We start from the raw sequence: 89,598 nt of genomic DNA on the forward strand, positions 1-89,598 counted from the left end.
GCTCTTACCCATCATGCGGCTTTGATATTGCGGAGGGCGTGGCCCCCGCCCTGGCGCGCGGCGGCGGGGCCCCCACCCCCCCCCCCCGCGGGGGGGGGGGGCCCCACCCGGCGATAGCTCCAACCAATCGGGGCCGGGAACAAAAGCCCCGCCGCCCCCGCCCCCCACCCACCCCCCCCCCCCCGCCGCGTGCGCGCCCACCTCTCCCCCGCCTCTGGCGGGGGCGAGGAACCCAAGCTGGAATTCCCTCCTCACAAGGGGAACGGAAAGCAAGAGCAGAGCAGCCATGACCTCCATCGCAACCATCACCGCGCCGCCCCGCGCCCGAAAACTCGTCGGCGCCGGCCGGCAATGGATCGGCCTGCTCTATGTCGCGCCGGCCATCGCGCTGGTCGTCGTCTTTTTCCTGATACCGCTCGGCATGACGGCGTGGATGTCGCTGCACAACTGGCCCTTGATGGGCGAGCACAGCTATGTCGGCCTCGGCAACTATGTCGCTATCCTGCGCGACACAAGGTTCTGGAACGCGCTGCGCTTCACTGCCTACTACACCGTGATTGTCACCATCGCGATCTTCATGGTGGCGTTCCCACTGGCGCTGTTCGTCGAACGGCCGCGGCCGCTGACCAACCTCTACCGGACCATGTTCTTCATGCCGGCGGTAGTCGGTTTCGCCTCGGCCAGCCTGCTCTGGTCATGGCTCTTGAATGTCGATTCCGGCCTGTTCAGCCCGGCCGCCTACGATCTCGGCCTGATCGACAAGAAATTCAACCTGCTGGCCACCTTCCAACCGGCCTTCTGGTCGATCATCGCCATGGTCGTCTGGAAGGTCGCCGGCTTCACCATGATCATCCTGATGGCCGGCCTGCAGTCGATCCCGCAGGACCTGCAGGAGGCCGCAGTCATCGACGGCGCCGGGCCGTTCGCCAGGTTCCGGGCGATCACCCTGCCGCTGATGCGCCGCACACTGGCGCTCGCGCTGATCCTGTCGGTCGCCGGCTCGATCCTCGCTTTCGACCAGTTCTACATCATCCTGCGTGGCGGTCCGCGCAACCAGACGCTGACGGCGGTCTACTGGATCTTCAACCAGTCTTTCGTCTCGTTCAAGCTCGGTTATGGTGCCGCGCTCTCGATGGTGCTGCTCGTCGTCCTGGTGGCGCTCAGCCTCGTCCAGCTGTGGCTGCTGCGCAAGCCGGAGGGGCTCGACTGATGGCGCAGGCCGCTTCCCGCAACCGCCGGCTCCTGGCTCGCATCGGCGAGCATTCGACCGGCATCATCGCCTCGGTGCTGTTTGCGGCGCCGATCGTGTGGGCGGTGCTGTCGGCGTTCAAGCCAGCGGCCGAGGCACGCCTGCCGCCGCTGCCGCCCTGGCCGACATCAGGCTTTTCGCTGGAGAACTATGCCACGCTCAACAGCTTCGGCGACGGGCTCTGGGTCTCGGCGCAAAACAGCATCTACGTCTCGGTGATGACCGTGCTGCTATCTGTCGCCGTCAGCGTGCTGGCCGGCTACGGCTTTTCGCGGTTCCGGTTTCCGTTCAAGGACCTGTTCTTCATCCTCATCCTGTCGACGATCATGATCCCGTTCCAGTCGATCCTGACGCCCATCTTCCTGGTGCTGACCAAGCTTGGCCTGCACAACACGCTGACCGGCCTGGTCGGCGTCTATGTGACGCTGCAGCTGCCGTTCTCGATCTTCATGATGCGCAATGCATTCGACGCGGTGCCGCGCGAGATCGAGGAAGCCGCCCGCATGGACGGTGCCGGCAATCTCACCATGCTGTTGAAGGTGATGCTGCCGCTGGTCTGGCCGGGCGTCGTCACCATCGCGCTGTTTGCCTTCCTCGGCGCCTGGAACGAGTTCCTCGCAGCCCTCGTGCTGATGACCGACCAGTCCAAGTTCACGCTGCCGGTGATGATGACCGCACTGCAGTCGGGCCGCTTCGGCGCCATCGACTGGGGTGCGGTGCAGGCGGGCGTCACAGTCATGATGGTGCCTTGCCTCATCCTGTTCCTGGTCCTGCAGCGCTTCTACATCCGCGGCCTGATGGCCGGGGCCATCAAATAGACAGACCGAATGGAGTGAGTACATGACCGCATCGCCATCCGCAAAAACCGGAAAACCAAAGCTCGCCTTCCGCCCGCTGCCGGTGCCGCAGGTCGACGTGCACGGCTTCTGGGGCGATCGCGCCGACGCGGTAGCCACACGCACCGCCGATATCCTCTACGACCGCTGCGTCGAGGCCCGCATGCTGGAGCAGATCGACCCGGACCGGCCCTCGCCCGGCGTCGTCATTCCTTTCCACTCGCCCTCGCCCGACGAAGCCGACCGCCAGGGCGCGGAATTCACCGGGTCGACGGTGACCACGCAGATGTTCTGGGATTCCGATCTCGGCAAGACGATCGAGACCGCGGCCTATTCGCTCTACCGGCGCAAGAATCCAGAACTGGAGAAGAAGATCGATGCCGTCATCGACATGTACGGCAAACTGCAGCAGGAGGACGGCTATCTCTCGAGCTGGTACCAGCGCATCCAGCCCGGCAAGCGCTGGACCAATCTGCGCGACTGCCATGAACTCTATTGCGCCGGCCACCTCATCGAGGGTGCGGTCGCCTATTACCAGGCGACGGGAAAACGCAAGCTGCTCGACATCATGTGCCGCTATGCCGACCATATCGCGTCGGTGCTCGGCCCCGAACCCGGCAAGAAGAAGGGCTATTGCGGCCACGAGGAGATCGAGCTGGCGCTGGTCAAGCTGGCGCGGGTGACCGGCGAGCGAAAATACATGGATCTCGCCAAATACTTCATCGACCAGCGCGGCCAGCAGCCGCATTATTTCGACGAGGAGGCCCGCGCCCGCGGCGCCGACCCGAAGGCCTACCATTTCAAGACCTATGAATACAGCCAGTCGCACCGGCCGGTGCGCGAACAGGACAAGGTGGTCGGCCACGCGGTCAGGGCGATGTACCTCTATTCGGGCATGGCCGACATCGCCACCGAATATGGCGACGACAGCTTGCGCGTGGCACTCGACCATCTGTGGGACGATCTCACCACCAAGAGCCTCTACATCACCGGCGGGCTCGGGCCGTCGGCTCACAATGAAGGTTTCACCAGCGACTACGATCTGCCCAACGAAAGCGCCTATGCCGAGACCTGTGCCGCGGTCGGACTGGTGTTCTGGGCGAACCGCATGCTCGGCATGGGGCCGAATGCCCGCTATGCCGACATGATGGAACGCGCCCTCTACAATGGCTCGATCTCGGGCCTGTCGCTCGACGGCTCGCTGTTCTTCTATGAAAACCCGCTGGAAAGCCGAGGCAAGCACAATAGGTGGAAATGGCACCGCTGCCCCTGCTGCCCGCCCAATATCGGGCGCATGGTCGCCTCGATCGGCAGCTATTTCTACAGCCTGGCCGACGACGCGCTGGCCGTCCATCTCTATGGCGACTCGACCGCCCGCTTCGATATATCAGGCGTGCCGGTGAGCCTGACGCAGGCAAGCCGCTATCCCTGGGACGGTGCCGTCGAGATCACGATCGAGCCGCAGGCGCCGGTTGCGTTCACATTGCACCTGCGCATCCCGGCGTGGAGCACCGACGCTGCGCTCAAGGTCAATGGTGAGGCGGTCAAGTTGGCGGATGTCACCAGCGACGGCTACGCGGCGATCCGGCGGACATGGAAGAAGGGCGACCAGGTGCGGCTCGATCTCGAAATGCCGATCGAGCGGCTTTACGCCAACCCGCAGGTGCGCCAGGATGCCGGCCGCGTCGCGCTGTCGCGCGGGCCGCTGATCTACTGCGTCGAGGCGACCGACAATGACGGCCAGCTGCATCGGCTGACGCTGCCAAGGACGGCCAGCCTCGAAGCGCAGCACCGGCCCGAGCTTCTCGGCGGCGTGGTGACGCTGTCGGCTACAGCACTTGCCGATGCCGCAGACGGATGGCAAAGCGGGCTCTACAGGCCCGAACCGCCGGCCACTACCGAGACGCGCCTGACCGCCATTCCCTACTTCGCCTGGGACAACCGCGAGCCTGGCGAAATGCTGGTTTGGCTCAGAGATGGGTGAAGCGGCCTATCTCCTCGGCCACCAGTTCCTGCAATCGCCAAAGATTACGGTCGCGGATACCGCAGGTTTCGAGGTGACGGATGGTCGCGAACAGATATTCAGCGCCCGAGCCCCAATGACCGACGGCCGTGGCCAGCGTTGCCGCGATCACCTGCTTGTCGAGCTTGCCGGCATAACGCGGATTGGCGGGATCGACGACGAAGCCAAGCGCGCGGCATAGGCCGTCACCTGTCCTGACCCGCAGCCAGCGCGGCACGTTGACGGCGGGCAGCACGGTCATCTCGCGGCGCAGCAGCGCTTCGAGATTGGCCGCCACCGGTTCGGCGATCTCGAACACCATGCCCTGGCACTGGCCGCCACGATCGAGCGCCATCATCAGGCCGGGCCGCTCGACCGTGCCGCGAAAACGCTTGACGGTGAAACAGAAGGACCGATGCCAGCCCGTTGCCACCGCCCTTTCGCCGCCACGCAATTCGCCAACCGGATTCCACAACAGTGAACCATAGGCGAACAGCCTTGTGGGCCCCACCGGGGCCGAAGCCAGCACCTCGTCGCGGACGCGCGCATAGTCGGCGTCGGTCATGTAGACCATGCCCGGCGTCGGCCCGGCATCCTCGACCGCGCGCATGGTGCGGGCGACGAGTTCCTCGGTCAGCGCCATCGGCGCCTTGCGCGGCGATACGGCAGAAATCGGCTTGTTCATTTTCGCGCCCCCGGCCCTCTCCGCCATGTTTGCCCAAGGCAGAGGGATACTCAAGGTCCATGTGACCGGCGCGAAATCCGGTGACTGATGCCGGGCGTGCGCGATTTGCTCGCCCGGCTGCTGGTCTATTCTAGTGTTTGGTGCTCTTGCCGCCGATGGGAATGCGCTTTGTCCTGCTCTGCGCCTTCTCGGACTTCGGCAAAGTGACGAACAGCACGCCATTGCGGAAATCGGCCGCTACCTTGTCCTCTTCGACTTCGAAACCGATCGGAATGCGACGTTCGAAGCGGCCGTAGAACCGCTCGGAGAACTGACGTTCCTTGTCGTCGGTTTCGGCCTGTTTTTCACCGCGCAACGTCAGGACGCCGTCATCGAGCAACACCTCGATGTCCTTATCCTCCATGCCGGGTATCTCGGCCGTCACACGGATCTCCTTGTCCGTTTCGGAGATTTCCACGCTGGGCCAGCTACCGCCGGCCGAAGACAACATGGACGGAAGCCGTGAGCCGAAGCCACGAAACATGTCGTCGACAAGGCGGCTCATCTCGCGATGCAGGCTCATGAACGGGTCCTGGTCGCGGTCGCGAAACAGGGTAGAAGCCTGGTTGGCGTCGCGGCTCCATGGCATTAGATCACGAATGGTCATTGCATTGCTCCTTTCTTGATCCTGGTTTTTGTTCGTTTACATGCCATGCTCCGGGGGACAATGCGCCGTCCGACCCACACCCCATTTGCGCTTTCTGTTTTTCGCTCCCTTCTGTTCCGATCCGCTCCACCTGGGAAACACCCTGGACCAGGTCTCGCGGGCCTTCATCGCCTCCGGCTACCTGGTGCCCGAGTTTGACGGCCACAAAACCACCACTCTCCGCGGCGCCGCCATGAAGCCGGCGCCCGCGTCGGCACCGGTATGATTGATTTGGGGTTTGCCGCGGTGGGGTCAAGATCCGATAATGCAATGTGATCGTAGAACTGCGGTGGCGCCCGCCACGCCGGCGCGCGTGGCGGTCACGGCGGAGGCCGCCGGCCGGTGCGAAATCCGGACACCGCGGAACGAGACCAAGTCTGAGGCGTTTTACTCGGTTGGAGGGCGTTATGAACGATGCGTCGGCGAAGCCCATCGGGCCGGTGCTTACATCGGCCGAACGGGTCAACACGCTATCGCATTTTCATCGCGCTGAGATCGCGCGCATGGCGGGGTGGCGAGATCGGCTCGACCGGACGACGAACTGGGCGATCACGGTGGTGGCGGCGCTGCTTTCGGTGTCGCTGTCCACGGCCAGTGCGCATCACGGCGTGCTGCTGTTCGCCATGCTGCTGATCCTCCTGCTGCTGTGGATCGAGGCGCGCCGCTATCGCTTCTTCGATTTCTATCGGGCTCGCGTGCGCCAGTTCGAGCGTCACTATTTCGCGCAGATCTTCTCCCCGCAACCCGACTTTGCCTCTGATTGGCTGCTCATCGTCGGCGAAGGCCTGCGCGCGCCGAAGTTTCTGCTGTCGCAGCGCGCTGCGCTGGCGCGCCGCCTGCGGCGAAACTACATCTACCTGTTCCTGATCCTACTGCTGGCCTGGATGGTCAAGATATCGACCCCCAGTCTTCAGGCCGTGGGCCTCAGGACCGGGTTTGTCGGTTCGCTTCGCGAGGCCGTCGACAGCGCCGCCCTTGGCCCCATTCCCGGTGTGGCGATCGTGGTCGTTGTGGCGGCATTCTATGCCGGGCTGTTCGCCATCGTCTTTTTCGTGGCCGGCGACGACGGCGAACTTTCCTTCGGCGACGTCCATGTTTGACGTCGATGTCTGGCGACACGCGGCTGCAACGCAAATGATGGCCTGCGCGTTGTGATGGTCAGTCTGCCGAGGCGTTTTGAGGGAATTCATGACCTGTCGATCGGCAACGACGTCACGCAGCATTGCGCTGGCCCTTTTGCTGGCCGTATTCGGTTTGGCGTCGGCAGGCACGACCTTCGCCGCCCAGCCGGCAGGCCACGCTTCGGGCATGGGTGGCTCAGCGGAGGGGGTGTTCGTCGCCGAGATCGTCTTGCTGCTTCTGGTCGGCCGGGGTGTCGGAGAGATCTTCCAGCGCCACGGTCAGCCGGCGGTCATGGGCCAGCTCATCGGCGGCATCCTGCTCGGGCCCTCATTGTTCGGCTGGCTGTGGCCCGACGCGCAGCACCTGATCTTCTCGACCGATCCGGCGCAGAAAAGCATGATCGACGCGGTCTCGCAGCTCGGCATTCTGCTGCTTCTGCTCTTGACCGGCATGGAGACAGACCTGCGCCTCGTGCGCCGGGTGGGGGCGGCCTGCTTTTCTATCTCGATCACCGGCGTCATCGTGCCCTTCGTCTGCGGTTTCGCACTGGCGCAGTTCCTGCCCGATACATTGCTGCCTGACCCGACGCAACGCGTCGTCGCCGGGCTGTTCCTGGGCACGGCGCTATCGATCTCCTCAGTCAAGATCGTCGCCATGGTGGTGCGCGAAATGAACTTCATGCGCCGCAATCTCGGCCAGGTCATCATCTCATCGGCGATCATCGAGGATACGATCGGCTGGCTCATCATCGCCGTCACCTTCGGCATCGCCACCAACGGCAGCCTGCAGCTGCTGCCGCTGCTCACCACGGTCGCCGAGGTGGCGCTGTTCATGGTGTTCTCCTTCACCATAGGCCGCCGGCTGGTGTTCATGCTGATCCGCTGGAGCAACGACTCTTTCCGCAGCGAATACGCCGTCATCACCGTCATCCTCCTCATCATGGGCGTGATGGCGCTGATCACCAATCTGATCGGTGTGCACACCGTCCTCGGTGCCTTCGTCGCGGGCATCCTTGTTGGCGAATCGCCGATCCTGTCCGCCCACATCGAGGGCCAATTGCGCGGCGTCATCACAGCGCTGTTCATGCCAATCTTCTTCGGCATGGCCGGCCTGTCAGCCGACCTCACCGTGCTTGCCGACCCGACGCTGGCGCTGCTGACGCTGGCGCTGCTGGTCATTGCCAGTATCGGCAAGTTCGGCGGCGCCTTCCTCGGCGGCAGGATTGCCGGCATGTCGCTGAAGGAGGCAATCGCCGTCGGCAGCGCCATGAACGCACGCGGCTCGACCGAGGTCATCGTCGCCAGCATCGGCCTGTCGATGAACATCCTCTCCCACAACCTCTTCACCATGATCGTCACCATGGCCGCCCTCACCACGCTCGCCATGCCACCAATGTTGCGCTGGGCGCTCGGCCGCTTGCCTGTCGACGATGTCGAGAAGCAGCGCGTCGACCGCGAATTGCTCGACGAGCGCGGCTTCGTCTCGAAGCTTGAGCGGCTGCTGCTGCTGGTCGACGACAGCCCGATCGGCAAATTCACCGCCTACCTCGCCGGACTGGTTGGCGGCGGCAGCGGCATGCCGACCACTTTGCTCCATCTCAAGGATGGCAAGCTCGCCGGCCCGACCCGCGACAAGGGCCCGGAACAGTCAGCCAAGGAAGTGAAGAAGGGTGCGCAGAAGAGCGCAAAGGCCGTCAGCAAGGCCGAGGACACCTTGGTCGCGAAAGTCCATCTGACCACCCGCACTGAATCCGCGGCGACAGCCGCGACGATCGCCGAGGAGGCCCGCAAAGGCTACGGCCTGCTGGTGCTCGGCCTGGAAGACGCTTTCACGGTGAAGGGGTCTTTCACTCCGGCGCTGAACGACATCACCGAAGGGTTCGACGGCCCGCTATGCCTGGTGCTGAACGGCGCCGGATCCACCGGCAAGATGCCGGTATTGCGGACCGGAACCACCATACTGGTTCCCGTCAACGGCACCGAAGTGTCACGCCGCGCCGCCGATCTGGCCCTGGCGCTGGCACGCCCGAACCGGGCGCGCGTGAAGGTTCTCTACGTCTCGAAGGCGGCGCGGCAAGGCGGGAGGATCACGTCCGTCTCGCACCGGCGCGAGGAAGCCATGCTGAAGGATATTGCCGATCTGGCCGTTCGTTATGGCGTACAGGTCGACACCGCAATCCGCACCCGCGCCACCCCTGACAAGGCGATCGCCAGGGAGGTCGCCAAGGGGGCTGCCCTGGTGGTGATGGGTGTAACGCAAAGGCCGGGCGAAGAGCTGTTCTTCGGCGATACCGCGACGGCGGTGCTTGCCGCCGTCACCTGCCCGGTGGTGCTTCTGGCCAGCGAACGCATCCGCTCCGCGGAGGCCAGAAAGGAGGTTACCGAGGTTGGCGCTTGATCTACACTCCGCCGGAAGACGGCATTCGAGCCTAGAAGCCGAAGAAGTGCTTGCCGATCATGTAGCCCAGCGCCGCCACGACCAGCGGGAACAGTGCCGGTGCGGCCTTGCTGAACACGGAGATCCTGGCGTCCTTTGGCGGCATATAACGCGCGTTGCCGAGATTCTTGGTCATGGCTACTCCAGGCGGATCGCTTGATTAGCAAATGCTTATTAACAACATGGTCGCATTAACGGTTTGCAAAGAAATTAGATCGAATAGCCGACCATTGGCCGGGGGGGCGCAGGGTTGAACAAGCGCACGCCATGCGTGCGCAGTCGAACAGGCAGCGAGGCCTTTAAAAAAGAAATCCGGGAGCTATGTCGGACTGGCCGCCTCTCGTTCGTCCTTTGGCCATTGAACAAACAATCACGAAAGGATCTGGAATATGCCCGGCACCGTACGTCTGCACCGCGTTCTGACGACCAGCCCGCAGAAGGTCTATCGCGCCTTCACCGAGGCGGATGCGCTGGCGAAATGGCTTCCGCCGAACGGCTTCACCTGCACGGTCGATCACCTTGAGGCGAAGGTCGGCGGGACGTTCAAGATGGCCTTCCGCAACTTCACGACCGGCGGCAGCCATTCCTTCGGCGGCGAGTATCTCGAACTCGTTCCAGGAGAACGCCTGCGCTATACCGACCGATTCGACGACCCCAACCTGCCCGGCGAGATCCAGGTGACCGTAATCTTGAAAAAAGTGTCGGTCGGCACCGAGATCGACATCACCCAGGCCGGCATTCCGGATGCGATTCCGGTCGAGGCCTGCTATCTCGGCTGGCAGGAATCGCTCAGGAACCTGGCAAAGCTCGTCGAACCCGAGATCAATCAGTAGGCTGCGGCCGCCAGCTTTGGGTGTCGCACAAAAAGCGGCACGGAGAGCTTGACCAGAGACGGCGCATGTGGACCTTTTCCACCCAAAGGGAGGTTTGCATGCGACGTTTCCTGGCCGTGCTTTGCGCTGTAATCCTTGCCTCTTCGGCTGAGGCCAAAACGCTTTACTACGGCGGCAGGGCGGGCATGGAGGTCACAATCGTCAAGGCATCCGGCATCGGCTCTTCGCATGCCAGGATACTGACCGGGCACACAAGGCGGAATGCAATCGCCTTCTGCCGCGACTATGTTGGCAAGGTGACCGAGGACTGCATTGCCAAGGAGTTGCAAACGCCCTTGCACCTCGAGATCACCGCTAACTGCCGGACCGGCAAATTCACCACCCTCTATGGTGCAAACATGCGGTTCCAGGGCCGCAACCCCGATGCGGACGCGACGACGGACTATTTGATATCGGACACCGACGACGATGTGGTGCTGGATGGCTCGGGTGCCTCGGGATACGACTACACTCTGGACCAGTTCAAAGCCCTGTGCCCCAATCGCGTGCGCTAAGACCATTCGCGAGGCATTGCCGCCTTGCCTGGCCCGCAAAGCCTGAAGATTGGAGTGTGCAGGCACAGCCATTTGTCGATACTCGTCATCGCAGTTTGACGCCTCCGGGCGTGTCGTGAATGCAGCGGAGGCCAAAAGCATGACCCTTACCAACCGGGACATCGTCGAATTGACCGCGTGGCGGCGCCAGTTGCACCAGCATCCGGAAATCTCGAACGAAGAGGAGAAGACGGCAAAAGAGGTCATCGACTTCCTCGCCGATACCAGACCGGACAAGGTGCTGACCGGATTGGGCGGCCACGGCGTCGCGGCCATATACGACAGCGGCAGAGCGGGGCCGACGGTGCTGTTCCGATCGGAGCTCGATGCCTTGCCGATCGAAGAACTTTCGGGCGTACCGCATTCGTCGCGCGTGCCTGGCAAGTCGCATATGTGCGGCCATGACGGACATACCGCGATCCTTGCATCCCTCGGCCGCCAGCTCGGGCGCGAGAGGCCAGCAAGCGGCCGCGTCGTGCTGATGTTCCAGCCGGCGGAAGAAACCGGCAATGGCGCGGCCGGCATCATCGCCGATCCGCGTTTCGGCGAGATCGCGCCGGATTTCGCCTTCTCGCTGCACAACCTGCCCGGCGTGCCGTTCGGCGAAGTGCGGCTCAAACCCGGCGTGGTCAACTGTGCTTCACGCGGCATGCGCATCGTGCTGGAGGGCAAGACCGCGCATTCGTCGATGCCGGAGACCGGCGTCTCGCCGATGCTGGCGATCAGCGAGCTGATGCCGGCCCTCCCCGCGCTCAGGCGCGGAACCTTCGCCGACGACGCCTTCTCCATGGTCACCGTTACTCATGCCGCAATGGGCGAAGCCGTGTTCGGCATCGCGCCTGGTCATGCCGAGGTGTGGGCGACGCTGCGGACCCGCCGCGACGAGCGTATGGCAGACCTGTGCGCCGCCGCCGAGGCGCTGGTCGCGAAGATTGCCGCCGAGCATCGCCTCGCTGCCCGGTGGGACTATCACGAAATCTTCGTCGCCAGCGTCAACGCGCAGGATGCGGTGGAGCACCTGCAACGCGCGCTCGGCGAAGAGGGCGTCGCGCACAGCGAAGAGGCCCTGCCGATGCGCGCCTCGGAAGATTTCGGCCTGTTCGGTCACAGCGCGTCATCGGCGATGTTCTTCCTCGGCGCAGGCGAGCGGCACCCTTCATTGCACAATCCGGACTATGATTTTCCCGACGACCTGATCCCGATCGGCTCAAGGATTTTCATGCGCGCGGCACGCAATCTTCTGGGCTGACTCGATGTTGGAACAGCCTGACGCAGATGGACATCCGCAGCTGGCGAACGCAGCGCGCGCTAATGCCGCTTGAAGTACTGGACCTCACGCTCGTGCTTCTCGGCGGCCTCGCGCGATTTGAACGTACCGAGATTTCTGCGCTTGTGGGTTTTTGGATCGACCTTCCGGGAATAGAGTCGGAACTCCCCGGACTTCAGCTTGCGGATCATGGCAACCTCCTGTGCCAATATTGAATTCGTCAGGGCCACGCCGGTTCCGTCGGTCCATGCGGGCTGCGGCAGTGGCGAGAAGCGGTTGGCGACCTATGTCACAAGAGCGCGGGTGGAACGCGAGGACGGAAATCAGCCTTTAGATCGAAAGGAACACGCAGTGCCAAAGACGCCGAAGAACACGATTTGCCTCTGGTTCGACAAGGACGCCGAGGCTGCGGCTCGTTTCTACGCGGAGACCTTTCCAGACACCAAGGTGGGTGCCGTTCACCGTGCGCCGAGCGATTTTCCGTCCGGCAAGCAGGGCGATGTGCTGACGGTCGAATTCACCGTCGCCGGCATTCCCTGCATCGGACTGAACGGCGGCTCCGCGTTCAAGCAAAGCGAGGCCTTCTCGTTCCAGATCGCCACCGACGATCAGCAGGAAACCGACCGCTACTGGAATGCTATTGTCGGCAATGGCGGCCAGGAGAGTGCGTGCGGCTGGTGCAAGGACAAATGGGGCGTGTCCTGGCAAATCACGCCGCGCACACTGATCGAGGCGATGGCGGCCGGCGGCGACGAAGCCAAGCGCGCGTTCGATGCGATGATGGACATGAAGAAGATAGACGTCGCAGCGATTGACGCGGCCCGGCGCGGCTGAGGCTCTTTCACTGCCGAGTTTTATCTGACCTTGATGACGACCTTGCCCTTGGCACGTCCGCTTTCGACGTAAGCCAGAGCCTCGTTGGTCGCTTCGAAGGGAAATATCCGATCGACAACCGGGCGGATCGCTCCGGATTCGATGAGGGATGCAATCTTGCTCAACTGATCACCCTGCGCCCACATGAAAAGGAACGAGAACTTCACGCCGCGGCGTTTGGCTTTGGTCCGGATATCTCGGCTCAACAGGCGCAGTATCAGCCTCAGCACGGGGTTCAGTCCCTTTTCCCGGGCGAATTCGGGATCCGGCGGACCGGAGATGGAGATCAATTTCCCACCCGGTTTCAGCACATTCAGCGATTTTTCAAGCGTCTTTGCGTCCTGGCTGTTCAAGACGACGTCGTATCCCGACAGAACTTTCTCGAAGTCGTCCTTCCTGTAGTCGACGACGATATCGGCGCCGAGGCCCTTGACCAGGTCGGCACTCGCCGCGCTCGCGGTGGTCGCAACCGTGGCGCCGAGGTGCTCTGCCAATTGGATGGCGAACGTTCCCACGCCGCCGGAACCGGCCTGAATGAAGACTTTCTGTCCCTTCCCTAGGTTTGCCCTTTCAATGAGCGCCTGCCAGGCGGTCAGCCCGACCAGCGGGATCGAGGCCGCCTCTTCCATGCTGAGATTTTTGGGCTTCAGGGCCACGTCGGCTTCGTCCATGGCGATGAACTCGGCGAATGCACCGATCCGTCCATCGCGCGGCCGTGCATAGACATCGTCGCCAGGTTTGAACTTGCGGACTTTCGATCCCACGCGGACAATCCTACCGGCCACGTCATGGCCCAGGATAAAGGGCCTGCGATAGGGCAGGATGAGCTTGAACTCTCCGGTTCTGATCTTGGAATCGAGGAGGTTCACGGCCGCGGCGTGGACCTCGACCAGGACGTCATTGTCCCCAAGCACCGGCTCCGGCATCTCGGCCAGCCGCAGAATGCCCTTCTTGTTATATTTATCGACGACGAATGCCTTCATGACAGTGACTTCCTGAAAATGTTTGTTGATGTTCCGCGACGAAAAAACCGCCCTGAGAAAGACGTCAGGCATCGAGGAAGGCCAAGGCCTTCAAGACGAAATCGGCGTGGTACTGGAAGACCCCGCCATGTCCGGCATCGGGATAGATCACCAGTTGCGCTCCAGGGATACGCCGGGCGAGATCGTGCGTGTTGCCGGTTGGCACCATCCTGTCGTGATCTCCGTTCGCAACCAAAGCAGGAATTCGGACGGCGCTCAGGTCCTGCGGCGCCTGCAGTCCGTAAGCCTTGATCGCCTTGAGCTGAGCGCGGAACGCGCTCAGCGATACCGGCTTGTCGCGATCGGCGTGGCGCTCCGTCAACCGCTGCAGGAAAGCTTTGGCGGCGCGGCGCCCATTCGCCGTCCTTGTGAAGAAGAGATAGTATTTCGGATCCCGAAGAGTAAGCGCCCCCTTGATCATGTCGACGATCGTCAACGGCGTCACCTTGTCGATGCCTTCGCCACCGGCCGGCCCGGTGCCGGCCAGGATGAGCTTGCGCACAAGCCTGGGCTCGCTCAGCACGATCTCCTGCGCCACGAAGCCGCCGAGCGAAAAGCCGAAGAGATCTACTTCTTCGAGCCCCAGCGCCCGGATAAAGGCGACCGCATCCCGTGCCATCTCGGCAACGCTTGACGGCGTTTTGCCGCCCGAAGCACCGATGCCCCTATTGTCGAAGGCAATCACCCACCGGGTCGCGGCGAGGCCATCGACGATGCGTGGATCGAAGTTGTCCAGTTGAGCAGCGAGATGGTTGAGCAGGATCACCGGTACGCCGGTCCTGGGGCCGAGCTCCCGGTAGACGAACGCCGTGCCGCCGACATCCACCGAACGCGTCGGCGTGTCCTGGAACGACGCTGGTGAGCGGGGCGACTGATTGAACCTATGCGTCGTGCCTGGCACCTCCGTCTTGTGGGGATTGGCCAATTGTGTCGTCGTTGCTAGGCGCATGTGCGTGATATCCTCTATCTGACTGTTCTTCAGACCGGCAGGCGGAACTGCTTGCGCAGGCTCTTGTCGAATATCCCCGCGGGGGCAAAGCGGCGCAGGAGGCTGACCTGGCGCGCTGCTTTGCCGGCGGTATAGCGCCGTCGCGGATTGGCATCGGTCGCCGCCTTGACGACCACCTGGGCCACCACTTCCGGTCGATCGGCTACAGGCATCACATCGCGAAGGAGCGCTTCGAGCCCGGCTCGTGCCCGATCGTATTCTTTCAACAGGGAATCCGGCTCGATTCCGTTCTGGTCGAAGACGGTACGCACGTATGCAGGTTCGATGACCGAGACGCGGATATTGAAGGCACGAACCTCGTGATCGAGCGATTCCGAATAGCCCTCGAGCGCGTGCTTGACCGCCGAATAATACGCTGAATACGGCGCCGGCACGAATCCCAATACCGAGCCGATATTGACGATGCGTCCTTCGCCGCGCCGCCGCATCGACGGCAACACCGCATTGGTCACGCGGATGACACCGAACAGATTGACGTCGAACAGAGCCTGCACTTGTGCCACTGAGGATTCCTCGGCGCCTCCAAGCAGACCGACGCCGGCATTGTTGACCAAGAGGTCGATCCGGCCGGTCTGCGCGAGCACCGTTGAGACAAGTGCGGTGACGGCCTCGCCATCGGTCACATCACAAATCAGCATGGTCACCCCGTCCGGGCCGTTGGCCTTGCGGCGGCTCGTTCCGAAGACAGTGAACCCTGCCCGCACTAGCGCCTCGGCGCTGGCGCGGCCGATGCCCGAGGAGGCTCCGGTAACGATCGCGGTTTTTCCCGAATTCATAGTCATTTCGTGCTCCAAGCTGATGGGGGCTAGCTTTTATGCGCCCGTTGAATTACACTCATAATATCAGATTATGCTCATAATGCAATAGCAGAAAGGAATGGCAGCCATGCGTTACGAAAAGGGCCGGAAAGCCGCGTCACGCAGCCGGATCATGGAGGTCGCCGCCGACCGCTTTCGCGGCGACGGCATAGCCGCGTCCGGACTTGCGACCATCATGAGCGACGCCGGCCTGACGAACGGCGCGTTTTATCCCCACTTCCAATCCAAGGCGGAGCTTGTGCGCGAAAGCGTGGCGGCAGCCATGGAGCTTCAGGCGCAGCAGATGGCGGAAGCATTGGCCGCGGGTGGCCCGGAGATGGCCATTGAGGCGTATCTCTCGGCCGAGCATCGAGACAATCCGGGAAAGGGCTGCGCGTCAGCCGCGCTGCTGCCGGAGCTGGCGCGTCAGCCACCTGAAACGCGCGACGCCTATACCGACCATTTGCTGGCTTTGGTGCGCCAATTGGCTGAGGCACTCCCGCGGGCCAAGGACCCGGAAGGCCTAGCGCTTGCTGTTTTTGCGACGGTCATCGGTGCGCTTCAAATGGCTCGCGCTGTGAAAGGGAGCGAATTGTCCGATCGCATCCTCGCGGCAGGGAAAGAGGCGGCGCGGACGCTGGTCCAGCCACACATGGGCACGTAAAGGACATCCTCAAACGGATTGGACGCAACGCGCAAAGCCCCGCGCAGGCTCAACCTTGTGCGATCTGCCGAAGTCGCGCGGCAAGCCGACGGCGACCCTAGAGGTCGAGAGCGACCGTCATGCCGCGGACTTCGGCCATTTCCAGCAACAGGTCCTGCAGTCTTTCGTCCAGCCCGGCACCGGTCAGCGTCAGAAGCTCCCTGATGCTCTCTTTCATCGATATGACGGCGGCACCTGTCTTCTCGGCGAGCAGCCGTCCGATGGCCGCTCGGATCAGGTCGTCCTGACCAAGCATTGTTTCACCTCCCAACGCTCTACAACCTCCCCCACCGGCAGTTCCGTGAATGTGTCGAAATCGAGAATGGGCCTGTCGGCTCTTCCAGGATTTCGAAACGCTCCATCCCAAATCTCCCCTGCACAAAAGCAGCTACCAGCCGATACTCCTAAAAGGTTTACTCCGCGATATCTTTTTCGCGTCTTGGTTGTAGCGAATGCCGGCAAGCTAGTCATGGCGTAAGACTGCACGATCAAAATCCCTGAGCGCTGTTCTAAATCCTGACGCGTCTCAACTTATTGGAAGACATGCGGAAAACGCAGGGCATTGATAGGAGGATGCCGTAGTGGCCGGCGAAGCCACTGACCGACTTTGCCGATTCAGCCGCGACCTCGCGCGGAGGACGGATATCATCGAGCGGATGAAGGAAAGCTGCCAGCGTTGAGGCGTAGCCTACTGCCTACTGCCTACTGCCTACTGCCTACTGCCCTACTGCCCTACTGCCCTACTGCCCTACTGCCCTACTTCCCGCAGTGATGATCGTTGATCTTGTTCAACGCATTCGCATCGGGTCCGACGCGATGGTAGGAACAGGCGCCAGCCGCCGTCGTGAACAGCTGCTGATCATAGTAACGCGGGCCGCCGAACAAGATCTCGATGAGATCGCCTTCGGCGGGAACGTAGCGTTCGGAGTGGGCTCGGCGGTCGTAATGCCGGTCGCCAGCGAATGCCGGGGCACAGAGGCTTGAGCCCATTGCCACAGCGAGAGCTAGGATCGCAACGCATTTAGTGGTCATCGGCAACATCCTCCCGGCCATTCCGGAATCATACCATACATCCAAAATCGCCAGCCGGACAAAAGTTCCAACGAAGACCTCGATAGGTCTTGCCGAAGCAGGCCACCTCGCTCATCCATGGCGCGTGGAAATGTGGGACCAGTGATGACCGATGGAAGCCTTCATCTCGTCGAAGGGACGATCGGCCAATTGCGCCGCGCGCTCGACGACCGCACCGTCACCAGCGTCGAACTGGTCGGGGCATATCTCAGGCGCATCGCGCATTTCGACCGCCACGGCATCAGCCTCAACGCCGTCCCGGTGCTCAATCCAGCGATGTTCGAGGAAGCTGCCGCCTCCGACCAGCGGCGGCTCAGGGGTGCTGTGCTCGGGCCGCTCGACGGCATCCCCTACACCGCCAAGGACAGTTACAAGGTCGCCGGCCTGACGGTGGCCGCCGGCTCGCCGGCCTTCGAGCGTCTCGTCGCCAATGAGGACGCTTTCACCATCGCCCGGCTGCGCGCCGGCGGCGCCGTGCTGATCGGCCTGACCAACATGCCGCCAATGGCCAATGGCGGCATGCAACGCGGTGTCTACGGCCGCGCCGAAAGCCCCTATAACGCGGACTTCCTGACTGCGGCCTTCGCGTCGGGCTCATCCAATGGCTCCGGTACCGCGACGGCGGCCAGCTTCTGCGCCTTCGGGCTAGGCGAGGAAACCTGGTCGTCTGGCCGCGCGCCGGCGACCAACAACGCGCTGGTCGCCTACACACCATCACGCGGCATCATTTCAGTGCGCGGCAACTGGCCGCTGGTGCCAACCATGGATGTCGTGGTGCCGCACACGCGCAGCGTGCCCGACATGCTCGAACTGCTCGACGTGATCGTCGCCGACGATCCCGAGACGCTAGGCGATTTCTGGCGTGCGCAGCCCTGGGTCGTCTTGCCGAAAAGCTCCGACGTGCGGCCGCCACGCTATGCCGACCTCGCACTGGCGGGATCGTTGAAAGGCATGCGCCTCGGCGTGCCCAGAATGTATATCGGCCGCGACAGCGACGCCGATGCGCCGATCGAAACCCGCGCCTCGGTGCTTGCCCTGTGGGAGCAGGCGGCGGCCGATCTCAGGCGGCTTGGCGCCGAGGTGATCGAGGTCGATTTTTCCGTTGTCTCCAACTACGAACGCGACCGCCCCGGCTCACGCACTATGGTCGAGCGCAGATTGGTGCCGCCGGACTTCGCCGAGCGCGAACTCTGGGATCTCTGCATCTGGGGCTGGGACGATTTTTTGCGCGCCAACGCCGACCCCGCGCTGCCCGATCTCGTTTCGGTCGATGGCCCCAAAATCTTCCCGCACCCGCCGGGCACACTGCCCGACCGCTACGAAGGCGGCTTTGACCTGGCCGAGTATGTCGAGCGCGCGCGAGCCGGCGTCACGCCTTTCGCGGAAATTCCAACGCTCGAAGAGGGCCTGAAGGGGCTGGAGACGACGAGACGGATCGATTTCGAGGACTGGCTGGATGCACTGGGCATCGACGCGGTGGTGCTGCCCGCCGCCGCCGATGTCGGCCCGTCCGACGCCGACGTCAACGAGGCATCCGCCGCCATTGCCTGGCGCAACGGCACCTGGGTCGCCAACGGCAATCTGGTCTGGCGCCATTTCGGCATCCCGACCGTCACCGTGCCGATGGGCACCATGGCCGACATCGGCATGCCGGTCGGCCTCACCTTCGCCGGCAAGGCTTACGACGACGAGAGGCTGCTGCGCATGGCCGGCGATTTCGAGCGCTCCACGCAGCGCCGCACCCGCCCGCCGCGCACGCCCGAGCTGCCCGACGAAGTCTTTTCGAGCCGCCCTGCCCGAGCCGGCGACGGCAAGGCGCCGCCGCTTGCCATAAAACTCGCCGCCGAGACGCGGCCTTCCGGCGAGCAGCACGAGATCCTCATCACGCTCGACCTGCCCAACGAAGCCGCCGAGGCGGCCAGCATCCAGGTGCATGTCAACGGCGAGGCGGTCGCGGTGCAGCGGAGTGGCCAGCGCTTCAACGGGCATGCCCTCGTCCCGGCCGCCGAGCATCAGCGGTCCCACAGCGTCTGGCGCGGCTCGTATGGCTCGATCGTGACGGCGGTAGTGCGCCTGGAGGATGGGCGTAGCGCAGGTGCTTATGCGGTCACTGGCGGCATCGGGTGAGCGGAGCGGGAAGAACCCAGCACCGCCGTCGAGTTCCTTGGCGCCCCCCTCTGTCCTGCCGGACATCTCCCCCACGAGGGGGGAGATTGGCCGTCACCGCGACCTTCGTCAATCTTCAACGTAGCAGGAGGAGAGCCAGCGCCGAAACTGCCAATCTCCCTCCTTGTGGGGGAGATGTCCGGCAGGACAGAGGGGGGCGCCGTAGAGCGCCATCTGCAAAATGCCGGCCTCTCAATCCGTCCTTATCCACACGCCTTTCGTATTGAGATATTCGTCGAGGTGCTCCGCCCCGCCCTCGCGGCCGTAGCCGCTCATCTTGTAGCCGCCGAACGGCACGGCCGGGTCGATGGCGTGGTAGGTGTTGACCCAGACCGAGCCGGCGCGCAGGCGGTTGGCCAGCTGGTGCGCCTTGCCGAGGTCGCGGGTGAACACGCCGGCGCCCAGCCCATAGGGCGTGTCATTGCCGCGCCGCACCACCTCGTCCAGCGTGTCGAACGGCAACGCAGAGATGACCGGGCCGAAGATTTCCTCGCGGGCGATGCGCATGTCGTCGGTGACACCGGAAAAGACGCTGGGCGTGATGAAGTTGCCCGCTCCAAGCGCACCTTCGGTGATGCGGTTGCCGCCGGTGACCAGCCGCGCGCCTTGCCTTGTGCCATCCTCGATGAATCCAGCGACGCGTTCGAGTTGCTTGGGCGAAATCAGCGGTCCGATCTCGGTCTCGGGGTCGGCGCCATCGCCGATCCGGAGCTTCGCCGCATAGGCCGAGACCCGCTCGACGAACTCGTCATGGATCGGCCGTTCGACGAACAGCCGCGAGCCGGCGATGCAGATCTGGCCGGAATTGGCGAACACCGACATCGCCGCGATCGGCACCGCGCGATCGAGATCGGCGTCGGCGCAGACGATGACCGGCGACTTGCCGCCAAGCTCCAGCGAGACGCGCTTCATGTTGCCGGCCGAGGCGCGCAGGATGTTCTGGCCGGTCACTGTCGAGCCGGTGAAGACGATCTTGTCGACGTCCATATGGGCGGCGAGCGGCGCGCCCACCTCGGCACCAGTGCCGGTGACGACATTGACGACGCCGGGCGGCACGCCGGCCTCCATCATCAGCGCGCCGATCAGCAGCGGCGTCAGCGGCGCTTCCTCGGAAGGCTTCAGCACGATGGTGCAGCCGGTCGCCAGCGCCGGGCCGATCTTCCAGATCGACGCGGCGGTCGGCGCATTCCACGGAATGATCGCGCCAACGACGCCGACCGGCTCCTTGCGCGTGTACGAAATGATCTCGCCCGGCAGCGAATTGCCGATCGTGTGGCCATGGATCGCTGTCGCCATGCCGGCGTAGAAGCGCAGCATGCCAAGCACGCGGTTCTTGTTGGCGAGCGTGCGCACGATGGGCATGCCCATATCCATGGTGTCTGAACGCGCGATCTCCTCCCAATGGCGCTCCATCAGGTCGGCGATCTTCAGCAGCAGCACCTGGCGCTCATAGGGTTTGAACCGGCTCCACGGCCCGTCGAAGGCGCGCCGGGCCGCCGCCACCGCGAGGTCGATATCGCTGGAATCGGAGAGCGGCACAGTGCCGATCACGGCGCCGGTGGCGGGTTGCGCGTCTCGAACGTCCGGCCGCTGAGCGCATCGCACCAGGCGCCATCGATCAGCATCTTGCGGTGCCGGCCATCGATGGGCGTGTGCAGAGGCAAATCTGTCACCGAGACCGTCATGCTCATGTCCTCATTTCCGCTGATCTAGCGGGCGGCCCAGATAAGACCCCGCTCGACAATCAAGGCCATTTCTGGGACCGCGAACTCGTCGGCATTGTGCCCCAGCGCGCTGTAAAAAACCTTTCCCGCGCCATAGCGTCGCTTCCAGACGACCGGCATGACAACGCCGCCTATCCCCGGGAAATGCGCGTCGGTGAAGGTGGTCGTGGCCAGCACCTCGTTGCTCGGGTCGACGTGCATGTAATACTGCTCCGACCGGTAGGCGAAATCGGCGATGCCGGATGTGATCGGGTCGTCCGGCCTGGTGACGGCAACCCTATAGTCGATAATATCGCCGGGATGCGCGACCCACTGGCCACCGGTCATGAACTGATAGTCGGGTTCGTTGCGAAAACTGTCGCCCATCGTGCCGTGAAAGCCGCCGAGCCCGCTGCCTCCGCGAACGGCAAGCGTCAGGTTCTGAAGTTCGGCTTTCTCGATCGTCGACATCGTGATCACCGGAACGATGAGATCGAAAGAGGCAAGCTCTGGATCGGCGAACATCGCGGTCCCCTGGCCGAGCGTGATGTCGAATCCGTTGCGCTCAAGCAGCGAGCTGATGATTTTGGCGCTGCGCTCCGGTGTGTGACCTTCCCAGCCGCCCCAGGCGATCAAAGCCTTCTTCGCCATGGTGTACCTCCCTGAAATGATCCGTCTTGACCGATCCGGTGTCAGCGCCAGCCCAGCGCCGGGGCAACATGGGTCAGGATCGCCTCGATGACATGCGCATTGTAGTCGACGCCGAGCTGGTTCGGAACGGTGAGCAGCAGCGTATCGGCCTCGGCGATCGCCTCGTCCTCAGCCAATTCCTTGATCAGCACGTCCGGCTCGGCGGCGTAGCTGCGGCCGAAGATCGCCCTGGTGTTCTCCTCGATGAAGCCGATCTGGTCGCGGCTCTCATTGCCGCGTCCGAAATAGGCGCGGTCGCGATCGTCGACCAGCGCGAAGATGCTGCGGCTGACAGAGACGCGCGGTTCACGACTGTGGCCGGCAGCCTTCCAGGCCTCGCGGTAGATGCGGATCTGCTCGGCCTGCTGGACGTGGAACGGCTTGCCGCCCTCGTCGAATTTGAGCGTCGAGCTTTGCAGGTTCATGCCAAGCTTCGCCGCCCATTCCGACGTGGCGTTGGTCGCTGCACCCCACCAGATCCGCTCGCGCAAGCCCTCCGAATGCGGCTCAAGCCGCAGCAGGCCAGGCGGGTTGGGGAACATCGGCCGTGGATTGGGCCGTGCGAACCCCTCGCCGCGCAGAGTGTCAAGGAAGACCTCGGCGTGATGCCGCGCCATGTCGGCGTCGCTTTTGCCTTCCGGCGGCGCGTAGCCGAAATAGCGCCAGCCGTCGATCACCTGTTCGGGCGAGCCGCGGCTGATGCCGAGTTGCAGGCGGCCGCCGGCGATGATATCGGCCGCGCCCCCATCCTCCGCCATGTAGAGCGGATTCTCGTAGCGCATGTCGATGACGGCCGTGCCGATCTCGATGCGGCTGGTCTTGGCGCCGACAGCCGCCAGCAGCGGGAACGGCGAAGCGAGCTGGCGGGCGAAATGATGCACGCGGAAATACGCTCCGTCCGCGCCAAGCTGTTCGGCCGCGACGGCAAGGTCGATGGATTGCAAAAGCGCATCCGATGCCGAGCGCACCTGCGATTGCGACGAGGGCGTCCAGTGCCCAAACGACAGGAAACCGATTTTCTTCATAGCCATGCGATATAAGGATGCGCGCCGGGCTTCAATGCAAAAGAAGTTTTCCAGCGCGCCCGGTCTAACGCTCATGCATCGCTATTTTCGAAGGCACCGATGCCTTGTGCGATGAGGTTTGTCGCCATCACCAGCGAGACGATTGCCGCGGAATTGAACACGACCACCCACCATTTGCCGCCGGTCAGGAAGCCGTAGCCGTCGGCGACGGCCAGCCCCCAATCGGCCGATGGCGGCTGGATGCCGAGGCCGAGAAAACTCAGCGTCGCGATCGAAAAGAACGCGTAGCCTAGCCGGGTGACGAGTTCGATGAGGATAGTCTCCCTGATGTTGGGCAATATCTCCAGGAACATGATGGCAAGCGCGCCTTCGCCGCCGAGCCGGGCGGCGCTGACATACTCGCGCTCCTTCTGCTCGCGCACGGCGGCGCGGACGGTGCGCGCCACCAGCGGCGCATAGGCGATGCCGATTACCAGGATGACGGTCAGGTTCGACGGCCCGATCGCCACCAGCGTCATGGTGACGAGAACGATGAACGGAAATGCCATCAGCGTATCGAGCAGCCGCGCACCGATGGCATCGGTGAGGCCATCGAAATAGCCGAGCACCAGGCCGATGATGCTGCCGGCCGCAACGCCGGCCAGCGTCGCCAACGGCGCAACCAGCAGGATGTCGCGCGATCCAACCACGATGCGGGACAGCAGGTCGCGGCCGAGCTGATCGGTCCCGAACCAATGCAAGGCATCGGGCGGCGTTAGCGTCGCCAGAAAATCCTCGGCATACGGATCGTAGGGAACGAAGAGATTGCCGAACAGCGCGCAGGCGACCCAGAACAGCAGCAGCAGCGTTCCGATCACGACCGATGGGGGCAGTCCGGAGAAAGCACTGCCGATCCTGCGCACCGCTGGCAAACCAACCACAGCGCGCCGCGGCGCCGGAGATTCCGTCAGATCCGTCATGGCGAGGTCCGACGGCGCTGCCGCGGATCGAGCAAGGCCAGCACGAGGTCGCCCACTGCCGCCGACAGCACGAAGATTGCCGCCATCACCAGCACGCCGGCCTCGAGCATCGGAAAATCGCGTGCCTTGGCCGCGTTCAAAACCAGATTGCCAAGCCCCTGGATGCCGAACAGCGCCTCAATCACCACCAGCCCGCCAAGCATGTATCCGGTCTGCGTCGCCAGCACCGCGATGGTCGGCGTCAGCGCATTGCGCAGCACGTGCCGAAGGATGATCTCACGCCGATTCAGACCCTTCAGGACGGCTGTGCGTGTGTAGTCGGCGGCCATCGCCTCGATCACGCCTGCCCGCGTCATCCGGGCGATGTAGCCGGCAAGATTGAGCACCAGCGGCAACGCCGGCAGGATCAGATAATAACCATGCGTCCAGAAGCCCGCGCCAGCCGGCGCAACGCCTGAGATCGGGAACCAGTTCAGCCACAGGCCGAAGACGATGAGCAGCATCAGGCCGGAAACGAAATCAGGAACGATGCCAAAGGAGACGCCCGCCATCACAATCAGCCGGTCGATGAAGCGGCCAGCGTTGAGTCCGGCAACGATCCCGGCGCCCACGCCGAGCGGAACGAGAAGAATCAGAATAATGCCGGCAAGGGCAGCGGAGCGCTTGAGGTTTTCCAGCACGAAGGGCGCCACCGGCCCGCGCATCGACAGCGACGTGCCGAAGTCACCTGTGACCGCCTTGCTGAACCAGAGCCAGTACTGGACGAGAACCGGCTGGTCGGCGCCGAGCCGCTTGTTCAGCTCCGCCACCGCCTGCGCGTCGGCAAACGGCCCGAGCATTACGCGGCCGACATCGCCGGGCAAAACCTGCCCGGCGAAGAACACCAGGATACTGACCAGCCACAGCGTGAGGACGAGCGTGCCCACACGCGCCGACAGAATGCGGCCGGTCAGCATGTCGCGATCATGCCTGGACGAAGGAAACGCGGTCGAGCAGCAGATGCGAAATCGCGGTGAAGCGCACGCCCTCGACCTTTGAGCTGACGATCCGGCTGTATTGCGAGAAGTAGCTGATGATCGCCGGCGTCTCGTCAAGCAAGAGGGTCTGGATCTTGCCGGCAACGAGGCGCTGTGCCTGCAGATCACGTGCCTTCGAGTAGTCGAGCAGCAGCGCATCATAGGCCGGGTTGTTGAAATGCGCCGCGTTCCAGGCTCCCGAGCTCTTCAGCGTCGCGTTGAGGAAGATATCGGGCGTGCCGCGATGGCCATAGTCGGTGATGCCGAGCACCGAATCCAGCCAGGGCGAGCTGCCGAAAGTCGCCGAGCCGTAATAGGCGTCCTGCGGCAGGACATTGAGCTTGACGTCGATGCCGGCCTTCTTGGCGAAGTTCTGGATGATCACCGCATAGTCGGGAATGTCATAGGCGCGCTCGGTGGTCAACGTCACCTCGAAGCCGTTGGGCACGCCCGCCTCGCCAAGCAGCCGCCTGGCTTCCGCAATGTCTTGCTTGCGCTGCGGCACCGACGGATCGGCCGAGGGGAAGATCGGCGCGAACGGGCTGTCGTTGCCGACGATTGCACGGCCCTTGAGCAGGCCCTTGACCACCGCCTCGCGATCGATGGTGAGGGCCAGCGCACGGCGGATGCGCTTGTCGGTGAACGGAGCCTGGTCGGTTCTGAGATGCACCTGGTCGTGTGAGCTCGCCTGCACGCTCAGCAGCTTGAAATTCGGATTGCCCTCGATCGCGAGTTCCAGGCGCGTCGTGCTCGGGATAACGTCGAGTTGGCCGGCCTGCAGCGCCAGCACCTGCGCCTGCTCGTCGTCGAAGAACTTGATCTCGACCCGGTCGGGCAGCGCCTTGTCGCCCCAGTAATCCTCATTGCGCACGAAGCTGGCGCCTTGCTTGGGACGGAAGGATTCGAGCTTGAACGGGCCAGTGCCGTTGAAAGTCTTCTCGAAATCACCGGCATAGTCGGCCGGCAGGATGACGGCATTGTAGACGTCGGAGGAAACATAGAAGGGAAAGTTGCTGTTCGGACCGTCGAGATCGAAAGCGACTGTCTGCTCGTCGACCAGCTTGGCGCCGCCCTTGGACAGGATGCCCTTGTAGGCCGACAAGGCAGACGAGCCGCTGGCCGGATCGACCAGCCGCTCGAAGCTCACCACCACGTCTTTGGCGGTGACCGCGCGGCCGTCGTGGAATTTCACCCCCTGCCGCAATTTGAAGGTCCAGCGGCTGGCCGTCTCGTCGGCTTCCCAGGACAGGGCAAGCTTCGGCTGCAGCCCGTCCTTTGGGTCGTCGAGGATCAGATATTCGCCGACCTGGCTGATCACCCCGATGCTGGCCGGATCGGTCACCGAAACCGGATCGATCGCCTTGGTCGGCTGGCCGAGCCCGACACGCACTGTGCCGCCTGCTGCTGCGGCAGCGCGCGCGCCCCCCAGCCCCTGCGAGGCGGCAAAGCCGGTCAGGCCAAGCAGTGCGGCATATTTCAGGAGATCGCGGCGCTTGAGAAAGCCGCCCTGATATTCGTCGACGGCGACATTCCAGATGTCTCCCGACAGATTGCGAAGTGCGTCGATATCCCTGTGTTTGGTCATGTTAAAACCCTGCTCTGAAATGAAGATTGAAACCTATGCGACGGGTTCGCCGTCGAGATGGATGCGGTCCACGGCCTGCGGATAGAAGGCGATGAGGCCCTTGATCTTGGGCATCTCCGCGATCGGATCGCGATAGCTCCAGGCGATGTCCGGGCGCACCGTTCCATCGCTCAGCAGACCGGACCAGTAGGAGGCGATGCCCTTGTAGGGACATCGCGTCGTCGTAACGGACGCCGTCAGCCGCTCCAGCCGGATGTCTTCCGCGGGCAGATAGAAGCGGGTCGGCAGATGCGTCTCGAACAGCAGCACCGGACGATGGCTGTCGGCGATCGGTTCGCCGTCGAACCAGACCTGCACATGGCTCGTGCTTTGCAGCACATCGATGCGCGCATAAGGGTCTCGCGCGTGGACGAAGACTTCTTCGTCCTCCTCGAACCATTGGTCGACGGCCTTCCAGGTGAAGGCGATGCGGCCGGCGAGCGGCGCCAGGTTCTCATCCGGCGGCGAGATGAAGGCCCACGCCGCGTTGGCACTGCGCCTGTCGCCGCTGTCGATATCCCAATAGGCCGTCTCGCCACCCACTGGATGCGGTTCGCGATGCAGCGAAGGCTTCAGCACCGACGGGTCGACCGCTGACGGCGGGAAGAAATAGATCGGCAGGAAATGGTTGGAGCGCAGCACCAGCACGTTGCGGCTGTCGGCGATGGTGCGGCCGCCGAATTTGACCCGCACGCGCTTGGGGCTGTGCAGAACGTTGACGAGCTGCGGAGCGGTCGCTTCACGAGGCTGCAATCTTGGGGCGACAGTCATGATCGTTCTCCCGGTCAGGACACGGCGCGCGCATTGTCGCGCTGCTCGGCGAAGCGGTTGGCGGGCCGCGCCAGGCCGAAGCGGTCGCGCAGCGTTCCCTGCGCGTATTCGCTCGGAAACACGCCGCGCCGTTGCAGCTCGGGCACCACCTGTTCGGCGAAGTTCACCCAGTCCTCCGGCAGCAGCGGGAACATCAGGTTGAAGCCGTCGGCGGCACCGGAAACGAACCAGTCTTCGAGTTGGTCGGCGATCTGTCTTGGCGTGCCCGCGACGGTCGGTACAGAACCGCTGTTGGCGAGCTTGCGGGCAATCTCTCGCAGGCTGAGATTCTGCTTCGCCCACTGCTTGACCCGGTTGAGCGACGTGCGCCCGCCATTGAAGGTGCTTTCGTCCGGCAGCGGCGGCAGCGGCCCGTCCGGCGGATAGACGGAGAGATCGATGCCGCTCCAGCTCGACAGCAGGTCGATGCCGACCTGGTCGGGCAGCAGGGTCTGGAGGTATTCCTGTCTTTCCCGGCCTTCCGCCTCGGAAGGGGCGACGATCGGCAGGATGCCGGGCAAGATTTTGAAGCTCTCCGGCCGCCTGCCGTGGCGGGCGAGACGCTCGTTGATGTCCTGGCGATATTTGATGCCATCCTCCTTGGTGCTGTAGATGGCGAAGTGCGCATCGGCCTGCGCGGTGGCGAAGTTCTTGCCGTCCTCGGACGATCCGGCCTGGACGATCAGCGGATGGCCCTGCGGCGGCCGTGAGACGTTGAGCGGCCCGCGCACCTTGAAATGCTTGCCCTTGTGGTCGATGGGATGGACCTTGTCGGGGTCGGCGAAATAGCCCGACGCCTTGTCGATCAGCAGCGCCTCGTCTTCCCAGCTGTCCCACAGCGCCTTGACGATATCGAGGAATTCGGCCGCGCGCTCATAGCGAAACGCATGCTCGATGTTGCCATCGCGGCCGAAATTGCGCGCCTCCTCATCCATCGCCGAGGTGACGACGTTCCACGATGCCCTGCCCTTGCTTATATGGTCGAGCGAGGCGAACATGCGCGCCACATTGTAGGGCTCGCTGTAGGTACTCGACGCCGTCGTGATCAGGCCGATATGGCTGGTCGCCCCGGCCAGCGCCGACAGCAGCGTCAGCGGTTCGAGGCGGGCATTGGCGTAGTGGGCGACACCGCTCTTGACCGAATCCCAGATCGACACGTGGTCGGCGACGAAGATGGTGTCGATCCTGGCCCGCTCGGCCGCCTGCACGAGATCGCGGTAGAACTCGAAGTCCAGCACCTCGCGGCCCGGCGCCCGCGGATGGCGCCACGACATCCGATGATCGCCCTGCGGGTTGAAGAAAAATGCGCTGAGGATCATGTGGGCTCGAGCCATGCCGGTCTCCTTCCAGATCTGCTCCGAGGGACGTCGCGCTGCTTCGGCAGACGGCGACAATCTCTCTTGAGCCCTGAAAGTTAGATTGCGCTCCGGCTTAATTCGAGTAACTTTATAGAGATAATGCATTGAGAAAGTGGAAGCGATTGCCCTCGATCGCGACGCTGGAAGAAAGTGGTTTCAAGCCCCCAATGTTCTCCTCGGTTCTGAACGTCGACCAGCTTTCCATCGCCTATGACGGGCGCAATGGGTCGCATCCCGCCGTCAGCGGCGTCTCGCTGCGCATAGCCGAAGGCGAAGCACTCGGCCTTGTCGGCGAATCCGGATCGGGGAAAAGCTCGGTCGCGCTCGCTATCCTGCGCTATCTGCCGAGGAATGCCCGCGTCGCGGCGTCAGCGCTGGAATTCCAGGGCCGGGAAATCCGCGACCTCCCCGCCGAGCAGTTGCGCCAGCTTAGGGGGGATCATATCGCCGCCGTCTACCAGCATCCGGGCGCGGCCCTTAACCCAAGCATGACGATCGGCCGCCAGATCACCGAAACGATCATGCGGCATCGCCCGGTGCGCCATGACGAGGCGCGCGAGCGGGCTTGCGAACTGCTCGGGCGCGTTCGGGTGAGCCATCCGGAGCGGGTGCTGGGGCTCTATCCACACGAACTCTCCGGCGGCATGCAGCAGCGTGCCAACATCGCCATCGCGATTGCGCTCGACCCGTCGCTGCTGGTGCTGGACGAGCCGACGACGGCGCTCGACGCCAGCGTCCAATCCGAGATCATCGCCATCCTCTCCGACCTGCGCAAGGACCACAAAACCAGCATCCTGCTGATCAGCCACGACATCAACATGATCCGCCGCTCCTGCGACCGGGTGGCGGTGATGCAGTCGGGAAAGGTGGTCGAAAGCGGCGCCGCCGGCGATGTCTTCGACAACCCGTCTCACGCCTATACGAAGGCGCTCATCGCTTCGATCCCGGCGCTCAATTACACCAAGCGGAACGGAAGACTGGCGGAGACGGACGGCCTGCCATCACACCCGGCGGTCCAGAATGAAGCCGCCGGCCCGCCAAAGGAACGCCGAATCGCGATCGCCTGCAAGGGCATCAGCCATGCCTTCGGCAGCCAGCCAGTGCTGCACGGCATCGATCTCGACATCGGCCAGGGCGAGACCTTCGGGCTGATCGGCGAGTCCGGTTCCGGCAAGTCGACCCTGGCACGGATCGTCACCGGCCTGCAGACGCCCAATGCCGGATCGGTCGAGCTGTTCGGCAGGATGGTGGCGCCGCGCGTCGAGAAGAGGAACCTCGCCGAACGGCGCGACGTGCAGATGGTCTTCCAGTCGCCGGACCGCACGCTCAACCCGCGCCAGCGGATCGGCCGGATTCTCGGCCGCCCGCTACGCCGGCTCGCCGGCCTGCGTCGCAGCGAGGTGAGAGCCCGTGTCAGCGACCTGCTGGCCTCGGTCCGCCTCGCCGGCGCCACAGCCGAGCAGAAGTCGCGATCACTATCCGGCGGCCAGCGGCAACGGGCGGCCATCGCGCGGGCCTTCGCCGGCGTGCCGAAGGTCGTCGTGCTCGATGAGCCCACTTCGGCGCTCGACGTCTCCGTACAGGCGACCGTCCTCAACCTGCTCAACGACCTGCAGCGCGACAAGGACACGACCTATCTGTTCATCAGCCACGACCTCAGGGTGGTGCGTTACATGGCCGACAGGATCGGCGTGCTCTATCGCGGCCGCCTCGTCGAGACCGGCTCATCCGACCAGATTTTTCGCGGCCCCAACCACCCCTATACGGCCCTGCTTCTGGCAGCGTCTTCCGATGAGACCGAGCCGAAAATGTCGGTTCAAATCGAGGTGGAGGCAGCCGGCATCCCGAACACCGGATGCTCCTTCGCCGACCGCTGCCCTCTGGTCCTACCCGAGTGCAGAAAGGCGGAGCCACCCGCCAGAGAGGTCGCGGCCGGCCATGTCATCGCCTGCTGGCGACACGGCCAGGCTTTGTAAGCGGATTACCGACAGTCCGAAGGCCCCGCAACGGCACGGTTCTTCCTCAGGCACGATGCGATGCCGGGATTGTCGCAGCACTGGAATCCAGCTTGCAAATGCCATCTTTTGAGGCCAGCCTAGATGCATGATGGCACGCCGGTCGCCAAAACATATCCTTGTCATGCTCCTCGCGGTATTCCTGACCGCCGGGTTCAGCCTGTCTGCCGCTCAGGCGAGCGTCATGTCGGCGAAGATGATGATGACTGGCGGCGGCATGACCATGCCTGTCGGCACCGGCATGGCCAAGATGGCCGACACCGGCATGAATGGCGATTGCAACGCCTGCCTCAAGGGCGCGGCCGACACCGGCAAACCGATGCATTGTCCACCGACCTGCATCGCACCGGTGCTCGCCGTACTCCCTCAAAGCCTCGCCATCGCCGTGGTTCCACCGGTGCAACAACCATCGGCGCCACCGATGCCGTTCCTTCACGGGCGAAGTTCCTTGCCCGACCCATTCCCTCCCAAATCCATCGATCTCGCCTGACGCCGGTTCAGCCATCCCGCGGCTGATTTCCGGCGTTTGATTGCCGCTGGCGCTTTGCGCCGGCAGGCACACAGCAATTCGACGCCGAGAGGCTCGCCGTCGATCGAGATCGCAAAGGGAGTGAGAGTGAGTACCGATTTCCGTCATATGATGTCGCGCCGCAGGTTCGTCCTTGCGGCGACGGGCGTTGCTGCGGCCACCCTGGTGCACCCCGCAACGCCAAGAGCATCCGCCGTCGATGAGCGCCGCATCAGGATCGCGCCAGGCCACGCCAGCTTCACCAGCCCTGGCGATCCGCTTACTCCTGTCTGGGCGTATGACGGGACGGTCCCCGGCCCGATGCTGCGCCTGCGCCAGGGCCGACCCGTTCACATCACGGTCGAGAACGGGCTGGACGAGGAAACCACGGTCCATTGGCATGGCATCCGCCTGCAAAACGCCATGGACGGAGTACCCGGCCTAACGCAGCAGCCGATCAAGCCGGGGACAGTTTTCGTCTATGAATTCACGCCGCCCGACGCCGGCACCTTTTGGTACCATCCGCATGCAAACAGCCTTGTGCAGCTCGGTCGCGGGCTCGCCGGCGCCCTCATTGTCGAGGAGACCGAGCCCGTTGCCGTCGACCGCGACCTCTTGTGGTTGCTGCAGGACTGGCGGCTTGCCGACGACGGGCAGATGGCGCCCGGTTTCGGCAGCGCGATGGACGCGGCGATGTCCGGCCGCGTCGGCAACGTCGTCACCATCAACGGCACGGCGCCGGCCGACCAGAGCGTAAGGGCTGGCGAACGTGTCAGGCTGCGGCTGGCCAATGCGTCGCTCGCCCGCATCATGGCGCTGCGCATCGAGGGCCACCGCCCGGTCGTCGTGGCGATCGACGGCCAGCCCTGTGATCCGCATGAACCGGAGGACGGCCGCCTTGTTCTGGCACCCGCCATGCGCATCGATGTCGTGATCGATATGCAGGGCGACCCAGGCAAGCGTTACGCAGTGATCGACGATTTCTATGACGGTCTCGCCTATACGCTGACCACGCTTGCCTATGACAGCGCATCGCCACTTCGGACCCATCCTCTCGGTACGCCGCTTGGCCTGCCGCGCAACCCGTTGCAGCAACCCGATCTCGCAAGCGCCGAGCGCCAGGAGATCGTCCTGCAAGGCGGCATGATGGGTGGCGGCAAGCTCGCCGGCGTCGGCGGCATGATGGGCATGGCGACACCCGGCATGAAGGGAGGCGCCGCCTGGGCGATCAACGGCATGTCGATGACCGGCGACGGCCACGCCGGCATGGCACCGCAGTTCACCCTGCCCCGCGGCGCAACCTGTCATCTCACAATGCGCAACGAAACTGCCTGGTGGCACCCGATGCACATCCACGGCTTCAGCATGCTGGTGCTTGCGCGCAACGGTTCGGCGGTGCCGCACCGGCAATGGCAGGACACGGTGCTACTGGCTCCCAGGGACACGATCGAATGCGCCTTCGTCGCCGACAATCCCGGCGACTGGATGCTGCACTGCCATGTCGCCGACCACCAGATGGCCGGCCTCATGACGGTGTTTCGAGTGACCTGATTTTCTCGTCAAAACAACAATAAGACAACAAGGAGAACTGCAATGAAACTGACTTACTCTCTCGCCGCTTTCGCCGTCGCGATCGCAATGCCGCTGCCGGCTGTCGCGGCGACGATCAACGCGGTGATGTACAAGAACCCGCAATGCAGCTGCTGCGAATCCTATGCCAACTATCTGGAACACAACGGCTTCAAGGTCGACATCAAGCCCGTCAACAATCTGTCCCAGATCAGCAGTGACGCCGGCGTGCCGGCGGACCTCGAAGGCTGTCACACACTGATGGTCGACGGCTATGTCGTCGACGGGCTGGTGCCGGTCGATATCGTCAAGAAACTGTTGACCGAACGGCCCGCCATCACCGGGATCACGCTGGCCGGCATGCCGACCGGTGCCCCCGGCATGGGTGGCGAGAAGGCTGGCCCTTTCATCGTCTACGCCTTCACCAAGGACGGCAAGGCGCCCACGATCTACGCGACGGACTGAAAGGCAAGCGCCATGTCTGCCGATACGTCGGACTGCCCTGCCCGAACCTGGCTCGCCATGACGTTCCTGCGGCTTGAATCGAGGGAACGGCAGCTATGAAGATGGTCGCTCTCGCTCTCTTCGGCGCACTGCTCGCGGTGCCTGGACCTGCGACGGCCGGCGAGCCGCCGCAGAATTTTGCTGTTCAGGCGAGCCCGCAGCCGCTTCCGGAGATTCAGTTCCAGGACGGCGATGGGCAACCCAAAACGCTCGCCGATTTTTCCGGCAAGGTCGTGCTGCTCAACATCTGGGCGACGTGGTGCGCTCCCTGCCGCAAGGAAATGCCGACGCTCGACAGGCTGCAGGCCAAACTCGGCGGGCCGGACTTCGAGGTCGTCGCGCTGTCGATGGATCGCGGCGGTCCGGACAAGGTGAAAAAGTTCTTCGCCGAGATCGGTATCGAGCATCTCGCCCTCAACATCGACACGTCGGCCAAGGCGATGTTCGCGCTCGGCGCCGTCGGCCTTCCCATGACATTGCTGATCGACCGCCGAGGCAAGGAGATCGCCCGCCTGATTGGTCCGGCTGAATGGGATGCTCCCGAGATGGTCGACTTCATCCGCAGCCATTTTGCTGCCAACTGAGAAGGAATTCACTGTGACCACTACAGAACTGATCCGAGCCAATGAGGCCTCGTTCGGCCGCAATGTCCTCGCTTCGATTCGCTACTATCTCGGCGGCCGACGTGGCTTCCCCGCATTGGCCGCGGCCGTGATAGTCGCAGGCCTTGCATCCAACTGGAGCTGGCTGGCCGCGGCGGGCGTCACGCCGCTGCTTCTCAGCGCTTTGCCCTGCGTCGCAATGTGCGCGCTCGGCCTTTGCATGCACAAGATGACAGGTCGCGCCTGTCCGGCCGAAGACGGTCCCCCCAAAGCTGACGAGGTCACCGTTGGTCCGACAACGGTGCCCGCCGATCTGAAAGGCAACAGTTGATGCCAGTCCGTATCCAAGAATGGATGCATTTCCTGCGGTGCCTGATTTCCGTAGCTGCGCTGATTGTGGGCTTCGTCCACGGCGCGCAAGCGCACTCGCTGGAAGAACTCGACGCCATGCTTCAGGGCGACGAAAAGTATTTCCAGCAGATCGACAAACCCGCGCCCGACTTCACGCTGCGCACCGCGGACGGGCACATGGTGCGGCTGGCTGATCTGCGTGGCAAGGTTGTCGTCCTCCATTTCATCTACACATCGTGCACGGACGTTTGTCCCTTGCATGCCGAGAAGATCGCCGAGATCCAGAAAATGGTGAACGGCACGCCGATGAAGGACCAGGTCACCTTTGTCAGCATCACCACAGATCCGACGAGAGACACGCCGGACGTGATGCGAAAATACGGGCCAACGCATGGGCTCGATCCCGTCAATTGGGCGTTCCTGACCACAACCCAGGACCAGCCGGAGGACGCTACCCGCACGCTGGCGGAAGCTTTTGGCCACAAATTTACCAAAACGGACGACGGCATTCAGGCGCACGGCATCGTCACGCATGTGATCGACAAGGAGGGCCATTGGCGCGCGAATTTCCATGGCCTGGATTTCGCACCGATCAATCTCGTCACCTTGGTCAATGCGCTGACCAATAGCATCGAGCGGCCGCATCACGAACAGCAAGAGGGCTGGCTGGCGAAATTAAAGAACCTTTTCTGAAGCATCATCCGAAGGAAGGAGAACCCTATGATCTATAATTCAGGGCAATTCGGCGGAGTTTCCGGCAAAATGGCCCGTTCCCTCATGCTGGCCATTGCAACGCAGCCGCCAGGTGGCGCAGATCATGGCGGGCTTCGTCGTCGGCGGCCGGATTTTCCCGGGCGCGACCGATCTTGCGACCATGAAGAGCCTGGTCGAGCAGGCCAGGGCCGCCAAATGAGCCAGATATCGCACCCCAGTCGACGAACGGTTCTGCGCGGCATTTTTGGGGCCGCCGCGATTATGGGCTTCCTCAGGGATACAGATTTGGCATTCGCAGCGGAGGATCCAGGCCTGGCGAGCCGCTTCAAAGACCTCAGCGAAAACGGCAACAGCACGTGCTCGGCCAAATTCACGGAATCGATCGCCACCATGCCGAGCACCTCGCGGATCAAGGGCTCGTGCTGCAGCCCGATGGAAATGAAGCGCTATGTCGAGCAGGTGAACGGCTTGGCCAGATACCGAGACATAGCGATGATCCCGAGCGATCCGTACGATATCCCGGCGGGCATCGCGCAGAAGATGATGCCTTACTACGATGTGAAACTCACCAGCACCGAACAGCAGACCTACGACTATGCGATGGCAAATTCCGAGGAGAAGGGTCCGTGCTGCTGCCAATGCTGGCGCTGGAAAGTGTATGGCGGCCTGGCGAAATACCTGATCCGCGGGCACGGCTTCATCGGCAAGCAGATCGTCGATGTCTGGGACCTGTCCGACGGCTGCGGCGGCGGCATGTGAAATTGTCGCGGCGTACTGACTTGCGGTAACCGGAAGCCCGGAGTTCTACCGCCGAGATGGACTTCGGCGCTTCTTCGCATACAAGTAAATGCGTTTGTGCTAATATATCATCGCCATGCACCTTCGTGCGTGACCAACCAATGGGAGGACGCGATGAAAACCATGAATCGCAGGTCTGCAATTGCTCTCGGTATGACGGCCGCCGCGGCGACGCCTTTTTTTGCCCTGACGGCGTCCGCGAAGGTCAAGAAATACGGCCCGAAGGAAGGCAAGGAGATTGCGCCCGGTGTCAGACTGGTTGAGGTCGGCACCGGCAACTCCGACATTCCCGCCTACAAGAGCATCGCGATTGTCGACATAGTCTTTCAGCCCGGAGCACACGCCCCTCAAACCGTGATGGACAACGACATGGTCTGCACGATCACTTCCGGCGCGTTCACCATCAAGAAGGCAGACAAGGAATTCAAGCTCAAGACAGGTGACATGTACACCTGCTCCAAGGGCAAGACCGACGAGGCGACGAACACAAGCAAGGAGGTCGGTGTGCATCGTATCGCCGTCCTGATACCTGCCTAGCAACTGGAATTCCGGCCGGACGGGTGGTTGCGCCTCGTCCGGCCGTCTCCTGCCTAACTGCGGCTGCCGGCCTCGTCGGCCGATGGCCGCTGCGTGCCGGTCCCGGCCATGCACCGGGTCACACTTGCAGCATGTTGCTTCAGGCACAGTGCGCTGACGGCATTGGCTCTTGAACGGTGGAGCCGGACCCGCGTACCATCGCGCCATCTGAATTGAGTCTGCTTTATTAGTCCGGGCTAACGTCCGGATTGGTCTGGATATTTTCCTTTGAACACGCAAGCAATCGGCGGCGCGCCGGAGCGCGGCAAATCGTTTGCCCACGTGGCGGAAGCCTCCTGGGGCAAGGGTCTCAGCACCTTGCTCCGCATCGTGCGCATGACGCTGCGCCATCCCTGGCAGGTCGCCATCACCATCGTCTCGACCTTCATTGCCGCGACGCTGCAGCTGTTCATTCCACGGTTGCTGGGACGCGCCATTGACCAGGCGCAGGGCGTCATGACCACGGGTGCCGGCACTGCCGCAGAGCAAGCGCTGTGGAACACGGCGCTGACGCTGCTCGTCGTCAGCATCCTGCGCGGTCTCTTCACAATGGCGCAGAACTACTATGGCGAGGCTGTCGGCCACCGCACCGGCTATGAACTGCGCCTGGCATTCTATGAGAAGATCCAGCGATTGAGCTTCTCCTTCCACGACAGGGTCCACACCGGCGATCTGATCACGCTCGGCCTGCTCGATCTCGACGGCGTGCGCATGTTCTTTTCCACCGGCATCCTGCGCGTCGTGCTGCTCGGCGTGCTGATCGGCGTCGGAGCTTATCTGCTGATCAGCACCGATCTCGTGCTCGGGCTGCTCAGCTTGAGCTTCGTGCCGTTCGTTGCCTGGCGATCCTCAGTCACCCAGCTTGCATTGCGCAGCACCTGGCTAACGTTGCAGGAGCGCCTCTCGGTGCTGAGCCGGGTGATGGACGAGAATCTCGGCGGCATCCGTGTCGTGCGCGCCTTCGCGGCGCAGCGGCACGAGCTCGAAAAATTCGACCGCGCCAAGCTGTCGGCATTGGAGCTTGCCAATCAGCGCGTCGACATCCGCGTCTCCAACACCAGCGCCATGAACTTCTCCTTCCTGGCAGCCATGGGCTTGGTGCTCTGGTTCGGCGGCCAGAAGGTGATCGCGGGCCAGATCAGCGTCGGCACGCTGGCCCAGTTCCTCACCTTCATGACCATCCTGCAGATGCCCGTTCGCCAGCTCGGCCTGATGGTCAACTCGTTCGCGCGCGCCTCGACCTGCGGCACGCGGCTGTTCGAGCTGCTCGATGCCGAGCTCGACATCGAGGACGCGCCCGGCGCCAAGGACCTCGTCGTCACCGACGGCGTGCTGTGCTTCGACAATGTCGGCTTCCGCTACGAGGGCGCGGGCGGACGGCCGACGCTGTCGGGCATCTCCTTCGAGGCCCGGTCCGGCGAAACCGTCGGCATTGTCGGCCCGCCTGGCAGCGGCAAGTCGACCATCGCGCACCTGATCCCGCGCTTCTACGACGTCACTTCTGGTGCGATCACCATCGACGGCCAGGATATCCGCAAGGTGACGCTGCAATCGCTGCGCAAGGCCGTCGGCGTCGTGCAGCAGGATGCCTTCCTGTTCACCACCTCAATCGAGAACAACATCGCCTACGGCAATCCTTGGGCACGCGAGACCCGCATCGGGCAGGCCGCCGAATACGCCCAGCTGCACAACTACATCATCGGACTTCCGGCGGGCTACACCACGGTGGTCGGCGAACGCGGCGCGTCGCTTTCAGGCGGCCAGCGGCAGCGGCTGACCATCGCCCGCAGCCTGATGCTGCGGCCGTCGGTGCTGATCTTCGACGATTCCACCGCGGCCATAGACGCCGGTACCGAGCAGCGCATCCGGGCGGCGATGAAACGCTTCGCCAGGGATCGCGTCACGCTCATCATCTCGCACCGGCTGAGTTCGCTGATGCATGCCGACCAGATCCTGTTCGTCGAGGGCGGCCGGATCGTCGAACGCGGCACGCATGAGCAATTGCTGGCGCTCGGTGGACGCTATCGCGCGCTCTACGATCTGCAGCTGCGGCCGGACGACGATCGGCCCTTGGCGGGAGCCGCGTGATGTCGACACAGAGCGACGACGACAAGGAAGACACCAGTGGCCGGCCGACAAAGGCCGTCGTCGGCTCCCATCGCGACGAGGAAGAGGTTTTCGGCAAAGCCTATGATCCGCGCATTATCAGGCGCATCTGGAGCTTCGTGAGACCCTACCAGAGCCGGATTTTCATCTCGGTCGCTGCGGTGCTGGTGTTCACCCTGACGCAATTGGCGATCCCGCTGGTCATCCGCTACGCCATCGACCACGGCATGACGGCGGGCCGACTCGACCAGTCGGTGATGATCGCCGCGACCGGCGCGTTCACGCTGGTCATCGTCATCAACTATGCCGCCAGCTATGTTCAGGAAAGCGTCGTCGGCAAGGTCGCCGAGAACGTGCTGTCCGATCTGCGCCGTGCCATGTTCAGCCATCTGCAGCGTGTCTCGCTGAGCTTCATGGACAAGACCGAGGTCGGCCGGCTGATGTCGCGCCTGCAGGGCGACGTCAATTCGATGCAGGAATTCCTCGAGACGTCTGTCATGTCGGTGGGCGACATCGTGCTCTTGTTCGGCATTGTCAGCGTGCTTTTGTGGCTCGATTTCCGGCTCGGCCTGCTGACGCTGTCGACCATGCCGGTGCTGTTCGTCGTGCGCCTGTTCTGGCTGCCGCGCGCCAAGGTCGCCTTCATGGCCGCGCACGAAACCAACTCGATCGCCAACGGCGCGCTGGCCGAAGGCATTCATGGCGTACGCACGGTGCAGAGCCTCGAGCGCCAGCACGTCAATTTCGACCTTTACGACGAGAAGGTGCTGGCCAATCTCAATGCCCATCTGCGCTCGGCGAAATATGCGCAGGTGATGGTGCCGATCGTCGACACGCTGACCGGCATCGCCATGGCGACGGTCATCGTCGTCGGTGGTTCGATGGTGCTCTCGCACAGCCTCGATATCGGCGTCATGGTAGCGTTCCTGTTCTACATCCAGCGCTTCTTCGACCCGATCCGCTCGCTGACCATGCAATACAGCGTCATGCAGCGCGCCATGGCTTCGGGCCAGCGCATCTCCGAAGTGCTCGATGTTCCCGTGGACGTCAGTGACAGGCAAGGCGCCGTCGCCCTGTCGCGCGACATGGACGGCTCGGTCGAGTTCAGGAACGTCACCTTCGGATACCGGCCGAACCAGCCGGTGCTAAAGAACATCTCCTTTCGCGTCAATCCGGGCGAGACCGTGGCCCTTGTCGGTCCGACCGGGTCGGGCAAGTCAAGCTCGATGGCGCTGGTGCACCGTTTCTACGATGTCTGGTCGGGTCAGGTCCTGGTCGGTGGCCACGATGTGCGTGACCTGACGCAGGATTCGCTCGGCGATCAGGTGGCGATGGTGCTGCAGGAGCCGTTCCTGTTCTCAGGTTCGGTGCTGGAAAACATCCGCTATCACAAGACGAGTGCCAGCCGCGAGGAAGTGGTGCGTGCCGCGAAAGCCGTCGGCGCGCACGATTTCATCGAGAACCTGCCCGATGGCTACGACACCGAGCTCGAGCAGCGCGGCGGCAATCTCTCGCTCGGCCAGCGCCAGCTGATCAGTTTTGCGCGTGCGCTGGTGGCGGATGCGAAGATCCTGGTGCTCGACGAAGCCACGGCCAGCATCGATTCCTACACCGAGATGCTGATCCAGAAGGCGCTGGTCAAACTGCTGGAAGGCCGCACAGGGCTGGTTATCGCCCACCGTCTGGCCACCATCCGCGGCGCCGACCGCATCATCGTGCTGCAGAACGGAGAGATCGTCGAAAGCGGCAACCACGAACAGCTGATGCAGGGGAAAGGCCTTTACGCCCGCCTCTACAACATGAACTACGCTTCGTTCGATGACATTTCTGGGGAAGAAATGGCAATGGACGCGGCGCTCGGCAAAGCGACCTGAGTGCGGCCGGCAGGGTTCGACCCGACAGATCGCCTGCTGCCCGTGCGTTTTCTGACAAGGCCTATGTGCGAGATCGCCTGAGTGAGGCAAGCGGCGATTGCGCAATACGGCCGTTGTCCAAAGATCGCTTGTCCCGATTTTGTGAAGGAACGTGTGGGTGCAGAATCCGTTTTCGTCCCGTGCATGTCTCGCATGAACAGGAGGCATCCTCATGAAACGGCAGATGATGCTCACCGGTGCCATTGTCTTGGCGGCCGCGAGCGCGATCTCTTTTAGCACTGTCGCCGATGCCGCGGTCGTCAGGCACCATTCTGTCCGCCATGCCGCGGCACATCGCGGCGGCGAGCATCGGCACGTGGTTCACCGGGAATATCTACGGACTGACGTGTGGGTTGGCGGCGGTTGGACGGGCGACAACTCGGCCGGTGACAATGCCCGGATGGACAGCTACTACAATGGTTACGGCAGCTACCATGGGTATGTCGGCGACTTTTGCGGAACCGTCGCGTGGACGCTCGGTCTATGCGGTCCCCACGGCCCCTGATTCCTGACTTATATGTGGGGCCAACGAATTGTTTGACCGCCCGGATGCTACGCCATTTCGGGACGTCTTGACGCCTCGCGAATGGCCTTGTGGACGCCGCGCTGCAGATCCATGAATGCAGGGCTTTCCATCACCTCTTCGCGGCGCGGACGCTCGATATCGACGTTGAATGTCTGCGTGATGCGCCCCGGACCGATCCCCATGACGACGATCCGGTCCGACAGATAGACGGCCTCCTCCACGTCATGGGTAACAAACAGGACGGTCAACCTGTGTTCCTCCCAGATCTGCGTCAGCAGTTCCTGCATCTGGTGCCGGGTCAAGGCATCGAGCGCGCCGAAGGGCTCGTCCATCAACAGCATCTTGGGCCGATAGGAAAGCGCACGGGCGATGGCAACGCGCTGCTTCATGCCGCCGGAGAGTTCGGCCGGATAGCGATCGGCGCTGTCCGACAGCTTGACGAGCTTGAGATGCTCTAGCGCGATGCTGCGGCAGGTCGAACGGTCGTAGCCGGCGGCCTTGAGGGCGAACTCGATGTTCTGCCGCGCCGTCAGCCAGGGAAGCAGCGTGTAGGACTGGAAGACGACGCCGCGGTCGAGCCCCGGCTGCAGGATCGGCGCGCCATCGATGCTGAGATCGCCGGCGTCGAAATCCTGCAATCCGGCGACGATCGACAGCAGCGTGCTCTTGCCGCAGCCCGATATGCCGACCAGGGAGACGAACTCGTTGTCGGCAAGATCGAGGTTGATGTCGCGCAGCACTTCCTTGCGCCGCTCGCCCGTGCCGAAGCTCTTGTTGAGACCGGCGATCCGCAATTTGGGAGAGCTCATCGGCGGCACCTCATTGCGAGCGGCCCTCCTGCTTGAACAGCACCTTTTCCAACGCCTTCATGACTTGGTCGGTGATCAGGCCGAGCAGGCCCAAGAGCAGGATATAGCCGATGATGGTGTTGGTCTGGAAATAGCGCTGCGACACGGTGATGCGATAGCCAAGCCCCGAGGTCGCCGCGACGAGTTCGGCCAGCACCAGCCAGGTCCACGCCCAGCCGAGGCTGATGCGCAGCGTATCCCAGATACCCGGCAAGGCGCTGGGGACGACAATGCGCGTCAGGATCTTGCGATCCGGCAGGCCGAGCGTGCGCCCAAGGCCGATGAAATCGGCGGGAACCCGTTTGACGTTGTCCATGATCATCAGCACCTGCTGGAAGAAGGTGCCGATGAAGATGATCAGGAATTTTTGCGTATCGCCGGTACCCGCCCACAGGATGGAGAGCGGCACGAAGGCGACGACCGGCATGTAGCGGATGAAATCCACCAGGGGTTCGATGGCCGCTTCCCAGGAGCGGAAGCTGCCGATCAGAACGCCGATCGGTATCGACAGTGCCGAGGCGATGAGGAAGCCGATGGAAATGCGGTACATCGAGGCTTTGAGGTCCAGCCACAACGTGCCGTCAGCGGCGAGCTTCGCGATCTGCGTCGCGACGCTGCCCGGCGACGGCAGAAAGATCGGCTTCACCAATCCCAGTCCGGTCGCCGCCCACCAGGCAAGGCCAAGCCCGACAAAGACAGCCACGGCGATCGTCAGGAAACGCGACCTGGCGATGGGCGCGCCGATCCCTGAGGATCGGCGGCGCCTCGCCGGTTTCGTAATAGGGCCTGGCGCGGAATGCGCCGGGCCTGTTTCCGCCGGTCGCTTCGCCGACATTTGCGTCACCACAGCGATCCGGCCTTGGTCATTCCGCCGCCTTGACGAAAGACGGGTCGATCATCTGTTCCGGCGTTACATCGGCCTGCAGCAGCTTGGCGTTCTTGGCAGCGGCTTCGACATCGGCGAAGGTCTTCGTGCTGAAGTCGCCGGTGAGCGCCGTCTTGTTTTCGGCGAGCGAGTAGTACCGCACGCCGTCAAAGGCGGTGTTGAGGTCCTTGACGTCCGAACCGACGGCCTTGGCAATGATGGCGCGGCCGCCTGATGTATCGGCTTTGTAGTCCTTGAGCGCCGCGTCCCAGCTCTTGATCATGGCCAGCACCTGGCCGGGCCGCGACTTGATCACCTCGTCGCGCACCACCAGCACGTCGCTGATCAGGCCGGGATCCTCGCCGGCGGTGAACAGCAGCTTGACGTCCTTGTTCTGCGCCATGGCGACAGTGAGGTACGGTTCATAGGTTACCGCGACCGGCACCTGGCCGGCGATCAGGGCGCCGCCTGCGTCGGATGCCGGCATCGGCACGGGCTTCACGTCGTCGATCGACATGCCGTTCTTGGCGAGCGCGTATTTGAGCAGGATGTCGCTCGTCGTGCCTTCCTCGAAGGCGACTTCCTTGCCCTTGAGGTCCTTGATAGAGGTGATGTCCTTGCCGGCGATCATGGCATCGGCGGTCATGCTGACATCGAGCAGCAGTACGATCTTCACCGGCAGGCCGGCCGCAACCATGCCCATCGCCGTGTGCGTGGCGATATTGGCGGCGTCGAGCTGGCCGCTTGCGAGCGCCGCGTTGATGTCCTTGTCCTCGGCGAAATTGACGATCTGTACGTCGGTCAAACCGTTTGCCTTGAACAACGCCTTGGCCTCGGCGACATGCCACTGGCCATAGCCAAGCCAGGGCTCGATGCCGATCTTGAACGCTCCCGCCTCGGGTGTGGTGGGAATGGCCGCATCGGCTGCGTAGGCTGCCGGGGCGGCGGCGAGCCCGATGGCGGCGGCCATCACGAGCGCGCGAAATTGTCCTGTTAGGTTACGCATCATCTTTGTTCCCCTTGATGATCAGACCGCTTTTCTTACCCAGGCGTCCGGTCTGTTGAGACTGCGGGTTTCTGCTCTTGCGGCACTGTGCCTCGGCGTCTTACCTGCCACCTCATGGTGAAGTGCGAGGATATTTCAGCGTCAGCAGGACCGGATGTCAAGGCTAAAATACATACATGCATATACAAGTTGGAAGGGACTCAATTTCGACTTTGATCGTGCGCCTCTGCCTGCCCTCAATACATGCAAAATACATTGGCAACGAAACCTTTCCATCTTGCGTCGCAGCGTTGCCGTCAGCTATTTTTGGAAGGGGAATAGCGGCTGCCGAGCGAGTAGCGGCTGCCGGCATAAGTCAGCCTGCTGATCGTCGCCACCACCGCGCCCGTCCATGTCCGGCGGTGCAGGAAAAGGCAGCAGGCGCCCACATCGATGCCGAGATGCCGCGCCGTCTCGGCATCAGCCGGGATCGCCGAGATGATATGCTCGACCTCGCTCACCGGGGTTTTCTGCATCAGGTAGTCATAGGTCGCCGTCTTCGAAAAATCCTGCTTGTCGTAGTCGGGTATCAGGGCCGGATTGACGAAGCGCTCTTCCAGCTGCACCGGCAGATCGTTCTCGAAATTGACGACGACGGAGTGATAGATCGAGACACGTTTTGGAAATTCGAACGACAGCGCCAACTCCTTAGTCGGCATGATCGTTTCGAGCACGAGGACTTCGGAGCGATGCCTGTTGCCGCGCTCGACGATTTCCGCCGCGATATTGTTGATCTCGATCAGCGTGGATTGCGGCCGCGGTGGCGCAATGAAGGTTCCCACACCTTGCAGCCGGGTCAGAAATCCCGCCGCGGTCAATTCCCGCAAGGCGCGGTGCACCGTCATCCGCGATACGCCCAGCGACGCCACCAACTCATTCTCGGACGGCAGTTTGCGATCCTTGCTCCACTTGCCGGTTCCGATATTCGTCAGAATATAGTCTTTCACCTTCTCGTACAGAGGGCTGGCCGTATCGGGCAAAGTGATCATTTCAAAGTCCTTTCCGGCGATTGATCGGAAATCACGACTGCTCGACAGGTTGCCGCATGCGGATGATTGTTTTCAAGCCGTCGCTGCGCCCTGCCAACAGCCGCTCATAGGCGGCGGGAAGCTCATCCAGGCCGATCTCCTGGTCGATCAGGGCCAGCAGCGGTTCGCTGAGTTCACCCAGCATCCGGACGGCCTCGGGCAGCTCGTCGGCAAAGGCGTGGCATCCCAGCAATCCGATTTCGCGTTCGACCAGACTATTGGGATCGATGTCGAGGCGGCCATGGAAGATGCCGACCATCGCGACCGTGCCGCCGGGATCGAGAACGCGGAGCAACTGGTTCAGTGCCGCGATGCTGCCTGTCGCTTCGACGGCCGCGAGCAACGGGGCATTGGCGGTAGCGCTGGCAATGGCATCCCTGTTCAGGTCGACGATCGTTGCCCCGGTCACCCGCGCCACCCGGGCGCAACGGGTCAGGTTGCGGTCGGCAACCAGCAGGGGGCCGGCGAAGGTGCGTGACAGCAGCAACGCGGCGAGACCGCCGATGGGTCCACAGCCGACGACCAGCACGGAACCTGCCGTTTTCGGCAGCCGCCGCACCGCGTGCAGCGCCACCGCCAGCGGCTCGGCCATCGCCGCGACCCGCTCGTCGAACGCGGCATCGATGACATGCAGCAGCCGCGCCGGCAGCACCGCCTGTTCTGCAAATCCGCCGTCGCAGATCTCACCCACGAAGCCCAGCGACACGCAGAGATGGCGCCTGCCGGCACGGCATTGCGCACACTCCCCGCACCAGAAGCGGGAATCGGCAATTACCCTGTCGCCGATGACGAACCTGTCCACGCCCTCGCCAATGGCGATCACCGTGCCGGTCACCTCATGGCCCGCCGTCGAAGGCGACCGGCTTATCCATTGGCCGGTGCGGAAATTGTGCAGGTCCGAACCGCAAATGCCGGCGGCATCGACCCTCAGCTTCACCCAGCCCGCACCCGGCGGGCCTGGCGTGGCGATATCCTCGACGCGCAGGTCGCCGGGTCCATAAAGTCGGGCGGCCTTCATCGCGACGTGTCCGCTCAGCCGGCGAGATAGCGGTCGCGGATCTCCGACACCGCGTTCTCGTGCGAACTGAACCCCTCGTAGCGGGCGAGCCTGCGCGCATGCAGAGCGAGTTCCGGATAGGCCGCCGAGGTCACATAGCCGACCGATGAGCGCTTGACGAAATCCGTCACCGAAAGCGGCCCATAGGTTCGCGCCCAGCGGCTGGTCGGCAGTACGGCATTGGGTCCGAGGACGAAATTGGCAAGGGTAACCGGCGTGTGCGGTCCCATGAGGATTTCGGCCGCCTCGGTGATGCGTCCGAGATGCGCGAACGGCTCCTTCGACAGAATCTCGAGATGTTCGGGCGCATAGTCGTTGATGAAAAGGTAGCTGTCTTCCAGCGACGCGGTTAGCACGATGCCCCCGCGCTTGCCGGTCAGCACAGCGCGCGAGAACTCAACACGCTGTTCGGTCATCCGCGACCAGTGATCAGGAAGTGCAGCGAGTGCTGCTTCGGCGACCTTGCGGCTGTGCGTCACCAGATAGGCCGAGGAATCCCGCCCGTGCTCGGCTTCGATGAGAAGATCAAGCGCGGCAAGGCCGCCGTCGATGCTGTCATCGGCAAAGATGATCGCTTCCGACGGGCCGGCTGGAAGACCCGTATTGATGACCGAGGACAACACGCTCTTGGCCGCCACCACCCACGGGCTGCCGGGACCGACGATCTTGAGTGCGGGCTTCACTGTCTCGGTGCCGTAGGCGACGGCGGCGACGGCTTGCGCGCCGCCGCATTTGTAGACGGTCCCGACGCCGGCAAGGCGCGCGGCGACCAGCGTTGCAGCGTCCACCGAACCATCCGATGTCGGCGGCGTCACGATGGCGATCTGCGGCACGCCGGCAATCACCGCCGGTACCGACGTCATCATCGTCACCGACGGGAAGGCGCCCTTGCCGCGCGGCACGTAAAGCGCAACGGAAGCGATCGGCGTGTACCTGTCGCCGGCATAGGCTCCCGGCCGGACCTCCTTGAGCCACATCGTTTCCGGCTTCTGCTCCTCGTGGAAATGCCGGATGTTGTCGATACCGAACTGGATGCTCTCCACGACATCTTTTTCGACCTTGTCGAACGCCGCGTCGAACTCAGCTTCCGACACCTGCAGTTCGCCCTCGGCGACATTGGCCTTGTCGAGTTCCCTGGCAAACCGAATCAAGGCGGCGTCGCCTTCGTCCTTGACGGCCTGGATGATCGGCCGGACCTTCTCGACGAAGACCGTCAGATCGGTCTCGGCGCGCTTCAGCAGACTGGCGCGCTGGTCGGCATCGATGGATGACAAATCGTGGAAGCTGATGTCGGACATGGCAGCTGGTTCTCCTGGGACTTTTCGAACGCAATGACGGCTGGTCGGCCATCTTTCGGCGGGCCGACGGGTCGACCCGGGACGAGGATCAAAGCCATCGCGAGGCTTCGCCCGGACATAAAGTATATACATGTACGTATGACGGTCGCCAGCAATTTTTCCACCGTCCTTCCGATCGAAACTGCCGAGGCAAACTGCTCCATCAGATCGAGGCGAGAAAGCCGCCATCGACCGGGATGGACTGGCCGGTGATGTAGGCCGCGGCATCCGAAGCAAGGAACACCGCGATGCCGTGCAGGTCGTGGAGATCGCCGAAGCGGCGCTGCGGAATCTTGGCCAGCATCGACTGCTGCCATGCTTCGCTGCTGTAAAACACGTCGGTCATCGCCGTCCTGAAATAGCCCGGCGCAATGGCGTTGACCCGGATGCCAAGCTCCGCCCACTCCGCCGCCAGCGCCCGCGTCATGCCGAGCAGACCCGACTTCGAAGAGCCATACGGCACCGCCGTGGGGATTCCGACTTCCGATGTCAGCGAACACAAATTGATGATGGCGCCGGAACAGCCGGCGTCCCGCATCTGCCGTGCGGCGGCCTGGGCACAGAAGAACGCTCCCTTCAGATTTGTATCGACGATCCTGTCCCACAGCGCCTCATCGACATCGAGCGAGGGCCGCACCTCCTCCATCCCGGCATTGTTGACGAGAATATCGAGACCGCCAAGCAGGCCGGCGGCCTCGGCGGTTGCTGCCCGGCACCGCTCGACATCGGTGACGTCAAGTGCGATGGCGTGCGCCACCCCGCCGGCCGCGCGGATGGCTGTCGTCGTCGCCTCAAGCGAAGCCAGGCCGCGGGCCGTGACCGCGACGTCGGCGCCGGCTGCGCTCAGCGCCTCGGCGATGCTGCGCCCGATGCCGCGGCTTGCGCCGGTGACAAGCGCCTTCCTGCCGGAGAGATCGAAGAGAGAAGCATTGCGCATGTGATCCTCCTTGCTGTGCCGGCTTCGGTTTCGAGGCTATCATATCATGTTGCGTATACAAGCATATACAAAGTACTTCAGCTGCGCTGCTGATGGCATCATTCGCCGCAGGAGCACCCTTGTCGTCAATGTCGACGGCACATTTTATTTGGCCTCGAACCGGACGCAGGTCTTAACTTTCGCGGCGTGGGTTTTTACATCCCTTGGCGTCTGCAAACCATTGACGCTTGAGGAGGCTCCTTTGCAGCAGCAACCAGACTCTGTCGCCGCCCGCCGATTGGGCATTCTCATCGAGCAGTATGTGGAAGCGCGCAAAAAGCGCCACGACTATGTGTCGACCGAACACGCCTATCGGGCCATCCGGCAGGTCCTCAAACCCGCCATTCCCGATCGCGAACTTGACGACATGGTCGCCTCGCATGCTGTCAAGAAGGGTTTGGCAGTCGTTTTCGACCGCCAGACCAAAGCGTCCGCCGATGATATTCCTCCGGGGATCCGGTCTTAGATCAACGCATGCCTGCCGGCGCGTCAGGCCGCCGACCAATAAGCGCCGGCGTCCGCGCCCGGTTTGTCGAATACAGGACGGTTGTCCTGTTCTGCCATGCCGCGCAGAAAATCGCCAAGGATGCCGCGACCTTTGCGACGCAACGGTCTCTACTCGTCTTCCGAACCGCCGGCAGTCGGCTTGCCTTCTATCACCTGCCGCAAGGCGTCGTTGATGCGATCCTGCCAGCCGGGTCCATCCTCCTGGAAATAATCCAGAACGGCTCGGTCGATCCGGATCGAAACAAGCTCCCTGACACCTGGAGCGGCCGAGGGCTCACGAACCGGAGCAGCCGGCTTCTTCACCGGCTTGAAGGCGGCCTCGGCGGCCGTCATCGGATTTGTCGGTCGGCGCGGGGGATTAGCCATTGGGTGACCCTGACTGAAGAGGATTCGTGCTCGGTGCTGCACGCTTGTGCCATCTTAGCCCAACTGGCGCCGCGGCGCAGATCCTTTTGGTTTCGAGCGGGCGGCAGCGGTCGGGCGCACTCTTCGCGGCCCGCTCCGGCGCTCGTCACTCGGCTGCCTGAAGAGTTTGTGCGTCGACGATAACCCTGATTTCGGCGCGGCAGGAGCCGCAATTCGTTCCGGCATGCAGCGCCGCGCCGATTGCCGCGACGCTGCCGCAACCCTGGCGCACCGCTTCCGCGATCTGGTTGGCGCCGACGCCGAAACAGGAGCAGACGATGGCGCCGCGGTCGGCGTCGATCCCGCCGGGCCGCCCGGCCACGATCGCCAGCCTGCCGCGCCGGTCGACATGATCGGCACTCAACTGTTCCGCCGCCCAACCACGCGAAACGGCAACCGGACCGGGCGCGACGAACAAGGCCCCGGACAATTGATCGCCGTCGAAGGCAGCGATGCGATGCTGGCCGGCGTCGCGGTCATGATAGGCGAGGATTTCGGCGCCCGGTGACGTGCCGAACAAGGAGCCGGCGAAGCCGGCCCAGTCGATGTCGTCATCGCCAAAGGCAAGCTCGACCCGCCAGCCGCCTTTGCATTTGGCCACGGCCCAGTAGCCCGCCTTGTCGGGCTCCGGCCTCTGCCGCGTCACTGCGAAGCCGAAGGCTTTCGCGGCGAATTTCTCGATGCGCGCCGCGACATGTTTCAGCGCCGGCTGGCCGGAAATCGGGTCGGTCAGCGGCGCGGTCAGCGCATCGAGCCTGCCCTTTGCCGCAAACTGATCGGTCCAATGCATCGGTGCAAACAGGCTGCCCTGGCGCTGGCGCGCCGTCACCAGCGCGCGCACCAGTACCTCGCCGCGCGGCGTGGAAACGCGTGCGATGTCGGCGTCGCCGATGCCGTAAAGCGCGGCATCCGCCGGGTGGATTTCGACGAAGGGCTCGGCGATGTGCTGGGAAAGCCGCGGGCTTTTCCCCGTCCGCGTCATGGTGTGCCAATGGTCGCGGATACGGCCGGTGTTGAGGATCAGCGGATAGTCCGGGCTGGTGCGGATTTCTGTAGTGGGGCGGATGGCAATGAAGCGCGCCTTGCGGTCGGGTGTGTAGAAATTGCCGTTGGCGAAGAAGCGGGTAGTGGAAGGGCCAGGTGCGGCGTGAGCACTCTCCTCTGGCTGACGTCCAGCTTGAACACCCCCCTCTGGCCTGCCGGCCATCTCCCCCGCAAGGGGGGAGATTAGCGGTTCAGGCGTTGCCGCCATTCTTGCCACGTTGGTGATTGGCGAAGGCAGGGATGCCGTCTGATCTCTCCCCTTGCGGGGGAGATGGCCGGCAGGCCAGAGGGGGGCGCCTTGGCTCGGCGCCGGCCACTGGAACGGCTCAAGCGCCTCATACGCCTCCGCATCAACCCCGGCATAAGCTCCAATATCGAAATCCCGCGCACCATCGTTCTCGAACCCCGACAGCGCGGAATGCTCCGCAAATACCTCCGCCGGCGTGGCATGGGAAAACGCCTCGCCAAAACCCATCCGCTTGCCGACCTCGGCAACAATCCGCCAGTCCGGCAGCACTTCTCCGGGCAGGTCCAAAAAAGCACGCTGGCGCGAGATGCGACGCTCGGAATTGGTGACGGTGCCGTCTTTTTCGCCCCAGGCGGCGGCGGGCAGCCGCACATGGGCGTGGCGCACGGTGTCGGTCTGGGCCAACACGTCCGACACCACGACGAACGGGCAGCCCTTGATTGCCGCTTCGACGGCGTCGGCGTCCGGCATCGAATCGACCGGGTTGGTGGCCATGATCCACAGCGCCTTGATCCGCCCATCGGCCAGCGCCTGGAACATCTCGACCGCCTTCAGGCCGGGCTTTCGGGCAATGGTCGGTGCATTCCAGAATCGCTGCACGCGATCGCGATGTTCCGGGTTTTCGACTTCCATGTGGGCGGCCAGCATGTTGGCCATGCCGCCGACCTCGCGGCCGCCCATGGCGTTGGGCTGGCCGGTCACCGAAAATGGCCCTGCCCCGGGCTTACCGATGCGGCCGGTCGCGAGATGGCAGTTGATGATGGCGTTGACCTTGTCGGTGCCCGAGGATGACTGGTTCACGCCCTGGCTGTAGACGGTCACCGTTTTCGCGGTCGCCGAAAACAGGCTGTAGAAGCGGCCAAGCTCGTCCTCGCTCAGGCCCGTGGAGGCGGCGACCTCGGCAAGGTCGGACGCGGAGGCTGCGAAAAGAGCCTGCCCGAAGCCGGTCGTATGAGCCGTGATATAGGGGCGGTCGAGCGCATTGTGCTGGCCGAGATAGGCCAGCAAGCCAGTGAACAGGGCGACGTCGCCATCCGGCGCGATCGCCAGGTGCATGTCGGCGATGTCTGCGGTCATCGTGCGACGCGGATCGACCAGCACGATCTTCATCTCCGGCCGCTTTTCCCGGGCCGCCGCGATGCGCTGGTAGAGCACGGGATGGCACCAGGCGAGGTTGGAGCCGACCAGCACGATAAGGTCGGCAAGCTCCAGATCCTCGTAGGTTCCCGGCACCGTATCGGCGCCGAAGGCACGGCGATGGCCGGCGACCGAGGAGGCCATGCACAGGCGCGAATTGGTGTCGATGTTGGCCGAGCCGACAAAACCTTTCATCAGCTTGTTGGCGACGTAATAGTCTTCGGTCAGCAACTGGCCGGAGACATAGAAGGCAACCGAATCCGGGCCGTGCTCGGCGATGGTTTGCGAGAAGGTCGAGGCGACGAGGTCGAGCGCCTCGTCCCAGCCGGCGCGGCGGCCGTGGATCTCCGGATGAAGCAGCCTGCCGTCAAGGTCGACGGTCTCGGCCAGTGCCGAACCCTTGGAGCAGAGCCGGCCGAAATTGGCCGGATGGTTGGGGTCGCCGCGGACGGACACTTGCCCATCCGCGGCGACCTTCGCCAGCACGCCGCAGCCCACCCCGCAATAGGGGCAGGTGGTCCTCACCTCGCGCGCTTCTTCAATTTCCATGTGTCAGGCCGCGCGGCTCGCCAGCGCTTCCAGCGCAATGAACAGATGCTCGCCCTCGACCCGCACTGGAATGGTCCGCACCGCGCCCTCGTCAGCGCCGAGCGCCTTGCCCGTCTCCAGCGAAATCACCCAATTGTGCAAGGGACAGGTCACGGCCGTGCCATGCACGATGCCCTGGCTGAGCGGTCCACCCTTGTGCGGACAATGGTCATCGATGGCGTAGACCTGATCGTCGGCGGTGCGGAAGACAGCGATTTTCCCCTCGGGCGTGGCGACGCAGCGGGCGCCGCGGCGCGGGATGTCGGAGATGGAGCCAATGGCGATCCAGTTCATGATTGTCACTCCGCCGCCTGCGCAAAGCCGACCGAGGCCATCGGCCGGAATTCGTGCTTGTCCTTGCCGGACACGCGCTCCGACCATGGATCGACCTGGGCGAATTTCTGGCTGAAGACGAAGCGGTCGTAATAGGCCTTGCGCTTGTCCCCATCGTCCATGATCTGGCGCTTGATCTCGGGGATGCCGACGCGCTTGGCCCATTTGTAGATGCGCTCGAGATAACGGCCCTGCTCCCGGTACATCTGTGTCAGCGCCACGATGTGCTCCAGCGCCTCGTCCTCGGTCTTGACCAGTCCGAGCACTTCGGTGCCCTTGATGTCGAGGCCGGCAGCCCCGGCAAAATGGATCTCGTAGCCACTGTCGACGCAGATGACGCCGACATCCTTGCAGGTCGCCTCGGCGCAGTTGCGCGGACAGCCCGACACCGCCATCTTGACCTTGGCCGGGGTCCACGAGCCCCACATGAATTTTTCGATGCGGACGCCAAACCCCGTCGAATCCTGCGTGCCGAAGCGGCACCAGTCGGAGCCGACACAGGTCTTCACGGTGCGCAGGCCCTTGGCGTAGGCATGGCCCGAGACGAAGCCGGCCTGGCCGAGATCCGCCCACACGGCCGGCAGGTCCTCCTTGCGGATGCCGAGCATGTCGATGCGTTGGCCGCCGGTGACCTTGACCATCGGGATCTCGAACTTGTCGACGACGTCGGCAATGGCGCGCAGTTCGGCAGCGTTTGTGACACCCCCCCACATGCGCGGTACCACCGAATAGGTGCCGTCCTTCTGGATGTTGGCGTGGACGCGCTCGTTGATGAAGCGCGACTGGTAGTCGTCGGCATAGTCGTCCGGCCAGTCGCAGACGAGATAGTAGTTGAGCGCCGGCCGACATTTGGCGCAGCCGCAAGAGGTCTTCCATTCCAATTCCTGCATGACCGCCGGAATGGTCTTCAGGCTCTTGGCCTTGATCAGCCGGCGCACCTCGTCATGGCCAAGCGTCGTGCAGCCGCACATCGGCTGCACCGCCGCCGGATTGTATTTGTCACCGATGGTCAGCACCATCAGCTTCTCGACCAGCCCGGTGCACGAGCCGCAGGAGGCCGATGCCTTGGTGTGCGCGCGCACGTCGTCGAGTGAGGTCAGGCCCTTGGCCGTGATCGCGCCCGTGATCTTTCCCTTGCAAACGCCGTTGCAGCCGCAGATTTCCGCATCATCCGGCAAGGCTGCAACGGCCGCCATAGGGTCCAGCGGGGCACCCCCCTGGTAGGACTGGCCGAAGATGAGCGTATCGCGCATCTCTGAAATATCGGTCTGCTTCTTTTTCAGATCGTTGAACCAGGCGCCGTCGGCCGTCTCGCCATAGAGCACCGTGCCGATGATGCGGTCGTCCTTGAGCACCAGGCGCTTGTAGACGCCGGCGGAGGCATCGCGCAGCACGATCTCCTGGCGGTCATCGCCCTCGGCGAAATCGCCGAGCGAGAACAATTCGATGCCGGTGACCTTGAGCTTGGTCGGCGTGTCCGAATGGATGAAAGCCGCAGCCTCGTCGCCGGCGAGCTGGCTGGCTGTCACGCGCGCCATTTCGTAGAGCGGCGCGACCAGCCCATAAACCTGACCGTTGACCTCGGCGCATTCGCCGAGCGCGTAAATATCGGGGTCGTTGCTGCGCATGCCGGCATCGACAACGATGCCGCGATTGACGGCGATGCCGGCTTCCTTGGCGATTGCGGCGTTCGGTCGGATGCCGACCGCCATGACCACCAGCGTCGCCGGAATGATGGTGCCGTCGGCAAGTTCCACCTGCTCGACCTTGCCGTTGCCGGTGATGGCTTGGGTGTTGGCCTTGGTGATGACCTTGATGCCGCGCTGCTCCACCGCACGCTGCAAGAGGTAGCCGGCGGCCGGATCGAGCTGACGCTCCATCAATGTCGGCATGACATGCAGCACGGTGACGTCCATGCCTTGCGCATTCAGCCCGGCTGCCGCCTCCAGGCCGAGCAGGCCGCCCCCGATGACAACGGCCTTGGCCCGCGACTGGGCGGCAAGCATCATCGCCCGGACGTCATCCAGATCGCGATAGGTCAGCACGCCCGGCAGATTGTGGCCCGGCACCGGGATGATGAACGGCACCGAGCCGGTGGCGATAACAAGCTTGTCATAGGGCTCGGTGACGCCATGATCGGACGTGATGGTCTTGGCCTCCCGGTCGATGGCAACGATCTTGTGGCCCTTGTAGAGGGTGATGTTGTTGGCGATGTACCAGCCGTCGCCGTGGATGATGATCTCCTCATAGGCCTTCTCGCCCGACAGAACGGGCGACAGCATGATGCGGTCGTAATTGACGCGCGGCTCGGCGTTGAAGATGGTGACCTGGTAGCGGCCGGGGGCCTTTTCCAAGAGATGCTCAAGCATGCGCCCAGGGGCCATGCCGTTGCCGATGATGACGAGTTTTTCGGTCATATTCCTGATCCGCTCCGGTCTCACTCAGCCGCGTATGAAAGGGCTGGGGCTTCGGCAGATGCCGCACGCTCCATCCGCCGAATGCTGAACTGCATCCAGGCAAAGCAAGCGACGACGATGACAAAGAGCAGCATGAAGCAGCTCGACCAGACGCCCGTGAGGTCGTTGAGCGCGCCGAAGGCAATCGGCAGGACGAAACCGCCGAGCCCGCCGATCATGCCGACAACGCCGCCGACTGCGCCAACGCTGCCTGGATAGTAGGCCGGTATGTGCTTGTAGACGGCAGCCTTGCCGAGGCTCATGAAGAAGCCGAGTACGCTTGCGACGGCGATGAAAGCAACCGGCCCGATGGCGAAGTGGAAGGCGATCGGCCCGGTAATGCCGTGCACGATATAATCCGTGGGCGGCAGCGACAGGATCAACGTCGCGACGGACGACACCGCAAAGGTCCAATAGAGCACGGTGCGAGCGCCGATCCGATCGGAAAGCACGCCGCCATAGGCGCGGAAGACACTCGCCGGGATCGAATAGGCTGCGCCGATCATGCCGGCGGTCGCGATGCCGAAGCCGTAGACGCCGATCAAGTAGCGCGGCAACCACAGCGACAGTGCCACGAACCCGCCAAAGGCGAAGAAGTAGTAGAAGGCGAAGCGCCAGACCTGCACGTTCTTCAGCGGCGCGAATTCCTCCCAGAACTTTCTCGCCGGTGCCGCCTTGCCGGCGCGGCGCTCACGAATGACCGGGTCGTCGCCCGTCGTGAACCAGAAAACGACGGCCATGACGACCAGCGCGGCCGCCCAGATCAGCGCGACCGACTGCCATCCCCAGGACAGAAGCACGAACGGTGCCAGGAACTTGGTGACCGCGGCCCCGACATTGCCGACACCGAAAATGCCGAGCGCCGTACCTTGCTTGCCGGCAGGGAAGAAGCGCGAGACATAGGCGACACCGACGGCGAAGGAGCCGCCGGCCAGCCCGACGCCGAGCGCGGCGATCAGCATCTGTCCGTAGGTGTGCGCGAAAGCCAGCAGGAAAGTCGCGACCGCCGCCGCAAGCATGGTCGCGGTGTAGACCAGCCGTCCGCCAAAGCGGTCCGTCCAGATGCCGAGCAGCATGCGTACGAGCGAGCCGGTGAGAATTGGTGTGCCGACGAGCAGGCCGAACTCCGTCTCGTTCAGCCCAAGCTCCGTCTTTATGCGGATGCCGATGATTGAAAAGATCGTCCACACCGCGAAGCAGACGGTGAAGGCGATGGTGGACATCATGAGCGCCTGCCGGGAAGCATTGTCCTGGCTCGGCGCGGCTGGGAGATTTGCGGTCATTATCAGGCTCCGGTTTGCGGCGTGGGAGGCACCGCCCTTGTCTGTTCGTTCGCGGCTGTCAGCGGCGCGGCATCGGCGAACTGGTTGAAGCCGACCTTTGCGCGGTCGCCTCGAGACCCTTGCCGTCAGTCTTGGCGCCTGCGGGAAAGAGAAAGAGCGCAGCGGTGAACAGCGCCGCCGTCAGCGCGCTGCTGGCCAGAAAGTCGCGGCGCGCGAAGTCCGCGAGGGACGCGCCAGTACCGATCCGTTTCGTCATCGTCGTCTCCGGTTGGGCGCCGCTTGGGACCAGCGCCGTCGATTGCGTGTTCGGTCAAAACAAAAAAGCTGCCGGCCAGGCCGCCGCGTCCGTCTATCCGGGACCGCATATTGGCCTGAGCAGCAGCTTTGCTTGTGGCGCCCGCCATTGGACGCCGTGTCACTTTGGCCCTTGCAGGCCTACATTCTGAGAAGCAGGAAGCGTGCCAATTCGACGGCGATCTGAATTATCAAAAGAAATCAATGCGAACCGCAGCCGCGCGACGTTTGACCAAGCCCGGCAGCGGATCAAAGATTAGTCAGAATGCCTTGCACAGCAGCATAATATTTGTGCAATGCGGTATACTGCCCATTGCCGATGCAGATTGTTTTTCGGTCACTCCGCTGCTTCGACGAAGCGGTGGCGTTCGTAGAGGAACTTCAACACCGCCTCGCGGCAGCGCAGGAAGGTGCGGTCGGAAGAGAGTTCGACGCGGCGGCGCGGCCGGGCCAGCGGCACGGCAAGCACCTCTCCAATGGTCGCCGCCGGGCCGTTGGTCATCATGACGATACGGTCGGAGAGCAGCACCGCCTCGTCGACATCATGGGTGATCATGATCGTCGTCGAGCCGAGCCTGGAATGGATGTCCATCACCGCGTCCTGCAGATGGGCGCGCGTGAGCGCGTCCAGCGCGCCGAACGGCTCGTCGAGCAGCAGGATCTTCGGCTCCATGGCCAGCGCCCGGGCAATGCCGACGCGCTGCTTCATGCCGCCGGAGATTTCCGCCGGGCGCTTGTCCTTGGCATGCGCCATCTGCACGAGATCGAGATTGCGCATGATCCACTCATGCCGCTCGGCCCTGCTCTTCGAGCGACCGAAAACCTTCGACACGGCGAGGTTGATGTTTTCGTAGACGGTCAGCCACGGCAGCAGCGAGTGGTTCTGGAACACCACGGCGCGTTCGGGTCCGGGGCTGTCGACCTCCTTGTCCTCGAGCAGCACGGCGCCGGCGGACACCTTGGTCAGCCCGGCGATCAGGTTCAGCAGGGTCGACTTGCCGCAGCCGGAGTGGCCGATGATGGAGACGAATTCGCCCTTGTCTATGGTCAGCCGGATGTCCTTCAGCACCTCGCTGACCTGGTTGCCGCGGGCGAAGGATTTGTCGATATGGTCGAGTTTCAGATAGGCCGTCATCGCCCCTCTCCTCACTTTGCCGTTGTGCCGCGGGTGACGAAGGCGCCGACCGCCGCGACCAAACGGTCGAGGCAGAAGCCGGTGACGCCGATATAGGCGAGCGCGACGATGATGTCGGGCAGCCGCGACGAGTTCCACGCGTCCCAGATGAAGAAGCCGATGCCGACGCCGCCGGTCAGCATTTCGGCGGCGACGATGGCGAGCCAGGACAGGCCGATGCCGATCCTCAAGCCGGTGAAGATGTAGGGCGCGGCGGCCGGCACCATGATTTTCACGAAGAACTCGAACTGGTTGAGCCGCAGGATGCGCGAGACGTTGCGGTAATCCTCGGGGATGTTGCGCACGCCGACGGCGGTGTTGATGATGATCGGCCAGATCGAGGTGATGAAGATGACGAAGATCGCCGACGGGCTGGAATCGCGAAACGCGGCCAGCGACAGCGGCAGCCACGCCAGCGGCGGCACGGTACGCAGGATCTGGAACACCGGGTCGAGACCGCGCATCGCCCAGATCGACTGGCCCACCAGCGCGCCGAGCGCCACGCCGACGATCGCCGCCAGGCCGAAGCCGATGGCAACGCGCTGCAGCGAGATCAGCACGCGCCAGGCGAGCCCGATATCCTGCGGGCCATTGTCGAAGAACGGATGCGCGATCAAATCGTAGGCCTCGTTCCACACCTGACTCGGCGGCGGCAGGCTTGATGTCGGCGACGAGCAGGCGATCTGCCAGACGACCAACATGATGGCGATGACGATGGCCGGCGGCACCAGCGCCCTGGCCAACTTGCCAGCGATGGCGAGCAGATCGAAGCGGCGCCGCGCCTTGGCGGTGAAAGCGATCACCGCCGCAGGTTTCGCGGGGAACGCCTTCACCTTTGTGTCCTCGATAGTCTGGATCGACATGTCTGGGAAAAACTCCGTGGTCGGGATTTGCGACAAGCGGCGCGAGCGCCGCTTGCGTGCGGCAGCGGCGCAAGCGGCGCCGTTGCACTTGCGATCGACAAACGGCGCACTGCGCCGTCTGCGGCGGTCAAGCCGAGGCCTTGATCTTCAGGCTGTCGAGATAGGCGGACGGGTTGGCCGGATCGAAGACCTTGCCGTCGAAGAAGGTCTCGACGCCGCGCGACGACGACGCCGGGATGTCGGCTGCCGCGACGCCAAGGTCCTTGGCCGCCTCGCGCCACAGATCCTCGCGGTTGACCTGGTCGACCAGCGCCTTGAGATCGGTGGTCGGCGCGAATTTGCCCCAGCGGATGTTCTCGGCGAGGAACCAGGTATCGTGGCTCTTGAACGGATAGGAGACGCCGCCTTTCCAGAACTTCATGTAGAGATCGGTGCCGTTGGCGACGCGGCCGTTGCCGTAGTTGATGTCGCCCTTGAGGCGGCCGATGATATCGGCGACGGGCACGTTCATCCATTGCCGCTTGCCTATGATGGCGGCCATCTCGTCCTTGTTCTCGCTGGCCTCGCACCATTGCTGGGCTTCCATCACGGCCATCAGGATCGCCTTGGTGGCGTTCGGGTACTTCTCGATGAATTCGGCGCGCAGGCCGAACGCCTTTTCCGGGTGCCCCTTCCACAATTCGCCTGTCGTGGCAGCGGTGAAGCCGACGCCCTGGTGGACGAGTTGCTCGTTCCATGGCTCGCCGACACAGAACACGTCCATGTTGCCGACCTTCATGTTGGCCACCATCTGTGGCGGCGGCACGACGATGGTCGAAACGTCCTTGTCGGGATCGATGCCGCCGGCGGCCAGCCAGTAGCGCAGCCACAAATCATGCGTGCCGCCCGGGAAGGTCATGGCGGCCTTGATTTCTTTGCCGGCCGCCTTTTTGGCGGCGAAGGCGTCCTTCAGCTTCGAGGCATCGAGGCCGACACCGGTGCCGGCATATTCCTGGGCGACCGAAATGCCCTGGCAGTCGTAGTTGAGCCGCGCCACGATCGCCATCGGCATCGGCTGGTTGTTCTGCGTCACCTTGCCGGTGTGCATGAGATAAGGCAGCGGCGTCAGGATGTGAGCACCATCGATGCCATTGGCCGCGCCGCCAAGCATCAGATTGTCACGTGTCGCGCCCCAGGAGGCCTGTTTGAGCACCTCGACATCGGGCATGCCGAACTTGGCGAACAACCCTTTCTCCTTGGCGATCATCAGCGGAGCCGCATCGGTCAGCGCGATGAAGCCGAGTTTGGCGCCGGTGACTTCCGGAGCGGCCGTTGCGGCATAGGCGCCGGAGGGCAGCAGCGCACGCGCGGCCGCCAGGGTTGCCGCGGTGGCAGCACTTGCCATCAGGAAATTGCGGCGAGTCATACCCTCGAGAGGGGCTTCGGTCTTGATGCGTTTCGTCATCATCGTCTCCCGTTGGGCACTGCTTGGGATCAGCGCCGTTGATTGCGTGTTCGATCAAAACAAAAAAGCCGCCGGCCAGGCCGCGCGCGTCCGTCCATCCGGGATCGCGTGTTGACCTGAGCGGCAGCTTTGCCTGTAGCGCCCGCCATTGGACGCCTGTTCCGTGACCCCGAGAAGAGTCTGCCTATTACAAAGCAGGAACCATGCCAGTTTTGGGATGGATAACAAACATCAATGAGATCAATGAGATGCCACAATCGTCGGCGCGCCGGCCCGCCGGGCGAGCAAGCCAAAGATTGTTCATTAGCGCTGGTGCACGCACAACTTTTGTGCAATGCACAAGAGTGGCGCGGAAATGATCAGTCGTTCGTGTGAGCCGACTTCTGTCCGGCAATATAGGCGTCGATCTCAAGGGGATCGAAGATCTGGCCGTCGAAGAAACCGTCCGGGCCGAGCACCAGGCCGGCCCCAGTCGCACCGACCGCGGTTGCTGCTTTGAGCGCGCCCTCGACCTTCGAATTGGCGCCGGGAAGTGCTACGCCAAGCGGCTTCAGCGCCGAACGATAGAGGTCGGGCCGGTAGCAGTCACGGGCGATGGCGAGATTTTCCGGCGTGTGCGCCACATGCCCCCAGCGCACCATCTGCGTGTAGAACCACAGCGCATGACTCTTCCACGGAAAGTTCGCCGCCTTGTCGAAAGGCAGGAAGAAGTCGTCGATATCCAACTCCGCCCCGCCACCCAATTGCAGATGGCCTGTCAGGATCGGCATCTGCATCGCAGGCGGCAGGCCGAGGAAGCCGGCCTGCGCCATCACGGCGGCCAACTCGCCATGGTTGGCCGGATCCTGGCACCAGCGCGCCGAGTGATGCAGCGCGCGCAGCAGTGCCGCCAATGCCGCAGGATTCTCGTCCGCCCAGGCCTTGCGCACGCCGATCACCTTCTCCGGGCTGTTGCGCCATATCTGCGCCTTGACGGTGACGATATGGCCCGTGCCGGCAGCCACCGAGGCGCTGTTCCAGGGTTCGCCGACGCAATAGCCGTCGATCCGCCCAGCGGCCAGCGCGTCGGCCATGAAAGGCGGCGGCACGATGACGATCTCGATCTGCCGCTCTGGATCGATGCCGCAGGCGGCGAGCCAGTAGCGCAGTTCGTAATTGTGCCCGGAATGCGGATGCACAACCGCGAAGCGCAACGGGTCGTAACCGGCCACGGCACGCTCGCGGATGAGCGCGCCAAGTGCCGCACCGGCACGCGCCGGGTCGAGATCGGGTTCGGCGCCATGCGCCGCCATGCCGGCCCAGACGGCGTTGGAGATGGTGACGCAATTGCCGCCGAGCCCGAGCGAAAACGGCACGATGGTCTCCGAAGCGAGCGGCGTCAGCCCGAGATTGCAGGCGAGCGGCATCGGTCCCAGCATATGCGCGAGATGGAAGTGGCCGATGGCGATGCGGTCGCGGATGTTGGCCCAGGACGTCTCGCGATGCAGCGCAAGCTCGATGCCTTCGCGCGCGGCAAAGCCAAGCTCGCCGGCCGCGACCAGCACGGCGCTGTCGAAAAGCGGCATGAAGCCGGCGGTGATCTGGTGCTCGGCGCCCATGCTCATTCGTCCTCCGCCGGTCCCAGCAGCCCGGCGGCAGTCACCAGGCTCTGGGCGATGTCGCCGATCTTGCGGTTCTGGTTCATCGCCGTCTTGCGCAGCAGCGTGTAGGCCGCCTCTTCGGAGAGGCCACGCGACTTCATCAGGATGCCCTTGGCGCGATCGATCACCTTGCGGCTCTCGAGTTCGCCGCGAACTTCTTCCAGTTCGCGCGCCATGCGCGAAAAAGCGTTAAAGCGGCTCACCGCCATGTCGAGGATCGGTTTCACGCGCTCTTGCCGCAGCCCGTCGACGACATAGGCCGAAACGCCGGCGTCGACCGCCGCCTCGATCGAGGCCTGATCGGAACGGTCGACGAACATGGCGATCGGCCGCTTCACCGCGCGCGACAGCTGGAACATGTTTTCCAGCATGTCGCGGTTCGGATTTTCGAGATCGATGACGATGACGTCAGGCTCGATCTCGGCGATCCGCCGCGCAATGCCGCTCACGTCATGGATGACGGTGACCAGCTCATGCCCGGCCTCGCGCAGCCCCGCCTCGATGATCGCGGCGCGGATACGGTTTTCGTCGATCACCAGGACGGCGAGAGAAGTTCGGACCATGCCTGCATTGTGACCAAGCGAAGGAATTGTGCAATGCGGTATGGTCGAACAATCCCGACATTCGCTGAAACCGGCGATTAATGCCGCGCGGCTGAAGTCAGCAGGCCCTGCGACACCAGGCCGTCGTCATGCGCACGGGCGAAGCGCCAGCAGTTCCTTGGCCGTCGCAAGTCTCCTCGACACGGCCTTGCCGGAATCGGAACTGTTGGACGAAACGGCAGTCAGGAACCCGAGGATCGCCGCAAACGCCACGCGGACCGCCTCCACCTGATGCCTCCAACCCTGTATGCCGAACCAGGGAAATGAAAGGGGCTTCCGATACCTCTCAGTCGACCAGTTGCTCAACCATCGACTGAACGAGAACCCGCTTGGCAGGCCGACCGAGAAGTAAAGCAGAGGTGCTCAAGACCAAAAATCGGAATGCCTGCGGTTTCATGTCGTTCTTCGGTCTCAACAAAAGCTGTGACTAATCGGCCTGCCGCGCCTTCGCTAATATCCGCATCAAATCGGCTTTTGTAGTAATCTCATCTTGAAAACCTCGGCCGAGAATCAGCCGGGTTGGCGGGCGGCTGGTTGTGGCGACACTCAACACGCAGGTTCTGGATTTTTTCGACTGGTGGCTCGACGAGCTGCGAGGGGTCCGGGCGCGGCTTGCGCCCAAGCACAGGCAAGCCACCACCTGCGACTGGATCGTCAGCCTGGCCGATGACGGCATCCGCGCCCGCGAGGCCAATGCGCCGGAGTTCCAATCAATCCCGTTGGCGCTCAACGCCTCTTCGGACGAGGTCCTGGCGCTTCTCCAGGGCGGGCCTCGGCGCAAGCGGCCGACCTTCGATATCCGCATTGAGCCCGGGCTGTTCCTGACCAGGCAACTGGCGGCGCGGCGGCTGCCGCTTCGCCAGGCTCGGGACATGGCCGAACTCGACCTCCTGGCCTCGACGCCGATCGATCCGGCGCAGGTGCATGTCGTCTTTGCCAGGCACGCCGAGCAGGACTGCTTCTACCATGTCGTCAAGGCGAAGACGCTTGCTGCGGTGCTCGAAGCGGTCCGCCGGGCTGGTGGATCGGTCCGCTGCCTATCGCTGTTGCAGCCGCACCGCGTGCTGCGGGCCGATCCGCTCAGCCTCGCCGCCGTCTGGCCGCCGAGCGCTGGCGACCGGAGCCGCAGAACTATAGGGATCGCGGCCTGTTCGATCCTGGCCGGAGCCATGCTGGTCACCTTTGCTCACGCGCATTGGCGCAGCTGGCAGGCGGGTGCCGAACTGGACGCGCAGATCGCCGATGCGCAGGTGCAGGCCAAGGCGGCACGCACCTCGCTGCAGAAGCGCCAGGCCGGCATCGAGCAGATCGAAAGAATCCGCCAGGAAAAGAAGACGACGGCGTCGCTGGTCCGCGTCTGGGCCGAGCTGACGCACCTGCTTCCCGACACGACCTGGCTGACCGATCTTTCGGCCAAGGGCGACGACCTGACCATTACAGGCTTTTCGGCCTCCGCCGCCGAGCTGATCCAGCCGCTCGACGCCTCGCCGTTGTTTTCGGCGCCCGAATTCGCCTCGCCCGTGGTCAAGGTTCCCGGCCAGGAGGGCGAACACTTCACCATTACGGCAAAGATCGGAGCGCTCTAGCGATGCTCTTCGCCATCCTCAACACCAGCCCGCTGGTTCGCCGCCTGATCGCGCTGGCCATCGCGGCGGTATCGGCTGGCGTCCTCGCCTGGGTGGTGTTCGCGGCGCTCGACAGTGTCGCCTCGGCACAGGCCGGGACCGAGGAGAAGCGCGAGCTCCTCGGCCAGTTGCAGAGCGTGGCGGCACTGGCCAAGCGCCTCGATAGCGCCGCCAGTCCGGCAGTGGCAGCAAATACCGAATTTCTCACCGGCGAGAGCGAAGCGATCATTCGCGGCGGGCTGCAGACCCGCCTGAACGCGATCGCCGCCGCCAATGGCGTGAACGTGCTGTCGGCCGGCAATGCACCGGTGCTCAGCGAAGCCGGCGTCGATTTCATCGGGCTGCGGGCCAACCTTTCGGGGCCGCTCGAGGGCATTCACAACGCCGTTCTCGCCATCGAAACGTCGCTTCCGGTGCTGTTCATTCGCGAGGCCACCGTGCGCACGACCGATGTCGGACCGGCCGCCGGGCACAGCGGCGACCCCGAGATCTTTGCCGAGATCCTGTTTTACGGCCCGCTGCAAACGCAAGGCGCATCGGCAGCCAGTGGGGTCAAGCCATGACCCTGAAAGTCACCGGCCTGGCGATTGCGGCCATGATCGCGGGCCTCATCCTGGTCAATGTCGTGCTCTACGGCACGCCGGTGGACATCACGCCGGTCGCCTCCGGGAAAGGGCATGACGGCGCGTTGGCATCAGCGGCGGGATCGCTGCAGTTTCCTGAGGCCGGCGATTTCAGCGAGACGTTCCAGCGTCCGCTGTTCACACCGACGCGCCGGAAAATCGTGCCGCCGCCAGTCCCGCCGCAGCCGGTGGAAATCGCCGTCGCACCGGCCGAGCAGCCGGCTCCACGGCCCGAAGCCGCACCGGCCGTTACGCCATCGCTGCTGGGCATCAGCAGAAACGGCGGAGCGGCAAAGGCGCTGCTGCGCGTCGCGGGCAGCGATGCTGCTGTCTGGTATGGCAATGGCGAGACCGTCGATGGCTGGAAGGTGTCGGCGATCGACAAGGATCAGGCCGTGCTCGAGCGTGACGGCAAGGTGGCCCACATCCTGCTTTATCCGCCATGGGAGAACCTCCCGCCACCACCACTGCCCCCTCCGCCACCCCCGGTCCCGGAATTATGAGCGGCCGCACACCTCACGACGGCGCAAGCGCAGGCAACGAAAGCCCAAATAGCGGCTTTTCGCTGGTCGCCGTGCTGGTGTTCATGCTGATCGTCTCGGCAATCGTCGTGCCCTTCGCCGTGACGGCCAAAACGCGGCTGATGATCGCCAACAACGAGGTAGAACAGGAGCGCCTGTCGCTGCTTGCCGAGGGCTTGGGCAATCTTGTTGCGAGCGAATTGACCGGCGGCTCGGGGACAAAGACGTTTGCGCTGGATTCCACACCGGCGGCGTGCCGGTCGGGTGCGTTCAGCTTCGATGTGCGCGTCCAGGATCACGGCGGGCTGATCGATCTCAATGCCGCCGACGACAATTTGCTGGCGCTTGGTTTCGCATCGCTTGGCTTCGAGCAGCAGGCGTCGCAAGCGCTGGCCGAGGCCGCGCTCCGGTTTCGTGACAACGCCAAGCTGTTTGCCGGCCAGCCCGGGCCAAGAAGCGCCGTCGGGCCGCCGCAAGACAAGCAGGCGCCGTTCGAATCTGTGTCCGAACTGCAGGAGTTCGCTGCCCTTGCGTCAGTGCCCCTGCAGGCCCTCCATGCCGCCTTCACGGTCAACTCGAAGCGCGGCACGATCAGCGCCGATCATGCACCGAACCGTCTTCGCGCGGCCCTTGCCACTGGTTCCAGCGCCGCGCTTGTTCAGGCTGCCGAGGCATCGGCCTACACGGTCGACGTGGCCGTCAGACGCGACGGATCCGGCATCACGGGTCAGGCCGAGTTCATCATCGAGAAATCTCCGGTGAGCGACACGGCGTTCCGGCGCGTCTCGCGAAGCCCTGCGCGTGACGCCGGCACATTGCCGGCAGGCGCCGGCAGTGCCGGCTGCGAGGTGCTTTTCGGCAGCGAGGCCGCACAGCTCCTGCAGGGGTGGAGCTCATGAACGCTCCCGTCCAGCCCCAGGGGATCGAGGCGTTTCTGGCCTTTCTCGAGGGAGAGAAAGTGCTGACTGCGCACGCGGTCCAACGCGCCTTGGGGGCATCGCGGACATCAGGACATCCGTTCGATACGGTGATGACCGAACTCGGGCTGATCGGCGAGCAGGAGCTTGCCAACAGCCTCAGCCGCTACCTCCAGGCACCGACGGTCGAGATTCCCGAACAGATCAGCCCCGAAATGCTGGCAAGCGTGCCGTTGGTCTACCTGCGTGCAAACGCGATCCTGCCGCTGCAAATGGATGGCGAGCGGCTAGTTGTCGCCGTCGCCGATCCCTTCTCGTCGGCAACGATCGACGCGCTTGCCTTTCACTATGAGCGGACACTGGCGCTACGCATCTTGCCGAGGCGCACGATCACCGAATGCATCGATCGCATCGAGCAATCGGCTCTGGAGGCCGTTTCAAATGGCGGCGGCGGTGGCGAATTCCTGGATTTCGGCCCCGACGACCTCGAACGATTGAAGGATTTTGCCCGTGAGGCGCCGATCGTCCGCTTCGTCGCCGAGACCATCCACAAGGCTGTCGATGCAAGGGCCACCGACATCCACATCGAGCCGCTCGAGGATCACGTCCGCATCCGCTTCCGGCATGACGGCATGCTGTCGACCGTCGACACCGCATCGATTGCGATGCTGTCCGGCATCTCCACCCGCATCAAGATCCTGTCGCGCCTCAACATTGCCGAGCGGCGCCTGCCGCAGGATGGACGCATGCGCATCGCCGTGCGCGGCCGCGACGTCGACCTGCGCGTCTCGGTCATTCCGTCGATTCACGGCGAAGCCATCGTACTTCGAATTCTTGACCGTGCCGGCGTCGAATTGAAATTGGAGAAACTGGGTTTCGACGGTGTCGCGCAAGGCAAGATCCGCTCCATGTCGCAAGCCGCCAACGGCATCGTGCTGATCACCGGGCCGACCGGCAGCGGCAAGACGACGACACTCTATTCGATCCTCGCCGAGCGTTCGCGGCCGGACGTCAAGATCTTCACGGTCGAGGATCCGGTCGAATATCGCATGGCGGGCATCACCCAGTTGCAGGTCAATCCGGCGATCGACCTCGACTTTGCCGCCGCCCTGCGTTCGATCTTGCGGCAGGACCCCGACATCATCCTGCTCGGTGAAATTCGCGATCGCGAGACGGCGCAGGTCGCGGTCCAGGCGGCGCTCACCGGCCATCTGGTGTTCTCGACACTTCACACCAACAGTGCCGCGGGCGCGCTGACGCGGCTTCGCGACATGGGCATCGACGGCTATCTGCTCGGCGCGACGATCCGGGGCGTCATCGCACAGAGGCTGTTGCGCCGTGTCTGCCCGACCTGCCACGGCGCCGACCAAACCGGCCCGGCCTGCCGCACCTGCAACGGCTCCGGCTACAGCGGGCGCACAGTGACCTACGAAATGCTGCAGGTATCGCCGCGCATCGCCGAGCTTATTGACCGGGGCGCCGGCGAAATGGAGATCGGGAAAATTGCCGCCGAGGACGACCTCGTGCCGATGTCGGTCCACGCAACCGCCCTTGCCCGATCGCAGGTCACCACGATGGACGAAGTCCGGCGTGTCATCGATCTCGCGGGAGGGGGCTGATGCCGGCCTTCGCCTATCGCGCCTATCTCGTCGACGGCAGCACCGAGACCGGCATTCTCGATGCGTCGACCAAGCAAGATGCGGCGCGCAAACTGGCGCAGCAGGGCCGCCGTTCCTTTCACCTTGCGCCTGTGAGCGGCGACAAGCAGCAGCTTCGCCTGCCCGGGCGCAGCGCGCTGACGTTGACCCGCAAGGTCGATCTCGGCCGTCTGTTTTCCGAGCTTTCGGTGCTTCTGAATGCCGGGTTCACCGTCGACCGCGCCTTGCATGCGGTCATTTCGGGCGAGGCCAACGGTCAGCGGCGTCAACAGCTGCAATCGGTGCTCGATCTCACAACCGGCGGCCGGCCGATCGCCGAGGCCTTTGCCGGGCTGCCGGGTATCACCTCCGACGTTGCCGCCCTGCTCGCCAGCGGCGAGCGCAGCGGCAAGATGGCCTATATATGCCAGCGGCTGGCGGACACCTATGAGGCAACGGCCAAACGCCGTGCGGCAATTATCGAGGCTCTGGCCTATCCTGCCTTCCTGCTGCTGGTGATGAGCGGGGCGCTGGTCATTCTGGCGACGGTCCTGGTACCGGCGCTGGAACCGATTTTCGAAGGCTCATCTGCTCCCAAGCCGTTCACCATGACCATGCTTTCTGCATTCGGCACGGTGTTTCGCGACTATCCGTTCGTCTTCCCGCTGGCGGCGGTCCTCGGCCTGCTTACCTGGCTTTTTCTGTCCCGATCCACCGGTGCGAGAAAACGCCTCTCGCATTGGCTGTTGAAGATCCCGCTGATCGGCGCGCTGGTCAGGGATGCCGTGATCGCGCGCTATCTGGAAACGCTTGCGCTGCTGCTCGGCAATGGCGTGGCGATGACCGAGGCGCTCGGCCTGGCCGCCAATGTTTCCAGGCAGAGTTCGCTGGCGGCAAGCTTTGCGGCGATCGAAGAAACCGTCGCCAACGGCGCCCGCCTGCATGGCGCGATCGTCAAGGCAGGGATTTTCGACAATGCGACGATGTCGCTGGTCTCGCTCGGCGAAGAGGCGAATGCCCTTCCCGTGGTCCTGGATCGGGCCGCGAAAATGCTCCAGCTGACGCTGACGCGCCGGATCGACACTGTGCTGAAGCTGCTGACCCCGGCTTTGACGATTTCGCTCGGTTTCCTCGTCGGCAGCCTGGTCATTTCGGTGATGACCACGATCCTCAGCATCAACGACCTGGCGCTGCAATGACAGCTGCGTCGAGAGCCGGCGCGCCGGCACACGCAACCGCCGGATTTACTCTGGTCGAGATGCTGGTCGTGCTGGCGATCATGGCCCTCGTCGCGGCCATCGCTGCACCGGGGCTGGTCAGCAACTATCGCACCAGGAACCTGGAGACACTGGCCGGCGAGATCACCATGCGGCTGCGCCTGTCGCGCACATCGGCGATCGCCGCCGCCAGGCCCAGGCAGGTTCTCGTCGATCTCGGCACCCGCACCTTCCGGTTCGGCGAACAGAACACGCTCACGCTGCCGGACGATGTCAAAATGACCGTGACCACCGGCCAGGAGACCGTCATCGCCGACCGGCAGACAGTCCTGACCTTCCTTCCCGATGGCAGCGCTTCCGGCATGGACATCTCGCTGCTGCAAAAAGGGCGGACCGCGCGCATCGCGGTCAACTGGCTGACCGGGCTTTCAACCTGGCGCGCGCTGCCATGACGGCGCCATCGTCTCAACCGACCTCCGAAGACGGATTTTCGATCCTGGAGATGATCGTCGCCATGACCATCCTGGCGCTTGTGCTTGGCATCGCCAGCCAGTCGATCGTTCTGGCGAGCCGCAGCATCGCCGCGGCCAAGCGCCAGGTCGAAGCCGCCAGGACGGTGCGTGTGATGCTGGCCGACTACGAAGCCCGGACACAAACCACGGCGCCAAACGGCTGGACCCTGAAGACGTACACGATAGAAATGTCGAAGGCCAAGGTGACGGCTGTGCTCATAGAAAAGACGGGCGGAGCGTTTCCAGGCAGGCCGTTTCTAACCTTCGTGCCGGTGCAGGAGCCCGGTGCTCAATGAGCGGCCTGTTTTCCCGCGCTCACTCGAAAATCCGCGCCGTCTGCCGGCCGGAGCGCCGTTCAGGCATCCCCCTGCCCGACGCCAGATCATCAAGGGGACCATCGGCATCAGTCGAGGGATTTGCGCTGATCGACGTGTTGGTCGGGCTGGCCCTGATCGGCGTGATCACATCGCTGATGATGGTCTTCCTCGGCCAGGCTCGAACCATGCTGCGCATCGAAAAAGCAACGGAATTCCAGATGGAGGTCGATTCCGCATCGCGGTTTCTGGAAACGGCGATCAGCCATGCCGAGCCCTTGCCCTTGTCGAAGTCGTCGCCGGACCAGGTGCTTTATCTCGACGGCGATGGTTCCCGGATCGAGTTCAACGCCGTTCAGGCGATCGGCTTCAAATCCTCCGCGCTGCGCGAAATTGCAGTTTCGCTTGGCGGAAGTGCACTGGCCATTGTCCAGAAAACACGGCGCGGCAGCGGACCCGGCGCGTCGACGCAGAGCCAGCCGGTGCGGCTGCTCGGCGGTGTGAACGCCATAAGATTCGAATATCTCGACGGTTCGACGGCTGGTTCATCATGGTTGTCGAGCTGGAATGCGCCGCGGCGCCTGCCCGCCGCAGTGCGGTTCACCGTGTCGGTTCAGCGCGATGGTGCCGCCTTTTCGGCGAGCGGTTTTGCTCGCCTCGATCTGGCCAATGCCCGGCAGCTGCCGGGCATGAACGAAACACAGCGCCCCGAAACACAGCGCCGACCATAGAGAAGAAAAATCAGTTGCTGATGTCCTGGTCTTCGCCGGTTCCATCGGGCTTGCCGTCTTTTCCAAGGCTGCGGATGACCACGCCGCTCGCATCGGCCTTCACTTCGTAGGAATAAGGCCTCCCCCACGGATCCTTGAGACCGGTCGTCCCCTTGAGGTAAGGGCCGTTCCAACGCGCTTCGCCTGTGGGCGCCGCAACCAGGGCCGAGAGCCCCTCCTCCGCGGTCGGATATTTCGCATTGTCGACATAGTAGAGTTCAAGCGCGCTTTCGATGTTGCGGACTTGCGCCTTGGCCGCGTTGGTTCTTGCCGAGCCGAGATAGCGCAGCACCTGAGGTGCTGCGAGCGTGGCGATCAGCGCGATGATGGCGAGCACGACCAGAAGTTCGACCAGGGTGAAGCCGCTTTCGCGATCGTCGCGTTCTCGGCGGGATTTTTCAGAGGTAAAGCGTGGAGTGATCATCAGAGCAGTCCCATGTCCAAACCTGCAAGTTGCTCCAGTGCCCAGCTGCAGCCGAGGCCGATGGCGATGAACGGGCCGAAGGCGACACGGGCTTTGGCCGCCGCCGGCCCTGTCGCGATCACCAGCCCGCCGACGAACAGCAAAGCGCTGGCGCTGGCGACGAACAGCAGCACCGGCAACAGCAGCGGGCTGATCCAGCATGCGGCGGCGGCCAGCATCTTGACGTCGCCGAGGCCGAGGCCGATCCGGCCGGTCATCAGGAAATGGCCGCGCCGGATCAACCAGGCAGCGGCAAAGGTCAAGGCGGCGAACAGCAGGCGCGCCGGCAGGCCGTCCGCCTGCGTCGCCATCTGATAGACAAGGCCGATGCCGGCCAGGGCCAGGTTGAACCCATCCGGGATGATCTGCCGGCGGAAATCGGCGATCGAAATAGCGCAGAGAATAGCCGCCAGGGCGATCGTGGCAGCCAGCACGAGGAATGAGTGCATCGTCAATACGCCAGCCTCTTCAGGTCCTGTTGCAGCTTGGTGCCGCCGCGTCGCTTCTGGATCGGCGTCTGCAAGCTGATCTTGCCGCGGAATTCGTCCGTCACCTCGCGCGCTTCGTTGATGTCGCGCACGACATGCGGCCTGATGAAGATGATCAGTTCGGTGCGTCCGATGCTGTCCGTCTTTTGCTTGAACGCGTTGCCGATGATCGGGATGTCGCCGAGGATAGGCACTTGCGTGCGGTCGACATTGTTGCGCGACTGTATCAGGCCGCCCAGCGCCAGGCTCTCGCCGTCATTGACCAGGACGCGGGTCTGAATCTTGCGCTGCTGGATAGTTGGCGAATCGATGCCGGAGCTGGTCGTCCTGGTGACGTTGCTGACCTCCTGCTGGATGTCGAGCATGACCCTGCCGGCATTGTTGATGCGTGGCGTCACCGTCAGGATGACACCGGTGTCCTTCATCTCGACCGAGACGACCGGCGAGCTGCCGAGCGTCTGGTCCACCACTTGCCTTGTGGCGATCGGCACCTGGTCGCCGACCTGCAAGATCGCCTTCTGGTTGTTCAGCGCCATGATGGTCGGCGCCGAGATGACATTGACGTCGGTGATGCTGGAAAGTGCATTCAGCGTCACCTGGATGTTGTCGGTGGCGTAGCTCCAGTTGAAGCCGGGCAGTGCCGCCGCGGCAACGCCCTTTGCCACGTCGGTCACCGAGATGTTCATGCCGCCATTCTCGAAGAACCAGCGCAGTCCGTATTTCAAATCGTCGTTGAGCGTCACTTCGGCGATGACAGCCTCCAGCATGACTTGCGTCGGCAGCACGTCGACCTTGGCCAGTATCTGCTCGATGCGTTCGTAGTCGCGCGCTGTGGTCTGGATCAGTAGCGCATTGTTTTCGACATCGGCGACGACCGTGGCGTGGGCCGGCGCCTGTCCATCCTGCATCGGCATCGAAGGCGACGGCCCGGTCAGTGGCACCGGCGTGACGCCATCCGATTGCATGGCGATCGGCGTCTGGTCGGGCGACACATTCGAGCCGCCTGAATCTCCCTCGGTCTTGACCGTGGTGCCAAGCACGGAGCTCAACACCGCAGCCAGTTCCTTGGCCGGGCGGTTCTGGATCTGGTAGACGAAAAGCTGATCTTCGTTGGTCTCGGCCAGCCTATCGAGCTTGTTGATCCAGGTCGCGGCACGGGCGAGATAGGCCGGGCGCGAGGTGATCACCAGCACCGAATTCAGCCTGTCGTTGGGGATAAACTGGATGAGCTTGGCGCCGGGCCCTTCCTTGGTGCCGAAGATGGAATCGAGTTCGGCGGCAACCGCCTCCGGCTTGGAGGTCTTGAGCGGATGCAGCGCCACCGACATGCCGCGCATCCAGTCGACGTCGAACACCGAGACCGCTTCTCTGATAGCGTTGAGGTCGCTGTCGTTGCCGGCGACCGTGATCAGGTTGCGAACGGAATCGACCCGCAGCACCGACCCCTGTCGGGTGATCGGTTCGAGAATGGTCTTCATCTCGTCGGCGGCGATGAATTGCAGCTGCAGCACCTGCACCTTGACGCCGGGGCCGGACGGCGAAACCGAAGGCACACTGACCGGCGGTGTGCTGGACATGATCTCGGAAAGCGGCACGATCTGATAGGTGCCGGCGCGGTTGGTGATGCCGGCGGAATTCACCGCGAGCGCCGATTGCAGGATGTCGACCAGCGCGTCCTTCGACACCGGCTGCGAGGTCTGCAAGGTCACCGTGCCCTGTACGCGCGGATCGACGATGTAGTTGAGGTGCAGCGCATCGCCCAGAACCGCTTTGGCCGCCTCGGTGATCGGCGCATTGATCAGGTTGAGCTCGAACTGGCCCGAACCGTCTGCCGTCACCTTGGTGACGGGCGCGCCGGAGGAGACGAACTGGCCCGACCCCTGATACTGCGTGCCGTTGAAGCGCTGCGCCTGGCCGGCGGCCGAGGTGATGGCGCCGGGACCGGTGTAGCCCGCCCGCAACGGCGAGTTCTTGGCGTGCAGGCTGTCGATGGTCTCGGTGAAGAAGTCCTTGCCCGGCGCAGAGGTGCAGCCGGCAATCGCCAGCAACGTGCACACCACGACCCGATGACTCGGCTTGATCGACATCCACCCGATTCCCCTGGGTTTTTAGTCTACGGCCTTTGCAAGCCGATGTCGGGAATGATGTGGGTGTTTGGGGTCTATCCACAGGGTTGGTGGCGGAGGGCGGCAACCTGCCGGGTCAGGTTAATGCCTGAGATCTGGATATCAATTAGGGAAGCCGGCTACTTGACCAGAGCAGCCGAGACTGCGGTGAGCTACAGAGATGGCCACCGAGCAGGCCCCTTGCCGTATGGGCGGACGGGCGAAGATGGTAAAAAGTGCACTGTCACCGTAATTCCTGCCAGAAATGCCCGGTTTTCTTCTGTCGCGCGTGGATGGTGCCGGCATAGGCGCGATGCACCTTGGCAAGCGCGCGCCGCAAGCCATCGGGGTCGGGCGGTGTCAGGATCAGGTGCACATGGTTCGGCATCAGGGCCAGATGCCGACATCGGCGGCGCGGCAATGCTCGACCAGCAGGTTCTTGTAGGGCGCGTAGTCACCAGGCGCGAAAAACACTTTGGCGCGCCGGTTGCCACGCCGCGTCACGTGGTGCGGCAGACCGGGAACGACAATACGGGCAAGGCGAGCCATGCTGGCCGTCTACACGCAATGAAGGTCGGACGAACATGAATAAAGTGCACTGTCACCGTAATTCCAAACTCAATGTGTACAGCCGCACGCAAGCGGTGATCGAGGTTTCGAAGCTGGACAATGCGGAGCTGTTTCGCGATCAGGCGGGGTTTTGAAGCTGCTCACAGCGATGGTCAGGCTAATACTGTCGCCGTAATTCCATCAAGTGCAACCTCCAATCTCTGGTAAGTATAACTTCATAAACGCATATATACTCCCTTCACCAAGATCTACTTCGTTTGAATCCAAAAATTTGTTAAATTCTTCACAAATCTTTTCCCGCCCACCAAATGCTTTGTCAAAATTTTTAATGATGCCATCGTCGCCAAATACAAATGTGAAATCACAGTCCAAATTGGCGTAAACTGCTAGGCGGCCGTCCACGCGCATCATTCCACAAGGTCGCATGCCCAAATTGCTTGCATAGATATATAGCCAGTCTCGGCGCGCCGGACTGTAAGGTGCCCAAAAGATAGGATCCGGTATGTGCCCTACTGGAGGCTCCACCCAAAGGTAACACCCGCCAACGAAATGCTTTCCGAAGAAAACATCGAACATTTCCTCTGTCCAAGTGCCTTTACTCGGCCCTTGAATACCCAAACACCCTTCCAGTAGCCGGGTGTTATTTCTGACCATTGGAGCATAGATTTTCCGGTCTGGGATTATACCGTCGCCCATATGTGCTCGCGCTATTTTCCCTAGCAGCATACCACGCACGGATTCTTTTTCTTTTTCGGACAAATGACGGCCGCCGTCATTTATCTCTTTAAGTTGAAAGCGAGCACTAGAGCCGGACATTATTTGCGACCACCATTTTTAGAATTTCTTGAATTACGGTGACAGTGCACTATTTTCTTTTCGCCGCCTGCCTCGCTTTCCCGATTTCACGGCCCTTCCGGTTTGCCCGGCAATCCGGTCCAGAAATGCTTCGCTGCCCACCGGCCGGCCGATGCTCTCGGCTTTGCGCAGGGCGTCGAAAGCCGCGACATCCGTCTCGATCAGGTCGAACAGTCCGGCCGACGAGGGCAGCCGGTCTTTCATCGGCCCCAGATCCGTAACGCCATCGGCTTCATCCGTCAGATGCGCCCGAGCGCTTGACCAGGGCCAATCCGCCGCCTGGCTCACCAGCCCCGCGCGTACCGGGTTCAGCCCGACATAGCGCACTGCCGACAACAGGCGATCCTCGTCCATCGCGACGGCGCCGAAGCGACCTTGCCAGAAATGCCCGGTTTTCTTTTGCCGCGCATGGATGGTGCCGGCATAGGCACTGGTGCACCTTGGCAAGCGCGCGCCGCAGGCCATCCGGGTCTGCCGGTGTCGAGATCAGGTGCACATGGTTCGGCATCAGGGCCAGATGCCGACATCGGCGGCGCGGCAATGCTCGACTAGGAGGGCCTTGTAGAGCGCGTAGTCACCAAGCGTGAAAAACACCTTGGCGCGCCCGTTGCCGCGCTGGGTTACGTGGTGCGGCAGACTGGGCACGACAATGCGGGCGAGGCGAGCCATGGGAGCAATCTACACGCAATGAAGGTCGAACGAATATGAATAAAGTGCACTGTCACCGTAATTCCTTGCCGCATCGGCGGACGGGCGAAGATGGCAAAAAGTGCACTGTAATTCGAAATCAATCCGATATTGCAACGATGCTTCTCTTCTCTGATAAAGCGGAACTCCCGAGCGATGTCATTTTTTCTAAGAAATCCAGTAACCTGGAAGAGTTAGTGTTGTTTTTTAGTATGAAAATTTCTTGCATAAATATCGGTATTGAAGAAAGAGGTATCTCCTCATCCTCATAGTAATCATGGAATCTAACAACCTCGCCCAACCCAAGAGATTTGGCGGCCACCAACAATTCATGATGAAGCTCGACATCTAGTGGGACTGATTTTTTTGGGGCGCCACTTGCATCAAGGATTGAGAAATCTAGCGACATTAGACTCTATGGCCTCCCTGGAAAGGCTGTTACCAATTCACCCTTTGGATTGGTAACAACAGACATTACCGACGTCGGTTGTCCTGTTGACCTGTCAACACCAATATCCCTATTCACGTCAAGGGTGCGAACAAAGTTTCCATTTGGCTGCACGGTCGCCTTTTGCTGCGTCGCCAAATCTATTAATGACTCTACATCCTCACCGTTGCTAAACTTACTTTTATCCGCATACTTCGATATGCTGTTAATTGTATGACGATCTACGGTATGCTTCAAACCTTTTGCAGTAATTTTTATTGATGGATTCAATAATAGAGGGGTTTCTTTTACGACTGCTTTTAGTCCATTTTCAACTAACGCTGCCCCTATTTTCTCCTCGGGTAGCGCCACACTCAGCGCAAGGCCCGCCACGCCTAGCCCAATTTTTCCCTTATCTTTTTCTTTTACTCCCTCGTATATCGATTGCAAGTCTCCGACCGGAGTAGCCGATACAATCGCTTTTCCTGTATTAACGGCGGCATCAACGCCCGCATGTCCAGATATGTCGGCCTGATTGCCGATGTAACCTCTGGCGGCAACAGCTCCAGGGCCTCCGCTGAAAATACCCCCTCCGCCAAATAGGCTTTCCCATCCGTGGCCATTCCGATCGCTTTTGTTGACCGGGTCATTCTGAGAATAGGCATACCGGTTGGTGCCAACACCTTCCTTGGTCGGATCCCAATCATCCGGCGAAATAAACCTCCCCAGCACCGGATCCATGTACCGCGCATTGAGATACAGCAGTCCGGTCTCTGGATCGAAGCGTTCGCCGATGTAGTTCTTCTGCGTCTGGAAGCCGGTGTTGAGGGTTTCGCCATAGGTGGCGTAGCTGGTCTGTTCGACGACAGTGCCCGACATGTCGGTGACCTGGCGCACCGAGGCCAGATGCTCGCGGTGCAGGAAGTATTTGGCCGTGCCGACGACCTTGATGTCGGGATGTGGATAGCGCGTGTAGATTTCCGCGCCCGGTGTCTTCGGATCGATCTCGACATTGGCGTCGGGATAGAGCGTGGTGGCGAAGCTCGATGATTTTTTTGCTCGCGCCCCGTCCGGGCCGTAAGCGAGATTGACGGCGTTGGAGGCGCGCGTGACCGTTTTCAGCCGGTTGGCTTCGTCCCAGACCAGCGTGCGGCTGCCGTCGGAGGTCAAATTGCCATTGGCGTCATAGGCCATCGCATTGGCGCCGACCGATATCGGCGTATGCGGGCGTGGTGCGCTTGCCGAGGGATAGACATAGGTGCCGGCGACACGGGCGCGCGAGATCATGTTGTCGTTGGCGGCATAGACATAAGCTTCGTCGAGCGTGTTGTCGCCCAGATTGTCTGATGAGATCAGCCGGTCGGCATTGTCATAGACATAGTTCCAGCTGCCTGCCGGGGCGGCCCCTACAATGTTGGTGATGCGGCCGACAGCATCACGAATGTATTGCCGGTCCATCAGCATGCTGGCGCCGAATGCGTTGGTGATGCGCGTCAGCCAGCGCCTTGTCGGCGAGTAGGTGAAGGTGGTCTTCACGCCATTGGCGTAGGTGATCTCCTTCGTTTGGCCGTCAGCCTCGTAAATGGTCGAGGTGATGAAGCCGGGAGCGGAGTAGAGCCTGTTGCCGGCGGTGTATTGCAGGCGGTTGGTGTTCGAACCGAAGTCGAGCTGAACGGGGAAGTACTGGACATATATGCTCTGACCGGAGCCGTCGTGGACGTTGAACGTGGTGTTGGTGATGCCCGCGATGGTGGCATCCTGGCGGGCAACCTTGCCGAGACCGTCATAGTTGTAGAGCTGGACGGCGGCGGCGTTTTCCGAGCGGGTCAGCTGGCCGATGTTGTAATAGCCTGATGCCGCCTGGTCGTAGGTGTTCTGCGTCAGCGTCACCGGGCCGCCGCCCGGCGCGGTGGCCGTCTTCAGCGTCAGCCGGTCCATCTGGTCATAGCTGAGCGTGGTGACCGTGCCCCTGGCATCGGTTTGGCTGACCAGCCGGTTGGCGGCGTCGTAGACATAGGTCCAGGTGCCGAGATCGGGATCGGACGCCGACAGCCGGTTGCCGAGCATGTCGTAGGTGTAGGTCCAGGTCGAGCCGCCGGGATCGGTGACGCCGATCAAGCGACCGAGCAGATCGTAGTTGTGGCTCTCCATCAGGCCAAGACCCAAGGTGTCGCGATAGAAGGCTACAACATCGCCCCTCACCGAAGTGACCGTTGTGGTTTTGTGGCCGAGCTCATCCGTCAGCGTTGTCCCGTATAGCCGCGGCGGAGTGCTGACGGCGGTGGCGAGGTAAGGCAGATAACTGCGCTCGCTGGTGTCCGGATTGACCGTCGTCACCAGCCGGTCGGCCCAGTCGTAGCTGTTGGTGGTCCATTGCGCCGTCTCGCCGACAAAGCGCGGGGCGGCGGTGCGCAGCACATTGCCGCGAAGGTCGTAGTCAGTCTCGACGATGCGTCGTGCACCGGCCGTTGTCTCGCCGGGTGTTTCCACGCGATAGACCCGGCCAAGCCCGTCATAATACGAGCGGGTAAAATCCTCGCCGACCCCATTGGGCAGCGGCGTGTATTTGACCAGCGCCTGGGTTGCCGGATTGCCCTCGTTCTCAAAACGCGTCTTGACATAGGCGCCGGTCACGCTCTGCGACACTTGGTAGAGCCGGCAGAACGGATCAAAGGCGAAGGTCTTCACGATGCCGTTGAAGTCCGTCTTCGTCATTGGCAGGCCACACACCGCATTGTAGGCGGCGGTTGAGACGAAGCGCGTGTCGGCCGGTTGTCCGCCCGTCGCGAAATAGCGCGGCGCCCGCTCGGTTATCGGAAAGATGTGATAGGTCGTCCCGTAATCCCACTCGGTCCTGTTGCCGACACCATCAATGGCCGCGATCCTGTTGCCATAGGCGTCGTAGGCAAAATACTGATTCACCGTCTTGCCCGCGGTGACATCGCTGAAGGTCTGCACCCAGGTCAGATTGCCCTTGGTCGGCACCGCCCAGACGTCGGTCGTGTTGCCGTCGTAATAATTGTGCTTGTAGCTGACATAGGGATCCGTGCCGGTAAGCCCGGCATGAGTGCGCTCGGCGATCAGCGCCGAGACGATGTAGGCCGAGGTGTTGGGCGAGAAGAAGCGCTCGGTCCAGGTCTCGTCGCCACCGACATCGGTGCGGCCATAGTCCTTGAGGCTGGTGACGTTGTTGTAGGCATCGAAGCCCCGCTCGACGCGCAAGTTGCGCGCGATGTTCTCGGTCAGCGTCGTGTCGGTCGCCGTGTTCTGCACCGTGTAGGGTTTTGTCGCCGCATTGACCGCATAGGTCTCTGCCACCTGCTTGTGCACGGTCCCAGTGCCATCCTTCCACACCGTCAGCGACGGCAGGCCGTAGCTTGCCAGATCCTGCCGATAGGTGGTCTCGATCTTCGATGGTGCGGTCTCGCCATTGGCCAGCGGTTTTGTCTCGACGATCGAGGCAAAGCCCAGGAACTTGCGCGCCGCCGGATCGTACTTGCCGCCGGCATAGCTGTAGGTGCTCACCGCCGTCTGGCCACGGCCGTCGCTCACCGACAGCTTCGTCACCGCATGCACCAGCTGCGGCAGGTAGTTGTTCGTCCAGGTCGACGACGGCGTGTACTCGACCGCCACCGTCCCTCCCAGCTCCGTCGTGATCTGCTTCACCAGGTTCGGATTGCCGGTGCCGGCATTCGAGATGATCATGCTGTTGTTGTAGTTGGTGAAGTCCGGTAGGCCGTCGCCGTTGAAGTCGCCAACCACCGTGCCCGCCGTAATCGATGACGGTAGCGCGAATTGCACGGGTGTCATAGTTGTTCCAGAGGGGCGCAAGGAAAGGCCCGGACGGTGCCAGTTCTGTAAGACTGACTTGTCAAAGTGCCGCCAACCGTGATCACGTCCATCCGACCGTCATTGTCGAAGTCGCGCAGAACGGCAGACACGCCCGCCATCGACGAAACCAAGTAGGTCTTGAACCCTGCACCGGTCGACAAATACAGATTCGAGTTACCGTTGGTACCATTGTAGATGAAGATGTCGGTCGCACCGTCGCCATTAATGTCGGCAAAAGCACAGGTACCCAAACCCGAGTACTCGGTATTCGGGCAGCTGATCGAGAATGAAGCCCCGCTGCTTTGCCAGCTTCCGTTGGATAGGACTCCCTTTTTGATCGTTCCGCCGCTGCCCCAGTAGATCGGTTCTTGTCGGCCATTGCCAAGAAAGTCGCCAATGCCTTTGAGGCGGGAAGAAGATCCGTTGACGTTCAGCGTATCGACCCCGCCGCCGACTGCGTCGGCAGCAATCGCTCGGTTCTCGGGTTCAGTGCCAGTCGGCAGGGCGTCGCAGATGGCTTGATAGCCGGCAGGCACGCAGGTCGATTTCGTCAAACCCAACGAACCGTCTGTCTTGATGATCGATTTGGTTGCCGTATAGGTAACTTGACCGGTGGCGCCATTGACATAAGGCTGAATGGCTGAGTCAGCGAAATCCATTGTGTTCTTGCTGGCCAGGAACCGCCCTGACTGGGAAAAATACTCCGGAGGGTTGGGGTCTGTGTTCCAGCCTCGCAATGTATCGAGGGGCAGAGATATTGTAGCTGACTGTGTGCCATTCGAATTGAATTTGTAAATGTACTTAGTCCGCTGCAAAGAAGGGCAAGGACCTTGATTGTGAGTGCAAGTGTCCACACGCTGGATATAGTCACCAAAGATTTCATCTCGACCATCGAAATCTAAATCGCCAACTTCCCGCGGCGACGACACGTTTCCAAGCGCGCCTACTAATGAGGCCGGCACCGCTCCATAGATCCCATCTGTATTCTGATAGGTCATCTGCCCAAGCACCTTCGCTGTACCTCCAGAGATGGTACCGTCGGCTGCGACCGTTGCATCCGTGCCGTGACGCGTCACTGCGGTCAGCCGCGAGGCGTTGGAGAACGGTGCCTGGTCGTAGGTCAGCTTGTAGGCGCCGCGCACCGCGCCGCTAACGGTGATGCCAATCGTCTTGATGCGTTGGCTGGTCAGAGAGATGTCGCGGCCATTGCCCATCAGGATCAGGTCGGGACGGGTCTCGTAGTAGAATTTTACGATGGTGCCGTTGTAGCTGACGTTGTCGGGATAGCAGACCGGGCTGGCCGGACAGGTGTAGCTGTATGAAACGCTGTTGCCGTTGGTGTCGGCGACCGAGGTCAGCAGCCAGCGGTAGCTCATGGCAAGGTCATAGGCCGGCGTGCCGGCGGTTGGCGTCAAATTGGCAACGGCCGCCACCGAGCGGAACGTCGAGACGGTGCCGTCGCGATCGGTCACCTTCCACTCATTGGTGGTGCCGTTCAGGGCAATGCGGCGATAGCTCTCGTTCTCGGTCGCATGCGTGCCGCCGGTCGCACACGACGGCGAGACCATCCCGGCAACGCAGGCGATCATCGCCTGGCCGTCGAGCAGGTAGATGTCGTTGGCATCGTAGGCCGGCATGCCATAGCCCGGCGTGGCCCGTTCGATGACATCGAGACCGTCGAGCCCCCATGCATAGCCGAGCCAGCCCTGATAAAGGCCACCAAGCTTGCTCTTGCGGGATGAGTTATAGTTCAGCGCGATCTGCGGCTCGATGCCATGGAAGGCAGGCACATCGATGCCGATGGAATAACCGAGATTGCCGTTGCCCGAACTCTTCGGCAGATCCACCTTCGGCGTGCCAATGGCTTCTGGATCGCCGCTGGTCGTGGTCGTGGTCGCTAGCGTAGTTGCAGCGGCCGGCGCCTCGGCGGCGGCTTCCGTATCGGTCGTCTTGGCCGCCTTGCCGCTGCTCTTGGCATCCGCAGCCTTGGTATCTGTCGCCTTGGCATCCGCCGGCTTGGCGTCAACCTTGGCCGCCGCATCCGGGCTGTCGGTTGCCGCACTTGATGCTGCATCTCCCGCCGCCGGCGCCGCAGTGCCCGACGCTGGCGTGCCACCTGCCGGCTGTGCGCCTGATCCCAGTGCCGCGCCGCCATTCCCGAAGCCGGCAGCAGATGTTCCTGTGGCCGCGGAAGAGCCCCGGCTCTCCTGCGCGAACACTACTATCCCTGCACTTCCGCTAATATAAGAGACAGCAGAAATATCCGCGCCCACAACACTCAAGGCAAGCACTGCGGCGCCAACAAGAAACCGTTTCATGAGTCCCCCAAGCCAAGTTGCCTATCGGTACTCATCTTTCATTTTGGGAATACGACGCCAAACTGTAATAGGATACTTATCAACAGAGTTATTTGTGGAACGACGCTGAGGACCCAGCTCAACCCGTAGATCCCAGTATGATGCGTGCCAGTTCCGATGGATTCTCCACTGCTGAAAAGTGCCCAGTGTTCTTGAGCGTGAACATGCGCGCGTTGGGAAGCAGTGCCCGGGTCCGCTCGCGCTCGTCGGGGCGCGACCAATCGCTGTCGCCATAGATGAGCGTTACGGGTGCAGAGACGAGCCGATACCGGTCCCGCGCCGCGGACCAGGATCGCCAGCCTGCGAGCACCTTGCGAGCGATGCGCTTGTATCCAGGGCGCTTCGCGACGCGGCCGAACTCGGCAAGAAGGTCGGAAGGAAGCTTACGCGGATCGTGATATCCCCCGCCCATGATCTTGCCGAGTACCATCTGGTTTTCCATCCAGGCATTGAATGGGCCTAGAACTGGGACTTGCAAACTTCCGATGATGAAATTCGCGAACCAGTTGCCACGCCGGAGCCCATCTCCGTAACGGGTTTCATAGTCGTAGGGATTGCTGGCGAAGACGCGCTTGACCCGTTGCGGAATTGCCGCCGCGACCGTGAGCGCCAATGCGCCGCCGATCGATTCGCCCACAAGCGTGACGTCGGTGAGGTTGAGCTTCTCGATGAAGCCAATGACGCCTTGCCTGAAATACGGCTCATCGAACGGCGCTAGTGGGTCGATCGGCGAATGACCGTGTCCAGGGAGATCGATGGCATACACCGTATACGACTCGGCGAGCAGGGGTGCCAAACCGCGAAAGTACTCGAGCTGCGTGCGGATCGTATGCATAAGGACCAATGGTGGCCCATTGCCGGTCTTTTCATAACGCAAAGTGAGCGTGTCCGATATCTGCAGAAGGTTGGGTCTGGGCGAGGTCAGCATTTCAGCTCTCTTCTTTTGTGTGTGTCGGGAATGAGGACAGGTGGTCTCAGTCAAGCCGCGCGCCGGCCAGCTTCGTCGTCCCAGCGCCGGAACAAGGCGCTGGCATTTACGCCTCCGAAGCCGAAGCCGTTGCAGATCGCGTAATCCATCGCCAATGGCCGGGCCTGGCTTGCGACGAAATCGATACCATCACCCGCCGGATCGGGAGCGCTCAAATTGAGAGTGGGCGGGGCTACCTGGTCTCTGAGCGCCAGGATGGTGAAGATCGCGCCAAGCCCACCCGCGGCTCCGAGCAGATGCCCGGTCGCCGACTTCGTGCCGCTGACGGCGATAGTGAAATCCCCGCCGAAGACGCTTTTGATCGCCGCCATCTCTCCGAGATCGCCCACCGGCGTGGAGGTCGCATGCGCATTGAGATGACGAACCTCATGCGGCGAGATGCCAGCCTGGGCGATTGCGATCTCCATGGCACGGCGCGCGCCATCGCCATCCTCAGGACCGGAAGTCACGTGGTGTGCATCCGCCGTCGTGCCATAGCCGACGAGCTCGGCGAGCGGCTTGGCGCCGCGCGCGAGCGCATGGTTCAAATCCTCGATCACCAGCACGCCGGCTCCTTCGCCCATGACGAAACCGTCGCGTGACGTGTCGAATGGACGAGAGGCTTGATCAGGACGGTGATTGAAGGAGGTCGAAAGAGAGCGTGCCGCTGCAAAACCACCAAGGCTGACGACATTCATGCATGCCTCGGTTCCGCCGCATACGGCGATATCGGCTTCATTGGCGCGGATGAGGCGAGCCGCATCGCCGATCGCCTGGATGCCGGCCGCGCACGCCGTGACCGGCGCGCCGAGCGGGCCTTTGAAGCCATGGCGGATCGAGATGTGGCCCGCCGCGAGGTTCACCAGGAAGGATGGCACCGTGAAGGGTGAAAGACGGCGAACACCGCGCTGATCAACTGTTCGCACGGCTTCGGTTATCGCCGGGAAGCCGCCGACCCCCGAAGCGATGATCGTCGCCGTACGCAAGCGATCTGTCTGCGACACGGGTGCCCATCTCGTCTGGGCAAGCGCCTCATCCGCAGCCGCCAGTGCGAAGAGGATGAAGCGATCCACCCGGCGCTGGTCCTTCGGAGCCAAGATCATATCGGGATCGAAGCCGGACTCGGGGTCTTCTTCCACGCAGGGGACCACGCCGCCGACCTTCGCCGGCAGGTCGCTCACCATATCGTCCGGAAGCTTCCGGACCCCGGAGCGACCGGCCAGGAGACGCGACCACGACGCCTCGACATTGGCGGCCAGCGGCGTGACCGCCCCTACGCCCGTAACCACAATCCGTCGCATCCATTCTCCTATGGCTTGGGCGTGTCGGTCGCGCTGTGCATGCCCTTCAAGCCGCGACTGCTTTGCGCACTTGATCGGTCGCCGCATCGAGAAAGGCCTTTGCGAGGTCCGGGTCGTTGACCGCGCGCGAGAGGACGACCGCACCGACCATCATCGAGAGAATGGCCCTGGCCTTGCCGCTGGGCTGCGCGCCGCCGGCCTCGCCGACCCATGGTCCCAACATCTTGAGGTATTCCCTGATTCCGGATTCGAACGATGCTTTGACGTCGCTCCCCTGCCTGGCAGCATCCGAGCCGAGGGCAACAACCGGACAGCCGTCCATCTTTTCTTCGCGATGCCCCGTGTTGAGATAAAGGTCGATCACCGCGCCGAGCGGATCCTCCGGTTTCGCAGCGATAGCACCCGACCATCTGCTGGTCGCATGTTCCATCGCCCGGCTAGATGCCTGTGCCGCCAAGTCCTCCTTCGATGCGAACTGCTTGTAGAAAGCGCCTTGGGTCAGCCCGGCGCCCTTCATCAGATCCTTGAGGCCGATGCCGTCGAAGCCGTGCTCCCGAAAGAGCCGGCTGGCCACATCGATCACGGTTTGCCGGTTCTGCTCAGCCTGAACGCGACTTACGCGCATCATCATCTCCATTTTTAGATTGCGTCCAAAATCTATATCTCAGTTAGAGACCGAACGCAATCTATCAAGAGGAGATGCGGGACGGATGCTCGCCACGTGAGCGGTGTGGCGGTTTGTCGCGGACCGAATATGTCTCCTTTTTAGATTGCGCTCGAAATCTAAATGGTATAGAGGTCGACCACAATCTAACAAGGGGGATGCGAAGATGGTCCGCAGAATCTCGGGCGACGCAGGACACAGAATAGAGAATGAACGCAATCTATTTCGACGTAAGGCGATGGGCATGAAAAAGAGACCGGTTATTATGCTGGGTGCGATCCTGATCGCGGGATCAGGGTTGATCGCGGTGTCAGCGGCGACGGCATTCGCCACATTTGCCAGTTCCGCGCAGGAAGCTTCCGCCTCGACCGACCCGAGGCAGGAGCCGCCCGTCGTCAGGCTGGCGACGGCAGCGCAGGTGAGCGGTTCCGAACGCAGCTTCACGGGCATCATAGGGGCAAGGGTGGAGAGCAATCTCGGCTTCCGCGTTCCCGGCAAGATCATCGAACGGCTCGTGAATGTCGGTCAGCAGGTAAAAGCCGGTCAGCCGTTGATGCGGATCGACGACACCGACCTTCGTCTCGCGCTCACTGCAAAGCATAATGCCGTTGTCGCCGCGCGTGCGATCGTCGCCCAGACCGAGCCGGATGAACGGCGATACGCCAATCTGCTGAAAGATGGATGGGTCCCCCGGCAGCGGTACGAGCAGGCGAAGGCCGCAATGGAAACCGCCACGGCCCAACTCGCCGCCGCCGAAGCGGAAGCGAAGGTCGCGGAGAATGAGGCGACCTATGCGGTCCTGGTGGCGGATGCCGATGGAACAGTGGTCGATACGCTTGGCGAGCCGGGTCAGGTCGCCTCTGCCGGCCAGGCGGTGGTTCGGGTCGCCCAGGCCGGCCCCCGCGAAGCTGTGGTCGCGCTTCCCGAAACGATCCGGCCGGCGATCGGCTCCGTGGCCGAGGCCAGCGTCTACGGGGGTGATGAGCAACGCCATGCGGCACATCTGCGACAATTGTCCAACTCCGCCGATGCCCAGACGCGCACCTATGAGGCCCGCTATGTGCTTGACGGTGAGGCAGCGGCAGCGCCGCTTGGCGCGACGGTGACCATTCGCATTGCAACCCAGGCAAGTCAGCCGGAAGTCCAGGTGCCGCTTGGGGCAGTGCTCGACGACGGCAAGAAGACCGGCGTTTGGGTCTTGGACAACGGCACGTCGACCGTACACTTTCAACCGGTCAAGCTTGTTCGTGTGACCGGCGAATCCGCCGTGATCTCCGGATTGGGTTCCAGCGATCAAATTGTCTCGCTCGGCGCTCATCTTCTGCAGGAGGGCGCTCGCGTCAGGACTGCTTCCGAAAGCGGGAGCAACTGACAATGAACCTCAATCTTTCAGCGATCGCCGTTCGCGAACGGGCCGTCACCTTGTTCTTCATCCTCCTGCTCGTGGCGGCTGGCGCCTACGCGTTCCTTATGCTCGGGCGGGCGGAGGATCCCAACTTCACCATCAAGACCCTGACGGTCACGACGGCATGGCCGGGCGCGACGGCCCGCGAGATGCAGGACCTTGTCGCCGAGCCGTTGGAGAAGCGGCTTCAGGAGCTCACCTGGTACGATCGGGTCGAGACGACCACGCGGCCGGGATACGCCTATATGACGGTCACGCTGAAGGACAGCACGCCGCCATCCGCCGTGCAGGAAGAATTTTACCAGGCCCGCAAGAAGCTCGGGGATGAAGCCCGCAACCTGCCGCCCGGCGTCTACGGCCCCTTCGTCAACGACGAATATTCGGATGTGAGCTTCGCCCTCTATGCGCTGAAGGCAAAAGGCATGCCGATGCGTGAGCTGGCCAGGCAGGCCGAGACCATTCGCCAGGATCTTCTGCACGTGCCTGGCGTCAAGAAGATTAACATCCTCGGTGAACGTCCGGAGCAGATATTCGTCGAGTTTTCCTATGCCAAGCTGGCAACCCTCGGCGTGTCCGCACAAGATATCGTTGCGGCCTTGCAAAGGCAGAACACCGTCACGCCGGCGGGCTCGATCGATACTCAGGGGCCGCAGGTCTTCATCAGGCTCAACGGCGCTTATGACGGTGTCCAGGCTATCGCCGACACGCCGATCGTTGCCGGGGGGCGGACGCTGAAGCTTTCCGACGTTGCACAGGTCCGCCGCGGCTACGAGGACCCTCCCACCTATCTCATCCGACGTCAGGGCGAGCCCACCATCATGCTCGCGGCCGTTATGCAGGAGGGTTGGGACGGTCGCGCGCTCGGCAAGGCGCTGGAGGACAGGACGGCGGCCATCGCACGGACATTGCCGCTTGGGATAACGCTCGACAAGGTGTCCGACCAGGCCATCAACATCACCTCGGCGGTCGACGAGTTCATGTTGAAGTTCGCGATGGCGCTCGGCGTCGTGCTGCTGATCAGCCTGCTCAGCATGGGCTGGCGCGTCGGCATCGTCGTGGCGGCCGCCGTCCCGCTGACGCTTGCCGCCGTGTTCCTCATCATGCTGGAGACCGGCCGGTTCTTCGATCGCATCACGCTCGGCGCCCTCATCCTGGCGCTCGGTCTCCTGGTGGACGACGCCATCATCGCCATCGAGGTGATGGTGGTGAAGATGGAAGAGGGCATGGATCGCATCAAGGCGGCGGCCTATGCCTGGAGCCATACCGCGGCGCCGATGCTGTCGGGAACGCTCGTGACGATCGCTGGGTTCCTGCCCGTGGGCTTCGCACGCTCGACGGCCGGCGAGTACGCCGGCAACATCTTCTGGGTCGTGGGGTTTGCCCTCATCGTCTCCTGGATCGTCGCGGTGGTCTTCACGCCCTACCTTGGCGTCAAGATGCTGCCAGCGATCAAACCGGTCGAAGGCGGCGTTCACGCCATATACGACACACCGAACTATCGGCGCCTACGGCGGCTCATCATCTTTGCCGTGCGCCACAAGTTCGTAACCTGCGGTGTCGTCGCCATCGGCTTCGCGCTTTCGGTTGTCGGCATGGGCAGCCTGAAACAGCAATTTTTCCCGACATCCGACCGCCCCGAAGTGCTGGTCGAGGTTCGCCTGCCGGAAGGCACCAGCATGGAGACCACGACCGCCACAGTGGAGAAGCTCGAGCATTGGCTGGACGGCCAGCCCGAAGCCAAGATCGTGACAAGCTACGTCGGTCAGGGCGCTCCGCGCTTTTTCTTCGCGATGGCGCCGGAACTGCCTGATCCCGCCTTCGCCAAGATCGTCGTGCTGACACCGGACGCCGAGGCGCGCGAGGCGCTGAAGCACCGGCTCCGGGAGGCGGTATCGCAGGGGCTCGCGCCCGAGGCCAATGTGCGCGTCACACAGCTTGTGTTCGGACCCTACACACCGTTTCCTGTCGAGTTCCGGGTCATCGGGCCTGATCCCGCGCAACTCTATAGCATCTCCGAGAGGGCCCTCACTATCATGCGGGGCGTCCCGGACGTGCGACAGGCCAATCGCGACTGGGGCAACCGCACGCCCGTACTGCGCTTCATCCCTGACCAGGATCGGCTGAACCTCATCGGGCTGTCGCCTGCGGAGGTGGCCCAGCAGCTGCAGTTCCTGCTCACCGGCATTCCCGTCACACAGGTCCGCGAGGACATTCGCAATGTCCCGATCGTGGCGCGCAGCGCTGGGGCTGAGCGGCTGGATCCGTCGCGTCTGGCGGATTTCTCGCTGATGAGCCGGGACGGCCGCCAGATTCCACTCGACCAGATCGGTCATTCGGAGGTCCGCTTGGAAGAGCCGATCCTGAAGCGCCGCGATCGTCTGCCGGTCATCACGGTCCGCTCGGATATCAATGAGGCAACGCAGCCTCCAGAGGTTTCCAAGCAGATCATGACGGCCCTGCAGCCGCTGATCGCTTCCCTTCCGGCCGGCTATCGCATCGAAATGGGTGGATCAATCGAGGAGGCGACCAAGGCCAACACTGCTTTGGGCAAGATCTTCCCGGCCATGATCGCCGCCATGCTGATCGTCATCATGCTGCAGGTACGATCCTTCTCGACGATGTTCATGGTCGTGCTGACGGCACCGCTTGGCCTCGTTGGGGTCGTGCCCATGCTGCTTGCCTTCAACCAGCCTTTCGGGTTCAACGCCATTCTGGGCCTCATAGGACTGGCCGGCATCTTGATGCGCAATACGCTGATCCTGACGGAACAGATCAAGGAGAACCGTGCTGCCGGTCTTGACGACTATCACGCCGTCATTGAGGCCACCGTGCAACGTACGAGGCCCGTCATCCTGACCGCTCTCGCCGCCGTGCTGGCTTTCATCCCCCTTACGCACTCCGTGTTCTGGGGATCGATGGCCTACACACTGATCGGCGGCACGGCGGCCGGCACGGTGCTGATCCTGCTCTTCCTTCCGGCTCTTTATGCCGCCTGGTTCCGGATCAAGCCGACTGCGGATGAGGCCCATCAGGCTTCGACCGAAGAACCGGAATTGCAAACAGCGATGGCTGCCGAATAGGGCACTGTTGTCGGAAAAGACGGTTCAAGTTCTTGCCCTTGGGCTTTGCCTGAAACTTGCAAGCCCCCTGCACGATCTTACCGTCTGCCGATGACTGTCCACGCGAGCCGCGAAGAGCATCAGCACTGGAGACATCGATGGATCGCCCGGTTCGAAAGCCACCTGATCGAAACGAGGTGCGCCGGCGCATTCTGGAGGTGGCGGAGCAGCACTTTCGCCGCATCGGCTACCATAAGACGTCGGTTGCCGATATCGCAGGGCGGAATCATGAATCGTTAACGCTCTGGCAACCAAGCGGGATTCTGTTGGCCGGGAAGGAGACCGGCGATGGACGCAAGCTTTCTCGATCATATTGACGACATTGAAGACCCTC

82 protein-coding genes and 3 pseudogenes are annotated in these 89,598 nt (G+C 62.9%); 37 read left to right on the top strand and 48 right to left on the bottom strand.

Features of this window, described 5'->3' with window-relative positions; all coding sequences use genetic code 11:
- Window positions 1-286: 286 nt before the first annotated feature.
- From NKI20_RS15285 to NKI20_RS15295, 3 genes are read left to right on the top strand one after another with little or no spacing between them, the layout of a single operon-like run.
- Entirely contained in the window at window positions 287-1,210 is a 924-nt protein-coding gene (locus NKI20_RS15285; protein ID WP_352831684.1) for a carbohydrate ABC transporter permease, read from the top strand.
- Window positions 1,210-2,067: a carbohydrate ABC transporter permease gene (locus NKI20_RS15290; RefSeq protein ID WP_352606375.1), complete on the top strand. Its 858-nt coding sequence runs from the start codon at window positions 1,210-1,212 to the stop codon at window positions 2,065-2,067. Before NKI20_RS15285 ends, NKI20_RS15290 begins: the two co-directional genes overlap by 1 nt.
- Before the next feature lie 22 nt (window positions 2,068-2,089).
- Complete coding sequence (locus tag NKI20_RS15295) at window positions 2,090-4,069, top strand: glycoside hydrolase family 127 protein (protein ID WP_352831686.1); 1,980 nt, start codon at window positions 2,090-2,092, stop codon at window positions 4,067-4,069.
- Here NKI20_RS15295 and NKI20_RS15300 read toward each other — a convergent pair.
- Both NKI20_RS15300 and NKI20_RS15305 read right to left on the bottom strand, forming a co-directional pair.
- Window positions 4,056-4,772: a gamma-glutamylcyclotransferase gene (locus tag NKI20_RS15300; protein ID WP_023760007.1), complete on the bottom strand. Its 717-nt coding sequence runs from the start codon at window positions 4,770-4,772 to the stop codon at window positions 4,056-4,058. The two genes, NKI20_RS15295 and NKI20_RS15300, sit on opposite strands and share 14 nt — an antisense overlap.
- 130 nt (window positions 4,773-4,902) lie before the next feature.
- Entirely contained in the window at window positions 4,903-5,418 is a 516-nt protein-coding gene (locus NKI20_RS15305; protein WP_031260414.1) for an Hsp20/alpha crystallin family protein, read from the bottom strand.
- A gap of 446 nt (window positions 5,419-5,864) precedes the next feature.
- Here NKI20_RS15305 and NKI20_RS15310 point away from each other — a divergent pair, with 446 nt between their 5' ends.
- The gene (locus NKI20_RS15310; protein WP_023760004.1) at window positions 5,865-6,557 is read left to right on the top strand and encodes a DUF2270 domain-containing protein; all 693 of its coding nucleotides are present in this window, start codon (window positions 5,865-5,867) and stop codon (window positions 6,555-6,557) included.
- An 88-nt stretch (window positions 6,558-6,645) separates the two neighbouring features.
- Window positions 6,646-8,976: a cation:proton antiporter domain-containing protein gene (locus tag NKI20_RS15315; RefSeq protein WP_352831689.1), complete on the top strand. Its 2,331-nt coding sequence runs from the start codon at window positions 6,646-6,648 to the stop codon at window positions 8,974-8,976.
- Window positions 8,977-9,007: 31 nt separating this feature from the next.
- Here the strand turns inward: NKI20_RS15315 and NKI20_RS15320 are convergent, their stop codons facing one another.
- Window positions 9,008-9,151, bottom strand: coding sequence for a hypothetical protein (locus NKI20_RS15320; RefSeq protein WP_023760002.1), 144 nt, complete (start codon window positions 9,149-9,151; stop codon window positions 9,008-9,010).
- Window positions 9,152-9,404: 253 nt separating this feature from the next.
- Between NKI20_RS15320 and NKI20_RS15325 the strand changes: the two genes are divergently transcribed.
- The 3 genes from NKI20_RS15325 to NKI20_RS15335 all read left to right on the top strand — a co-directional run bounded on the left by NKI20_RS15325 (window position 9,405) and on the right by NKI20_RS15335 (window position 11,690).
- Window positions 9,405-9,848 (top strand): SRPBCC family protein, encoded by a 444-nt coding sequence (locus NKI20_RS15325; protein WP_023760001.1) that lies wholly within the window; start codon window positions 9,405-9,407, stop codon window positions 9,846-9,848.
- A 98-nt stretch (window positions 9,849-9,946) separates the two neighbouring features.
- Window positions 9,947-10,402, top strand: a complete 456-nt coding sequence (locus NKI20_RS15330; RefSeq protein ID WP_352831691.1) for a hypothetical protein — start codon at window positions 9,947-9,949, stop codon at window positions 10,400-10,402.
- Window positions 10,403-10,541: 139 nt separating this feature from the next.
- Window positions 10,542-11,690, top strand: coding sequence for an amidohydrolase (locus tag NKI20_RS15335; RefSeq protein WP_352730937.1), 1,149 nt, complete (start codon window positions 10,542-10,544; stop codon window positions 11,688-11,690).
- A 59-nt stretch (window positions 11,691-11,749) separates the two neighbouring features.
- Here the strand turns inward: NKI20_RS15335 and NKI20_RS15340 are convergent, their stop codons facing one another.
- Entirely contained in the window at window positions 11,750-11,899 is a 150-nt protein-coding gene (locus NKI20_RS15340) for a hypothetical protein (RefSeq protein ID WP_023759550.1), read from the bottom strand.
- A 160-nt stretch (window positions 11,900-12,059) separates the two neighbouring features.
- On the opposite strand from NKI20_RS15340, the gene NKI20_RS15345 reads away from it, so the two are divergent.
- Window positions 12,060-12,542 carry a VOC family protein gene (locus NKI20_RS15345; RefSeq protein ID WP_023759551.1) on the top strand — a complete coding sequence of 161 codons (483 nt, stop codon included), beginning with the start codon at window positions 12,060-12,062 and terminating at the stop codon, window positions 12,540-12,542.
- A 20-nt stretch (window positions 12,543-12,562) separates the two neighbouring features.
- Here NKI20_RS15345 and NKI20_RS15350 read toward each other — a convergent pair whose 3' ends face one another.
- From NKI20_RS15350 to NKI20_RS15360, 3 genes are all read right to left on the bottom strand, one after another.
- On the bottom strand, window positions 12,563-13,564 hold the full coding sequence (locus tag NKI20_RS15350) for an NADP-dependent oxidoreductase (protein ID WP_352831692.1): 1,002 nt from the start codon (window positions 13,562-13,564) through the stop codon (window positions 12,563-12,565).
- A gap of 64 nt (window positions 13,565-13,628) precedes the next feature.
- Entirely contained in the window at window positions 13,629-14,552 is a 924-nt protein-coding gene (locus tag NKI20_RS15355) for an alpha/beta fold hydrolase (protein ID WP_352831694.1), read from the bottom strand.
- A gap of 29 nt (window positions 14,553-14,581) precedes the next feature.
- Window positions 14,582-15,394: an oxidoreductase gene (locus tag NKI20_RS15360; protein ID WP_352831696.1), complete on the bottom strand. Its 813-nt coding sequence runs from the start codon at window positions 15,392-15,394 to the stop codon at window positions 14,582-14,584.
- A gap of 103 nt (window positions 15,395-15,497) precedes the next feature.
- Here NKI20_RS15360 and NKI20_RS15365 point away from each other — a divergent pair, with 103 nt between their 5' ends.
- Complete coding sequence (locus NKI20_RS15365) at window positions 15,498-16,073, top strand: TetR/AcrR family transcriptional regulator (RefSeq protein WP_352831782.1); 576 nt, start codon at window positions 15,498-15,500, stop codon at window positions 16,071-16,073.
- A 97-nt stretch (window positions 16,074-16,170) separates the two neighbouring features.
- On the opposite strand, the gene NKI20_RS15370 is transcribed toward NKI20_RS15365, so the two are convergent.
- Both NKI20_RS15370 and NKI20_RS15375 read right to left on the bottom strand, forming a co-directional pair.
- Window positions 16,171-16,368, bottom strand: a complete 198-nt coding sequence (locus tag NKI20_RS15370; RefSeq protein WP_352831698.1) for a hypothetical protein — start codon at window positions 16,366-16,368, stop codon at window positions 16,171-16,173.
- Between the two features lie 500 nt (window positions 16,369-16,868).
- The gene (locus NKI20_RS15375) at window positions 16,869-17,144 is read right to left on the bottom strand and encodes a hypothetical protein (protein ID WP_352831700.1); all 276 of its coding nucleotides are present in this window, start codon (window positions 17,142-17,144) and stop codon (window positions 16,869-16,871) included.
- 144 nt (window positions 17,145-17,288) lie between these two features.
- Between NKI20_RS15375 and NKI20_RS15380 the strand changes: the two genes are divergently transcribed.
- A complete protein-coding gene (locus tag NKI20_RS15380; RefSeq protein WP_352831702.1) occupies window positions 17,289-19,310 on the top strand; it encodes an amidase in 2,022 nt (673 codons plus the stop codon).
- Window positions 19,311-19,541: 231 nt separating this feature from the next.
- Here NKI20_RS15380 and NKI20_RS15385 read toward each other — a convergent pair.
- The 8 genes and pseudogenes from NKI20_RS15385 to NKI20_RS15420 form a co-directional block, all read right to left on the bottom strand.
- A pseudogene (locus tag NKI20_RS15385) lies at window positions 19,542-21,040 on the bottom strand (aldehyde dehydrogenase family protein).
- Between the two features lie 18 nt (window positions 21,041-21,058).
- Complete coding sequence (locus tag NKI20_RS15390; protein ID WP_352606401.1) at window positions 21,059-21,703, bottom strand: ThuA domain-containing protein; 645 nt, start codon at window positions 21,701-21,703, stop codon at window positions 21,059-21,061.
- A gap of 41 nt (window positions 21,704-21,744) precedes the next feature.
- Window positions 21,745-22,767, bottom strand: a complete 1,023-nt coding sequence (locus tag NKI20_RS15395) for an LLM class flavin-dependent oxidoreductase (RefSeq protein ID WP_352606489.1) — start codon at window positions 22,765-22,767, stop codon at window positions 21,745-21,747.
- Between the two features lie 71 nt (window positions 22,768-22,838).
- Window positions 22,839-23,726, bottom strand: coding sequence for an ABC transporter permease (locus NKI20_RS15400; RefSeq protein WP_352606403.1), 888 nt, complete (start codon window positions 23,724-23,726; stop codon window positions 22,839-22,841).
- A complete protein-coding gene (locus NKI20_RS15405) occupies window positions 23,723-24,682 on the bottom strand; it encodes an ABC transporter permease (protein WP_352831705.1) in 960 nt (319 codons plus the stop codon). The genes NKI20_RS15400 and NKI20_RS15405 overlap by 4 nt, the downstream gene beginning before the upstream one ends.
- A 7-nt stretch (window positions 24,683-24,689) precedes the next feature.
- Window positions 24,690-26,327 carry an ABC transporter substrate-binding protein gene (locus tag NKI20_RS15410; RefSeq protein WP_352606407.1) on the bottom strand — a complete coding sequence of 546 codons (1,638 nt, stop codon included), beginning with the start codon at window positions 26,325-26,327 and terminating at the stop codon, window positions 24,690-24,692.
- Between the two features lie 33 nt (window positions 26,328-26,360).
- A complete protein-coding gene (locus NKI20_RS15415; protein WP_023759566.1) occupies window positions 26,361-27,137 on the bottom strand; it encodes a DUF427 domain-containing protein in 777 nt (258 codons plus the stop codon).
- Window positions 27,138-27,151: 14 nt separating this feature from the next.
- The gene (locus NKI20_RS15420; protein ID WP_352831708.1) at window positions 27,152-28,510 is read right to left on the bottom strand and encodes an LLM class flavin-dependent oxidoreductase; all 1,359 of its coding nucleotides are present in this window, start codon (window positions 28,508-28,510) and stop codon (window positions 27,152-27,154) included.
- Between the two features lie 128 nt (window positions 28,511-28,638).
- On the opposite strand from NKI20_RS15420, the gene NKI20_RS15425 reads away from it, so the two are divergent.
- The 12 genes from NKI20_RS15425 (at window position 28,639) to NKI20_RS15480 (ending at window position 40,695) form a co-directional block, all read left to right on the top strand.
- Entirely contained in the window at window positions 28,639-30,510 is a 1,872-nt protein-coding gene (locus NKI20_RS15425) for a dipeptide ABC transporter ATP-binding protein (protein ID WP_352831710.1), read from the top strand.
- 223 nt (window positions 30,511-30,733) lie between these two features.
- Window positions 30,734-31,039 (top strand): hypothetical protein, encoded by a 306-nt coding sequence (locus tag NKI20_RS15430; RefSeq protein ID WP_352831712.1) that lies wholly within the window; start codon window positions 30,734-30,736, stop codon window positions 31,037-31,039.
- A 126-nt stretch (window positions 31,040-31,165) separates the two neighbouring features.
- On the top strand, window positions 31,166-32,608 hold the full coding sequence (locus tag NKI20_RS15435) for a multicopper oxidase family protein (RefSeq protein ID WP_502898115.1): 1,443 nt from the start codon (window positions 31,166-31,168) through the stop codon (window positions 32,606-32,608).
- A gap of 42 nt (window positions 32,609-32,650) precedes the next feature.
- Window positions 32,651-33,091, top strand: a complete 441-nt coding sequence (locus NKI20_RS15440) for a DUF411 domain-containing protein (protein ID WP_023759570.1) — start codon at window positions 32,651-32,653, stop codon at window positions 33,089-33,091.
- A gap of 95 nt (window positions 33,092-33,186) precedes the next feature.
- Window positions 33,187-33,714, top strand: a complete 528-nt coding sequence (locus NKI20_RS15445) for a TlpA family protein disulfide reductase (protein WP_352831714.1) — start codon at window positions 33,187-33,189, stop codon at window positions 33,712-33,714.
- 13 nt (window positions 33,715-33,727) lie between these two features.
- Complete coding sequence (locus NKI20_RS15450) at window positions 33,728-34,063, top strand: hypothetical protein (protein ID WP_352831716.1); 336 nt, start codon at window positions 33,728-33,730, stop codon at window positions 34,061-34,063.
- Complete coding sequence (locus NKI20_RS15455; RefSeq protein WP_352831718.1) at window positions 34,063-34,776, top strand: SCO family protein; 714 nt, start codon at window positions 34,063-34,065, stop codon at window positions 34,774-34,776. The genes NKI20_RS15450 and NKI20_RS15455 overlap by 1 nt, the downstream gene beginning before the upstream one ends.
- 306 nt (window positions 34,777-35,082) lie before the next feature.
- On the top strand, window positions 35,083-35,556 hold the full coding sequence (locus NKI20_RS15460; protein WP_352831720.1) for a hypothetical protein: 474 nt from the start codon (window positions 35,083-35,085) through the stop codon (window positions 35,554-35,556).
- 153 nt (window positions 35,557-35,709) lie between these two features.
- A complete protein-coding gene (locus NKI20_RS15465; RefSeq protein ID WP_352831721.1) occupies window positions 35,710-36,132 on the top strand; it encodes a hypothetical protein in 423 nt (140 codons plus the stop codon).
- A gap of 267 nt (window positions 36,133-36,399) precedes the next feature.
- Window positions 36,400-38,259, top strand: a complete 1,860-nt coding sequence (locus tag NKI20_RS15470; RefSeq protein ID WP_352831723.1) for an ABC transporter ATP-binding protein — start codon at window positions 36,400-36,402, stop codon at window positions 38,257-38,259.
- Window positions 38,259-40,151, top strand: coding sequence for an ABC transporter ATP-binding protein (locus NKI20_RS15475; RefSeq protein ID WP_352831725.1), 1,893 nt, complete (start codon window positions 38,259-38,261; stop codon window positions 40,149-40,151). The genes NKI20_RS15470 and NKI20_RS15475 overlap by 1 nt, the downstream gene beginning before the upstream one ends.
- A gap of 211 nt (window positions 40,152-40,362) precedes the next feature.
- Window positions 40,363-40,695, top strand: coding sequence for a hypothetical protein (locus NKI20_RS15480; RefSeq protein WP_352730880.1), 333 nt, complete (start codon window positions 40,363-40,365; stop codon window positions 40,693-40,695).
- 47 nt (window positions 40,696-40,742) lie between these two features.
- Here NKI20_RS15480 and NKI20_RS15485 read toward each other — a convergent pair whose 3' ends face one another.
- From NKI20_RS15485 to NKI20_RS15515, 7 genes are all read right to left on the bottom strand, one after another.
- Complete coding sequence (locus tag NKI20_RS15485) at window positions 40,743-41,525, bottom strand: ABC transporter ATP-binding protein (protein WP_352831727.1); 783 nt, start codon at window positions 41,523-41,525, stop codon at window positions 40,743-40,745.
- Window positions 41,526-41,535: 10 nt separating this feature from the next.
- Entirely contained in the window at window positions 41,536-42,399 is an 864-nt protein-coding gene (locus tag NKI20_RS15490; RefSeq protein WP_352831729.1) for an ABC transporter permease, read from the bottom strand.
- A gap of 28 nt (window positions 42,400-42,427) precedes the next feature.
- Window positions 42,428-43,435, bottom strand: coding sequence for an ABC transporter substrate-binding protein (locus tag NKI20_RS15495; protein ID WP_352831786.1), 1,008 nt, complete (start codon window positions 43,433-43,435; stop codon window positions 42,428-42,430).
- Between the two features lie 296 nt (window positions 43,436-43,731).
- Complete coding sequence (gene hutC, locus NKI20_RS15500; RefSeq protein ID WP_352831731.1) at window positions 43,732-44,463, bottom strand: histidine utilization transcriptional repressor HutC; 732 nt, start codon at window positions 44,461-44,463, stop codon at window positions 43,732-43,734.
- A 31-nt stretch (window positions 44,464-44,494) separates the two neighbouring features.
- Window positions 44,495-45,520, bottom strand: a complete 1,026-nt coding sequence (locus NKI20_RS15505) for a zinc-dependent alcohol dehydrogenase (RefSeq protein ID WP_352831733.1) — start codon at window positions 45,518-45,520, stop codon at window positions 44,495-44,497.
- A gap of 14 nt (window positions 45,521-45,534) precedes the next feature.
- Window positions 45,535-46,857, bottom strand: coding sequence for a histidinol dehydrogenase (gene hisD, locus NKI20_RS15510; protein WP_352831735.1), 1,323 nt, complete (start codon window positions 46,855-46,857; stop codon window positions 45,535-45,537).
- A 202-nt stretch (window positions 46,858-47,059) separates the two neighbouring features.
- Entirely contained in the window at window positions 47,060-47,833 is a 774-nt protein-coding gene (locus tag NKI20_RS15515; protein WP_352831737.1) for an SDR family NAD(P)-dependent oxidoreductase, read from the bottom strand.
- Window positions 47,834-47,879: 46 nt separating this feature from the next.
- On the opposite strand from NKI20_RS15515, the gene NKI20_RS15520 reads away from it, so the two are divergent.
- Entirely contained in the window at window positions 47,880-48,338 is a 459-nt protein-coding gene (locus NKI20_RS15520; RefSeq protein WP_352606438.1) for a hypothetical protein, read from the top strand.
- A gap of 149 nt (window positions 48,339-48,487) precedes the next feature.
- Here NKI20_RS15520 and NKI20_RS15525 read toward each other — a convergent pair whose 3' ends face one another.
- The 11 genes from NKI20_RS15525 to NKI20_RS15575 all read right to left on the bottom strand — a co-directional run bounded on the left by NKI20_RS15525 (window position 48,488) and on the right by NKI20_RS15575 (window position 61,850).
- Entirely contained in the window at window positions 48,488-48,745 is a 258-nt protein-coding gene (locus NKI20_RS15525) for a BrnA antitoxin family protein (RefSeq protein WP_352606440.1), read from the bottom strand.
- 145 nt (window positions 48,746-48,890) lie between these two features.
- Complete coding sequence (locus NKI20_RS15530; protein ID WP_352831739.1) at window positions 48,891-51,761, bottom strand: nitrate reductase; 2,871 nt, start codon at window positions 51,759-51,761, stop codon at window positions 48,891-48,893.
- 3 nt (window positions 51,762-51,764) lie between these two features.
- The gene (gene nirD, locus NKI20_RS15535; protein WP_352606443.1) at window positions 51,765-52,094 is read right to left on the bottom strand and encodes a nitrite reductase small subunit NirD; all 330 of its coding nucleotides are present in this window, start codon (window positions 52,092-52,094) and stop codon (window positions 51,765-51,767) included.
- A 5-nt stretch (window positions 52,095-52,099) separates the two neighbouring features.
- A complete protein-coding gene (nirB, locus tag NKI20_RS15540; RefSeq protein WP_352831740.1) occupies window positions 52,100-54,550 on the bottom strand; it encodes a nitrite reductase large subunit NirB in 2,451 nt (816 codons plus the stop codon).
- 20 nt (window positions 54,551-54,570) lie between these two features.
- A complete protein-coding gene (locus NKI20_RS15545) occupies window positions 54,571-55,872 on the bottom strand; it encodes an MFS transporter (protein ID WP_352831742.1) in 1,302 nt (433 codons plus the stop codon).
- Between the two features lie 58 nt (window positions 55,873-55,930).
- Window positions 55,931-56,128 (bottom strand): hypothetical protein, encoded by a 198-nt coding sequence (locus tag NKI20_RS15550; protein ID WP_352831744.1) that lies wholly within the window; start codon window positions 56,126-56,128, stop codon window positions 55,931-55,933.
- Between the two features lie 375 nt (window positions 56,129-56,503).
- A complete protein-coding gene (locus NKI20_RS15555; RefSeq protein ID WP_352831746.1) occupies window positions 56,504-57,301 on the bottom strand; it encodes an ABC transporter ATP-binding protein in 798 nt (265 codons plus the stop codon).
- A gap of 11 nt (window positions 57,302-57,312) precedes the next feature.
- A complete protein-coding gene (gene ntrB / locus NKI20_RS15560; RefSeq protein WP_352606453.1) occupies window positions 57,313-58,203 on the bottom strand; it encodes a nitrate ABC transporter permease in 891 nt (296 codons plus the stop codon).
- A gap of 127 nt (window positions 58,204-58,330) precedes the next feature.
- On the bottom strand, window positions 58,331-59,647 hold the full coding sequence (locus NKI20_RS15565; protein WP_352831748.1) for a CmpA/NrtA family ABC transporter substrate-binding protein: 1,317 nt from the start codon (window positions 59,645-59,647) through the stop codon (window positions 58,331-58,333).
- A 359-nt stretch (window positions 59,648-60,006) separates the two neighbouring features.
- Window positions 60,007-61,245, bottom strand: coding sequence for a CmpA/NrtA family ABC transporter substrate-binding protein (locus tag NKI20_RS15570; RefSeq protein ID WP_352831788.1), 1,239 nt, complete (start codon window positions 61,243-61,245; stop codon window positions 60,007-60,009).
- A 2-nt stretch (window positions 61,246-61,247) separates the two neighbouring features.
- Window positions 61,248-61,850 (bottom strand): ANTAR domain-containing response regulator, encoded by a 603-nt coding sequence (locus NKI20_RS15575; RefSeq protein ID WP_023759600.1) that lies wholly within the window; start codon window positions 61,848-61,850, stop codon window positions 61,248-61,250.
- 575 nt (window positions 61,851-62,425) lie between these two features.
- On the opposite strand from NKI20_RS15575, the gene NKI20_RS15580 reads away from it, so the two are divergent.
- From NKI20_RS15580 to NKI20_RS15620, 9 genes are read left to right on the top strand one after another with little or no spacing between them, the layout of a single operon-like run.
- Complete coding sequence (locus tag NKI20_RS15580) at window positions 62,426-63,475, top strand: PilN domain-containing protein (protein ID WP_352831751.1); 1,050 nt, start codon at window positions 62,426-62,428, stop codon at window positions 63,473-63,475.
- Between the two features lie 2 nt (window positions 63,476-63,477).
- Window positions 63,478-64,077, top strand: a complete 600-nt coding sequence (gspM, locus tag NKI20_RS15585) for a type II secretion system protein GspM (RefSeq protein ID WP_352831753.1) — start codon at window positions 63,478-63,480, stop codon at window positions 64,075-64,077.
- Window positions 64,074-64,640: a hypothetical protein gene (locus tag NKI20_RS15590; RefSeq protein WP_352831755.1), complete on the top strand. Its 567-nt coding sequence runs from the start codon at window positions 64,074-64,076 to the stop codon at window positions 64,638-64,640. The genes gspM and NKI20_RS15590 overlap by 4 nt, the downstream gene beginning before the upstream one ends.
- Window positions 64,637-65,557, top strand: coding sequence for a hypothetical protein (locus NKI20_RS15595; RefSeq protein WP_352831757.1), 921 nt, complete (start codon window positions 64,637-64,639; stop codon window positions 65,555-65,557). Before NKI20_RS15590 ends, NKI20_RS15595 begins: the two co-directional genes overlap by 4 nt.
- Window positions 65,554-67,194 carry a GspE/PulE family protein gene (locus NKI20_RS15600; RefSeq protein ID WP_352831759.1) on the top strand — a complete coding sequence of 547 codons (1,641 nt, stop codon included), beginning with the start codon at window positions 65,554-65,556 and terminating at the stop codon, window positions 67,192-67,194. The genes NKI20_RS15595 and NKI20_RS15600 overlap by 4 nt, the downstream gene beginning before the upstream one ends.
- Entirely contained in the window at window positions 67,194-68,411 is a 1,218-nt protein-coding gene (locus tag NKI20_RS15605; RefSeq protein ID WP_023759607.1) for a type II secretion system F family protein, read from the top strand. Before NKI20_RS15600 ends, NKI20_RS15605 begins: the two co-directional genes overlap by 1 nt.
- Window positions 68,408-68,881: a prepilin-type N-terminal cleavage/methylation domain-containing protein gene (locus NKI20_RS15610; protein ID WP_023759608.1), complete on the top strand. Its 474-nt coding sequence runs from the start codon at window positions 68,408-68,410 to the stop codon at window positions 68,879-68,881. Before NKI20_RS15605 ends, NKI20_RS15610 begins: the two co-directional genes overlap by 4 nt.
- Entirely contained in the window at window positions 68,878-69,237 is a 360-nt protein-coding gene (locus NKI20_RS15615; protein WP_352606469.1) for a PulJ/GspJ family protein, read from the top strand. Before NKI20_RS15610 ends, NKI20_RS15615 begins: the two co-directional genes overlap by 4 nt.
- Window positions 69,234-69,986, top strand: coding sequence for a type II secretion system protein GspJ (locus NKI20_RS15620; RefSeq protein WP_352606471.1), 753 nt, complete (start codon window positions 69,234-69,236; stop codon window positions 69,984-69,986). Before NKI20_RS15615 ends, NKI20_RS15620 begins: the two co-directional genes overlap by 4 nt.
- A 10-nt stretch (window positions 69,987-69,996) precedes the next feature.
- Here the strand turns inward: NKI20_RS15620 and gspG are convergent, their stop codons facing one another.
- The 5 genes from gspG to NKI20_RS15645 form a co-directional block, all read right to left on the bottom strand.
- A complete protein-coding gene (gene gspG, locus NKI20_RS15625) occupies window positions 69,997-70,449 on the bottom strand; it encodes a type II secretion system major pseudopilin GspG (RefSeq protein WP_023759611.1) in 453 nt (150 codons plus the stop codon).
- Window positions 70,449-70,937 (bottom strand): prepilin peptidase, encoded by a 489-nt coding sequence (locus NKI20_RS15630; RefSeq protein ID WP_352831762.1) that lies wholly within the window; start codon window positions 70,935-70,937, stop codon window positions 70,449-70,451. The genes gspG and NKI20_RS15630 overlap by 1 nt, the downstream gene beginning before the upstream one ends.
- A gap of 2 nt (window positions 70,938-70,939) precedes the next feature.
- Window positions 70,940-73,063: a type II secretion system secretin GspD gene (gspD, locus tag NKI20_RS15635; RefSeq protein ID WP_352831764.1), complete on the bottom strand. Its 2,124-nt coding sequence runs from the start codon at window positions 73,061-73,063 to the stop codon at window positions 70,940-70,942.
- 262 nt (window positions 73,064-73,325) lie between these two features.
- Complete coding sequence (locus NKI20_RS15640; protein WP_023759614.1) at window positions 73,326-73,469, bottom strand: transposase; 144 nt, start codon at window positions 73,467-73,469, stop codon at window positions 73,326-73,328.
- Complete coding sequence (locus NKI20_RS15645; RefSeq protein ID WP_023759615.1) at window positions 73,469-73,630, bottom strand: hypothetical protein; 162 nt, start codon at window positions 73,628-73,630, stop codon at window positions 73,469-73,471. Before NKI20_RS15645 ends, NKI20_RS15640 begins: the two co-directional genes overlap by 1 nt.
- A 65-nt stretch (window positions 73,631-73,695) precedes the next feature.
- Here NKI20_RS15645 and NKI20_RS33730 point away from each other — a divergent pair.
- Window positions 73,696-73,785: pseudogene (locus tag NKI20_RS33730) on the top strand (DNA-binding response regulator); the annotation flags it as partial.
- Window positions 73,786-73,831: 46 nt separating this feature from the next.
- Here NKI20_RS33730 and NKI20_RS15655 read toward each other — a convergent pair.
- The 8 genes from NKI20_RS15655 to NKI20_RS15690 form a co-directional block, all read right to left on the bottom strand.
- Window positions 73,832-74,467, bottom strand: a complete 636-nt coding sequence (locus NKI20_RS15655) for a hypothetical protein (protein WP_352831766.1) — start codon at window positions 74,465-74,467, stop codon at window positions 73,832-73,834.
- Window positions 74,468-74,500: 33 nt separating this feature from the next.
- Window positions 74,501-74,860 (bottom strand): hypothetical protein, encoded by a 360-nt coding sequence (locus NKI20_RS15660; protein ID WP_245266631.1) that lies wholly within the window; start codon window positions 74,858-74,860, stop codon window positions 74,501-74,503.
- A gap of 153 nt (window positions 74,861-75,013) precedes the next feature.
- On the bottom strand, window positions 75,014-75,175 hold the full coding sequence (locus NKI20_RS15665; RefSeq protein ID WP_245266632.1) for a hypothetical protein: 162 nt from the start codon (window positions 75,173-75,175) through the stop codon (window positions 75,014-75,016).
- 433 nt (window positions 75,176-75,608) lie between these two features.
- Window positions 75,609-79,430, bottom strand: coding sequence for an RHS repeat domain-containing protein (locus NKI20_RS15670; RefSeq protein ID WP_352831769.1), 3,822 nt, complete (start codon window positions 79,428-79,430; stop codon window positions 75,609-75,611).
- On the bottom strand, window positions 79,427-81,769 hold the full coding sequence (locus NKI20_RS15675) for an FG-GAP repeat domain-containing protein (protein ID WP_352831770.1): 2,343 nt from the start codon (window positions 81,767-81,769) through the stop codon (window positions 79,427-79,429). Before NKI20_RS15675 ends, NKI20_RS15670 begins: the two co-directional genes overlap by 4 nt.
- A gap of 118 nt (window positions 81,770-81,887) precedes the next feature.
- Window positions 81,888-82,736 (bottom strand): alpha/beta fold hydrolase, encoded by an 849-nt coding sequence (locus tag NKI20_RS15680; protein ID WP_352831772.1) that lies wholly within the window; start codon window positions 82,734-82,736, stop codon window positions 81,888-81,890.
- Between the two features lie 50 nt (window positions 82,737-82,786).
- Complete coding sequence (fabF, locus tag NKI20_RS15685) at window positions 82,787-84,076, bottom strand: beta-ketoacyl-ACP synthase II (RefSeq protein ID WP_352831774.1); 1,290 nt, start codon at window positions 84,074-84,076, stop codon at window positions 82,787-82,789.
- Window positions 84,077-84,122: 46 nt separating this feature from the next.
- Window positions 84,123-84,701, bottom strand: a complete 579-nt coding sequence (locus NKI20_RS15690) for a TetR/AcrR family transcriptional regulator (RefSeq protein WP_352831776.1) — start codon at window positions 84,699-84,701, stop codon at window positions 84,123-84,125.
- A gap of 283 nt (window positions 84,702-84,984) precedes the next feature.
- Between NKI20_RS15690 and NKI20_RS15695 the strand changes: the two genes are divergently transcribed.
- The 3 genes and pseudogenes from NKI20_RS15695 to NKI20_RS15705 all read left to right on the top strand — a co-directional run.
- On the top strand, window positions 84,985-86,112 hold the full coding sequence (locus tag NKI20_RS15695; RefSeq protein WP_352831778.1) for an efflux RND transporter periplasmic adaptor subunit: 1,128 nt from the start codon (window positions 84,985-84,987) through the stop codon (window positions 86,110-86,112).
- 2 nt (window positions 86,113-86,114) lie between these two features.
- On the top strand, window positions 86,115-89,225 hold the full coding sequence (locus tag NKI20_RS15700) for an efflux RND transporter permease subunit (protein WP_352831780.1): 3,111 nt from the start codon (window positions 86,115-86,117) through the stop codon (window positions 89,223-89,225).
- Between the two features lie 137 nt (window positions 89,226-89,362).
- A pseudogene (locus tag NKI20_RS15705) lies at window positions 89,363-89,482 on the top strand (TetR/AcrR family transcriptional regulator); the annotation flags it as partial.
- Window positions 89,483-89,598 lie beyond the last annotated feature (116 nt).

It is taken from the genome of Mesorhizobium sp. M0830 (genome assembly GCF_040319965.1).
Taxonomy (GTDB): Bacteria; Pseudomonadota; Alphaproteobacteria; order Rhizobiales; family Rhizobiaceae; genus Mesorhizobium.

What these genes read in the sequence shown, in the direction of transcription:
- NKI20_RS15285 (WP_352831684.1), top strand. Translation starts at nt 287, where the DNA reads ATGACCTCCATCGCAACCATCACCGCGCCGCCCCGCGCCCGAAAACTC.
- NKI20_RS15290 (WP_352606375.1), top strand. Translation starts at nt 1,210, where the DNA reads ATGGCGCAGGCCGCTTCCCGCAACCGCCGGCTCCTGGCTCGCATCGGC.
- NKI20_RS15295 (WP_352831686.1), top strand. Translation starts at nt 2,090, where the DNA reads ATGACCGCATCGCCATCCGCAAAAACCGGAAAACCAAAGCTCGCCTTC.
- NKI20_RS15300 (WP_023760007.1), bottom strand. Translation starts at nt 4,772, where the DNA reads ATGAACAAGCCGATTTCTGCCGTATCGCCGCGCAAGGCGCCGATGGCG.
- NKI20_RS15305 (WP_031260414.1), bottom strand. Translation starts at nt 5,418, where the DNA reads ATGACCATTCGTGATCTAATGCCATGGAGCCGCGACGCCAACCAGGCT.
- NKI20_RS15310 (WP_023760004.1), top strand. Translation starts at nt 5,865, where the DNA reads ATGAACGATGCGTCGGCGAAGCCCATCGGGCCGGTGCTTACATCGGCC.
- NKI20_RS15315 (WP_352831689.1), top strand. Translation starts at nt 6,646, where the DNA reads ATGACCTGTCGATCGGCAACGACGTCACGCAGCATTGCGCTGGCCCTT.
- NKI20_RS15320 (WP_023760002.1), bottom strand. Translation starts at nt 9,151, where the DNA reads ATGACCAAGAATCTCGGCAACGCGCGTTATATGCCGCCAAAGGACGCC.
- NKI20_RS15325 (WP_023760001.1), top strand. Translation starts at nt 9,405, where the DNA reads ATGCCCGGCACCGTACGTCTGCACCGCGTTCTGACGACCAGCCCGCAG.
- NKI20_RS15330 (WP_352831691.1), top strand. Translation starts at nt 9,947, where the DNA reads ATGCGACGTTTCCTGGCCGTGCTTTGCGCTGTAATCCTTGCCTCTTCG.
- NKI20_RS15335 (WP_352730937.1), top strand. Translation starts at nt 10,542, where the DNA reads ATGACCCTTACCAACCGGGACATCGTCGAATTGACCGCGTGGCGGCGC.
- NKI20_RS15340 (WP_023759550.1), bottom strand. Translation starts at nt 11,899, where the DNA reads ATGATCCGCAAGCTGAAGTCCGGGGAGTTCCGACTCTATTCCCGGAAG.
- NKI20_RS15350 (WP_352831692.1), bottom strand. Translation starts at nt 13,564, where the DNA reads ATGAAGGCATTCGTCGTCGATAAATATAACAAGAAGGGCATTCTGCGG.
- NKI20_RS15355 (WP_352831694.1), bottom strand. Translation starts at nt 14,552, where the DNA reads ATGCGCCTAGCAACGACGACACAATTGGCCAATCCCCACAAGACGGAG.
- NKI20_RS15360 (WP_352831696.1), bottom strand. Translation starts at nt 15,394, where the DNA reads ATGACTATGAATTCGGGAAAAACCGCGATCGTTACCGGAGCCTCCTCG.
- NKI20_RS15365 (WP_352831782.1), top strand. Translation starts at nt 15,498, where the DNA reads ATGCGTTACGAAAAGGGCCGGAAAGCCGCGTCACGCAGCCGGATCATG.
- NKI20_RS15370 (WP_352831698.1), bottom strand. Translation starts at nt 16,368, where the DNA reads ATGCTTGGTCAGGACGACCTGATCCGAGCGGCCATCGGACGGCTGCTC.
- NKI20_RS15375 (WP_352831700.1), bottom strand. Translation starts at nt 17,144, where the DNA reads ATGACCACTAAATGCGTTGCGATCCTAGCTCTCGCTGTGGCAATGGGC.
- NKI20_RS15380 (WP_352831702.1), top strand. Translation starts at nt 17,289, where the DNA reads ATGACCGATGGAAGCCTTCATCTCGTCGAAGGGACGATCGGCCAATTG.
- NKI20_RS15390 (WP_352606401.1), bottom strand. Translation starts at nt 21,703, where the DNA reads ATGGCGAAGAAGGCTTTGATCGCCTGGGGCGGCTGGGAAGGTCACACA.
- NKI20_RS15395 (WP_352606489.1), bottom strand. Translation starts at nt 22,767, where the DNA reads ATGAAGAAAATCGGTTTCCTGTCGTTTGGGCACTGGACGCCCTCGTCG.
- NKI20_RS15400 (WP_352606403.1), bottom strand. Translation starts at nt 23,726, where the DNA reads ATGACGGATCTGACGGAATCTCCGGCGCCGCGGCGCGCTGTGGTTGGT.
- NKI20_RS15405 (WP_352831705.1), bottom strand. Translation starts at nt 24,682, where the DNA reads ATGCTGACCGGCCGCATTCTGTCGGCGCGTGTGGGCACGCTCGTCCTC.
- NKI20_RS15410 (WP_352606407.1), bottom strand. Translation starts at nt 26,327, where the DNA reads ATGACCAAACACAGGGATATCGACGCACTTCGCAATCTGTCGGGAGAC.
- NKI20_RS15415 (WP_023759566.1), bottom strand. Translation starts at nt 27,137, where the DNA reads ATGACTGTCGCCCCAAGATTGCAGCCTCGTGAAGCGACCGCTCCGCAG.
- NKI20_RS15420 (WP_352831708.1), bottom strand. Translation starts at nt 28,510, where the DNA reads ATGGCTCGAGCCCACATGATCCTCAGCGCATTTTTCTTCAACCCGCAG.
- NKI20_RS15430 (WP_352831712.1), top strand. Translation starts at nt 30,734, where the DNA reads ATGTCGGCGAAGATGATGATGACTGGCGGCGGCATGACCATGCCTGTC.
- NKI20_RS15440 (WP_023759570.1), top strand. Translation starts at nt 32,651, where the DNA reads ATGAAACTGACTTACTCTCTCGCCGCTTTCGCCGTCGCGATCGCAATG.
- NKI20_RS15445 (WP_352831714.1), top strand. Translation starts at nt 33,187, where the DNA reads ATGAAGATGGTCGCTCTCGCTCTCTTCGGCGCACTGCTCGCGGTGCCT.
- NKI20_RS15455 (WP_352831718.1), top strand. Translation starts at nt 34,063, where the DNA reads ATGCCAGTCCGTATCCAAGAATGGATGCATTTCCTGCGGTGCCTGATT.
- NKI20_RS15465 (WP_352831721.1), top strand. Translation starts at nt 35,710, where the DNA reads ATGAAAACCATGAATCGCAGGTCTGCAATTGCTCTCGGTATGACGGCC.
- NKI20_RS15475 (WP_352831725.1), top strand. Translation starts at nt 38,259, where the DNA reads ATGTCGACACAGAGCGACGACGACAAGGAAGACACCAGTGGCCGGCCG.
- NKI20_RS15480 (WP_352730880.1), top strand. Translation starts at nt 40,363, where the DNA reads ATGAAACGGCAGATGATGCTCACCGGTGCCATTGTCTTGGCGGCCGCG.
- NKI20_RS15485 (WP_352831727.1), bottom strand. Translation starts at nt 41,525, where the DNA reads ATGAGCTCTCCCAAATTGCGGATCGCCGGTCTCAACAAGAGCTTCGGC.
- NKI20_RS15490 (WP_352831729.1), bottom strand. Translation starts at nt 42,399, where the DNA reads ATGTCGGCGAAGCGACCGGCGGAAACAGGCCCGGCGCATTCCGCGCCA.
- NKI20_RS15495 (WP_352831786.1), bottom strand. Translation starts at nt 43,435, where the DNA reads ATGCGTAACCTAACAGGACAATTTCGCGCGCTCGTGATGGCCGCCGCC.
- hutC (WP_352831731.1), bottom strand. Translation starts at nt 44,463, where the DNA reads ATGATCACTTTGCCCGATACGGCCAGCCCTCTGTACGAGAAGGTGAAA.
- NKI20_RS15505 (WP_352831733.1), bottom strand. Translation starts at nt 45,520, where the DNA reads ATGAAGGCCGCCCGACTTTATGGACCCGGCGACCTGCGCGTCGAGGAT.
- hisD (WP_352831735.1), bottom strand. Translation starts at nt 46,857, where the DNA reads ATGTCCGACATCAGCTTCCACGATTTGTCATCCATCGATGCCGACCAG.
- NKI20_RS15515 (WP_352831737.1), bottom strand. Translation starts at nt 47,833, where the DNA reads ATGCGCAATGCTTCTCTCTTCGATCTCTCCGGCAGGAAGGCGCTTGTC.
- NKI20_RS15520 (WP_352606438.1), top strand. Translation starts at nt 47,880, where the DNA reads ATGTTGCGTATACAAGCATATACAAAGTACTTCAGCTGCGCTGCTGAT.
- NKI20_RS15525 (WP_352606440.1), bottom strand. Translation starts at nt 48,745, where the DNA reads ATGGCTAATCCCCCGCGCCGACCGACAAATCCGATGACGGCCGCCGAG.
- NKI20_RS15530 (WP_352831739.1), bottom strand. Translation starts at nt 51,761, where the DNA reads ATGGAAATTGAAGAAGCGCGCGAGGTGAGGACCACCTGCCCCTATTGC.
- nirD (WP_352606443.1), bottom strand. Translation starts at nt 52,094, where the DNA reads ATGAACTGGATCGCCATTGGCTCCATCTCCGACATCCCGCGCCGCGGC.
- nirB (WP_352831740.1), bottom strand. Translation starts at nt 54,550, where the DNA reads ATGACCGAAAAACTCGTCATCATCGGCAACGGCATGGCCCCTGGGCGC.
- NKI20_RS15545 (WP_352831742.1), bottom strand. Translation starts at nt 55,872, where the DNA reads ATGACCGCAAATCTCCCAGCCGCGCCGAGCCAGGACAATGCTTCCCGG.
- NKI20_RS15550 (WP_352831744.1), bottom strand. Translation starts at nt 56,128, where the DNA reads ATGACGAAACGGATCGGTACTGGCGCGTCCCTCGCGGACTTCGCGCGC.
- NKI20_RS15555 (WP_352831746.1), bottom strand. Translation starts at nt 57,301, where the DNA reads ATGACGGCCTATCTGAAACTCGACCATATCGACAAATCCTTCGCCCGC.
- ntrB (WP_352606453.1), bottom strand. Translation starts at nt 58,203, where the DNA reads ATGTCGATCCAGACTATCGAGGACACAAAGGTGAAGGCGTTCCCCGCG.
- NKI20_RS15565 (WP_352831748.1), bottom strand. Translation starts at nt 59,647, where the DNA reads ATGACGAAACGCATCAAGACCGAAGCCCCTCTCGAGGGTATGACTCGC.
- NKI20_RS15570 (WP_352831788.1), bottom strand. Translation starts at nt 61,245, where the DNA reads ATGGGCGCCGAGCACCAGATCACCGCCGGCTTCATGCCGCTTTTCGAC.
- NKI20_RS15575 (WP_023759600.1), bottom strand. Translation starts at nt 61,850, where the DNA reads ATGGTCCGAACTTCTCTCGCCGTCCTGGTGATCGACGAAAACCGTATC.
- gspM (WP_352831753.1), top strand. Translation starts at nt 63,478, where the DNA reads ATGCTCTTCGCCATCCTCAACACCAGCCCGCTGGTTCGCCGCCTGATC.
- NKI20_RS15590 (WP_352831755.1), top strand. Translation starts at nt 64,074, where the DNA reads ATGACCCTGAAAGTCACCGGCCTGGCGATTGCGGCCATGATCGCGGGC.
- NKI20_RS15595 (WP_352831757.1), top strand. Translation starts at nt 64,637, where the DNA reads ATGAGCGGCCGCACACCTCACGACGGCGCAAGCGCAGGCAACGAAAGC.
- NKI20_RS15600 (WP_352831759.1), top strand. Translation starts at nt 65,554, where the DNA reads ATGAACGCTCCCGTCCAGCCCCAGGGGATCGAGGCGTTTCTGGCCTTT.
- NKI20_RS15605 (WP_023759607.1), top strand. Translation starts at nt 67,194, where the DNA reads ATGCCGGCCTTCGCCTATCGCGCCTATCTCGTCGACGGCAGCACCGAG.
- NKI20_RS15610 (WP_023759608.1), top strand. Translation starts at nt 68,408, where the DNA reads ATGACAGCTGCGTCGAGAGCCGGCGCGCCGGCACACGCAACCGCCGGA.
- NKI20_RS15615 (WP_352606469.1), top strand. Translation starts at nt 68,878, where the DNA reads ATGACGGCGCCATCGTCTCAACCGACCTCCGAAGACGGATTTTCGATC.
- NKI20_RS15620 (WP_352606471.1), top strand. Translation starts at nt 69,234, where the DNA reads ATGAGCGGCCTGTTTTCCCGCGCTCACTCGAAAATCCGCGCCGTCTGC.
- gspG (WP_023759611.1), bottom strand. Translation starts at nt 70,449, where the DNA reads ATGATCACTCCACGCTTTACCTCTGAAAAATCCCGCCGAGAACGCGAC.
- NKI20_RS15630 (WP_352831762.1), bottom strand. Translation starts at nt 70,937, where the DNA reads ATGCACTCATTCCTCGTGCTGGCTGCCACGATCGCCCTGGCGGCTATT.
- gspD (WP_352831764.1), bottom strand. Translation starts at nt 73,063, where the DNA reads ATGTCGATCAAGCCGAGTCATCGGGTCGTGGTGTGCACGTTGCTGGCG.
- NKI20_RS15640 (WP_023759614.1), bottom strand. Translation starts at nt 73,469, where the DNA reads ATGCCGAACCATGTGCACCTGATCCTGACACCGCCCGACCCCGATGGC.
- NKI20_RS15645 (WP_023759615.1), bottom strand. Translation starts at nt 73,630, where the DNA reads ATGGCTCGCCTTGCCCGTATTGTCGTTCCCGGTCTGCCGCACCACGTG.
- NKI20_RS15655 (WP_352831766.1), bottom strand. Translation starts at nt 74,467, where the DNA reads ATGTCCGGCTCTAGTGCTCGCTTTCAACTTAAAGAGATAAATGACGGC.
- NKI20_RS15660 (WP_245266631.1), bottom strand. Translation starts at nt 74,860, where the DNA reads ATGGACGAGGATCGCCTGTTGTCGGCAGTGCGCTATGTCGGGCTGAAC.
- NKI20_RS15665 (WP_245266632.1), bottom strand. Translation starts at nt 75,175, where the DNA reads ATGGCTCGCCTCGCCCGCATTGTCGTGCCCAGTCTGCCGCACCACGTA.
- NKI20_RS15670 (WP_352831769.1), bottom strand. Translation starts at nt 79,430, where the DNA reads ATGACACCCGTGCAATTCGCGCTACCGTCATCGATTACGGCGGGCACG.
- NKI20_RS15675 (WP_352831770.1), bottom strand. Translation starts at nt 81,769, where the DNA reads ATGAAACGGTTTCTTGTTGGCGCCGCAGTGCTTGCCTTGAGTGTTGTG.
- NKI20_RS15680 (WP_352831772.1), bottom strand. Translation starts at nt 82,736, where the DNA reads ATGCTGACCTCGCCCAGACCCAACCTTCTGCAGATATCGGACACGCTC.
- fabF (WP_352831774.1), bottom strand. Translation starts at nt 84,076, where the DNA reads ATGCGACGGATTGTGGTTACGGGCGTAGGGGCGGTCACGCCGCTGGCC.
- NKI20_RS15690 (WP_352831776.1), bottom strand. Translation starts at nt 84,701, where the DNA reads ATGCGCGTAAGTCGCGTTCAGGCTGAGCAGAACCGGCAAACCGTGATC.
- NKI20_RS15695 (WP_352831778.1), top strand. Translation starts at nt 84,985, where the DNA reads ATGAAAAAGAGACCGGTTATTATGCTGGGTGCGATCCTGATCGCGGGA.
- NKI20_RS15700 (WP_352831780.1), top strand. Translation starts at nt 86,115, where the DNA reads ATGAACCTCAATCTTTCAGCGATCGCCGTTCGCGAACGGGCCGTCACC.